This is a genomic window from Pedobacter sp. R20-19, from assembly GCF_000708265.2.
GTDB lineage: Bacteria > Bacteroidota > Bacteroidia > Sphingobacteriales > Sphingobacteriaceae > Pedobacter.
This window is the reverse complement of sequence record NZ_JCKI01000005.1, coordinates 403,701-519,043: the sequence shown is the minus strand read 5'-3', so window position 1 is coordinate 519,043 and position 115,343 is coordinate 403,701. Positions and strand designations below refer to the sequence as shown.

General features: G+C 36.6%; 110 protein-coding genes (2 of these 110 cut by a window edge). 39 read left to right on the top strand and 71 right to left on the bottom strand.

Going from position 1 to position 115,343, the window contains the following annotated elements:
- The 3 genes in view from AN34_RS14170 to AN34_RS14160 are tightly spaced (at most 33 nt apart) and all read right to left on the bottom strand, a layout consistent with a single transcriptional unit that may run on beyond the window.
- Positions 1 to 118 carry the 5' portion of a CoA-binding protein gene (locus tag AN34_RS14170; RefSeq protein ID WP_029286521.1) on the bottom strand. 242 nt of this gene lie to the left of the window's left edge, so only the first 118 of its 360 coding nucleotides appear in the window; the start codon lies at positions 116 to 118; the stop codon falls past the left edge of the window.
- Between the two features lie 30 nt (positions 119 to 148).
- Complete coding sequence (locus AN34_RS14165; protein WP_029286520.1) at positions 149 to 613, bottom strand: DinB family protein; 465 nt, start codon at positions 611 to 613, stop codon at positions 149 to 151.
- Positions 614 to 646: 33 nt separating this feature from the next.
- On the bottom strand, positions 647 to 2,188 hold the full coding sequence (locus AN34_RS14160) for an NAD(P)/FAD-dependent oxidoreductase (protein WP_029286518.1): 1,542 nt from the start codon (positions 2,186 to 2,188) through the stop codon (positions 647 to 649).
- A 225-nt stretch (positions 2,189 to 2,413) separates the two neighbouring features.
- Here AN34_RS14160 and AN34_RS14155 point away from each other — a divergent pair, with 225 nt between their 5' ends.
- The 5 genes from AN34_RS14155 to AN34_RS14135 all read left to right on the top strand — a co-directional run bounded on the left by AN34_RS14155 (position 2,414) and on the right by AN34_RS14135 (position 5,350).
- Positions 2,414 to 2,995 (top strand): LemA family protein, encoded by a 582-nt coding sequence (locus AN34_RS14155; RefSeq protein ID WP_029286517.1) that lies wholly within the window; start codon positions 2,414 to 2,416, stop codon positions 2,993 to 2,995.
- Positions 2,996 to 3,078: 83 nt separating this feature from the next.
- Positions 3,079 to 3,522 (top strand): TPM domain-containing protein, encoded by a 444-nt coding sequence (locus AN34_RS14150; RefSeq protein ID WP_029286516.1) that lies wholly within the window; start codon positions 3,079 to 3,081, stop codon positions 3,520 to 3,522.
- 3 nt (positions 3,523 to 3,525) lie between these two features.
- Complete coding sequence (locus AN34_RS14145) at positions 3,526 to 4,308, top strand: YgcG family protein (protein ID WP_029286514.1); 783 nt, start codon at positions 3,526 to 3,528, stop codon at positions 4,306 to 4,308.
- 72 nt (positions 4,309 to 4,380) lie between these two features.
- Positions 4,381 to 4,767 (top strand): hypothetical protein, encoded by a 387-nt coding sequence (locus tag AN34_RS14140; RefSeq protein WP_029286513.1) that lies wholly within the window; start codon positions 4,381 to 4,383, stop codon positions 4,765 to 4,767.
- Positions 4,768 to 4,789: 22 nt separating this feature from the next.
- Entirely contained in the window at positions 4,790 to 5,350 is a 561-nt protein-coding gene (locus AN34_RS14135) for an NUDIX hydrolase (protein WP_029286512.1), read from the top strand.
- 176 nt (positions 5,351 to 5,526) lie between these two features.
- Here AN34_RS14135 and dnaA read toward each other — a convergent pair whose 3' ends face one another.
- The 3 genes from dnaA to AN34_RS14120 all read right to left on the bottom strand — a co-directional run bounded on the left by dnaA (position 5,527) and on the right by AN34_RS14120 (position 9,788).
- Positions 5,527 to 6,957 carry a chromosomal replication initiator protein DnaA gene (gene dnaA, locus AN34_RS14130; protein ID WP_029286510.1) on the bottom strand — a complete coding sequence of 477 codons (1,431 nt, stop codon included), beginning with the start codon at positions 6,955 to 6,957 and terminating at the stop codon, positions 5,527 to 5,529.
- Positions 6,958 to 7,410: 453 nt separating this feature from the next.
- Positions 7,411 to 8,952 carry a methylmalonyl-CoA mutase gene (locus tag AN34_RS14125; protein ID WP_029286509.1) on the bottom strand — a complete coding sequence of 514 codons (1,542 nt, stop codon included), beginning with the start codon at positions 8,950 to 8,952 and terminating at the stop codon, positions 7,411 to 7,413.
- Positions 8,953 to 9,257: 305 nt separating this feature from the next.
- Positions 9,258 to 9,788: a hypothetical protein gene (locus AN34_RS14120; RefSeq protein WP_029286507.1), complete on the bottom strand. Its 531-nt coding sequence runs from the start codon at positions 9,786 to 9,788 to the stop codon at positions 9,258 to 9,260.
- 93 nt (positions 9,789 to 9,881) lie between these two features.
- On the opposite strand from AN34_RS14120, the gene AN34_RS14115 reads away from it, so the two are divergent.
- Both AN34_RS14115 and AN34_RS14110 read left to right on the top strand, forming a co-directional pair.
- A complete protein-coding gene (locus AN34_RS14115; RefSeq protein WP_029286505.1) occupies positions 9,882 to 10,235 on the top strand; it encodes an iron-sulfur cluster assembly accessory protein in 354 nt (117 codons plus the stop codon).
- A gap of 102 nt (positions 10,236 to 10,337) precedes the next feature.
- Entirely contained in the window at positions 10,338 to 11,567 is a 1,230-nt protein-coding gene (locus AN34_RS14110) for an ABC transporter permease (RefSeq protein WP_029286504.1), read from the top strand.
- Between the two features lie 25 nt (positions 11,568 to 11,592).
- Here AN34_RS14110 and AN34_RS14105 read toward each other — a convergent pair whose 3' ends face one another.
- The 5 genes from AN34_RS14105 to AN34_RS14085 are packed head-to-tail and all read right to left on the bottom strand — an operon-like array spanning position 11,593 to position 16,221.
- Entirely contained in the window at positions 11,593 to 12,330 is a 738-nt protein-coding gene (locus AN34_RS14105) for a tyrosine-protein phosphatase (protein WP_029286503.1), read from the bottom strand.
- Between the two features lie 7 nt (positions 12,331 to 12,337).
- On the bottom strand, positions 12,338 to 12,895 hold the full coding sequence (locus AN34_RS14100; RefSeq protein ID WP_029286501.1) for a hypothetical protein: 558 nt from the start codon (positions 12,893 to 12,895) through the stop codon (positions 12,338 to 12,340).
- Positions 12,896 to 13,918, bottom strand: coding sequence for a UDP-glucose 4-epimerase GalE (gene galE / locus AN34_RS14095; protein ID WP_029286500.1), 1,023 nt, complete (start codon positions 13,916 to 13,918; stop codon positions 12,896 to 12,898).
- Position 13,919: 1 nt separating this feature from the next.
- Complete coding sequence (locus AN34_RS14090; RefSeq protein ID WP_029286498.1) at positions 13,920 to 14,909, bottom strand: UDP-glucuronic acid decarboxylase family protein; 990 nt, start codon at positions 14,907 to 14,909, stop codon at positions 13,920 to 13,922.
- Position 14,910: 1 nt separating this feature from the next.
- Positions 14,911 to 16,221: a UDP-glucose/GDP-mannose dehydrogenase family protein gene (locus AN34_RS14085; protein WP_029286497.1), complete on the bottom strand. Its 1,311-nt coding sequence runs from the start codon at positions 16,219 to 16,221 to the stop codon at positions 14,911 to 14,913.
- A gap of 36 nt (positions 16,222 to 16,257) precedes the next feature.
- Here AN34_RS14085 and AN34_RS14080 point away from each other — a divergent pair, with 36 nt between their 5' ends.
- Entirely contained in the window at positions 16,258 to 17,520 is a 1,263-nt protein-coding gene (locus tag AN34_RS14080) for a 3-deoxy-D-manno-octulosonic acid transferase (protein WP_369818091.1), read from the top strand.
- Here the strand turns inward: AN34_RS14080 and AN34_RS14075 are convergent.
- The 8 genes from AN34_RS14075 to AN34_RS14040 form a co-directional block, all read right to left on the bottom strand.
- The gene (locus tag AN34_RS14075) at positions 17,510 to 18,016 is read right to left on the bottom strand and encodes a gluconokinase (RefSeq protein WP_029286494.1); all 507 of its coding nucleotides are present in this window, start codon (positions 18,014 to 18,016) and stop codon (positions 17,510 to 17,512) included. The two genes, AN34_RS14080 and AN34_RS14075, sit on opposite strands and share 11 nt — an antisense overlap.
- An 8-nt stretch (positions 18,017 to 18,024) precedes the next feature.
- On the bottom strand, positions 18,025 to 19,035 hold the full coding sequence (gene hemH / locus AN34_RS14070; protein WP_029286492.1) for a ferrochelatase: 1,011 nt from the start codon (positions 19,033 to 19,035) through the stop codon (positions 18,025 to 18,027).
- 159 nt (positions 19,036 to 19,194) lie between these two features.
- The gene (locus AN34_RS14065) at positions 19,195 to 19,866 is read right to left on the bottom strand and encodes a fatty acid desaturase (RefSeq protein ID WP_082468408.1); all 672 of its coding nucleotides are present in this window, start codon (positions 19,864 to 19,866) and stop codon (positions 19,195 to 19,197) included.
- 74 nt (positions 19,867 to 19,940) lie between these two features.
- Positions 19,941 to 20,789 carry a 4-hydroxy-3-methylbut-2-enyl diphosphate reductase gene (locus tag AN34_RS14060; RefSeq protein ID WP_029286490.1) on the bottom strand — a complete coding sequence of 283 codons (849 nt, stop codon included), beginning with the start codon at positions 20,787 to 20,789 and terminating at the stop codon, positions 19,941 to 19,943.
- 12 nt (positions 20,790 to 20,801) lie between these two features.
- Positions 20,802 to 21,476, bottom strand: coding sequence for a carotenoid biosynthesis protein (locus AN34_RS14055; protein ID WP_051666563.1), 675 nt, complete (start codon positions 21,474 to 21,476; stop codon positions 20,802 to 20,804).
- The gene (locus AN34_RS14050; protein WP_029286487.1) at positions 21,446 to 22,543 is read right to left on the bottom strand and encodes a glycosyltransferase family 2 protein; all 1,098 of its coding nucleotides are present in this window, start codon (positions 22,541 to 22,543) and stop codon (positions 21,446 to 21,448) included. The genes AN34_RS14055 and AN34_RS14050 overlap by 31 nt, the downstream gene beginning before the upstream one ends.
- Complete coding sequence (locus AN34_RS14045; protein ID WP_029286486.1) at positions 22,540 to 23,163, bottom strand: lysophospholipid acyltransferase family protein; 624 nt, start codon at positions 23,161 to 23,163, stop codon at positions 22,540 to 22,542. Before AN34_RS14045 ends, AN34_RS14050 begins: the two co-directional genes overlap by 4 nt.
- Before the next feature lie 133 nt (positions 23,164 to 23,296).
- On the bottom strand, positions 23,297 to 23,806 hold the full coding sequence (locus AN34_RS14040) for a phosphoribosyltransferase family protein (RefSeq protein ID WP_036677182.1): 510 nt from the start codon (positions 23,804 to 23,806) through the stop codon (positions 23,297 to 23,299).
- A gap of 124 nt (positions 23,807 to 23,930) precedes the next feature.
- On the opposite strand from AN34_RS14040, the gene AN34_RS14035 reads away from it, so the two are divergent.
- Entirely contained in the window at positions 23,931 to 24,635 is a 705-nt protein-coding gene (locus AN34_RS14035) for a head GIN domain-containing protein (protein WP_029286482.1), read from the top strand.
- 107 nt (positions 24,636 to 24,742) lie between these two features.
- On the opposite strand, the gene AN34_RS14030 is transcribed toward AN34_RS14035, so the two are convergent.
- From AN34_RS14030 to AN34_RS14020, 3 genes are all read right to left on the bottom strand, one after another.
- On the bottom strand, positions 24,743 to 25,156 hold the full coding sequence (locus tag AN34_RS14030; protein ID WP_029286481.1) for a hypothetical protein: 414 nt from the start codon (positions 25,154 to 25,156) through the stop codon (positions 24,743 to 24,745).
- Positions 25,157 to 25,230: 74 nt separating this feature from the next.
- Positions 25,231 to 26,643 (bottom strand): 23S rRNA (uracil(1939)-C(5))-methyltransferase RlmD, encoded by a 1,413-nt coding sequence (rlmD, locus tag AN34_RS14025; protein ID WP_029286480.1) that lies wholly within the window; start codon positions 26,641 to 26,643, stop codon positions 25,231 to 25,233.
- A 195-nt stretch (positions 26,644 to 26,838) separates the two neighbouring features.
- Positions 26,839 to 26,949, bottom strand: coding sequence for a hypothetical protein (locus AN34_RS14020; protein WP_029286479.1), 111 nt, complete (start codon positions 26,947 to 26,949; stop codon positions 26,839 to 26,841).
- Positions 26,950 to 27,111: 162 nt separating this feature from the next.
- Here AN34_RS14020 and AN34_RS14015 point away from each other — a divergent pair, with 162 nt between their 5' ends.
- Positions 27,112 to 28,815, top strand: coding sequence for a M28 family peptidase (locus AN34_RS14015; RefSeq protein WP_029286477.1), 1,704 nt, complete (start codon positions 27,112 to 27,114; stop codon positions 28,813 to 28,815).
- Between the two features lie 4 nt (positions 28,816 to 28,819).
- Positions 28,820 to 30,292 (top strand): 1-hydroxycarotenoid 3,4-desaturase CrtD, encoded by a 1,473-nt coding sequence (gene crtD / locus AN34_RS14010; protein WP_029286476.1) that lies wholly within the window; start codon positions 28,820 to 28,822, stop codon positions 30,290 to 30,292.
- On the opposite strand, the gene AN34_RS14005 is transcribed toward crtD, so the two are convergent.
- From AN34_RS14005 to AN34_RS13985, 5 genes are all read right to left on the bottom strand, one after another.
- Positions 30,289 to 30,792: a shikimate kinase gene (locus AN34_RS14005; protein WP_029286474.1), complete on the bottom strand. Its 504-nt coding sequence runs from the start codon at positions 30,790 to 30,792 to the stop codon at positions 30,289 to 30,291. The genes crtD and AN34_RS14005 overlap by 4 nt on opposite strands.
- Positions 30,793 to 30,813: 21 nt before the next feature.
- Complete coding sequence (locus tag AN34_RS14000) at positions 30,814 to 31,260, bottom strand: DinB family protein (RefSeq protein WP_029286472.1); 447 nt, start codon at positions 31,258 to 31,260, stop codon at positions 30,814 to 30,816.
- Positions 31,261 to 31,262: 2 nt separating this feature from the next.
- Entirely contained in the window at positions 31,263 to 32,318 is a 1,056-nt protein-coding gene (locus AN34_RS13995; RefSeq protein WP_029286470.1) for an ABC transporter permease, read from the bottom strand.
- A complete protein-coding gene (locus tag AN34_RS13990; protein WP_029286469.1) occupies positions 32,315 to 33,469 on the bottom strand; it encodes a BT_3928 family protein in 1,155 nt (384 codons plus the stop codon). The genes AN34_RS13995 and AN34_RS13990 overlap by 4 nt, the downstream gene beginning before the upstream one ends.
- A gap of 67 nt (positions 33,470 to 33,536) precedes the next feature.
- Entirely contained in the window at positions 33,537 to 34,079 is a 543-nt protein-coding gene (locus tag AN34_RS13985; RefSeq protein ID WP_029286468.1) for a DUF1599 domain-containing protein, read from the bottom strand.
- Between the two features lie 100 nt (positions 34,080 to 34,179).
- Here AN34_RS13985 and folP point away from each other — a divergent pair, with 100 nt between their 5' ends.
- Both folP and cdaA read left to right on the top strand, forming a co-directional pair.
- Positions 34,180 to 35,046 (top strand): dihydropteroate synthase, encoded by an 867-nt coding sequence (folP, locus tag AN34_RS13980; RefSeq protein ID WP_029286466.1) that lies wholly within the window; start codon positions 34,180 to 34,182, stop codon positions 35,044 to 35,046.
- Positions 35,047 to 35,131: 85 nt separating this feature from the next.
- A complete protein-coding gene (cdaA, locus tag AN34_RS13975) occupies positions 35,132 to 35,923 on the top strand; it encodes a diadenylate cyclase CdaA (protein WP_029286464.1) in 792 nt (263 codons plus the stop codon).
- Between the two features lie 72 nt (positions 35,924 to 35,995).
- Here the strand turns inward: cdaA and AN34_RS13970 are convergent, their stop codons facing one another.
- The 9 genes from AN34_RS13970 to recJ all read right to left on the bottom strand — a co-directional run bounded on the left by AN34_RS13970 (position 35,996) and on the right by recJ (position 43,399).
- Complete coding sequence (locus AN34_RS13970) at positions 35,996 to 36,406, bottom strand: BrxA/BrxB family bacilliredoxin (protein WP_029286463.1); 411 nt, start codon at positions 36,404 to 36,406, stop codon at positions 35,996 to 35,998.
- 102 nt (positions 36,407 to 36,508) lie between these two features.
- A complete protein-coding gene (locus AN34_RS13965) occupies positions 36,509 to 36,982 on the bottom strand; it encodes a CCC motif membrane protein (protein WP_197285519.1) in 474 nt (157 codons plus the stop codon).
- 4 nt (positions 36,983 to 36,986) lie between these two features.
- Positions 36,987 to 37,310: a DUF2752 domain-containing protein gene (locus AN34_RS13960; RefSeq protein WP_029286460.1), complete on the bottom strand. Its 324-nt coding sequence runs from the start codon at positions 37,308 to 37,310 to the stop codon at positions 36,987 to 36,989.
- Positions 37,291 to 37,725 carry a YkvA family protein gene (locus AN34_RS13955; protein ID WP_029286458.1) on the bottom strand — a complete coding sequence of 145 codons (435 nt, stop codon included), beginning with the start codon at positions 37,723 to 37,725 and terminating at the stop codon, positions 37,291 to 37,293. Before AN34_RS13955 ends, AN34_RS13960 begins: the two co-directional genes overlap by 20 nt.
- A gap of 17 nt (positions 37,726 to 37,742) precedes the next feature.
- Positions 37,743 to 38,633, bottom strand: a complete 891-nt coding sequence (locus AN34_RS13950; RefSeq protein ID WP_029286457.1) for a YARHG domain-containing protein — start codon at positions 38,631 to 38,633, stop codon at positions 37,743 to 37,745.
- Positions 38,634 to 39,263, bottom strand: a complete 630-nt coding sequence (locus AN34_RS13945) for a DUF2306 domain-containing protein (protein ID WP_029286456.1) — start codon at positions 39,261 to 39,263, stop codon at positions 38,634 to 38,636.
- A gap of 76 nt (positions 39,264 to 39,339) precedes the next feature.
- On the bottom strand, positions 39,340 to 40,863 hold the full coding sequence (locus tag AN34_RS13940; RefSeq protein ID WP_029286455.1) for a GH3 auxin-responsive promoter family protein: 1,524 nt from the start codon (positions 40,861 to 40,863) through the stop codon (positions 39,340 to 39,342).
- Between the two features lie 9 nt (positions 40,864 to 40,872).
- Positions 40,873 to 41,613, bottom strand: a complete 741-nt coding sequence (gene lptB, locus AN34_RS13935) for an LPS export ABC transporter ATP-binding protein (protein ID WP_029286454.1) — start codon at positions 41,611 to 41,613, stop codon at positions 40,873 to 40,875.
- Between the two features lie 85 nt (positions 41,614 to 41,698).
- Entirely contained in the window at positions 41,699 to 43,399 is a 1,701-nt protein-coding gene (recJ, locus tag AN34_RS13930) for a single-stranded-DNA-specific exonuclease RecJ (RefSeq protein ID WP_029286453.1), read from the bottom strand.
- A gap of 53 nt (positions 43,400 to 43,452) precedes the next feature.
- On the opposite strand from recJ, the gene AN34_RS13925 reads away from it, so the two are divergent.
- Positions 43,453 to 44,220, top strand: a complete 768-nt coding sequence (locus AN34_RS13925) for an MBL fold metallo-hydrolase (RefSeq protein WP_029286451.1) — start codon at positions 43,453 to 43,455, stop codon at positions 44,218 to 44,220.
- Positions 44,221 to 44,470: 250 nt separating this feature from the next.
- Here the strand turns inward: AN34_RS13925 and AN34_RS13920 are convergent, their stop codons facing one another.
- On the bottom strand, positions 44,471 to 45,058 hold the full coding sequence (locus AN34_RS13920; RefSeq protein ID WP_029286450.1) for a YceI family protein: 588 nt from the start codon (positions 45,056 to 45,058) through the stop codon (positions 44,471 to 44,473).
- Between the two features lie 147 nt (positions 45,059 to 45,205).
- Positions 45,206 to 46,279 (bottom strand): serine hydrolase, encoded by a 1,074-nt coding sequence (locus AN34_RS13915; protein WP_029286449.1) that lies wholly within the window; start codon positions 46,277 to 46,279, stop codon positions 45,206 to 45,208.
- 116 nt (positions 46,280 to 46,395) lie between these two features.
- Between AN34_RS13915 and AN34_RS13910 the strand changes: the two genes are divergently transcribed.
- Positions 46,396 to 46,758 carry a glyoxalase gene (locus tag AN34_RS13910; RefSeq protein WP_029286446.1) on the top strand — a complete coding sequence of 121 codons (363 nt, stop codon included), beginning with the start codon at positions 46,396 to 46,398 and terminating at the stop codon, positions 46,756 to 46,758.
- A 158-nt stretch (positions 46,759 to 46,916) separates the two neighbouring features.
- Here AN34_RS13910 and gcvP read toward each other — a convergent pair whose 3' ends face one another.
- A complete protein-coding gene (gcvP, locus tag AN34_RS13905; protein ID WP_029286444.1) occupies positions 46,917 to 49,793 on the bottom strand; it encodes an aminomethyl-transferring glycine dehydrogenase in 2,877 nt (958 codons plus the stop codon).
- Positions 49,794 to 49,948: 155 nt separating this feature from the next.
- Between gcvP and AN34_RS13900 the strand changes: the two genes are divergently transcribed.
- Complete coding sequence (locus AN34_RS13900) at positions 49,949 to 50,797, top strand: hypothetical protein (protein WP_029286442.1); 849 nt, start codon at positions 49,949 to 49,951, stop codon at positions 50,795 to 50,797.
- Between the two features lie 39 nt (positions 50,798 to 50,836).
- Here AN34_RS13900 and AN34_RS13895 read toward each other — a convergent pair whose 3' ends face one another.
- The 3 genes from AN34_RS13895 to AN34_RS13885 form a co-directional block, all read right to left on the bottom strand.
- Positions 50,837 to 51,400: a hypothetical protein gene (locus tag AN34_RS13895; protein WP_029286440.1), complete on the bottom strand. Its 564-nt coding sequence runs from the start codon at positions 51,398 to 51,400 to the stop codon at positions 50,837 to 50,839.
- A 561-nt stretch (positions 51,401 to 51,961) separates the two neighbouring features.
- A complete protein-coding gene (locus tag AN34_RS13890; RefSeq protein ID WP_029286438.1) occupies positions 51,962 to 52,855 on the bottom strand; it encodes a DMT family transporter in 894 nt (297 codons plus the stop codon).
- Positions 52,856 to 52,981: 126 nt separating this feature from the next.
- Complete coding sequence (locus AN34_RS13885; RefSeq protein ID WP_029286436.1) at positions 52,982 to 53,698, bottom strand: pyridoxine 5'-phosphate synthase; 717 nt, start codon at positions 53,696 to 53,698, stop codon at positions 52,982 to 52,984.
- 151 nt (positions 53,699 to 53,849) lie between these two features.
- Between AN34_RS13885 and AN34_RS13880 the strand changes: the two genes are divergently transcribed.
- From AN34_RS13880 to AN34_RS13870, 3 genes are all read left to right on the top strand, one after another.
- Positions 53,850 to 55,490 carry a glycosyltransferase family 39 protein gene (locus AN34_RS13880; RefSeq protein ID WP_029286434.1) on the top strand — a complete coding sequence of 547 codons (1,641 nt, stop codon included), beginning with the start codon at positions 53,850 to 53,852 and terminating at the stop codon, positions 55,488 to 55,490.
- 1 nt (position 55,491) lies between these two features.
- Positions 55,492 to 55,872: a GtrA family protein gene (locus tag AN34_RS13875; RefSeq protein ID WP_029286432.1), complete on the top strand. Its 381-nt coding sequence runs from the start codon at positions 55,492 to 55,494 to the stop codon at positions 55,870 to 55,872.
- Positions 55,873 to 56,048: 176 nt separating this feature from the next.
- A complete protein-coding gene (locus AN34_RS13870) occupies positions 56,049 to 57,032 on the top strand; it encodes a polysaccharide deacetylase (RefSeq protein ID WP_029286430.1) in 984 nt (327 codons plus the stop codon).
- Between the two features lie 4 nt (positions 57,033 to 57,036).
- On the opposite strand, the gene AN34_RS13865 is transcribed toward AN34_RS13870, so the two are convergent.
- The 6 genes from AN34_RS13865 to AN34_RS13840 all read right to left on the bottom strand — a co-directional run bounded on the left by AN34_RS13865 (position 57,037) and on the right by AN34_RS13840 (position 61,963).
- Positions 57,037 to 57,258 carry a VF530 family DNA-binding protein gene (locus tag AN34_RS13865; RefSeq protein ID WP_029286428.1) on the bottom strand — a complete coding sequence of 74 codons (222 nt, stop codon included), beginning with the start codon at positions 57,256 to 57,258 and terminating at the stop codon, positions 57,037 to 57,039.
- Positions 57,259 to 57,314: 56 nt separating this feature from the next.
- Positions 57,315 to 57,950 carry a class I SAM-dependent methyltransferase gene (locus AN34_RS13860; RefSeq protein WP_231625555.1) on the bottom strand — a complete coding sequence of 212 codons (636 nt, stop codon included), beginning with the start codon at positions 57,948 to 57,950 and terminating at the stop codon, positions 57,315 to 57,317.
- Positions 57,951 to 58,361: a RidA family protein gene (locus tag AN34_RS13855; protein WP_029286424.1), complete on the bottom strand. Its 411-nt coding sequence runs from the start codon at positions 58,359 to 58,361 to the stop codon at positions 57,951 to 57,953.
- A gap of 116 nt (positions 58,362 to 58,477) precedes the next feature.
- The gene (locus AN34_RS13850) at positions 58,478 to 60,712 is read right to left on the bottom strand and encodes a M1 family metallopeptidase (protein ID WP_029286422.1); all 2,235 of its coding nucleotides are present in this window, start codon (positions 60,710 to 60,712) and stop codon (positions 58,478 to 58,480) included.
- A 94-nt stretch (positions 60,713 to 60,806) separates the two neighbouring features.
- Positions 60,807 to 61,547, bottom strand: coding sequence for a carboxypeptidase-like regulatory domain-containing protein (locus tag AN34_RS13845; protein ID WP_029286420.1), 741 nt, complete (start codon positions 61,545 to 61,547; stop codon positions 60,807 to 60,809).
- A gap of 68 nt (positions 61,548 to 61,615) precedes the next feature.
- On the bottom strand, positions 61,616 to 61,963 hold the full coding sequence (locus tag AN34_RS13840; protein WP_029286418.1) for a Spx/MgsR family RNA polymerase-binding regulatory protein: 348 nt from the start codon (positions 61,961 to 61,963) through the stop codon (positions 61,616 to 61,618).
- A 238-nt stretch (positions 61,964 to 62,201) separates the two neighbouring features.
- Here AN34_RS13840 and AN34_RS13835 point away from each other — a divergent pair, with 238 nt between their 5' ends.
- The 5 genes from AN34_RS13835 to ytxJ all read left to right on the top strand — a co-directional run bounded on the left by AN34_RS13835 (position 62,202) and on the right by ytxJ (position 65,602).
- Entirely contained in the window at positions 62,202 to 63,740 is a 1,539-nt protein-coding gene (locus AN34_RS13835) for a sensor histidine kinase (RefSeq protein ID WP_029286416.1), read from the top strand.
- A 35-nt stretch (positions 63,741 to 63,775) separates the two neighbouring features.
- Positions 63,776 to 64,450 (top strand): LytTR family DNA-binding domain-containing protein, encoded by a 675-nt coding sequence (locus tag AN34_RS13830; RefSeq protein WP_029286414.1) that lies wholly within the window; start codon positions 63,776 to 63,778, stop codon positions 64,448 to 64,450.
- A gap of 65 nt (positions 64,451 to 64,515) precedes the next feature.
- Positions 64,516 to 65,007 carry a 6,7-dimethyl-8-ribityllumazine synthase gene (gene ribH, locus AN34_RS13825; RefSeq protein WP_029286412.1) on the top strand — a complete coding sequence of 164 codons (492 nt, stop codon included), beginning with the start codon at positions 64,516 to 64,518 and terminating at the stop codon, positions 65,005 to 65,007.
- Positions 65,008 to 65,058: 51 nt separating this feature from the next.
- A complete protein-coding gene (locus AN34_RS22015) occupies positions 65,059 to 65,181 on the top strand; it encodes a hypothetical protein (RefSeq protein ID WP_255353659.1) in 123 nt (40 codons plus the stop codon).
- Positions 65,182 to 65,269: 88 nt separating this feature from the next.
- Positions 65,270 to 65,602: a bacillithiol system redox-active protein YtxJ gene (gene ytxJ, locus AN34_RS13820; RefSeq protein ID WP_029286410.1), complete on the top strand. Its 333-nt coding sequence runs from the start codon at positions 65,270 to 65,272 to the stop codon at positions 65,600 to 65,602.
- Positions 65,603 to 65,721: 119 nt separating this feature from the next.
- Here ytxJ and AN34_RS13815 read toward each other — a convergent pair whose 3' ends face one another.
- Entirely contained in the window at positions 65,722 to 67,230 is a 1,509-nt protein-coding gene (locus tag AN34_RS13815; RefSeq protein ID WP_029286408.1) for a malate:quinone oxidoreductase, read from the bottom strand.
- Positions 67,231 to 67,607: 377 nt separating this feature from the next.
- Here AN34_RS13815 and lipA point away from each other — a divergent pair, with 377 nt between their 5' ends.
- The 3 genes from lipA (at position 67,608) to AN34_RS13800 (ending at position 70,025) form a co-directional block, all read left to right on the top strand.
- Positions 67,608 to 68,501, top strand: coding sequence for a lipoyl synthase (gene lipA / locus AN34_RS13810; RefSeq protein WP_029286407.1), 894 nt, complete (start codon positions 67,608 to 67,610; stop codon positions 68,499 to 68,501).
- A 115-nt stretch (positions 68,502 to 68,616) separates the two neighbouring features.
- Positions 68,617 to 69,168: an RNA polymerase sigma factor gene (locus tag AN34_RS13805; protein WP_029286406.1), complete on the top strand. Its 552-nt coding sequence runs from the start codon at positions 68,617 to 68,619 to the stop codon at positions 69,166 to 69,168.
- 2 nt (positions 69,169 to 69,170) lie between these two features.
- Entirely contained in the window at positions 69,171 to 70,025 is an 855-nt protein-coding gene (locus AN34_RS13800) for an anti-sigma factor domain-containing protein (protein ID WP_029286405.1), read from the top strand.
- Positions 70,026 to 70,089: 64 nt separating this feature from the next.
- Here AN34_RS13800 and AN34_RS13795 read toward each other — a convergent pair whose 3' ends face one another.
- Entirely contained in the window at positions 70,090 to 70,791 is a 702-nt protein-coding gene (locus AN34_RS13795; RefSeq protein WP_029286403.1) for an AIM24 family protein, read from the bottom strand.
- 322 nt (positions 70,792 to 71,113) lie between these two features.
- Positions 71,114 to 72,604: a bifunctional ADP-dependent NAD(P)H-hydrate dehydratase/NAD(P)H-hydrate epimerase gene (locus AN34_RS13790; RefSeq protein ID WP_029286401.1), complete on the bottom strand. Its 1,491-nt coding sequence runs from the start codon at positions 72,602 to 72,604 to the stop codon at positions 71,114 to 71,116.
- 165 nt (positions 72,605 to 72,769) lie between these two features.
- On the opposite strand from AN34_RS13790, the gene yiaA reads away from it, so the two are divergent.
- The 4 genes from yiaA to AN34_RS13770 all read left to right on the top strand — a co-directional run bounded on the left by yiaA (position 72,770) and on the right by AN34_RS13770 (position 76,520).
- Positions 72,770 to 73,177, top strand: coding sequence for an inner membrane protein YiaA (gene yiaA, locus AN34_RS13785; protein WP_029286399.1), 408 nt, complete (start codon positions 72,770 to 72,772; stop codon positions 73,175 to 73,177).
- A 14-nt stretch (positions 73,178 to 73,191) separates the two neighbouring features.
- Positions 73,192 to 73,896, top strand: a complete 705-nt coding sequence (locus AN34_RS13780; protein ID WP_029286397.1) for a gamma-glutamyl-gamma-aminobutyrate hydrolase family protein — start codon at positions 73,192 to 73,194, stop codon at positions 73,894 to 73,896.
- A gap of 201 nt (positions 73,897 to 74,097) precedes the next feature.
- Positions 74,098 to 76,047 (top strand): beta-N-acetylhexosaminidase, encoded by a 1,950-nt coding sequence (locus AN34_RS13775; RefSeq protein ID WP_082468406.1) that lies wholly within the window; start codon positions 74,098 to 74,100, stop codon positions 76,045 to 76,047.
- Entirely contained in the window at positions 76,047 to 76,520 is a 474-nt protein-coding gene (locus AN34_RS13770) for a CYTH domain-containing protein (RefSeq protein WP_029286393.1), read from the top strand. Before AN34_RS13775 ends, AN34_RS13770 begins: the two co-directional genes overlap by 1 nt.
- A 586-nt stretch (positions 76,521 to 77,106) precedes the next feature.
- Here the strand turns inward: AN34_RS13770 and AN34_RS13765 are convergent.
- From AN34_RS13765 to AN34_RS13755, 3 genes are all read right to left on the bottom strand, one after another.
- A complete protein-coding gene (locus AN34_RS13765; RefSeq protein WP_029286391.1) occupies positions 77,107 to 78,045 on the bottom strand; it encodes an FKBP-type peptidyl-prolyl cis-trans isomerase in 939 nt (312 codons plus the stop codon).
- 68 nt (positions 78,046 to 78,113) lie between these two features.
- Entirely contained in the window at positions 78,114 to 79,085 is a 972-nt protein-coding gene (locus tag AN34_RS13760; protein WP_029286389.1) for an FKBP-type peptidyl-prolyl cis-trans isomerase, read from the bottom strand.
- Positions 79,086 to 79,121: 36 nt separating this feature from the next.
- Positions 79,122 to 80,132, bottom strand: coding sequence for a bifunctional oligoribonuclease/PAP phosphatase NrnA (locus AN34_RS13755; RefSeq protein ID WP_029286387.1), 1,011 nt, complete (start codon positions 80,130 to 80,132; stop codon positions 79,122 to 79,124).
- A 200-nt stretch (positions 80,133 to 80,332) separates the two neighbouring features.
- On the opposite strand from AN34_RS13755, the gene AN34_RS13750 reads away from it, so the two are divergent.
- The 3 genes from AN34_RS13750 (at position 80,333) to AN34_RS21775 (ending at position 81,890) form a co-directional block, all read left to right on the top strand.
- Positions 80,333 to 80,752, top strand: coding sequence for a nucleoside-diphosphate kinase (locus AN34_RS13750; protein WP_025144153.1), 420 nt, complete (start codon positions 80,333 to 80,335; stop codon positions 80,750 to 80,752).
- A 129-nt stretch (positions 80,753 to 80,881) separates the two neighbouring features.
- Positions 80,882 to 81,655, top strand: coding sequence for an FKBP-type peptidyl-prolyl cis-trans isomerase (locus AN34_RS13745; protein WP_029286385.1), 774 nt, complete (start codon positions 80,882 to 80,884; stop codon positions 81,653 to 81,655).
- A 58-nt stretch (positions 81,656 to 81,713) separates the two neighbouring features.
- On the top strand, positions 81,714 to 81,890 hold the full coding sequence (locus tag AN34_RS21775) for a hypothetical protein (RefSeq protein WP_197285518.1): 177 nt from the start codon (positions 81,714 to 81,716) through the stop codon (positions 81,888 to 81,890).
- Positions 81,891 to 81,968: 78 nt separating this feature from the next.
- Here AN34_RS21775 and AN34_RS13740 read toward each other — a convergent pair whose 3' ends face one another.
- Together AN34_RS13740 and AN34_RS13735 are read right to left on the bottom strand one after the other, a co-directional pair.
- Positions 81,969 to 82,259, bottom strand: a complete 291-nt coding sequence (locus AN34_RS13740) for a DUF721 domain-containing protein (RefSeq protein WP_029286383.1) — start codon at positions 82,257 to 82,259, stop codon at positions 81,969 to 81,971.
- On the bottom strand, positions 82,252 to 83,355 hold the full coding sequence (locus AN34_RS13735) for a DNA replication/repair protein RecF (protein WP_029286381.1): 1,104 nt from the start codon (positions 83,353 to 83,355) through the stop codon (positions 82,252 to 82,254). Before AN34_RS13735 ends, AN34_RS13740 begins: the two co-directional genes overlap by 8 nt.
- 124 nt (positions 83,356 to 83,479) lie before the next feature.
- Here AN34_RS13735 and AN34_RS13730 point away from each other — a divergent pair, with 124 nt between their 5' ends.
- Positions 83,480 to 84,145: a tetratricopeptide repeat protein gene (locus AN34_RS13730; RefSeq protein WP_029286379.1), complete on the top strand. Its 666-nt coding sequence runs from the start codon at positions 83,480 to 83,482 to the stop codon at positions 84,143 to 84,145.
- 128 nt (positions 84,146 to 84,273) lie between these two features.
- Here AN34_RS13730 and AN34_RS13725 read toward each other — a convergent pair whose 3' ends face one another.
- The 4 genes from AN34_RS13725 to AN34_RS13710 all read right to left on the bottom strand — a co-directional run bounded on the left by AN34_RS13725 (position 84,274) and on the right by AN34_RS13710 (position 87,220).
- On the bottom strand, positions 84,274 to 84,558 hold the full coding sequence (locus AN34_RS13725) for a hypothetical protein (RefSeq protein ID WP_029286377.1): 285 nt from the start codon (positions 84,556 to 84,558) through the stop codon (positions 84,274 to 84,276).
- 30 nt (positions 84,559 to 84,588) lie between these two features.
- Positions 84,589 to 85,149, bottom strand: a complete 561-nt coding sequence (pth, locus tag AN34_RS13720; protein ID WP_029286375.1) for an aminoacyl-tRNA hydrolase — start codon at positions 85,147 to 85,149, stop codon at positions 84,589 to 84,591.
- Between the two features lie 387 nt (positions 85,150 to 85,536).
- Complete coding sequence (locus tag AN34_RS13715) at positions 85,537 to 86,121, bottom strand: 50S ribosomal protein L25/general stress protein Ctc (RefSeq protein ID WP_029286373.1); 585 nt, start codon at positions 86,119 to 86,121, stop codon at positions 85,537 to 85,539.
- A gap of 157 nt (positions 86,122 to 86,278) precedes the next feature.
- Positions 86,279 to 87,220, bottom strand: a complete 942-nt coding sequence (locus tag AN34_RS13710) for a ribose-phosphate pyrophosphokinase (RefSeq protein ID WP_029286371.1) — start codon at positions 87,218 to 87,220, stop codon at positions 86,279 to 86,281.
- 366 nt (positions 87,221 to 87,586) lie between these two features.
- On the opposite strand from AN34_RS13710, the gene AN34_RS13700 reads away from it, so the two are divergent.
- From AN34_RS13700 to AN34_RS13690, 3 genes are all read left to right on the top strand, one after another.
- Complete coding sequence (locus AN34_RS13700) at positions 87,587 to 90,610, top strand: DUF2723 domain-containing protein (protein WP_029286369.1); 3,024 nt, start codon at positions 87,587 to 87,589, stop codon at positions 90,608 to 90,610.
- Positions 90,611 to 90,810: 200 nt separating this feature from the next.
- Positions 90,811 to 93,858, top strand: a complete 3,048-nt coding sequence (locus tag AN34_RS13695) for a DUF2723 domain-containing protein (protein WP_029286367.1) — start codon at positions 90,811 to 90,813, stop codon at positions 93,856 to 93,858.
- Positions 93,859 to 94,337: 479 nt separating this feature from the next.
- Positions 94,338 to 94,892, top strand: a complete 555-nt coding sequence (locus AN34_RS13690; RefSeq protein ID WP_029286365.1) for a transposase — start codon at positions 94,338 to 94,340, stop codon at positions 94,890 to 94,892.
- A gap of 733 nt (positions 94,893 to 95,625) precedes the next feature.
- Here the strand turns inward: AN34_RS13690 and AN34_RS13685 are convergent.
- From AN34_RS13685 to AN34_RS13635, 11 genes are all read right to left on the bottom strand, one after another.
- On the bottom strand, positions 95,626 to 96,588 hold the full coding sequence (locus tag AN34_RS13685; protein ID WP_082468405.1) for an acetyl-CoA carboxylase carboxyltransferase subunit alpha: 963 nt from the start codon (positions 96,586 to 96,588) through the stop codon (positions 95,626 to 95,628).
- A gap of 83 nt (positions 96,589 to 96,671) precedes the next feature.
- Positions 96,672 to 98,231 carry a S10 family peptidase gene (locus AN34_RS13680; protein WP_029286361.1) on the bottom strand — a complete coding sequence of 520 codons (1,560 nt, stop codon included), beginning with the start codon at positions 98,229 to 98,231 and terminating at the stop codon, positions 96,672 to 96,674.
- Between the two features lie 401 nt (positions 98,232 to 98,632).
- Entirely contained in the window at positions 98,633 to 100,000 is a 1,368-nt protein-coding gene (locus tag AN34_RS13675) for an MFS transporter (RefSeq protein WP_029286359.1), read from the bottom strand.
- A 194-nt stretch (positions 100,001 to 100,194) separates the two neighbouring features.
- Positions 100,195 to 101,874 (bottom strand): alpha-amylase family protein, encoded by a 1,680-nt coding sequence (locus AN34_RS13670; RefSeq protein WP_231625554.1) that lies wholly within the window; start codon positions 101,872 to 101,874, stop codon positions 100,195 to 100,197.
- 158 nt (positions 101,875 to 102,032) lie between these two features.
- Entirely contained in the window at positions 102,033 to 104,351 is a 2,319-nt protein-coding gene (locus tag AN34_RS13665) for a glycoside hydrolase family 65 protein (protein WP_029286356.1), read from the bottom strand.
- 157 nt (positions 104,352 to 104,508) lie between these two features.
- Positions 104,509 to 105,195 carry a beta-phosphoglucomutase gene (pgmB, locus tag AN34_RS13660; RefSeq protein ID WP_051666556.1) on the bottom strand — a complete coding sequence of 229 codons (687 nt, stop codon included), beginning with the start codon at positions 105,193 to 105,195 and terminating at the stop codon, positions 104,509 to 104,511.
- A gap of 437 nt (positions 105,196 to 105,632) precedes the next feature.
- A complete protein-coding gene (locus tag AN34_RS13655; RefSeq protein ID WP_082468404.1) occupies positions 105,633 to 107,543 on the bottom strand; it encodes a glycoside hydrolase family 13 protein in 1,911 nt (636 codons plus the stop codon).
- 62 nt (positions 107,544 to 107,605) lie between these two features.
- Positions 107,606 to 108,619, bottom strand: a complete 1,014-nt coding sequence (locus AN34_RS13650; protein ID WP_029286351.1) for a SusE domain-containing protein — start codon at positions 108,617 to 108,619, stop codon at positions 107,606 to 107,608.
- A gap of 19 nt (positions 108,620 to 108,638) precedes the next feature.
- Positions 108,639 to 110,231, bottom strand: coding sequence for a RagB/SusD family nutrient uptake outer membrane protein (locus AN34_RS13645; RefSeq protein WP_029286349.1), 1,593 nt, complete (start codon positions 110,229 to 110,231; stop codon positions 108,639 to 108,641).
- A gap of 18 nt (positions 110,232 to 110,249) precedes the next feature.
- Positions 110,250 to 113,231: a SusC/RagA family TonB-linked outer membrane protein gene (locus tag AN34_RS13640; RefSeq protein ID WP_029286347.1), complete on the bottom strand. Its 2,982-nt coding sequence runs from the start codon at positions 113,229 to 113,231 to the stop codon at positions 110,250 to 110,252.
- 420 nt (positions 113,232 to 113,651) lie between these two features.
- On the bottom strand, positions 113,652 to 114,677 hold the full coding sequence (locus AN34_RS13635; protein ID WP_029286345.1) for a LacI family DNA-binding transcriptional regulator: 1,026 nt from the start codon (positions 114,675 to 114,677) through the stop codon (positions 113,652 to 113,654).
- Positions 114,678 to 114,994: 317 nt separating this feature from the next.
- Here AN34_RS13635 and AN34_RS13630 point away from each other — a divergent pair, with 317 nt between their 5' ends.
- A protein-coding gene (locus AN34_RS13630; protein ID WP_029286343.1) for a PleD family two-component system response regulator crosses the window boundary here: on the top strand, positions 114,995 to 115,343 show its 5' portion. The gene runs 11 nt beyond the window's last position; only the first 349 of its 360 coding nucleotides appear in the window; the start codon lies at positions 114,995 to 114,997; its stop codon lies beyond the right edge, outside the window.

Here is a 115,343-nt window from a genome sequence, read left to right as displayed (position 1 = left end):
CACCCTTTTTTATACCAACATTCACAATTTCGTGATTAAAACGTGTTAACATATGTGCTGCTTTATAAGCATATCTTGTTGGATCTGGAGATGCACCTATTATTAGTGTCTTTTTCATTATAATTAAATTGAATTGGATAATATTTGATTAAAACTTAGAGAGCAATGCGATTTGTCCGGAGTGATAAGCATGATGCTGCACAAGACCATTTAAAAGTTCCATAAAAGTAACACCTGTACCCACTGCACTTAGCTCTTCTTTAGATGAATCATTCCAATCTTCATCCATTATATTTCCACTGTGCCGAATAAGTTCTTCGTTCGCCGTCTTGAAATCAAAAATAATCCTTTCCCAGGCTTGAGGAGTTTTTTCTGAAGGAGAAGGCCAATCGCCCATAGCAGGCTCAGCTTCAGGATTACCCATTAAACGAGAAGTAACTTCCTCCGTCCAGGCCGTTAGATGTAATGCAATTTCTGCTATGGAATGAGCATTTGGAATAAAATGTTGGAAAGCTTTTTCGGGATCAACATTATTTAACGTTTGCATTACATGGTTTCCGTGCCAAGAATCGCCATTAAAGGCTTTTTGAACTTCTTTTATGATAGTAAACATAATAGCAGAACAATCTGATTATTATAAAGTTTGTTATCTGGAAGCTAAGATTGCATTTGCACAATTAATTCCATCTATAGCAGCGCTTACAATACCGCCAGCATAACCCGCGCCCTCAGCACAAGGATATAAGCCTTTTACCTGAGGATGCTGATAATTTTCCTTATCTCGCGGAATGCGAACAGGTGATGATGTTCTGCTTTCTACACCAACCAAAATTGCTTCATTTGTATAGTAGCCTTTAATTTTCTTTCCAAACAATGGAAGTGCTCCTCTTAAACTATTAGATACAAATTCAGGAAGAATATTATCCAGCATAACGCTTTTCGTTCCCGGTAGGTAAGAATTTTTAGGCAAATCGATTGAAAGTTTATTATTCACAAAATCTACCATCCGCTGTGCGGGTGCAACTAAATTTCCTCCACCAGCCTCAAAAGCAATTTTTTCAATTTCAGACTGAAAATTTAGCATTCTTAAAGGGTCATAGCCCAAAACATCATCTAACGTAACCTGAACCACAGTGCCGGAATTGGCAAATGGGTTATTTCGCTTAGAGGGTGACCAACCATTAACAACTATTTCATTTTCGCCTGTTGCGCAGGGCGCAATAATTCCACCCGGACACATACAAAACGAAAATACACCACGTGCGCCAACTTGTTCTACCAGGCTATAGTAAGCAGGAGGAAGAAATTCGGATCGTGTATCGCAGTGATATTGAGCGGCATCAATAATTTCTTGAGGATGTTCGATCCTAACCCCAAGTGCAAATGGCTTTGCCTCGATGCGTATATTTTTTCTGTTCAATAATTCATACACATCTCTGGCAGAATGACCGGTGGCCAGAATAAGATCATCTGCGAATAATTTTTCTTCAAAGTTTATTTCTATACCCTTAACTTTTCCAAATTCAATTAGTATGTCAGTCATTTGGCTATCAAAGATTACTTCTCCTCCTGCATTTAGGATGGTTTCTCTGATGGCTGTAATAATATGCGGTAATTTATTCGTGCCAATATGCGGGCGGGCATCAATTAAAATATCCTTTTCTGCACCATGATCTACAAATGCCTGAAGTACTTTATTAATATCACCACGTTTGTTGGATCTTGTATAAAGTTTACCATCTGAATAGGTTCCTGCTCCACCTTCTCCATAACAATAGTTAGATTCGGTATTAACTACCCCTTGTTTATTAATGACAGCTAAATCTCGGCGGCGTTGTTTAACATCTTTACCACGTTCAATAATAACAGGTTTCATTCCATTTTCTATGCATTGCAAAGCAGCAAATAAGCCTGCGGGACCGGCCCCAACAATAATGATTGGTTTTGCATCCTTAACATTTGAATAATGAATAGTCTGGATTTCAGGCTGAGGTTCCTCGTCAACGAAAACTTTAACCAATATTCGAAAAATAACCTTTCGTGATCTGGCATCTATCGAGCGCTTTAAAATATCATATGCCTTAATACGATCTTCAGACACTTTTAAAGTTTCGGCAAGCTTGGTTTTGATTATTTCGGATTGCGCTACCTGATGCGGAAGCAATGTAATTTCGATCTCTTTTTGCATGTAAACTGTCAGGTTTTTATCCTGAATTAAGACAAAGATAAATAGAAAATCCAATATTTGAGCAAAGGTTTCAACTGGCAATCTTTGCCGATTATTGTAAATAACGCATACTTTGCATACAACTTGTCATGTTTTTCACCTAAATTGTAACAAAGGAACGGATTTTGTAATCTCATTCGTAAATTGAAATATAATCAGTTGACAACAAAAGATAAAACCATAAAAATGAAAAAATTAGTATTTGGGATTTTAGCTGCTGTAATTGCGGTTACTACTTTAAGTTCATGCGGATATAACAGCATGGTTAAGCTTGACGAGAATGTAAAATCAAAATGGGGAACCGTACAAACTCAATATCAGAGAAGAGCGGATTTAATTCCGAATCTGGTTAGCACAGTTAAAGGTGCGGCTAAATTTGAACAAGGAACTTTAACTGCCGTAACTGAAGCCCGTGCAAAAGCAACACAAATGACGGTGAATGCAGATGATTTAACGCCAGAAAACATTCAGAAATACCAGGCAGCGCAAGGACAATTAAGTCAGGCATTGGGTAAATTATTATCAATTACTGAAGCTTATCCTGAATTAAGAGCAACACAGCAATTTAGTGATTTATCAGCACAGCTAGAAAGCACTGAAAACAGAATTACAGTTGCCAGAAAAGATTTCAATGATGCGGTACAGGAGTATAACGGAAAAATCAGATCATTCCCAACAAATTTAACTTCAGGTATGTTTGGCTTTAAACCTAAAGGGTACTTTGAAGCAGATGCTACTGCAAAAGATGCACCTAAAGTAGAATTTTAAAATCAAAACCAAAATATTTAAGGGTAGTGTGTGTTTAATTGCTAAATACACACTACCCTTTTTACTTCAATTAAAATAGAATCATGTCGTTATTTTCAGATATTGAACAAGATAAAATTGCTCAGGCCATTTCTGATGCAGAGAAAGCAACCTCGGGTGAATTAAGAATTGCCATTGATAAACATTGTGAAGGTGATCCATACGAAAAAGCCATAGAATATTTTACAAAACTAGATATGGATAAAACGTCCTTAAGAAACGGCGTACTGATCTATCTCGCTCATTCAGATCATAAATTTGCCATTATTGGTGATTCTGGGATTAATAAAGTTGTGCCTGCTGATTTTTGGGAGACTACTAAAATCGCCATGACCGCTCACTTTGCCAAAGGTAACCTGGCGGATGGCATTATTGCAGGAGTGGCATTGGCTGGAGAAAAATTAGCTTTATTCTTCCCTCCGCAAAAAGGAGACATCAATGAATTGCCAAATGATATTGTATTTATGGATAAACCTGAAAATAAATAAACAATGAAAAAATTATTCCTTTTATCGTTATTCTGCTGTTTATTTGCTTTTAGTTTTGCACAAGATTTTCCTGAAAAGCCCAATACATTGGTTAATGATTATGCTAATGTCCTTTCGGCTGATCAAAAGCAGATGCTGGAAAGCAAGCTTGTTACCTTTAATGATTCTTCTTCTACACAAATTGCAATTGCAATATTAAAATCGGTCGGTGATTATGATATTAATGAATATGCTGTAGAACTGGGCCGAAAATGGGGTGTTGGCCAAAGTGGGAAAAACAATGGTATCATGATCGTTGTGGCCGTTGGCGACAGAAAAATTTCTATTCAAACTGGTTATGGAGTAGAAGGTGCATTACCTGATATTTATGCCAAACGTATTATAGATAATGATATTAAGCCAAATTTCAAAGCCGGAAATTATTATGCCGGACTAGATGCGGGTACAACCTCAATAATTAAATATACCAAGGGAGAATATAAAAATGATGGCCCTAAAGCTTCATCTTCAAAAAAAGGTGGCATCGGAAGTATCGCTATTGTGATCTTTATTGTTGTCATAATCATCATTATCATACGTAAAGGCGGTGGTGGTGGCGGAAGTGTAATTGGTGGACGTGGTGCATCAAATGCATTATTCTGGGGTATGCTTTTTGGAAGTGGCGGCGGTAGAGGTGGAAACAGTGGCTGGGGCAGCGGCGGTTTTGGCGGAGGATCTTCTGGTGGTGGATTTGGTGGCTTTGGAGGAGGCAGTTTCGGTGGTGGTGGATCTAGCGGAAGCTGGTAGGCTTTAGGTTGGGATGTTAAACGCTTTTTATCTTACAAGTGCATTTAACTTTAAATAAAACATGACCATATAATGTATAGAAAAGATTTAATCACAACAGAAATCCAGAAGCTTGCTGAGGTTTTAGCTCGCATAATGGGCTTAAAACTGGAAGGCAAATTAAAGGATGCCCAAGAGATATTTAACAATACGATGGAGAATGGTTTTACCCTGCCAGTTGATATATTGGAAAGCGATGACCTCACTACTTTCAAAACCTGGCTGCAGAAATGCAATTTTCCACCCGAGAAATTAGATTCTTTGAGTGAGTTTCTTTATTACGAACTTGGAATTAGTACCGAAAGAAACCAGAGTATTGCGCCAAAACTGAATCTGGTTTATCAGTATTTAGCAGATGAGCACAAGATTGTACATTTGGTTAATTTACATCGCCAAAAAACGATACAGCAATACATCTGATTTAGAATTTTGAATAACATTTATGACCAGAATTGAAAAGTGGCAAAAACTTGCCTCTAAATATTTAGTGAGAGAGAAGTGGGCAACATTACGGGTAGATGAGGTGCGACTACCAAACGGAACGATTAAGGATGATTATTTTGTTCTGGAATATCCCGACTGGGCCACTGCTATTGCTTTGACTGAAGAAGGGAAAATGATTATGGTGCGGCAATATCGCCATGGCGCAGACATTGTATCACTTGAAGTTCCGGGTGGCGTAATAGATGGCGATGAAGGGCCGGAAGCTGGTGTTAAAAGGGAGTTAATGGAAGAAACAGGTTATACTTTCAAAACCTGTAAACTCGTGGCAGAACTTTATCCAAATCCCGCTACGGCAAATAACAAAACCTTTACTTATTTACTTACTGGCGGAACTAAAACCCATGAGCAACATTTGGATGAGCATGAAATTTTGAATGTGGAAGAGTACACCATTGATGAGGTAAAACAATTGCTCAAGGAAAATAAAATTGCCCAATGTATTCATGTGGCTGCATTACATTATGGTTTAGCTGAAATTGAAAAGATGCAATATCATTAGCTTTCTAATGATTTACTAACTCAGACATTTTAGAAAAGCCTAGTCAACTGCTTGAAATATTTAAACAAAAAAGTCCTGATTTGAAAATTCAAATCAGGACTTTTTTATTTTCAGGAATCATAATAGATAACAAAGATTTAAATCTTAAATCCTAGGTCTTCTATTTTGAACCTTTTTTAGCTCATTTTTAATTTCTTTTGAATATCGTGTACGTAGGCTTTAAATTTCTTGTCTGTATCAATCAGATCTTCTACAGTTTGACAAGCATAGATTACTGTACTGTGATCACGACCACCAAAAAAGGCACCAATAGTTTTTAATGAAGATTTAGTATGGCTTTTAGAAAGATACATGGAAATTTGGCGTGCCTGTACAATTTCACGTTTACGGGTTTGAGATTTAACCATATCAACCGGAACTTCAAAATACTCACATACCAACTTCTGAATATATTCCATCGAAATTTCTTTCGTCGTATTTTTAATAAAATTCTTTAACATCTGCTTAGCTAACGCTAAATCGATCTCTTTCTTATTTAAAGTTGCCTGTGCCAGTAAAGAAACCATTGCGCCTTCTAATTCACGAACATTGTTATCAATATTATGCGCTACGTATTCTACTACTTCACCAGGTAGTTCAATACCATCAGCATACATTTTCTTCCTTAAGATTGCGATACGCGTCTCCAGATCAGGAATTTGTAAATCTGCAGATAAGCCCCATTTAAAACGACTTAATAAACGTTCTTCTAAACCAGCTAAATCTTTAGGTGCTTTATCAGAAGTTAAGATAACCTGCTTGCCTGATTGATGCAAATGGTTAAAGATGTGGAAGAAAATATCCTGTGTTTTTTCTTTACCCGCAAAGTTATGTACATCATCCATAATGATCACATCCATCGCCTGGTAAAAGTTAACGAAGTCATTAATAGTATTATTCTTTAACGAGTCTACAAACTGCTGGCAGAATTTTTCACAGCTTACATAAATTACCAGTTTATCTGGCATGCTGCGTTTAATTTCATTACCAATTGCCTGCGCAAGGTGAGTTTTACCTAAACCTACGCCGCCATAAATCATTAAGGGGTTAAATGATGTACCACCTGGTTTAGCAGCTACAGCGTAACCTGCTGAGCGGGCTAAACGGTTACAATCACCTTCAATATAATTTTCAAAAGTGTAGTTAGCGTTTAATTGAGGGTCAACGTTTAGTTTCTTTAATCCAGGAATAATAAATGGATTTTTAATATCCTTATTAATTGAAACAGGGATTGGCATAGACTGTACCTTGGCCTCTGCTCCGTTTCCATTTGAGGGCATGTTTGTCGTATATGGATTACCGCTATTTGATGATTTATCAACCACGATATTATATTCTAACCTGCCATCATCTCCAAGTTGTTTTTTTACAGTCTTACGTAGCAAGCCTACATAGTGTTCTTCAAGCCATTCGTAAAAGAACAAACTTGGCACTTGTATGGTTAAAACCTTACCTTCTAACTTAAGGGCTGTTATAGGCTCGAACCAAGTTTTGAAACTTTGGGTCGGGATGTTATCCTTAATAATTTGAAGACAGTTCTTCCACACTTCAGTACAAGTTTTTTCCATTGCGATTTCTATAATTTATTGATTTCCAGTGCCATTTCGACTATACTGGATGGTCCGTTTCGGGACTACGAATATTGAGAAAATTATCAACATTTTAAACAAAAATTTCAAATAAATCGTAACCTACTGAAAGGTAATACCCTAGCCTAGTTAACCTCAATTTTTTATGTTGATAACTATTTACTAACATACATTATCCACATTTTTATCTTAATGCATATGATATTTTCATTTCATCAAGCTGATTCGCATTGCGCAAAATCCAAGCCATTCTATTTTCAATTATCATATAATTTGTAGATTTTATTGGTCAAAAAACTCAATTCACTGATTATTAAGACGCTAAATTTACGATCAATAGTAGCGTGCGTTTATTCATGCTTATTGAACTTTAATCTCAATAAAGTTTTGTGTCAGGATAATCTGTTTGCTTCAAAATATTTTATCTTACGACTACCTATATTCACCGAAAGTTTTGCGCATCACGTCTGCAATCTCTCCTAAGGTGGCGTATTTTTCTACTGCATCAATAATTAGCGGCATAAGATTAGCACTTCCATTTGCACCTTCCTCTAATAATTTCAATGCCTTTTCTACAGCAATATAATCACGAGTGCTTTTTAGATGAATTAATTTATCCGATTGAAGTTTTCTGATGGATTCATCAATATGGAATACTTCTGTTATGCCTTCTTCAGGCTGTGTAAACATATTAACTCCAACCGAGATTCGCTCACCAGTTTCGATTTCTTTCTGATATTCATAAGCGGCATGAGCAATTTCATTTTGCATATAATCACTTTCAATGGCATGAACTGATCCACCCATGGCATCAATTTTATCAATATATCTCCAGGCTGCTGCTTCTACTTCATCAGTTAAATTTTCTATAAAAAAAGAACCAGCCAATGGGTCTACCGTATCGGTAACACCACTTTCAAAACCTATAATTTGTTGGGTACGTAAGGCTATTTTCGCTGCAGCCTCTGTTGGCAAAGAAAGGGCCTCATCATAACCATTAGTATGTAAGGATTGTGTTCCGCCTAAAACAGCTGCCATAGCCTGATTTGTTACCCTGATCACATTATTGAGCGGTTGCTGTGCAGTTAATGTGGAACCTCCTGTTTGAGTATGAAAACGCAACATTTGTGCCTTTTCATCAGTAGCACCTAGATCTTTAGTAATCTTCGACCACATCCTCCTGGCAGCCCGGAATTTTGCTATTTCCTCAAAAAAGTTGTTGTGGCAATTAAAGAAAAATGAAAGCCGTTTTGAAAAAACATTGATATCCAAACCTTTATCAATAGCAGCCTTAAGATAGGTTTTTCCATTCGCGAGTGTAAAAGCAAGCTCTTGTACGGCATTGGAACCTGCTTCTCGAATATGATAACCAGAAATGGAAATGGTATTCCATTTTGGGACTTCCTGACTGCAGAATTCAAAAATATCAGTGATCAATCGCATAGAGGGCTTGGGCGGATAAATGTATGTTCCTCTTGCAGCATATTCTTTCAAAATATCGTTCTGAATAGTTCCTGAAATTTGCTTCAAATCTGCGCCTTGTTTTTTTGCCAAAGCAATATACATCGCCAGTAAAATAGATGCAGTAGCATTTATCGTCATGGATGTGGTAATATCTTTCAGTTGAATGCCAGCAAAAAGAATCTCCATATCTTTTAATGAATCAATAGCCACACCAACCTTGCCTACTTCGCCATCAGCCATTTCATGATCAGAATCATAACCAATCTGCGTAGGCAAATCAAACGCTACCGATAAACCTGTTGTTCCTTGCGCCAGTAAATAATGGTATCTTTTATTAGATTCTTCGGCGGTAGAAAAACCTGCGTACTGCCTCATCGTCCATAAGCGCCCGCGATACATATCCTTCTGAATACCTCTGGTAAACGGAAATTCGCCAGGTTTTTCTTCCATGGGCTTAGCAGAAAGATAAAGTTCTTTAATTTCGATTCCGGAGGTGGTGGTATGTTTCATAGCGGGAAGTTGAAAAGGTGGTTAGGTGGTTAGGTGGTTAGGTGGTTAGGTGGTTAGGTGGTTAGGTGGTTAGGTGAACAACAGTTCAGACCTATTGATGTGTTTGATTTGATTATTTAATTTGCACTAAATATCCTTAAAATATCTTCTTGATTAACCAGCTCAAAATAAATATTAAACATCTATCTGATATTGTTTATTAACAGGCTGATTGTTCAGTTATAAACACCATCCTTAACACCTTATGAAATAATTGCTGAATATTCGATTACCATGCAACTTCTCAACTAACTACATCTTCTCGGCTAGAACATTTTTTGAATATCTTTTTTAATTAATTCAATCGTTAAATCATAAGGATTTTCATCAATACTTGCCATATGCGTTAAAATTGCTTTGCTTAATTCTATCCCATTTGCATCTACAGGCAAACCACTAACGGCATTATTAATCATTCCAATGGTATCATCTTTTAATTTCCGAACAACATTCCAGGTAACACTATCTACATACAGTTGTTGTGTAATATTATGTTGGTATTCAGATTTCACTTCGTTTAGTATGCCAGCTTGAAGTGTAGAAATGCCAATCCCTTGTTGATGTAAACGCACCAGTAAGTTGGCTGGATTAATACGATCAGTAAAAATAATCAATCGTTCATGTGCCTGTAAACGCAATGGCAGAAGATGTGACCTGCTTTCTTTATTTAGTTCTACTTCTTTTAAATTAAAAAACCGCTGTATATCATTTTTCAAAATATAATATACCGCCATCAAGGCAATAAAAATGCCTGCAAATAATATAACGATATCAGTTAAAATCTGTTGACTATTCATGGGTATTGTTTAATTACGGTAATTTTAACGAACCGCTGAAAGCAAAAATGTACATTATTATTTATATTTGTGATAGATAAAATTTAAATAGACATGAGCACAACAGTTGATACCACATTTGCACCGGTTACTTTCTCTGAGGGAGCATCTAAAGAACTATATAAATTAAAAGATCAGCAGGAGATTGGAGAAGATTATGGTTTACGTGTAGGCGTTGAAGGAGGTGGTTGCGCTGGAATGAACTATATTTTAGGCTTTGACCAGAAAAAAGAAGGAGACCAGGAGTTTTTTATTGACGGCATTAAAGTTTTCATGAATAAAGCGCACCAGATGTACCTGATGGGGATGATGATAGACTGGCAGGATGGTTTAAATTCCCGCGGTTTCACTTTTGTAAATCCTAATGCAACCAGTACTTGTGGTTGCGGAACAAGCTTCTCTGCATAAAAAAAATATTATTGTAACATAAAGTACAGTCCCCTTGTCTAAACATCGGGACTTTTTTTATTTTTACAGGCCTCTTCAGCCAAACGCTTACCGCTACACTAAATGAATTACAGAGAAAACATCAGACTGGCACTAGAATCCATTAAGGGTAATCGTTTGCGTACCATGCTTACGGCTTTGATTATTGCAATTGGATTAATGGCGCTGGTTGGAATCCTCACCACGCTTGATGCTGTTAAAAAAAGTATGACAGATGCTTTTAGCAGTATGGGTGCAAATTCATTTACCATTAGAAACCGTGGTACGGGAATTAGAATTGGAAATGGCAAAAGACCAAAGCCTTTCAAAGCCATTAGATATGAAGATGCTGTTAAATTTAAAGACAGTTTAAATGCACCTGCTACAGTTGCAGTAAGTGTTGTAGCCAGTGGCGGTTCTACAGTTAAATACGGAAATTTAAAAACCAATCCAAATATTAATGTTCAGGGTATTGATGAAAATGGTTTGGCATCTCAGGGCTTAAATCTTTCAGCGGGAAGGAATTTTGGTGCCTCTGAAGTAAAAATGGGAAGCAACGTTTGCATCGTTGGTGGTGAAGTGGTGACTAGACTTTTCAAAGATGCTGACCCAATGGATAAATTAATTAATGTAGGGAACAACCGTTTTAAAATTATTGGAGTATTAGAAAAAAAAGGTTCAAGCATGGGCTTTAGTGGTGATAGAGCGGTTTATGTACCTTTACTCAAAGCAAAGCAAATTAATGCAAATGCTAATCCTTCGTATACCATTACGGTGATGGTAGCGGATAACAACCATCAGGAAAATGTAATTGGTGAGTCTACTGCCCTATTTAGAAATATCAGGAAGGTAAAAATTAATGAAACCAATAACTTTGAAATTACAAAGAGTGATGCCATTGCGCAAACACTATTTGAGAACCTGGCTTTTGTTGCTGTTGGCGGTATAGCAATAGGAATTATCACACTTATTGGCGCTTCCATTGGCTTAATGAATATTATGCTGGTTTCTGTAACCGAACGTACCAGAGAAATCGGAATCCGTAAAGCAATTGGTGCCAATCCAAAAGTAATACGCCGTCAATTCTTAATTGAAGCTGTGGTGATTTGTTTAATGGGTGGCGCATTGGGGATATTCTTAGGCATCGTTCTGGGCAATATCATATCACTGGCCATGGGAGGAGCGTTCCTGATTCCCTGGACATTTATTCTCGGTGGCTTTGTATTATGTGTTGGTGTAGGAATCCTTTCAGGATATTATCCTGCAAAAAAAGCATCTCGCTTAGATCCTGTTGAGGCTTTAAGATACGAGTAAGGCCTTGCTAACAATAGATAGGAATTTAAATCATTACATTATTCAGCTGATGCTGACTGAGCAATCTTTGCATAAGAGGGGTATTCAGACTTTCTTCAAGTGCAGCTGCATGTTTTAAATGATGCATATCACTGCCAATAAAATTCACCAAATGATTTTCTACCATTTCTTCCGCTGCTCTTTTTGCTCCTGATCCATAGTATCCGGTTAAGGCAATGGAGTTCATTTGAAGCTGACAACCTGTTTCTTTGATTTGATAATAACTTTCTATAGAACCGTAAAAATAAGGGTAACGCTCTGGATGGGCCAATACGGGTGTATAGCCAGCATCTTGGATAATTTTAATAAAGTCAAATAAGTTTTGCGGGGCATTAATATAAGAAAGTTCAAAGAGAAGATATTGCTTCCCAAAGGTTAACACTTCTTTTTGTTTAACCTTTTTTTCTAAAGTTTCATCTAAATAATATTCGGCGGCAGCATCTATTTCCAAATCAAGCTGTATATCTGCCAAACCTTTTCTTAAAATGTCTAATCCACGGTTAATGGTATCAGGTGTATTCCTGAAATAGTCAGCCATAACATGTGGTGTTGCAATTAGCTTTTTAAACCCCAATGCTTTAAAACGTTTAGCCAATAAAATAGAATCGTGCAAGGTTTGTGCGCCATCATCTATCCCTGGAATAATATGCGAATGCATATCTACACCAATATTGGCGAAATTAAATTCAGGCACTATTTGCTTTTTCTTAAATAATCCGAACATCACCGTGTTAATTTATTTCTTTAGGAAGATTTGATGCCTCAGCTGAAGGAGCTAATTTAGAAGAATAGATTTTGGTTAGCAAGTGATTCAAGTCTTCACTCAGATCAAACTGCAAATCCTCGTGTAATTTTTTAAATTTACTGATGGTAACTGCAACAGTTTTTAAATAAAACGTAGAAAATAAAATCATGTAATCCCGATAACCCAGGGTTGATTTACGATAGTCGAATGGTACGATGTTTAATATATATATCTTCAATTCAACTTCACCAATAGGATCTTTCGTAACTTTATAAAAATGATTCACAGTTGTAATCATCTTCCTTACTTTAACCAAAGCTTCCTTCGCATTTAGCTTTTTTAAATCCGCAAGCTGATCTTCTACATCAGCCCTGATCTTTTCTTTCCGATTTTCCAGATCTGATTCATCTTCCAGTAATTTATAATGAAGGTGTTCAGTAAGCACTTTATCTTTTGCAATTAAACGCAATAACAACCTGTCTTTTTCCTTAATAGGCAAGTCTGTTATTGCATTTTTTAAATCTTTGTGCTCCGATAATTTCATTTAAAAAGGGTTAGCCTTAATATATTTTTCCCATTCCCAGGCAGATCGCATCATTTCGTTAATATCCAGTTCAGCTTTCCAACCCAATTCCTGATTGGATTTGGTAACATCACCATAAACCTGGACAACATCACCAGCTCTTCTTGGGCCAATGTTATAATTAAGTTTTTCTCCATTAACACTTTCGAAGGCAGAAATGATTTCCAAAACTGAAGATCCTTTACCGGTTCCGATATTGAAAACGTCATAATTTGAAGAGGTTTCTTTCTTCTCTAGTTTTTTAATTGCCGCTACATGCGCTTTTGCCAGGTCTACCACATGGATATAATCACGTATAGCAGAACCATCAGGGGTATCGTAATCATTCCCATACACCGTAATTGGGCCACGTTTTCCAATAGCAGATTGTGTAATGAAGGGCACTAAATTAGCAGGAACCCCATTTGGCAATTCGCCTATTAAAGCGGTTTCATGCGCACCTACGGGATTAAAATAGCGCAATGCGATAACATTTAATTCAGGCGTTACGGCTGCAGTTTCCGCTAAAATTTCTTCTGCCACCTGCTTGGTATTGCCATATGGCGACTCTGCTTTTTTTACCGGAGCGGCCTCTGTAACCGGTAAGCTATCAGGCTGGCCATAAACGGTACAGGACGAAGAAAACACAAAATCAATCTTTTTGTTGAATGAAGTAAGTAGGTTAATTAAGCCGTAAAAGTTATTTTTATAATATTTTAAAGGTTGCTCAACAGATTCACCAACCGCTTTAGATGCAGCAAAGTGAATAATCCCTGTAATATCCGAATGGGCAGCTGCAAATTCTTTTACAGCATTTTCGTCCTGAAGATCAATTTCATTAAAATCAAACCACTTACCGGTAATGGTATGTAGCTGGGTTAAAATTTTAATGTGTGAGTTTGATAAGTTATCTATGATGACAACTTCATAACCTGCATTGTGTAATGCTATAACAGTGTGAGAACCTATATATCCAGTTCCACCGGTAACTAATATTTTTGACATCTTAACGGTTAAATGTGGTAAAGTCTTTATGATCGATTTTTTCTAATGCTTCGGCAGGTAAAGATTTGAAATATTCATAAGTAATTCTCAGACCTTCTGCCCGGCCTATTTTTGGTTCCCAACTTAAAATCTCCCGGGCTTTGGTAATATCTGGTCGCCTTTGTTTGGGATCATCCTGAGGAAGCTCCTTGTAAACTATTTTTTGTGAGGTACCTGTAAGTTTGATAATTTCTTCACAAAATTGTTTGATGGTAATTTCATCCGGATTACCAATATTTACAGGCTGAGCGTAATCACTCATAAGTAAGCGATAAATACCTTCTATTAAATCGTCTACGTAGCAAAATGAACGGGTTTGACTACCATCACCAAAAACAGTTAAATCTTCTCCTCTTAAAGCCTGACCAATAAATGCAGGTAAAACACGGCCATCATTTAGGCGCATTCTTGGGCCATAGGTATTAAAAATTCTAACAATTCTGGTTTCCACACCATGAAAAGTGTGATAAGCCATGGTAATGGCTTCCTGAAAACGTTTGGCCTCATCATATACACCACGAGGACCAACAGGATTCACATTTCCCCAATATTCTTCTGGCTGAGGGTTTACACTTGGATCTCCATATACTTCAGATGTTGAAGCGATTAGCATTCTTGCACCTTTATTTCTAGCCAGGCCTAACAAGTTATGCGTACCTAATGAGCCAACTTTTAAGGTTTGTATTGGAATTTTAAGGTAATCAATAGGGCTGGCTGGCGAAGCAAAATGAAGAATATAATCAAGTTTGCCTGGAACGTGTACAAATTTAGAAACATCGTGATTGTAAAACTCAAAGTTTTCCAATTTGAAGAGGTGCTCAATATTGGCCAAATCACCAGTGATCAGGTTATCCATTCCAATAACGTGATAACCCTCTTTCACAAAACGATCACAAAGATGAGAGCCCAAAAATCCGGCTGCACCTGTGATTAAAATTCTTTTTTGACTCATTTTAATCTATCAATTTTCTGCCTATACTGTTATAATAGTAGCCAAGATCGATCATTTTTTGTAAATCATACAAATTACGCCCATCAAATACTACTTTATTTTTTAAGATTTGATCAATTTTTTCAAAATCAGGATTCCGGAATACCGACCATTCTGTAGCAATGAGTAGCGCATCAGCATTTTCCAGCGCCTCATATTGATTTTTAGCGTATTTAACCTGATCACCTATAATGGCCTCCACGTTTTTCATCGCTTCGGGGTCAAATACGGAAACGGTTGCTCCATGTTCAATCAATGCTTTAATAATGTACAAAGCTGGTGCCTCACGAATGTCATCAGTTTCTGGCTTAAATGCAAGGCCCCAAAGCGCAAAATGTTTTCCTTTAATATCGTTTTTATAATATTTCAGTACCTTATCTACCAGAATAGTTTTTTGTCGCTCGTTAACTTCCATTACCGATTTCAAAATCTGAAAGTCATAAGCATAATCATCAGAAGATTTCACTAAAGCCTGAACATCTTTCGGGAAGCAGGAGCCACCATAACCTACGCCAGGAAAAAGAAAACGCTTGCCAATACGGTCATCCGATCCAATTCCCTTTCGTACCGCATCTACATCGGCACCCACCAATTCACAAAGATTTGCCACCTCATTCATAAAGGTAATTTTAGTAGCGAGAAATGAATTAGCTGCATATTTAGTCAATTCGGAGGAACGCTCATCCATAAATAAGATTGGGTTTCCCTGACGGACATAAGGACCATAAAGCTCGGACATTAACTTTTTAGCCTTTTCACTTCTGGTACCCAATACCACACGATCGGGTTTCATGAAATCATCAACAGCCACGCCTTCTCTTAAAAACTCCGGATTAGAAACCACATCCACTTCGATGGAAGTATTTGCCTGGAAAACCGCCTTAACCTGATCTGCCGTGCCTACAGGAACAGTAGATTTATTTACAATAACTTTATATTCTGTAATCAGTTTAGAAATATCTTTTGCCGCACCTAAAATATACGAAAGGTCAGCAGCGCCATCTCCACCCGGGGGCGTAGGTAAGGCCATGAAGATAATTTGTGCATCTTTCACTGCATCAGCAAGATTAGTGGTAAAGGTTAACCTCCCCTGCTCTATATTTCTATGGAATAACAGGTCTAGTCCAGGCTCATAAATGGGCACTTCACCATCCTGCATTTTTTTTACCTTACTTTCATTTATATCTACACAGATCACATCATTTCCTGTTTCTGCTAAACATGTTCCAGTAACTAAACCAACGTATCCGGTACCAATAACGGCTATTTTCATATATTTCTTAAGCTTTTTAAATATATTCGTTTTATCTTGCCACGAAGATATGAAATTACACTTATGCTTTTGCTTTACATCCTCGGAATTCAGGTTTATGCTTTCATCATCAGGATTTTTTCTCTATTTAACTTAAAGGCTAAACTGTTTATTCGTGGCCGTAAAAATGTTTATCAACAAATCACAAAGCGGATAGATGCCAGTCAAAAACACGTTTGGTTTCATTTCGCATCTTTAGGAGAGTTTGAACAAGGAAGACCTGTATTAGAAAAACTAAAAGAAAAATATCCTTCAAAGAAAATTGTAGTCACGTTCTTTTCACCATCAGGATATGAAATCAGAAAAAATTATGCCTTGGCTGATGTTTTTTATCTTCCGCTTGATACTAAATACCATGCAAAAAAATTTATTGATGCGGTTAACCCTGAAATGGCCATATTTACGAAATATGAATTCTGGCATTTTTATTTTAAAGAGCTTCAAGTCAGAGGCATTCCGCTGTATGTAATTTCTGGAATCTTCAGACCTGGCCAGGCATTTTTTAAATGGTATGGCAGCTTCTATCGGAAAATGCTATCAGCGGTGACTTATTTCTTTGTTCAAAATGAAGAAAGTGAAAATTTACTTAAATCAATCGGAATAGATCAGGTAACTATTAATGGTGATACCCGTTTTGACCGGGTTTTTGAAAATGCTCAAACGCCAAAAAAATTAGATTTAATTGAAACATTTATTGGAAATTCACCAACTGTAATATGTGGGAGTACCTGGCCAGAAGATGAAAAACTTTTATCAGCTTTGCCAGAAAAATATCCCGACTGGAAATTTATCATTGCACCGCATGAAATTCACGAAAGCCACATTGAAAGTATAGAAAAACATTTTCCGGTTGGCAGCATACGGTTTTCAGTTTTCAGTTCGCAGTTAAATGTTGGCCATTCTCAAATCTCAGATCTTAAGTCTCAAGTGTTAATTATTGATAACATCGGCATGTTGTCTGCGCTTTATCAATATGGGAAGGTGGCTTATATTGGTGGTGGCTTTGGTGCTGGCATTCATAATACTTTAGAAGCAACTGCCTTTGGCTTACCTGTAATTTTTGGCCCTAAGTATGATAAATTTCAGGAGGCGAAGGATTTAATAGCTCTGGGAGCAGCTAGAAGTATTAGCACAACTGATGAATTAATAATTGCTTTTTATGATTTCAAGGATAATACCAAGGCTGCAATAATTGCTAAACAATATGTAAAGGACAAAAAGGGCGCAACAGATCAGATCATTTCAACGATTACGAAATGATTTCGGCTTTAGCAATTTCATTAACAATCTGCGGAATTTCCTGATCTATCGAAACCACAAAAACATCTGTCTCATCATTTTGAGGTTCTTCTAAAGTTTCAAACTGACTTTCCAATAAACTGGAAGGCATATACTGATGAGATCTTTTTGAAATTCTTCCATGAATCAATTCAAAGCTACCTTTCAGGTATACAAAACAGATCGAATCGTTGTCTTTTCTTAACAGATCACGATATGCTCTTTTAAGTGCAGAACAGGCAATAATGCAACTTGTTCCCTGAGCTACATGCTTATGCCCCACTTGTGCAATTAATTCCAGCCAGTCTTGCCTGTCGGCATCAGTAAGGGGGATACCTGCAGACATTTTATCTACATTTCTTTGAGCATGCAAGTTATCGCCATCGATAAATTCAGCATTAATTAATGGTGCCAATGCTTTACCGATAACTGTTTTTCCACTTCCGGAAACCCCCATTAAAATAATAAATTTTGCCATTTTAAAAGTTATTTTACCATATCAGCTAAAGCCTCAATAAACACCGGACTATCATTTAAGCTTTCCACCAATTGCACATGTTCACCGCCCAATGTCCTGAATTCTTCATGGTATTCAACAGTTATTTCATAAAGTGTTTCTAAGCAATCGGCAACAAACGCCGGACTAAAAACCAATAGTCGTTTTTTACCTTCAGCAGCCAATTTTTTCAATACATCGGTTGTATAAGGTTGTACCCATGGCTCCTTCCCTAAACGCGATTGAAAGCAAACCGTATATTGATCTCTTGATAGGTTAAGCTCTTTCGCTATTAGCCTGGCGGTATCATGCCCTTGTGCAGAATAACAAAATTTATTCGTATCATTTAAAGTCTGGCAGCAATCTGCTGTTTTTAAACAATAGCTACCGGTGTGATCACATTTTAGAAGCTGACGTTCAGGCAATCCATGGAAACTAAAAAGTACATGATCAAAGTCTTCTACCCGATGTTTTCTGGCATTTTCGGCAAAAACCTTAATCATCAGCTCGTTATCATGAAAAGAATTTACGAAAGAGATTGGCGGTACTGTTTGCCATTTGCTCACCAATTCCATCACCAATTGCATCACAGAGCCCGAACTTGCAGAGGCATATTGCGGAAACATTGGAATAACCTGAATACTTTCTACCAGGCCTGCCTTTAAGTTGGCTAATGCTGATGCAATAGACGGACTTTGATAACGCATGGCCAGTTCTACATGATATTCGTCACCCAGTTTTTCCTGTAACATTTGCGCTTGCAAGCGACTATAATACAGTAACGGAGATCCATTTTCATTCCAGATTTCCTTATATAATTTAGCAGTTTTAGGGCTACGGAAGGGAACAATTATTCCCTTAACCAATAGTGTTCTGTTTAATTTAGGGATATCAATCACCCGCTCATCCATCAAAAACTGATCAAGATATTTTTTAACATCGGGTGTTGCCGGACTATCAGGTGTTCCTAAATTTACAAGTAAAATTCCCTTTTTGCTCATTGATAAAAATATGTTTCGTGGCGCAAATATCGCGTTTTTATTGTTTTATGCCTATCCTTAAAATGTGATACTAGACATTTTTTAGTCAAATTTACATCAGTATTAAAGCAGATTCGATAATCGTTAATTTCGAGCCTGTGATCTTTTAAACCAATCGATTTATTTTGTTTTATACAATTGCCACCAAGGTGTAGCTGGCTTTTGATGGTGTTCTAAATGATATCCAAAAAAATAACAGGTAAAAAAAGCGAGTAGATGATTTTTTTGGAGTGTTGAGGAGTGATATTCATTTTCATGATCTCCTTTATGTGGTTGGTAAGTGCCGAAATAAAATAATTGAAAAGTACTAAGCAGTGATGGTAAAACCCAAAAAAGCAATAAGTTTTGCTGTTCAAACCAAATCTGTAAAACATTAAAAGCTGCCGCCATAATTATGAGCTGAATAATGGTTACATAGTTTAGCATAAACCTTAAATACCATTTCCAAAAACCATGAGGTGCAAAATCAGGATCTTCTTCAGTATGTACATGGCTATGGTGTTTATGGTGTTTGGCATATAAACGGTTATAGAAAAAGCCTGCGTAAAGGAATACAGAAAGATAACCAATAAAATTGTTAACCGTTTTATTAGATGAGATTGTGCCATGCATGGCATCATGAGCCGTAATGAATAAGCCTGTATAAAGATGCATTTGAATGAAAATCATCAGGTAAACCAAAGGATTACTCCAGGAGAAGTTCCATGATAGCAAAAAAGAAAGGGAGCTAAGCCATACAGCAATTAGCACTACAGCAATTAAGACACCTAAATAAGCGTGATTCTTTTTCAAATGGAGAATATTAAATGTTTATAATTTATAAGATAAACAGTTAACGCAGGTAAAAGTTACAGCAGAACGGATGTTTAGTATTGTTCTAATTGGGCTTTCACTTTTTCCATAAGCCACATAGGTGTTGAAGTAGCACCACAGATTCCAATCTTATCATTTTCTGTGAACCAGCTTAAATCTAATTCTTCTATATTCGAAATGAAATAGGATTGATCGTTGAATTTTTTACATACATCGTACAGCACTTTTCCATTGGATGATTTCTTACCTGAAACAAAAATGATCTTATCATAATGGCTCACAAAGTTTTCCAGCTCCTGATATCGGTTAGATACTTGTCTGCAAATGGTATCATTTGCTTTTACCTCATAGCCACGACTCAGCAATTCATCTTTTATATGATAGAACTTATCTGTACTTTTTGTGGTTTGGCTGTATAACGTAAATTTTGATGGAAGTTCAACATGATCAAGTTCGGCTAGGTCCTGAAAAACAATGGCTTTTCCATCGGTTTGCCCTTGCAAGCCAATTACTTCTGCATGGCCATGCTTGCCGAAAATCAAAATCTGCTCATCATCATCATGAGAATTTTTGATTCTATTCTGAAGTTTTAACACCACAGGGCATGATGCATCAATTAGTGTAAGGTTATTTTCAAGAGCCAATTGATAAGTTGATGGTGCTTCGCCATGTGCCCTAATTAAAACCTTTTCATTTCGTAAGTCTTTTAAAACTTCGTGATCAATAATTTTTAATCCACGCTTGGTTAAACGTTCTACCTCTTCATCATTATGAACAATATCGCCAAGACAATATAAATAACCTTCGTTATCTAAAATATCTTCTGCCATTTCGATAGCATAAACCACTCCGAAGCAAAACCCAGATGATTTATCAATATTGACTTGTAAGTTATAACCCATTGAACTACAAAATTAAGCAAAAATATTTGTTCCTGTTGTCATGTATAAGACAACAAAAAAGATTAATTGTGCTACAAACATAGCGGTACCAATATATTTTTGCTGTTTGAGTCCCAATGCGTAATAAAATTTCAATAAAATAACGGATACGATAAACCAGGCGATATAATTTTGAAGGGGTACCTCATGCCAATCCCATTGCCAGTAATCAAATTTCATGGCAACAGGTTCCATAAAGAAGTCGAAAATAATTAAAATAAGTGCACCTGATAATGAAGCTAAAATACTATTTCTAATCTTTAAACTTTTCATCATCTGGCCAATACTAAAAATTAAAATCACCCAATTTACACCCATTAATAAGGGAACCGCAGCAATTTTATATCCAAGTGTATTACCATAATAATAGCTTCCAAAAATTTTTCCTGTATGTACACCAAGCACCTCTACCAACCAGCCACATAAAAAGACTCCGCAAACAAATAGAGAAAGGCGCTTAACATCACCATTATAAGTAAAAACAACAATGGCAAACATCAACAGCAGATGAAAAGGTACCATTTTCATAAAGTAAGGATGTGTAGCTGGTATTAAAAAACCTACTAAGCCAACCATATGAAAAACAGCGATAACACCAACTGCAATTCTTTTAATCTTTAAATCGCTTTGATCGATCTGCCCTTCCATGTGCCTGTTTTAAAAATGTGTTGTATTATGGATAAAAATGAAATTAATAAAAAGAAAAACATCTGAAACGGATGTAGTATTAAATTGATTAAAACGTTCTGTCCTGATAAATAGGAAATCATTATTCTACTTAAAAAAATTAATGTTAACGGTAATACAAGTAAAGAGATATTAAAGTTTAATAATAAAATTAAAGGCCCTATCGTAACCAAAAGCTGGTAAAATAGTAAGATAATTACGTTGTTACCAAAACCAGCAAGTAAATTTTTACTAAAGCCATTTAAACTTTCATTCAAATTTTTATACATCCGACAGTATATCAGCCCATTACCTAACAAAGCCTCCCCGCTATATTTTTGGAGTTTTATGGCTTTCATAATTTCTACATCTTCCACCACTTTATTGCGGACTTGTTGATGCCACTGATTTTTTTTGTAATGATCTGCTCTAAAAAACATGCATTGTCCGCTGGCCGCAGCAAACGCTGGATTGCCGGAAGACTTCACTAACCTCAACGGTAAAAGATTTAATAAAATAAAATGCATTAGTGGAACAGTGAGCCACTCACCAATAGACTTCATTACCTGATTCGTAAATATACTGATCAAAGCCAGTTGTCCAATTTCCATCCTGTTTATTAGGCTATTGATGAAACCTTTTTTAATCGCTTCATCAGCATCTACAAATAATAAATATTTTCCTTTTGCCAAAGCTGCAAGTTGATGGCAGGCATAGTTTTTTCCCAACCAGCCTTTTGGAAGTTCACCTCCGCGTTCTATTCTAAACTTTGGGTTTATTATTGAAAAAGCACTTACTAATTCAAAGGTTTTATCACTACTCTGATCATCCAGCACAATCACCTCGTAATTTTGGTAATCCTGACTTTTAATTGATTGGAGTAGTGGAATAATATCCTCTTCCTCATTACGTGCAGGAATTAAAATAGAAACAAAATCACTATAGTGCTTAATTACTCTAGGCAATTTAGGGTTAGATAGAAAGTTAAATACGGTTACCGAAAAACGGATCACCATAAATATTAAAACGGCATAGATAAAAATGGTCATTCAGTAAGTTGTGTTTGTTTAACAACAGACTGATCGTAATGTTTATTATATGCACTTTTTAGCAATTGCAAACTCATATATTCTTCACTTTCCCAATGCTGAAGGTAGGTTTTTGCACTTGGTTTCCGTTTGGAAAAATAATCTACAAATGTTGCAGCAAAAATGATATTGAATCTTTTATGACAAGATTTTATAATTTGCATTACCCCTTTTTCGAAAGTGATATTTTTTAAATGATTAGAATGTAACTTACCTTGAGGGAAGACAAGAACCAGGTTATTTTGATCCTCTAATAATTTAGCTGCGTAATTCAACATCTCCAAAACATCTCGCCCACTGTTTTTAGCCGCAAATGCACCAAGATACTTTAAGAAACCAACTTTGCTATAATTTTCTGCATTAACCAAAACATGAAACTGCTTTTTAAATAATTTTTTATTGATGTAAAAAATGAAAAAACCATCCCACCAGCTAAAATGATTGGCTAAAATCAAGATTGATGCATCTTCATTGGTGTCAACTTTATCATATTGAAGACTTACAAAATCCTTCTTAATAATATGCTCAATGTACCAAGAGAAAAAGCGATAAATAAAAATGTTTTTTCGAGGAAGGTGCATGCCGGGAAATTGCAAAAAAATGGCGTGAATTGCAAATTTAGCCTGTTAATAGGTGTAAATTAAGTCAAATGATTTTAATTATTCATCAAAATATAGCATTAAGAAAGTTGGCCTTGTTACGAGCTACCTGATACTAACTTAGATAAACACGATCTTCTTCACCCTCTACATCCATAATTACATCTACATGTTCTTTTAAAACGGTAGCCATTTTCAGCCCCACAAAATCGGTTGCTACAGGGAAAATTTTATGACTTCTATCTACAAGAACAACAGTACGAATTTTTTTATGTGGCGTATTCAGAAAGACACCTAATCCGTATGCCAGGGTTTTTCCGCTATTTAAAACATCATCTACTATAATAATGACTTTATTTTTCCATTGACTTTCGTCTAAATCAGTGGTTGCAATCAGTTTACTGCTTTCTTTCTGAAGATCGATTCGCAAAAGGGTTAGCTTAAAACCTGCAATTTTTTTTAGCACCTTTTCCAAACGTAATGCCAGTTTATATCCCCGATCCCAAATACCGGCTAATACAACCTCTTTCTCATTTAAATTATCTTCCAAAATCTGATACGCAATGCGATCTATCTTTTGTTGAATCTGTTTCTTATTAAGTATGAGGAGTTGCGATGCCATTATATAAAATGATTGAATACAAAAAGAACAATTTTAAGGCTTAAATTCAAACTATTTGAAAAATAATTTCGGTTGCTTGCAACGTTTCTGTCTCGCCTGCGTCTAATGACTAACCAAAAACAAATTTATGAAAAACCTGATCAGAATATCTACTATCTTATTTTTTACTTTTTCTGCAACTGTAATCATGGCACAGGAAAGCAAAAATTTTCCGGTTAAAAATTATAACAGTATTGGCATTAGCAGTGGAATTGATTTATACCTCACTCAGGGAAACACTGAAAGTGTTACAATTAAATCCGATAGTAAAACCCTGGAAGACATCGTAGTAGAACAACGTGGAGATAAAATCACTATTAAATTTAAAGATGGAATTAGCTGGAGCGGGATGTTTAAAAACCGTATAATCAAAGCTTATGTGAGCTATAAAACATTAAATGAAATTGCCGCTTCTGGCGGGTCTGATGTATTTACGCAGAACCCAATTAAAACCAATAGCCTGGCCATCAGGGCATCTGGCGGATCTGATTTAAAATTAAATTTAGTCAGTAATGACCTAACGATCCAATCTAGTGGCGGTAGTGATATCAACCTTAAAGGCAAAGCTACAAATATGAGCATTCAATCAAGCGGAGGCAGTGATATTGACGCATTTGAATTGATTACTGATTACGCAAAAGTACAAGCATCAGGAGGTTCTGATGTAAATATCTATGTTAATAAAGGGTTGGAAGCAGCAGCCAGTGGTGGTGGTGATGTGAGTTTCAAAGGAAATGCCGCACTCAATAAAACAGCAACCTCAAAGAGCGGAGATGTTCATCACGTCAATTAAGAACTTTAGTTTAGTTAATGATAAATTCGCCGCTTTGTGGATGCAAAGCGGCTTATTTTTATATAGCTACATCAATTAGCAATATTGCTATAACCTTACAACTCCTTTTACCTTTTACCTTTTTGATAAGGATAATAAATAAAATTCGCACCTTCTGGTACAATTACGAAAACACACATAAAATCTTCTGGTCTTTTATAAACTTTTAAAAAGGGCTCTTTCTTTTCTTTTGTGATAATTCCCTTTTCCACAAATTCTTCCAAAGTAGAAGCTTGAATAGACCAATCTGTATTTAATTCTTCTTTATTTAAAATCATTTCACCAATGCTTACCTGGTGTTGATGAGCAATAAAAATAGGATGTGCAGAAATCCCTTCAACCATAATTTCAATACCTACTTCTTTAATTGCATCTGAATAAAAAGCTAAATCTTTTTCCAGACTCACTAAAGGGCTTTCCTGTTTCTTCTGAGATGCGCCATCATCCTCAGGTGTCGCGTTTAATAATTCTTCTCTATCCATTCTTAATGGTTATATTTTTGAAAGAGTTTTGGATTGAATGTTTACATATATATACATTCAATTATTCTCTAATGCTATCCTTTTAATTCTAGTAAAACTACGTTTTCTACATGCTGCGTATGTGGAAACATGTCTACAGGTTTAATGCGTACCACATCATATTTCTCCTTTAATAACTCCAGATCTCTTGCTTGTGTAGCCGCATTACAGCTTACATAAACAATTTTTTCTGATTCCATTTCCAATAATCTTTGTACCACATCAGCATGCATACCTGCCCTTGGTGGATCAGTAATCACTACATCTGGCTTACCATGGCTGGCAATAAATTCAGAAGTTAAAATATCTTTCATATCTCCGGCGTAAAAAAGAGTATTATCAATCCCATTTAATGCCGAATTAAACTTAGCATCTTCAATTGCTGTTGGTACATATTCAACACCAATAACCTGTTTCACATTTTTAGCCACAAAATTGGCAATGGTTCCGGCACCCGTATATAAATCATAAACCAGTTCATCACCTTTAAATCCGGCAAAATCTCTGGTGATTTTATATAACTCAAATGCCTGCTCAGAATTGGTTTGATAGAAGGATTTTACACCAATCTTAAAACGAATGCCATCCATTTCTTCAAAAATATGATCTCTGCCAGTAAATACATGCACATCCTGATCAAAAATAGTATCGTTTTTCTTTTGATTAACGATATACAATAATGAAGTAATCTGAGGGAATTCTGCTTTCAAAAAGCTCATTAAGCCATCAATTTGCGTTTCATCAGGATAAGCAAAAACAACTGCTATCATTACTTCACCTGTAGATGAGGTACGAATAATCAGGTTCCGCAATACACCTTCATGGTTGCGTAAATCATAAAATGATAACTGATGCTCCAAGGCATACTTCCGAACAGCATTCCTGATGGAATTGGAAGGCTCATCCTGCAGGTAACAATGTTCAATATCCAATATTTTATCAAAACGCAACGGAACATGAAAACCCAAGGCATTCATATCAAAATCTTCATCACGATCGATATCAGTTCGGTCCAGCCAACGTTTATTTGAAAATGTGAATTCTAATTTATTACGATAGTATCTGTTTTTTACCGATCCTAAAATAGGCTCAGTATTAGAAGTATCTATTTTTCCAAGACGCTGCAAAGCGGCCTCAACGTTTTTCTGCTTAAATTTTAATTGAGAATCATATCCCATATGCTGCCATTTGCAACCACCACAAGTTCCAAAATGAGGACAGAAGGGATCTGTGCGCAATGCTGATTTTTCATGCAATTGTTCAATAATCGCTTCAGCAAAATTCTTTTTCTTTTTAGTTAAACGAACATCAACAACATCGCCTGGAACAGCTTTGTCTACAAAAATCACTAATTCATCGGCCTTGCCAACACCTTTTCCTTCTTCAGCAATGTCTATAATTTGTACGTTTGGAATGATGGTTACCGTACCAGGTTTTCTTCTACTCATTATCCGGCAAATATAAGGCTAAAAGATTAAAGCGGAAAGATTAAAGACTAAAGCGGAAAGATTAAAGTGAAGAGCTTAAGATTAAAGTGGAAACCCGAAATATTAAATCGAATATGAGAGCAAGAGAAAATTTTTGATACTAAAAATCACTTCTGATGAAAGACACCAGTTTTTGAAAAATTCAGTTATAAAAAATTATTTCCCCAAAAATTTAAATGCAATGCCCCAAAAGCCATCTAGCCAATTAAAATTTAAGTCAAACTTTTCATCAACCAATACAGAAAACTCTAATATTTCTTTGCTCATGATAAAAACCTTTCTATTTAAGCAATTATACAAAATTCATACCGAAAACCAAAACGGTACAAGTTAAGTTTATATTAATTTTACATGAGTAAAATAAGCTGTAGCAATAAGTTAACCGCCCGGCAATGATATTCTTAGTATCTTTCATTTTTATTTAGTACGATGAAAACAAAAACACTCTTTCTTTTACTATTCATAGGAATAACGACTTATGCACAAACTCCGGCTGATGAATACTTTAAATTAACACGAACTGGATTTAAGGAAGATAATGCTTATAAAACAACTGCCTTTGTTGAAAAATATTTCAGGGTTCCAGGTAACACGGGTTTCAATGCCAGTATCCATTATGTAGAAAATATTTTAAAAGATGCTGGTTTTGTTGAACAGAAACTGAACGAACAGGAGGCACCCTTAACTTATCGGATAGAAAAACGTGCTTTAAAGAATAATACCTGGGAACCTGTTCATGCAAATATCGAACTGATTGGCGATCGGATTCCCTTAATCTCTTATCAAACCAACCGCAATATGATTCCTATCAATTGTGGCTCAACACCGGTTGATGGCGTAACTGCAGAAGTAATTTATCTCACTAACATTAAGCCTGCAGATATCGAAAAAGTAGATTTAAAAGGGAAGATCATTTTTTCAGAAAATCATCCTTCAAGATTATTGCAATTTGCCACTAAGGCTGGGGCGATTGGTGTGTTAGGCTATTCGATGCCTAAATACACTCAGCCGGAAATTAACCAAACTTCAATTCAATTTAGTAGCATGAAGCCCAACAGTGAGGTTTGGGCCCTACTCCTATCTTACGCTGCTAAAGAAAAACTGAAGACAGCCTGTTTAAAAGGTATAACAAAATTAAAAGTCGATATTCAAACTAAAATTTATCCTGCTGAAGAATTAACAATTGTAGCCAATGTAAAGGGTAGTGTAAATCCTGATGAGCGCTTTGTTTTTAGTGCCCATGTACAAGAGCCTGGCGCAAATGATAATGCCAGTGGAGTTGGTACCCTTGCTGAAATGGCTCGACTAACCGCAGAATTGTATCAGGCAAAAAAAATAGTGCCACAACGTACACTCACTTTTTTATGGGGTGATGAAATTGTATCTACAAAAAGATACATTACAGAGGATACTGTTAGGGCCAAAGGCATTTTATGGGGAATGAGCCTGGATATGGTTGGTGAAGACACCAAAAAAACCGGAGGATCATTTCTGATTGAAAAAATGCCAGATCCATCGGCTATATGGACAAGGGGAAATGATAAACATACAGAATGGGGTGCAGGAGATGTGAAGGAAAAAGATTTATTTCCACATTATTTTAATGATTTCGTTTTTGATATTTGTAAAGCTCAAGGCAAATTTGCTAACTGGACGGTTAACTATAATCCTTTCGAAGGTGGAAGTGATCACACCCCTTTTTTACAAAATAAAATACCTGGCTTATTGATGTGGCATTTTACTGACGTATTTTACCATACCGATCAAGATAGAATTGACAAGGTTTCTTCCACAGAAATGAAGAATGTAGGCATCAGTGCTTTAACAGCAGCTTACAGCTTAATCTCAGCAGACGAAAATATGGCTGGCACAACCGTTAATCAAATTAAAAATGACGGTTTAATTCGCTTAAAAACGGAATTTGAACTGAGTAAAAATGCAATAGCAACAGGAAAATCAGCAGCTGATGAAAAACATATTTTACAAGCCTGGAGTAAATGGTATATTAATGCCTTAAGTACTATTCGCAAAATGCCGGTGAAAAAAGATAGTGAAAAATTAAACACTGTCGTTAATTTAGCAAGCATAGAAATAGAGAAACAAACGCGTATTTATTTAGCAGATTTAAAATAGCAGCATGCCTAAAGCAATTGTTATCGGCGCAGGAATTGCAGGAATTGCCTCTGCCATTCGCCTGACTTTAAAAGGCTATCAAGTTGATGTTTTTGAAGCAAATTCAAAACCAGGTGGCAAATTAGGTGAGCTTAGAATGAACGGCTTTAGGTTTGATACCGGACCAAGTCTATTCACTATGCCTCAATATGTAGATGAACTTTTTACGCTTGCAGGAAAAAACCCAAAAGATTATTTCGATTATATTAAACTGAAAGAGGTTTGCCGTTATTTTTATGAAGATGGGTTGAGGTTAAACGCTAAGTCAGACATTGATTCGTTTGCACAGGAAATAGAGGCTAAAACCATTTCTACAGCAGCAGAGGTTAATCGATTTCTGAAAAAAAGCGAAACGATTTACGACGTAACACACCAGGTGTTTTTAGAACGTACCTTGCATAAGCTGAAAAGCTATTTGCATTGGGATACTTTAAAATCAGTTTTTAGGTTTTTACAGATTGATGCTTTCAGATCACAAAGTAAAGCGAACAAACATTTTTTTAAAGATGAACGGATAGCACAATTATTTAATCGATATGCTACCTATAATGGTTCAGATCCTTATCAGGCACCCGCTACTTTAAATGTCATTCCTCACTTTGAATATCACTTTGGTGCTTTTTTACCAAAAAATGGAATGTATGGCATTGTAACCGCTTTAGTAAAATTAGCAGAAGAATTGGGTGTAAAATTTCATTTCAACCAAAAAGTAGAGGAAATTCTTTATACTGAAGGTGCTCAACCTAAAATACTGGGCATAAAAATTTATGATCAAACTTATAAAGCTGAAATTGTAGTTTCTAACCTCGACATTTGGTTTACCTATAAAAATTTGCTTAAAAATATTGATCCGCCAAAAAAATTACTTAGTCAGGAACGCAGTAGCTCTGCCCTGATTTTCTATTGGGGCATGGATGGAAACTACAGCGATTTAGGTTTGCATAATATCTTCTTTGCAAAAGATTACCATGCTGAATTTAATTCAATTTGGAAAGAGAAAACCATTAGTGATGACCCTACAGTGTACATTAATATCAGTGCAAAACACTTAAGAAATGAATCGCCGAATGACAGCGAAAATTGGTTTGTTATGATTAATGTTCCATCAAATGATGGCCAAAACTGGGACGTTTTAATTCAGGAAGCCAGAATTCAGATTATCAAAAAAGTTAGTCGCATTCTAAATCGAAATATAGAAAAAGATATTATTTGCGAACAGATTCTGGATCCAAGAAGCATTGAAAGTAAAACGGGCTCGTACCAGGGCTCACTTTATGGAAACAGTTCAAATAGTCAGTTCGCGGCTTTTTTAAGGCATCCTAATTTTAGTTCAAAAATCAAAGGACTATACTTTGGTGGTGGAAGCGTACATCCGGGTGGCGGTATTCCATTAGCGTTACTTTCAGCTAAAATAATCGATGATAATATGCCAAATTAAACATTACTGGTTATAGCTTTTTCAAGAGTTTCAGCATCCAGGTCAAATGCATTTACGATAATTTTGGCCTGCCTGTAAAAAGGATTCCTTTCGGTTAGTTTCAACTGAATAAAATCCAGCAGTTGCTCATCATCTAAATCCTTAATTAATGGCCTTTTATGCCTGTTTTGAAGTCGGGACACCAGTTGCGCGGGTTCCATTTCAAGATAAACGGTTGTTCCATTAGCATTCATCCAATCCATATTGTCAAAAAAGCACGGCAGCCCGCCCCCAGTTGCCACTACACAGGTTTCAGGATATGAAAATGTTTTAAGCATCTCGCTTTCATAATCCCTAAAGCCGCTCTCTCCAAATTCAGCAAAAAATTCAGCAATAGTTTTACCAGATTTTGTTACAATTTCATTATCCAGATCAATAACCGGACAGCCTAAACGGTGTGCCAGTTGTTTAGCCTTTGTACTTTTCCCGCAGCCCATGTACCCAATAAGAAAAATCTTCATTCGTAGTTCTTTTCAATAGACCTATAGTAAATGGTCTCGTTTTAATATGATATAATCAGTAATTGGTGGTTCAAAACCTGCTTCCTTTAATAAGGTAACCACTTGTCCGCGATGATAAGTAGAATGATTAAATAAATGAAATAAAATATCAGCTATTTGGTTTTCATACCGGATTCCTTTAGAATTTTGATAATAAATCACCTGATCCAGCATGTTCTCATTCAATGCCTCATGAATAATTTTGAAGTTTTCCTCAGAGATTTTTTTAAAATCCTGCCGGGAATGAATCTCCCAAACGCCATAAAGTGGCTCAATGCCTAAAATCCGTTTCGCCCAGATATGTTGCGCATTAAGTATATGGCTAAACAATCGCTCTGCTTCTGGCAGTGCTGTTGTTGACTGACTAAAAATTTCAATGATGTACTGGTCAGCAACTTTTGTATAATTGATGATTTCTTCTGCGGTCATATCTAATTTAATTTTACTCTTGGATCAACATAAGCATAAAGAATATCGACCAGAATATTAATCACCACAAATACAAAAGCAATAAATAATATAGAACCCATCACTACAGGAAAATCCGACATTTCTAAAGCGGTAACGGTAGTTCTACCCAAACCATTATACCCAAAAACATATTCTACAAAAAATGAACCTGCCAGTAATGAAGCAAACCACCCAGAAATGGCGGTAATTACCGGATTCATCGCATTTTTTAAAGCATGTCTGTAAATAATGGCATTTCTGCTTAATCCTTTGGCTCTCGCTGTACGAATGTAATCCTGGGCCAAAACATCAAGCATGGCACTTCTGGTTAACTGAACAATGATGGCCAATGGCCTTAAACCTAAGGTGATCATCGGCAACCATAAATTTCTTAAAGTTAAAATTTCACCTTTAAATGGGTCATAAGCATATAAACTTCCGTTCATTTTTAAGCCTGTGTAATCGCTTAGCATAAAGCCAAAAATCCAGGCAATGATAATTCCTGCAAAAAAAGATGGGGCAGAAATTCCGAGGATGGCAAAGGCATTTGCAGACTTATCTATCCATGAATCTTTATAAACAGCAGATAATACACCAAGAAAAACACCAATTATGGTGGCAAATATCATCGCTGTTAATGCCAATACAAATGTGTTTGGAACCGTCTCTGATAATATTGCCGTAACATCTCTTTTCGTTTGATAAGAACTTCGCAGATAGGGCCATTTCAAGGCCAACACTTTTTTATCAAAGCTGATCAGTTTTACAAAATGATACTTTGCCTTACTGGCGCTATCATTATCGAGCAAACTTACTGGTGAAAGATCATTAATATACAATAGAAACTGTACTGGCTTTGATTTATCTAATCCAAACTCTTTACGAACAGCTTCTAAAGATTGTACATCAGCACGTTGTCCCATCGTCATTCGTGCCGGATCGCCAGGCAGAATATTAAAAAGCACAAAAACAACCAGCACTACACCTGCCATTACCAATAAACCATAAAGCAGTTTTTTTATGGCGTATCCAATCATTGCTTATCGAAATATTTTCTACTTAACTGATCAAAGGTTGGTAAGTTATGATTGTGCCATTTATTAACAACTACGCCATTCTTTAATAACAAAATACCTGGGTTTGCCCTCACCATACTTTTCAATGGAACAGCATCTGCATAAAAAACTTCCGAAAACAGGTTATTTTTTTTCACGAAAGCTTCTGCATCCTGTGCTGCATTTGAAGTAAGTAAAACCGTACGTATGTTAAATTGCTGCGTCGCATTCATTGCAATGGCGTTCAATTTCCCGATGGCATTTTTATTGGTATTTTTCAAATCATAAGCTACAAAAATCAAACTGTAGTAAGGATTTTCAATAATCTCTTTCGTATAATCTGTGCCAGAGGCATCACTGATTACAAGATCCTTAATTTTTGGTTCATAACCTTTTTTAACCAACCGTTTCACTGGCTCACCAATAATTTCCCAGTTGTTATCTTTCCAGATTTCAGTTTTAAGGTAATCCTTATCACTCATATCCTTTTCCTCTTTTGTCTTCTTATTTTTGAGATGATACATGATCTCAAATTCATCTGGTTTTTCACCTGGAGGAATCACCATTAATGATGGAATGTGCGCCCCAACCTTGTAAGGCAGAAAATCAATTACCGGAAGCACATTATAGGTATACAAGCCGAAGCCTAAAGATAATAAGGTTATCACAATAGCAATATTGCGCTGGCGGGATGTTTTTTTAAATAAAGGCTTAATTAAATCTTTATTGATGAAGATCATAACGATTAACACCAGTAAAATTAAGTCTTTACTGAACGACTGCCATGGTGTAAGCGGAATAGCATCGCCAAAACAACCACAGCTCGTTACCACTTTAAATGCAGCTGAAATGAATGTAAGAAGTGTGAAAAAGATAATAAGCAATAATAAACCCCAGGCAACCTTTTTGCTCCAGAAGCCTAATATTAGCAATGCACCTAACACAATTTCTAGTGTACATAGCAAGATGGCAATACCTGTAGCCGCCGGACTAAGGAAATTCATGTGAAAAACTTCAAAATATTCCTGAAGTTTATAACCGAAGCCGAGCGGATCATTGGCTTTGATTAATCCTGAGAAAATAAATAACGCGCCAACAAAAAAACGGGAAAAGTTTAACAGTATATTTTTCATTAGTATTTATTTATTTATTTTCAATGGAATTGGTTTAATCTGCACAATGATTGCTTTTATCATTAATTTATTTAACGCCAAGTTTAATTAACGCAAAAACTGAATAATTAAGCATATCCTGGTAATTCGCCTTCACCCCTTCTGAGGCTAAAGTTTGTCCTTCATTATCTTCGATTTGTTTTACTCTGAAAATTTTCATTAAAATCAAATCGGTTAAGGAGCTTACTCTCATATCACGCCAGGCCTCGCCATAATCATGATTTTTAGCCAGCATTAAATCTCTTGTTTCCGTAATTTTCTCCTCAAACAAACGCTCAACCTTTTCAAATGGCATTTCAAGCGGATCTGTCTCACTCAATTCAAGCTGCATCATGGCGATTGCACAATAATTAATAATGCCGATATATTCTGGAATAATTCCTTCACCAACCTTACTTACCTTTTTTTCTTCGAGGGTGCGGATGCGTTGAGCCTTAATAAAAATTTGATCGGTAATGGAACTTGGTCTGAGGATGCGCCAGGCAGTACCATAATCTTTCGTTTTTTTCAAAAACAATGATCTGCAAACTGCAATTACTTCATCAAATTCTACAGCGGTATTTGTTTGTATCAAAGCCAGTATTTATTAAGTTTTAGTGTATTTTTGTTGCGAAAAACAAAAGCTAAAGATACATTTTTATAGCGAAACTCAAATCCCGAAAGGGTTTATCATGTCAGAAAAAAACTTTTTTGAACCTCAGCAAAGCATCAATATAAGTGGAAAGTTAATGGATTTAAGCTTGCCAAAAGTAATGGCTATTTTAAATGTTACGCCCGATTCTTTTTATAGCAATAGCCGTACAAAATCTATTGATGATGCACTTACGAAAACTGAAGCCTTTTTAAAAGAGGGTGCCACCTTCATCGATATTGGCGGATACTCTTCCAGACCGGGCGCCATTGATATCTCTGCAACTGAAGAATCAGACCGATTGATTCCTGTAGTAGAAAGTCTGGTGAAAGAATTTCCAGAGGTGGTTATTTCAGTTGATACCTTTAGGGCGAAAGTGGCCGAAGAAACCATCCATGCAGGTGCACAGATTATTAATGATATATCCGCCGGAGATTTAGATCAACATATGTTCGAAACGGTGGCCAGGCTGCAGGTGCCCTATATGATTATGCATATGCAGGGTACGCCACAAAACATGCATCAAAATCCAACATACCAAAATGTAACCCTGGATGTAATTGATCATCTGGCTAAAAAGATTGCAGCATTAAAGGCGCTTCATATTCACGATGTCATTATTGATCCCGGCTTTGGTTTCGGTAAAACCATCGAACATAATTATGAACTACTACAAAACCTGGATGCTTTCAAAATATTTAAGCTTCCTGTACTGGTTGGTTTCTCCCGCAAAGGCATGATTTACAAAGCACTTCAAACAACTGCTGCCGAAGCCTTAAACGGAACCACTGTTTTAAATACAATTGCCTTACAAAAAGGTGCTGGCATCCTGCGTGTTCATGATGTGAAGGAGGCAATGGAATGTATACAACTCATTGCTAGACTAAATGGTTCATCAGTTCGTTAGTTTAATACCTTGCATAGGTTAAAATAACTCTTGTCAAATCAACTGAAAATTGTAAACTGAAAACGGTTTTGCTATCTTGCCATTAATGAAAGGATTTGATTTCGATTTTCTTAAAGTATCTGTAACAGATGTGGTAGATATTGTGCTGGTAGCACTCTTAATCTATTATGTTTATACCCTGATTCGGAATACACTTGCTGTAAATCTGCTGGTGGGTATGTTTATTATCACTGTTTTTTACTGGGTGGTGAAAGGTTTGCATATGGAGTTACTGACCACTATCATTGAGAAATTTATGAGCGTGGGCATCATTGCTTTAATCGTTATCTTCCATCCCGAGATCAGGCGGTTTCTATTACTGATCGGAAAAAATGCCTTCTTGCAGAAAAATAAAGCGTGGTGGGGATATTTGTTTGGCAGAAAAGAAATTGAAAGAAATAATCTAACCCGCATTAAACCGATTATAGACGCTTGTAAAACCATGAAGAAAACGAGAACAGGTGCACTTATCGTTTTTGTTAAGTTTTACGATGAACAATTTTTTGCAAATAGCTGTGAGGTGGTAGATGCTAAAATCTCCAAAAGATTATTAGAAAGTATATTTCAAAAAAATAGTCCTCTGCATGATGGAGCGGTAGTGATCTCAGAAAATAAAATCAAAAGTGCCAGTTGCATTCTTCCTTTAACAGATAACGATCAGTTGCCTTCGCAATTCGGATTAAGACATCGGGCTGGTATTGGTGTTTCTGAAACGACAGATGCCGTTGCGGTAATCATTTCTGAAGAAACCGGAGAAATATCATATGCCAAACAAGGCAGAGTGAGAATGAACGTTTCGTTTGGTGAGCTAGAGAAATTGCTCAATAAAGATTTTTAATTATTTTTTGAATGAGGTATTAGTTGGTTAGACATTTAAAAACTAAAAACCTAACCAACCAAAATCTAATAACTAGCAGTATTGCTCGAAAGCGCCAATCAGGTTATCAGCAATCATTTGCGCTGGTCTGCCTTCAATTTGATGACGCTCAATCATATGTACCAATTTGCCATCTTTAAAAAGTGCCATAGCTGGTGATGATGGAGGAAATGGCATCATATAATTTCTGGCCTGGTCTACAGCTTCTTTCTCCATACCTGCAAAAACGGTTACCAATTTATCAGGGTGTTTTTCATGTACTGCTGCTGCTCTTGCTGCCGGGCGTGCATTTGCTGCTGCACAACCACATACAGAGTTTACCACTACCAATACAGTTCCTTCACCTTTTATAGCCTGATCTACATCTGCTGCATTTTTTAATTCTTCAAAACCAACGTTGGTTAATTCCTTACGCATTGGTTCTACTAAATATTCTGGATACATTATCGTGAGTTTTTTATTTACAATTTGAATCATACAAAAATAACAAAATCGAATGGCTTGCGTCATCCGATTTATATTTTTAAGGTAAAATTAGCAAAGCTATTAATGCATTCCTTTAAAGAATTTATCGTATGCAGCAGGGTTTGCAATTGCACCTACAATTACCAGAATTACTATTGCGATAAATAAAACACTTAATATCGTAGCAATCATTCCACAAATTTTACCTGCCTTTGCATTTTTATAAGATGACTCCGTGTAAAAAGTAGGATTTAATTGATATTTTTTCATATCACCTGCACCTAAAACCCAGGCAATAATACCGAAAATTAAACCAAATATACCGTAGAAACAGCATGCCGGAAGCGCAATGATCCCTAGCACTAATGAAGCTGTAGCATTTGGAAGATTTTGCTGCCCCATTCCCATTCCGCCGCCAAACTGCCCGAATGGAGGAGGCTGTTGAAATGGTGGAGGTGTTGCAAACCCAGTGTTTCCGGCGTTTGGTTGTGGTATTTCGTTTTTACTCAGATCAATAGGTTGGTTTTCCTGAGGTTTTTCCTGTTCTTCTGACATGGGATTAGATGATAAGTTGATGAGTGTATATTTTATAAATGTAATTGATAAAAATAATTATTGCAATACCCGCAAAAGCAATTTTGATCATCTGTGCACCGCTTTTAAAATCCAGCTTAAGATGGAATAAGGTAAAAATCACTAATAAAAGAAGTGGTATGGTAGCTGGATAAAGTTTAAAGGATTCAATAAAATTTCCTTTAAGTAAGGAAACAACAGATCGCTGAAAGCCGCATCCGGGACAATCAAACCCGAAATGAGATTTAAACGGACAAGCAAAAAGATGTTGATTGAGCCAGTCTAAAAAACTATGTTGCGGTTGAGCCATCTACGTCTTCTATATATTCAATTTGTGCATCTTTCCAGGCTTTGTAATGGTCAAGATCTTTAAGCACCTGCTTATAAACCAGGTTTAATATAAAAATATCATCAATAAAGCCCAATACCGGAACAAAATCTGGCACTACATCTATTGGTGATAAAAAATATACCAACCCACCTAAAATAGCTACAATTGATCGCTTAGGAATCTCAGTATAATTTCCGTTAACATAATCTTTAGACACAGCAAACAGCAATACCATTTTTTCCCAAACACCATCTAGCTGTCCTTTATTGGTTACAGCTTTTCCTAATGCATCTTTTATGGTGGTATTGGCTTTGGATTTATCTTTCAGGATTATGGTTGCCCGGTTTTCGGATTTCCTGAAAAAATCTAATATTTTTTGTCTGTTAATCTTCATAACGAATGCTGCACAAATTAACGGCCAAAAGTATCGTAATTATCCTCGGCGTATTTAATGAAACGATCTAAAAGCTTAATATTTTTATTTTCAATGGCTGTTAATTTATTATCCACATTATCTTCAACTGGCACGTACCACTCCACAGGATCAAAAAACTGGCGGTAGGTACCTTTTTTGAATACATAACCATGTCTGGCAAAAACAGTATTTTTCAAAATCTGCAGATCCAGTTTACGGAGGTTTTTTAAATTACTTTCTGCAAGCAATGCTTTGGATGCATTGAGTTTGAAAATCTCTTCTGATGCACTTCTATAAAACGGATTTATACCTAAAGTATCAACCGTTCCATTCTCAAGCGTATCAAACTGTGATACCATTTTATGATCACCCCAATCTACATAGTTCCCTTCGGATGGCAGCATTACTTCAGGGTTATAAACAAACTTACGCTTTAGCAACTTGTAGGTTTTCTCCGGCCCTTTTAAATTGGCATCAAAAGCATTCCATTTGCCAACAATAGAATCGCCTGCTATTTCAAATTCGAATCGTCCATCATATTTATGGTTACCTGGTTCATTTAATACAAAACTAATTTTACCATCATGTTCAGATAATTTACCCAATAACGGCCTGTTGTTCCCAGAAACAATACTTTGGGCAATCACAGTATCTTTCGTAATTCTTTTGATAATGATATTTAGCTTGTCTACATAGTTGTAATCATCGCCCTCAAAATCTTCGGCTCCCGCTTCAAAAAAACCACCCACCCAAAAGCCATATAGTTCTTTGTGAATTTCCTGTTGTGGAATCTGCTTTTTCTTAGCCATGTTTTGCTGAGACTTTTTGGTGTCTTTACAGGCGATAATGGTGAAAGCAATAAGCGAGAGGATAAAGATCTTTTTCATTTAAACGATTTTTTTTCTGATCAGCCATTCGGCTATTAACAAATTGGGTATCCATCCTAACCAAGCAATCACCTGGTAAACATCCATCGGTGCCGGATGAAATAAATATACCAAAATAACTTTCCAAAGCCTTAAGGTAATGGCAGAAGTGGCTAAAGCAAAACTGCGGTACATCATCTTTTTATGCGCCTTAATTTTTCTTTGGATAATCAGCTGCACGGCCTTTATGGTAAACCAAAACCATAATAAACCTAAAATTATAAAAGAAGTTTTGGCTATTAAGCCTCCATTGGCAAAATATCCTATAAAAATTCCTGAGGGTGCGGCAAATAACAATACGATGCCAACATATAGGTAACCAAGTATGCGGTGTACACCAGGATATTGATTTAAAATTTTCGGATTAAACTGCGTAAAACCTGCCATCAAAACAAAAATGGCACTATATACATGAATATAAAAGATGGGTAAATAAGCTTTAATACCAGATACTTCTGTTTGCTTAATTTGAAGAAATGCGACTTCGCGTCCAAAGGGCAGGTAGCGCAGTGTAATTTGCACCATCAGTACAAAAAAATAGGCAAAGAATAATAGCCAGGCAATATTAGAATAAGCGATTTGTCTTTTCAACTTATTTAAGATTTAGTTGTCATGGTTACCTTTGATAGGAGAGCGCAATAATGTTTAAATCAATGACATTGGTAAATTATGCTGCAGATACGCTAATCATGATCAGAATATCATCTATATATTTTCTCTCATTGGCCAGGCGTGGAACTTTATGTTGCCCACCCAATTTATCTTTAGCTTTTAACCAATTATAAAAAGTATTTGCTGGCGCATTATGCACCGTTGGCCTACAGAGGGCCATATCTTTAAATCTTTTGGCATCGTAATCTGAGTTTACTTCACGCAAGGTATTATCCATCACATCAATAAACTTTTCGAAATCATCGGGCTGTTTATCAAATTCTATGATCCACTCATGCCCGCCAGCTTTTTCTCCTTCAAAATAAATTGGCCCGGCGGTATAATCTTTAATCTCTGCACCAGTTTCTAGGCATGCCCGGGTTAAAGCTTGTTCGGCATTATCTATAATCACTTCTTCTCCAAAGGCATTAATAAAGTGCTTTGTTCGTCCTGTAATTTTAATTCGATAAGGAGAAAGAGAAGTAAATTGGATGGTATCTCCAATCATATAACGCCATAAACCTCCGTTGGTTGAAATGACGATGGCGTAATTTTTATGAAGTTCTACCTCACCCAGTAATAAGGCTTTAGGGTTTTCTTCACCAATATTTTCCATTGGAACAAACTCATAGAAAATACCATAATCCAGCATAAGCAGCATTTCATCAGAATTGTCCTGATCCTGAATACCAAAAAAGCCTTCTGAAGCATTATAAGTTTCCAAATAATACATGTCATTAGAAGGAATGAGTTGCTTAAACTGCTCGCGATAAGGTGCGAAATTTACAGCACCATGGATATAAACTTCGAGATTGGGCCAAACCTCTAACAGGTTGCTTTTTCCTGTTAGCTCTAAAACCTTTTTGGCCAGAACAATGGTCCAGGTTGGTACACCAGAAATACTGGTCACGTTTTCCTGAATGGTAGCTTCAGCCATTCTGTCCATCTTTACCTCATAATTATCCATCAAGGCAATAGACATATCTGGTGTGCGGTAGAACTCGGCCCAGATGGGTAAATTTTTAATTAGCACAGCTGATAGATCACCATAAAAACAATCTTCATTGAGCTGATTTACCTGGTGACTCCCACCAAGCACCAAACCTTTACCGGTAAACATTTGATTATCTGGCCGATTATTACAATAAATGGAAAGCATGTCTTTCCCCCCTTTGAAATGACATTCTTCCAAAGATTCCTTAGAAACAGGAATAAATTTACTTCTGTCGCTGGTAGTTCCGGATGATTTAGCGAACCATTTAATATCAGATGGCCATAAAATATTTTGTTCGCCGGCCAGCATTCTTTCTATATAAGGCTTAAGGGTATCGTAATTTTGAATGGGAACACGCTCCTGATACTGTTGAGGCGTAAGGATGCTTTTGTAATCATACATTTTACCCCATTCCGTATTTTCTGCACTATCAATCAGGTTATGAAACCATTCATGCTGAACATCATAGGGATATTTCATAAAAAGCTCGATCTGGTGGATCCGCTTTTTCATCAGCCAGGTAAAAATTGAGTTTACAAATGCCATTGTCCGTAATTAAATGTCGAATTTTTTACGCTTCAGTACAAAGTTCGAACCCAGATAAACTTTCCTTACCATCTCGTTTTCTGCCAGCACTTCCGGAATACCTTGTTCAAGAATTTTTCCTTCAAAAAGTAAATATGCCCGATCGGTAATGGAAAGGGTTTCCTGAACATTGTGATCGGTAATTAAAATACCAATGTTTTTATGCTTAAGTTTTGCAACAATACTTTGAATTTCTTCTACAGCAATAGGATCTACTCCGGCAAAAGGTTCATCTAAAAGAATGAAACTAGGATTTGCCGCCAACGCACGGGCAATTTCGGTTCTTCTACGTTCCCCACCTGATAATAAATCACCTCGGTTTTTACGAACTTTATGCAAGCTAAATTCATTAATCAGCTCCTCCAGCTTATCCTTTTGTTCTTCTTTAGACAGGCTACTCATTTCCAGAATAGCCAAAATATTATCTTCAACCGTAAGCTTTCTAAATACAGATGCTTCCTGAGCTAAATAACCAATGCCCTTTTGTGCCCTGCGGTACATGGCATCTTGTGTAATATCTTCTTCTTCTAAAAAAATCCGACCTTCATTTGGCTTAATTAAACCTACAATCATATAAAATGAGGTGGTTTTACCGGCACCATTAGGTCCTAGCAAGCCAACAATTTCTCCCTGACTTACACTAAACGAAACATCATTTACAACGGTTCGCTGTTTATATTTTTTAACCAGATTTTCGGCTCTTAATATCATATTTAGATTGCCCGTCACCCTGAATTTATTTCAGGATCTTTTTACAGCATGCTGAATCAATTTCAGCTTGACGATTTTATTTAATTTAATTAACTTTTATGCCTTTAACATTAAGTTGCATACGTTTTTTATCTCTCCACACATTTTCTTCAATTGTATAACAAACAGAAAACGGAACTTTTGGTTGTAAAAGATTTTGAAATTCTGCCAGTCCAAATGCAATGCATTCAAAAATAGGCGAATTTTGTTGCTTTATGATAATTTTTAAATGATTTGCGCCAACAGCCATTGCAGGCCGGTCTAAATAAACACCATGTGATACGAAAACCGGTGCCATATTTTCTGGTCCAAAAGGGCCCATTTGTGCTAAAACCCTGAAGAATTTTCCATCAATCTGATCCAGTTTAATTTCAGCATCGATCTTGATCATTGGTGTTAATAATTCTTCGGTAATAGACGCTGATACTATTTCCTCAAACTTATCTGCAAAAGCATCAACTTTATCTGCCTGCATGGTTAAGCCTGCAGCAAATTTATGACCTCCGAACTGATCCAGGAGATCAGCGCAACCACTCAAAGCTTCGTACAAATCAAACCCAACAACTGAACGGCAGGAACCTGCAACGTGTCCGTTAGATTTAGTCAGCACAATAGTTGGGCGATAATATTTTTCAGTCAGCCTGGAAGCCACAATTCCAATCACACCTTTATGCCAGTTTTCATTAAATACCACTGTGGTTTTCCGATTGATCAGGTGATCACTACTCCCAATTAAATCTAAAGCTTCACGGGTAATGTCCTGATCATATGTTTTTCGTTCTGTATTTTTAAGATTAATGGATTCACTCTGTTCCAATGAATTGCCATCTACCTCACAAAGCAGCATAGCCACAGCGTGTTTGGCATGGTCAATTCTTCCAGCGGCATTAATGCGTGGGCCTAAAGTAAACACTACATCAGTAATGGTATAATTTTCTTTTTTCCCTGACACTTCCATCAGTGCACGCAAGCCCTCACATGGATTTGTATTGAGTTTTTTTAATCCATAATAAGCCAGAATTCTATTCTCACCAACAACCGGAACAATATCTGCAGCAATACTCACCATCACCAGATCCAGGTATCGAAGATAAGTATCTGCCGTAAGATGATGCTTTTGTGCATAAGCCTGAGCCAGTTTGAACCCAATTCCACAGCCTGCTAATTCTTTAAAGGGGTATTCACAATCAATCCTTTTTGGATCTAAAACAGCAACAGCTTTAGGAATTTCATCGCCTGGTAAATGGTGATCGCAGATGATAAAATCAATACCAAATGCATTAGCATAGTCTACCTTATCCAGTGATTTAATCCCACAATCCAAGGCAATGATCAGTGAAAAACCATTTTCATTTGCATAATCAATTCCGGCGGTAGAAATCCCATATCCTTCCAGGTAACGATCAGGTATATAATATTCAATGTTTTCTGTAAACTGAGAAAAGAAGCTGTAAGCCAAAGCGACAGAGGTTGTTCCGTCTACATCATAATCACCATAGATCAGGATTTTTTCATGAAGTGACAGGGCTCTTTCAATTCTGCGAATCGCTAAATCCATATCCTTCATCAGGAAAGGATCGTGAAGTTGAGTCAGTTCTGGTCTGAAAAAGTATCTGGCCTGATCAAAGTCACAAATGTTTCTTTGTACTAAAATTTGTGCTAATGATCTATCTATATTAAGTTGTTCTGCTAATTTCTTTACCGTGTCATCATTACAATTTGATGTCAGCACCCATCTTTTTTCCATTATATTTGTTTCCGAACAGTAAATATACTTTTTTAATTTAAATCTACATTACATTGCAAGTTCACACCCTTTTTGAAGGAACCTATTCGGTAGATGCTACCAAAAAATTTATTCCTTTCGATTCAGCCATTCATAGTTTTAAAGACAGGCCAGCTTCACTATTTATTAATGTGCAGCCGTTTTTAGTGGAACTGAAAAATGATTTAGTCCTTTTTGATACCGGATTGGGTTTTAGTGATGACCATGGCGAACTGATTTTACATAAAAACATCCGCAATGCGGGTTTTGATCCTACGGATATAACCAAGGTTTTAATGTCTCATTTACATTATGACCACTCTGGTGGAATGATTCATAAACAGGAAGATGGAAAAGTAGAATTGAGTTTTCCTGATGCAGAATATGTAATCAATCGTGGTGAATGGGAAACAGCCTTTAGCAGCACATCAAGTTCTTACCATACCGATATTTTTGATTTTCTTCAGCGCAATGCACAATTGAAATTTATAGAAGGCGACAGCAATTTGGATGACACCATTGCTTACGAATTTACCGGAGCACATTGCCCAAATCATCAGGTTTTTTTATTAACGGAAGGCAATCAGAAAGTGTTTTTTGGTGGCGATGTTTTACCTGAACCGAGTGAATTAATCAAAAATTTTATTGCAAAATATGACTTCGATGGCCGGAAGGCGATGGAATTGCGCAAAGCATTTGGTAAAAGAGCCGCCGCCGAAAATTGGGAGTGTTTATTTTACCATAGCAAAGAGCAGGCAACGGGATTTATTGATGAAACAGATGGTGGGTTTAGGGTAAGGTAAAGATGAAAGCTTAAAGCGAAAAGACTAAAGCTTAAAGCGAAAACCCATCGGTTGTAAATTTCAGTGAAGTATGTCCTTAAGCACTACCGAAAATACTTTTTGTTTGTAGCAACCTTGAATAAGCTGTCATGCTGAGGCACGAAGCATCTGTTTCATAGGTTGCAGATGCTTCGTGCCTCAGCATGACAGTAGTCAAAAAAAGGTCCCGACAAATTGCCGAGACCTTTTATACTTTATAAAAATGGAATAATTATTTTTTAGCTACTAATTTCACACCAATTTCGAAGTTATCATCAATTGCTTTATCACCGATGCTATCAAAAAATGATTTAGAACCGTAACGGATATCGTATTTAGTTCTGTCAACTAAAATTTTACCAGCTAAAGCAGAAACAGTACCATCAGCATTCACCGCAACTGTAGCTGGGAAGCTTACTGGTTTAGTAATTCCTTTAATGGTTAAATTACCTGTAACAGTTAATGAAGCACCAGAACCAGCAACTTTAGTAATTACGAAAGTTGAAGTTGGGAATTTTGCTGTTCCGAAGAAATCATCTGCTTTTAAGTGGCCTTCTAATTTTGCGCTACCATCAGCATCTTTGATAGAATTCATATCAATTGTGAAAGTTCCGCCGGTTACTTTTTTACCATCAACATTTAAAGTTCCTGATTGTAAAGCGATTGTTCCATTATGTGAACCAGTTACTTTTTTACCAATCCAAGTGATGGTAGATTTTGCCGGATCAACAGTATAAGCTACTGGTTTAACAGGACTCTTAAAAGCTGACAATGATACAACTGCCACTAATAAAAAGATTGAAGAGATTTTTAATTTCATGTTTGGTTTTTTTTAATTGTGATACAAAGATATAATTAAGGATCATCCTTTATGATTGACCTATGTTAAGTTTTTTCAAAAATAAAAGATTTATTCATAATCATTCTATGGACACCATATTATTGCTGTGGTTTAATAATTGGAAGCTTATTTTTTATTAAATGTTTTTAAAGCCAGGCCAGCAATATCTTTAACCACCTGTGTGGGAGAATTACAATCACAATTGCTTAAACCAAGTATATAAATATCCTGATCAGGAATATATACCCCCATTGTTTTAAATCCAAATATGCTGCCGCCATGTTCTCTCGTAGCTACCCCATCAATATCTTTTAAATGCCAGCCATAACCATAGCTAAATGTTTCGCCACTATTTAATTTATACTTTGTAAATGCTTTTTTAATGGTTTCGGGTTTCAAGAGTACATCCTTGTTTAAGGCATTTTGCCAAAGCAGCATATCATCTATAGTAGACATTAAAGCACCTGATGAAAAAGGAATACTAAAGCTAATAGCAGTTTTATTTACATAGCCTGCTGCTTTCTGCTGATAACCATAAGCCCGGTTTTTGATAATGGACGCATCAGAGGCATACCGTGAATGTTTCATACCAAGCCTTTGAAAAATATTTTTGTTGATATAGTTTTCATAGGTATAACCAGAAACCAATTCAATGAGATATCCGAGAATCACATAACCAGAATTGTTATATTCAAACTTTTCTCCAGGATTAAAATCCATAGGCTCATTTTTAAAAAAATCGACCATCTGTTTTGGAGATAAATTTTGTTGTGCAACCTGATTGAGGGATTTCATTTTAGTAAAATCCTTTATACCAGAAGTGTGGGTAAGCAAATGATGAACTGTAATCTTATCTCCCATAGGGTAGTCTGGAATATACGCTGAAATGGATTTTTGCAAATCTATTTTTCCCTGTTCAACCAACATTAAGATTGCTATTGCAGTAAATTGTTTCGTCATTGAACCCAACTGAAATACATTTTGAGGTGCCATTTTAACACCTAACTCAATATTTGCATTACCGAAAGCTTTTTGGTAAACGGGTTTACCATTTTTGGCGACCATAAATACACCTCCGGGTCCGTTTTTGTCTTTAAATATTTGGTTAAGTAAACTATCTACTTTAACCTCAAAAGTTTGTGCCCAACAAAAGTTAACAGTAGTGGCTGTTAATATGAATAACGTGAGTATTTTTTTCATTTAAATTTTATTTGCAGTATCAGACGACATTTCTTAATCTTGGGTTACAATCGATATTAATATGATTGATAATGCATTACAGGAAATAGCAATGTTTTTAATTTAAAATTGACCAAATGAACAAACAGGTAAAATCAATACGCCCCTTTATTGGTGCGAAAGATTTCGAAACATCTAGAAATTTTTATAAGGATTTAGGATTTGAGGAAGCTACTTTAGGCGATGGGATGTCTGTATTTAAAATGGGTGAACTTGCCTTTTATTTACAAAATGCATATGTAAAAGATTGGGTTGATAACACCATGATCTTTATGGAAGTTGAGAACGTTGAAGAATTCTATAATGAGCTCATTAAACTGGATTTACCAAATAAATATGAAAATGTAAAATTGAGTACCATCCGAAATGAGGATTGGGGGAGTGAATGTTTTCTTCACGATCCCTCAGGAATATTATGGCATTTTGGAGCGTTTAAATAATTGGATAATTCATTGGATGAATATATAAAGGTATTTATCTGATGACGATCGTTTAAGACAAAAAATCTGCAAGCTTTATGAAAATGAATTCACAAAACTTGCAGATGATTTTTACCTAATGAGATTGCTTCGTGCCTCGCAATGACGAAACTTTGAATCTAAGGAACGATTTCTTCCAAATAACTTTCCACAGGCGGACAAGCACAGATTAATGAGCGGTCGCCATGGCTATCATTTACACGGCCAACTGATGGCCAGAACTTACGCTCTGATACATAAGGCAACGGGAATGCAGCGGTTTGACGGCTGTAAGCATGCTCCCATTCGTTTGCCGTAATTACGGCAACGGTGTGAGGTGCATTTTTCAACGGGTTGTCAACCTTATCAAAAGTTAGGTTTTCTACTTGATCTATTTCTTTTTTAATCGCAATTAAAGCATCACAAAAACGGTCTAACTCATGTTTAGGTTCCGATTCTGTAGGCTCAACCATTAAAGTACCTGCAACCGGAAATGAAACTGTTGGTGCATGGAAACCGTAATCCATTAAACGTTTCGCAATATCCGTAACCTCAATTCCGAAGGCTTTAAATGAGCGACAATCTAAAATCATCTCATGTGCACAACGACCCTGAGCACCAGAATAAAGTACCGGATAGTGTTGCTCCAAACGAGCTTTCATATAATTTGCGTTTAAGATCGCATATTTAGTGGCATTGGTTAATCCTTCAGATCCCATCATGGCAATATAGGCATGCGAGATAATCAAAATGGAAGCTGAGCCCCATGGTGCAGATGATACCGCAGAAATTGATTTTCCTTTATCAATATCAACCACAGCGTGACCTGGCAGATAAGGAACTAAATGTTTAGCCACACCGATTGGGCCCATCCCAGGACCACCACCACCGTGAGGAATACAGAAGGTTTTGTGCAGGTTTAAGTGGCAAACATCTGCACCGATATTAGCAGGGCTAGTTAAACCAACTTGTGCATTCATGTTCGCACCATCCATGTAAACCTGACCGCCGTTGGCGTGAATCGTTTCACAAATTTCGATAATGCTTTCTTCGAACACCCCATGGGTTGACGGATAAGTTACCATTAAACAAGATAAATTATCTTTATGTAACTCCGCCTTTGCTTTTAAATCTTCAACATCGATGTTGCCATTTTCTAAAGATTTAACCACAACGATTTTCATATCGGCCATGGCTGCAGATGCAGGATTTGTGCCGTGAGCAGACGCAGGAATTAAAGCTACATTACGATGGAAATCGCCTCTATCGTGATGATAAGCACGGATAACCATCAAACCAGCATACTCACCCTGAGCACCAGCATTTGGTTGTAAACTCATGGCTGCAAAGCCAGTAATTTCACTTAACCATTTATCCAGTTCATTAAAAACAGAATAATAACCCAACACCTGATCGGCTGGTGCAAATGGGTGAACGCGACCGAAGTGAGACCAGGTAACAGGAATCATCTCTGCTGTTGCGTTTAATTTCATGGTACAACTGCCCAATGCAATCATGGAATGGCAAAGCGATAAATCTTTTGCTTCTAATGATTTGATGTAACGCAACATTTCATGCTCTGAGTGATGTGAGTTGAAAATCGGGTGCGTTAAATAAGCAGAAGTACGTTGTAAAGCTGAAGGAATAATGGATTCTACATTTTCTACTACTTCAACCTGATCGGCAGCGATAGCTTTAACCTTAGCGAAGATTTTAGCAATTAATGCTACATCTGCAAATGTGGTAGTTTCATCGATAGAGATCGTGGCTACATTACCAACATAGTTTAAGTTGATTTCATTATCAATACATCCCGATTGGATGCCACCTTTTAAATCGCCTAAATCAAAACGGATCGTATCGAAATAAACTGAGTTTAATTGTTCAAAGCCTAAGCCTTTTAACGTTGAAGCCAGACTAATGGCCAAACCATGTGTACGTTCAGCAATCGCTTTTAATCCTTTCGGACCGTGATAAGCGGCATAAAAACCAGCCATAATAGCCAATAAGGCCTGAGCGGTACAAATATTTGAAGTTGCTTTATCTCTACGGATGTGTTGCTCGCGGGTTTGCAAAGCCATACGCAAGGCATAATCACCATGGCTATCAATGGTTACACCTATTATACGACCTGGGATTGAACGTTTATATTCTTCTTTAGTTGCGAAAAATGCAGCATGTGGACCACCAAAACCCATCGGAATACCAAAACGTTGTGTTGTACCTACCACAATATCAGCACCCCATTCACCCGGAGGCGTTAATAAGGTTAAGCTTAAAATATCTGCAGCAACTGTTAACTTAATATTTTGATTGTGTAATTCTGAAGCAAAGTTTTTATAATCGAAAACTTCACCATTACCTGCCGGATACTGAACAATTGCTCCGAAGAAATCTTCAGTAGCGATAAAATCTAAATGATTGCCAATAACTAATTCAATACCGTAAGGGTTGGCACGGGTTTTTAAAATATCAATGGTTTGCGCAAAAAGCAATTCAGAAACGAAGAACTTTTTAGCTGCCTGATTTTTACGCGTACTGTATTGCATGAACATCGCCTCCGCCGCAGCTGTACCTTCGTCTAAAAGTGAAGCATTGGCGATTTCCATTCCGGTTAAATCAATCACCATCGTTTGGAAATTTAACAAAGCCTGCAAACGACCTTGCGCAATCTCTGCCTGGTATGGCGTGTATTGCGTATACCATCCTGGATTTTCAAAAACATTACGTAAAATTACGCCCGGCGTAATCGTATCATAATATCCCTGACCGATAAAGCTTTTAAAAACCTTATTTAATAATGAAGTTTGTTTTAAAGCACCCAGATATTCAGTTTCTGATTTTGCTGCTGGCAAGTTTAAAGGCTGTTTTAACCTAATGGTTGCCGGAACAGTTTGTTCAATCAGCTCATCAATAGAATTTACGCCAATAGCTTGCAACATCTCGGCTGTATCTGCCTCATTTGGTGCAATATGACGATTTTGAAAATCTTCCTTGTAATGGATATTTAAGCTCATGCGGTATGAATAATAAATTTCCCGCAAAGGTAGCAAAAAGCCGACTATTTTTAGGTATCTAAACACATTATGGATCGTCATATTTTCGTAGTGAAATAATAGACAAAATCCAGGTTTTTAGTAGCTTTGGCAATAAATATCCTTTCTTCTTTAATATGCCAGAACTTCAAAATAATGTAGCCTTACTTGTTCACGCCTGTGATCGGTATGAATTTCTTTATCCGGGTTTTGACATCTTCTTCTCTAAAAACTGGGATCTTAATATTCCGTGTAATTATTATTTTGCCACAGAAGTTAAGGACGCAACAGTAAACGGTTTTCAGAATATTAAATCGGGTAAGGGCGAATGGGCAGACCGACTGGCAACCTTATTAAAAAACATAGACGAAGAATATGTACTCTATTTTCAGGAGGATATGTGGTTAAGCAAACCGGTAAATCCAGATTTTTTTAAGCAATTATTCTCTTTTGCAAAACAGCACGACTGTAAGCAAATTAAACTGCACAGTTCTGATGTTTATACCACCAACCAAAGTGAGCATTTTATAGAGGGACTTAATATCGCTGTAGTAGATAATCAGGCATCAGATTTCTTGATGTCGCACCAGGTTACCCTTTGGAAAAAGGATTTTTTGTTGGCACAACTACATAAAAAAGAACATCCATGGCGAAATGAAAGAAAAGGTACGAGGCGATTAAAAAAATTAAATCCACTGATTTATCACGTTGATTTTTTCTCAGAAAATGGCTCCAATGAAATTAATCAGAATAAAAAAAAGGTTAAAAGAGGTGAATACTTTGCTGTTTCTTTTAACAGTACTTTAAACCACAATGCGATTCGTTTTATCGACGAATTAAAATCAGGTAATGCGGCAGAGGAAAAATACGCAATGGAATTACAAAATCATTATGATCATGAACTCACACATGATGGTAAACCAAGGCCAAAAAAAACAGATTTATTTAAAAAATTTAAAACCTGGTTTTTGAAGCATAAAAGTTAAGCTTTAAAATGGGCATACCTTTAATTATTCTGCCTAAGCTTATTTTTGCACCCGCCAACCTTCTTCTTTATCCAGCTTCAATTTATAAGTTTTAGTAATAAAGTTACTGTTCTTATTGGCTTCTTTATCAAAAGGCTCAAAATCTGTGGTCATCATTTTTAATGAAACGGTTACCTTAGCTGTACTTGAATTAACCTGCTCAAAATTAACTGGCTTCTCATCAGCTAAAACATATTCTACTGCCTTAACTGTTGCCCGATCTGCATCTTGTTTCAACACTAATGGGCTAGCCTTATCTGTTAAATTAATCTGGTAAACAAAACTGCTATCTTTTGAAAGAAACTTTTTTTTTGCCTCTTTTAAATTTAATGTAACCAAGCCTTTGCTGGCTAACGACTTGTATTTCCCAAGTTCAAACAGATCATTGGTACTGTTAAATTTTATCTCGCCAAATTTGAATCGGATGGTTTTATATTCTGGATTGGCTTTTAAATAATCTGTAATTACCTCACCAGCCTCATCCTGATTGATGGTGACTTTAGTTTTACATCCGGCAAAGCTGATGATGATCAGCGATAATATATAAATGGTAAATTTTTTCATGGTTGTATCATTTGCCTTTAAAGGTATTTAATTTTAGTTTAACCGCAAAGGATGCAAAGTGTTTCGTTTCAATTTTAACCAAAGAGGACACACGGAGATTTCACAGAGGAAACAGAGAGAAAGAGCTGATTAACCGCAAAGAAAGGAAAGTGTTTCAGAGATAAAAGATCCAAGCGAATTTAACCGCAAAGAACGCTAAGTGTACCGCAACGGAACCAAAGCTAATGGTTTCAATTTTAAACACAGAGAGCAAGACGGTTAACTGCAAAGAAAGCAAAAACCAACTACACTCCATACCTCGGTGTGCTCAGTGCTTTTTTCTCTGTGTACTCGGTGGTTAATAAATCAATCTGCTAATTTCTACCACAGAGATCACAGAGTTTTTCACAGAGGAAACAGAGAGAAAGACGGTTAACTGCAGAGAGCGGAAAGAATTAGTTATGAATGCCAATAAAAACACCAAAATCTATCAACGTGTTCTCTGTGCCTTTTTTCTCTGTGTACTCGGTGGTTAATAATTTGTTTTTAGCCTCCCAACTTTGCGCCCTTTGCGGTTAAAACTTATACCTTCCGCTTCAAATACTTCAAATTTGGCAAAACCATGGCCGATAAGATGATCGCCACACCCACCCACCGTAAAAACGATACTTGCTCATGCAATACGAAACCAGCCATCATCACGGCAATAGGCAGTTCTGCCGCACTTAAAATAGAACTTAATGCTGTGCCGATTCTGGGCACGCCTTCTGCATAAAATAAAGGCGGAATTACTGTTCCGAATACAGAAATGATTAACCCCCACTTTAACAAACTTCCCCCTAACGCACCATTAAATAAAAAAGCTGGTGGAAAAATAATGAAGATCAATATACATGCGCCAGTAATCATCAAGGCACTTTTTTTCAATGCTGGATATTCATTACCAATCCGCCCGCTTAACATTAAAAAGCCTGCATAACAAAGTGCAGCCAATAAACCAAAACCAATCCCTTTAAGGTTTAATGCTGAAATACTGGTTTCTAACATCCCACTCGCCAGAACTGTTCCACCTAATACCAATAGAATAGCAACAAACTGCAATCCAGATGGCTTTTTCTTGAAAATTAGAAATTCGAGTAAAATGCTCATCCAGATAAATTGCATCAGTAAAATGATGGCAACAGAATTCGGAACCAGTTTTACACACTGATAATAAAAAATACTGACAAGCCCTGTACAAGTTCCGGCAAGCAACATTTTCCACCAGGGTGTGGTAATTTTGGTTTCTTTTGCTTTGTAAGCTGATGTTCTAGTTTGAAAGAAAAATAGAATCCACAAAATCACTGCACCAAAAAATGCCTGTGCACCAGTTACATCACCTAAAGTATAACCTTCTTGATAAGCCAGTTTAACGAATGTAGAGAGGATGCCAAAACTACAGGCACCAAAAAAAACAAGGAGAATTCCTTTTAACATGAAAATAGTATCAAGTATTTAGTAGCAAGTATATAGTATCGGGTATCAAGACATAACCTCAAATAAGGTGGGATAAAAAACTCCATGTGAAAGCTTTAGTCTTTTAGCTTTAGACTTTCAGCTCACCTAAGTAAGTTGTTGTAAATATTTTTGAACAGTAGTTTCTAACCCTAAATAAAGCGCATCACTTATTAAAGCATGACCAATAGAAACCTCCAACAAACCAGGAATACTTTGAGCGAAATAACGCAGGTTATGCAAATCTAAATCGTGACCAGCATTGATACCCAGGCCTAATTGATTGGCATGATGAGCAGCCGCAATATAATTTACAATCGCTTTTTCTCTATCTGCATAATAATTATGTGCATAAGCTTCTGTATATAACTCTATTCGGTCTGTACCCGTTTCTACAGCACCCTCAACCATGTCTACTACAGGATCTACAAAAATAGAAACCCTGATACCCTCCTTTTGGAACACCGCAACCATTTCCTTTAAATAGTCTTTATGCTTAACGGTATCCCAACCGTGGTTGGAAGTAATCTGACCTTCGGCATCAGGCACCAAAGTTACTTGAGCAGGCTTATTAGCCAATACCAGGTCGACAAATTTATCTTCGCGGCAATTGCCTTCAATATTAAATTCAGTTGCAATTACTGCTTTTAGATCGTACACATCCTGATATCTGATATGACGCTCATCAGGACGTGGATGCACCGTAATTCCCTGTGCACCGAAACGTTCACAATCTAATGCAACTTTAACTAAATCAGGATTATTACCCCCGCGACTGTTGCGAAGTGTAGCAATTTTATTGATGTTAACTGATAACTTTGTCATGATACAAAGATAGCAATAAGCCTTTCACATCAAATTTATTACTGTTTTCTACAAACATTTAACATTAAAATTATCCTATAACTTTTTTAAGGCTTAACTTGCACCTGATTTAAGAATTTGATTTCCCCTAGTCAGATTCGCCCCTATTAAAATGAACATCCCTGAAAAAAAACTTTACAGTGCCCTTTTAGCACTGATATCGGCTATTAGTACCATTGCCTTATTTGGAGGCGTAATGGAACCCGATGGTGCATTATATGCATCCATGTCAAAAAATATAATTCTATTTCAGGATTGGCTTAATCTTTACGGCCGAGGAGGCGACTGGCTGGATAAACCACATTTAACTTTTTGGATCACTGCAGCATCTTTTAAATTATTTGGAATGACTGCGTTCGCCTATAAATTGCCGTCTTTTCTTTTTGGTTTACTAGGTGCCTGGTATTTGTATAAACTGGCAAAAGATATTTACGATGAAAAAACAGGCTTAATTTCATCAGTAATTTTTTTAAGTGCGCTCCACATCATTACCTCCACATTTGATGTTCGTGCGGAGATTTACATTACCACATTTACACTGGCATCCATTTATCATTATTATAAAGCGCATCATAGATCATTCTGGCACATTATTGCTGGTTCATTTTTTGCCGCTTGTGCCATTTTAATTAAAGGAATATTTGTGTTGATTCCTGTTTTTGCAGGTTTTATAATTTATTGGTTATTCACTAAACAATATAAACAGTTGTGGCAACCAAAGTGGTGGATCGCAATCGTATTGATTTTTGTTTTCATTACCCCTGAACTTTATGCTCTTTACACACAGTTTGATTTACATCCTGAAAAAATTGTCTTCAACAGAACAGGCGTTTCCGGTTTAAAATTTTTCTTCTGGGATAGCCAGTTTGGCCGCTTTTTTAACAATGGCCCCATTAAAGGAAAAGGCGATATTTCGTTTTTTCTGCACACTACACTCTGGGCTTTCTTACCTTGGTCTATATTATTCTATACTGCAGTTGTTAATCTTTTAAAGAAAAAAAACCGCATTAACTTGGCACCTGAAAGCATTATGATCTGGGCCAGTGCTGCGATTACCTTTTTAATATTTTCACTTTCAAAATTTCAGTTACCGCACTATATATTAATTATCTTCCCACAGTTTTCGATCATTACAGCACTTTATTTAAGAAAGCTGGAAGGCAGAGGGCTAAAGATTTTCTTTAATGTGCAAAATGCATTAGCCATCTTAGTTTTTGCATTGCTTTCTGCCTTGAGTTTAATATATGGATTTGATTATCCTTATATCATCATTGGGATGCTATTGGTTATCTTAGCAAGTGCTTTTATTTTGTTCAAAGGAATCAAGCTCGAAACCATTATTGCCAGAAGTGTATTGGTATCGGTTGGCTTAATGCTGTTCCTTTTTATATTCTTCTACCCTGCAATATTGAAATACCAATCTGGAGGTATCGCTGGCGAATGGTTAAAGAAAAACTATCCTGCTGCAAAACCTGCCGTTTTAAATTATATTGATGCTTTTTCTTTTGATTTTTATGCGCCTGGTGAAGTAAAATACCTGCACAATTACAGCGATTTAGATAAAATAAAACAGACCAAAGATCTGGTTATTTATATCCCGGAAAATGAGCTTAATAAATTAAAAAATGAATACCATGCAGAGGTGTTAAAATCATTTGAATATTTTCACATTACCAAATTAACAGGTAAATTTTTAAATGCTAAAACTCGTCCACAGGTTTTAGAACATTTCTATTTGGTTAAACTGCACTAATATGGAGGTATTCTTTCGCATCATTAAATTCGGACTGACAGGCTTACTTGGGATGGCAATTGATTTTGGCGCCACCTGGCTTTTTAAAGAAAAAATTAAAGTAAATAAGTACCTGGCAAATGCCATTGGTTTTAGTCTGGCAGTAACCAACAACTATTTAATTAACCGGGTTTGGACTTTTGAAAGTACGAATGTACATTGGGGAACTGAATTTAGTAAATTTCTGGTGGTGAGCTTAATTGGATTGGGCTTAAACACATTTATTATTTATCTTTTTCATCAAAGAAAAAATGGAACGAATTTTTATCTGGCCAAATTCTTCGCCATTGTAATTGTATTTGTGTGGAATTTCCTGGCCAATATGCTTTTTACTTTTAAGTAACGTTTTTACCAATAAAATAAAAAACCACAAGCCAGATCAATCCCTTAATCAGGAAGAATAAAAACCCGACTAAGCCCACTCGCTTAAACCATAATTTTACCTTTTCTTTGTTCATGACCTTCTTGGGTAAAGATAAAATTTTTAGACTAAATTAGAAAGATTTTAAATAAGGAATAATGAAATTATCCAGATTTCTATACATTGTTTTTATGATGATGCCATTCATTGGCACCAATAGTTTCGGACAAAATTTTGATCAGATCAAGCAGTATAAAGTCAGTTTTTCTATTGCAATCAAAGGCACTGAAAAGCTCCTGGCCATCAGAAGTTTCGCTAATAACAATCAAAAATATTTATTACTGTTAAATACAGAAACGCTGGATACCAAAGTAGATCTAGCCGGGAATTATAACACCAGTAGTTTAAAATGGCCGAAAGTAATGGCAACTTTCGAGAATAGTCCGTATGTGAAAGCCTTGCAGTCTGCAGCTGCAAAAGACTTACAATTGCAAAACGCAGGTATAGACCACTCCATTCCAAAGGAAAAGGGTATCGCACTTACCATTGATCTTTGTCCTTCACATAAAAATCTGGATCGCATTATCTTTCAATCGGTTTTTGAAGAATTTAAAAAAATAGAACAACCTGCACCCCTAGCCATTTCTGTATCAGGAAAATGGATGCTAAAGCACCAAAATGATTTAAATTGGTTAAAAGGTTTAGTGCAGAAAAATGAGTTGGATATTACCTGGATCAATCATTCTTACCATCATGAAGTGAATAACCTGCCCTTAACTGAAAATTTCTTACTGGCTCCTGGAACTAATTTAGATGTTGAGGTATTGGAAAATGAAAAACTCATGCTGAAAAACGGATTGATACCTTCCGTGTTTTTTAGGTTTCCTGGCCTTGTTTCCAATCAAAGTACAGTAGATAAAATTGAGTTTTATGGCTTAATACCTGTTGGGAGTGATGCCTGGCTTGCAAAGGGACAAATGCCCAATTCGGGGAGTATTGTCCTGATCCATGGAAATGGCAATGAAGAAATTGGGGTGAAAGATTTTATTCAATTGCTCAAAAACAAACAGATTGACGTAAAAAACAAACAATGGTTATTGTTCGATTTGAGGCAAGGACTAGAAAAAGAATTTGATCGATAAGATGCTATTTATGAAAAGTATCTACATATAAATCCTCCACCTTTTTACGGGCCCAAGGCATTCTTCGCAAGAAATTTAAGCTTGATTTAATGCTTTGATTATTAGTAAAACAATCAATTCTGATCAGGGTGCCCAATTTTTCCCAGCCATAATGCAATTGTAGATCAGTTACAATTTTTTCTAATGTAATACCATGTAAAGGATTGTTCTTTTGCGTTTCTGCCATAGGTTGAATTAATAAGATGAATATTGGGTAATTTGCACAAAGGTAAGCTAAAATAGTTAACCTAAATCACCTCCCAAATCAGGAGAATGCTGTGCCATCCAAACGTTTGCCCCTCCGCAGCTTTGGTCATTAATCTGATGTTTAAGAACTTTAAAATTATTTCCCAATAAAATTGCTTCGTAACTGGATGTATCCAATGAGGCATGGAATAAGTCCTCACCACCTATAGAGCCCCATACCTCACCGTTTTCTGTTCCTGAAGTAAATAACAAAATACCTTTATCATGAAGATGATCTGCAAAAACCTTAAACATACCTGGTTGATCTGCTGCAGGTAAATGAAAGAAACTGTGCCAGGCAATAATGGCATTAAACTTTCTACCTAGTTGAAGTTTTCGCATGTCTTCAAGTATGAAATTTTCTGCAGGGAAACTTGCTCTTGCCAGTTCAAGCATTTTATCGCTGGCATCTACCCCTGTTACCTTCAACCCTGCCTGGAGAAAATATTCCATCATGGGTTTACCGTTTCCACAACCTAAATCCAAAACTTCAGCCTTAGGAGGCAGAAATCGCATTAATTCATTCAGATAATTCTTTTCTCCTATCGCATGAGACCGATTTTTTGAATACCAATCCGCGATCTTGTCATAGACTTTGTAAACATTTTTACGTTCAGCATATTTATCCATCATTTAAAAACTTATTGCAGTTGCATCAATTTCAATTAACATTCCTTCCAGTGCTAACCTTCCAACCGGAATCAATGTATTCACCGGAAATTTCAGGTCGTGCCATATTTTGGTAGATTCTTCTATCAGTATCTGATGTTTCTCCTCATCATAGCCCACAACAAGCGTAGTCAGTTTTGCAATATGATGCATTGTTAATCCCTTACTGGATAGTGCAATGGCAATATTTTCAAACACAATCTTTACCTGCGTTCTAAAATCGTTAATCAAAATCCCATCCATTCTGCTTCCCCCCTGCCCAGCTACAAAAACCAATAAATCTTTTGCTGATACGGTGGCCACATGCGAATAAGCATGTGGACGGGGATCATATATTCCAGCCGGGTTGATAATTTCTAAAGCATGTTCTTCCATAATTACAATATTTAAGACACGAAAATATTCATTTATACAGATGAAAGTGTAGACCTATTACCATAAAAAAAGCCTGGCAATCTAATTTGCCAGGCTTCAAGTTTAAAATTTTATAATTATTTATCCTTTGTAAAAAGTGTGGTTCCTCCACCTTGAGTAATGTTAAATTCTTTTTTAGCAGGGTTAAATAATATCTCTATACCAGCGTCTTCGAAGGAAAATTTATTTTCACTTACATAAGTCAATGGGAAAGATTGTTGTCCGGTTGCCTGTGCAACTAATCCGCCATCTTCTTTTGTAATGGTGAATTTGATAGCCATCTTAGTTGTAGAATATACACCTAAATACTGATCTAAATTAACAGTTGGCGTACTAGCGCCTGTTCCGGCAGTCCAGGTATTATTATCAGGGTTGCTATCAGGTAAAACCTTGTTGGGATCCAAAGTAACAGAAACAACTTCTTCATTTGTTGGATAACGAACCAACCAGCTATTATTTTTCATCCATACATCAACAGGAACTTTAACCGTATCTGTTTTACCGCTTTTGGTTTTCACCTGAAGAATAATAGGCATTGGCATTTTTTCGAGATTAAGTACTTTAATAGAATAACCCATAAGTTTTCCATCAGTTTTAATTTCCTGAACTGAACTCACCGCCTGATCCATCTTCCAGCTATTTAAAAACCAGCTTCTCCAAAACCAAGCTAAGTCTTCACCCGCACCATTTTCCATCGAGCGAAAAAAATCATAAGGTGTAGGATGTTTATATGCCCAATTCTTAATGTATTGACGGAAGGCATAATCAAAACGATCTTCACCTAAAATTTCATTTCTTAAAATATCCAGTCCCCATCCTGGTTTTGCGTACAAGTTAATACCAATATTACCTTCAATCATTCCATCAGGCATTAACATGATGTTTTCAAATTTCGGATTACCAATTACCTGCTTGCCAATGATATTCATATTTGTGGCACGCTTAGCATATTCCCCCTTGTTGAAATTTTTTGATGAAATACCATTGATAAAAGTATTAAAACCTTCATCCATCCACCCGAATTTACGTTCATTCGAGCCAACAATCATTGGGAACCAGGTGTGGCCAAACTCATGATCAATTACACCCCATGCACTGCCTTTTTTAGCAGTCCATCCGCAGAAAACAATACCCGGATATTCCATACCACCGATGTTTGTGGCTACATTAACGGCCATTGGATATGGGTATTCAAACCATTTTGAAGAATAATGTTCAATTGATGTTTTCACATATTCTACACCTCTTCCATAAGCATCTACACCATTGCTTTCTATTGGCTGCGCAGAAACGGCCAGTGATTTTTTACCACTTGGCAAATTGATTCTTGCAGCATCCAGAACAAAAGCTTTTGATGAAGCCCAAGCCGCATCACGTGCATTAACAATTTTATATTTCCAGGTTAATTTATCTTTTTCCGGACGTGATTTTGGATCTGTAACTTCTGCTTCCGTGCGGATATGAACTGTTTCATCACTATTTTTTGCAGCGTTCCATCTTTTTAATTGTTCTGGTGTAAATACTTCCGATGGATTTAAAAGTTCACCCGAACCCATTACAATGTGACTTGCAGGGGCTGTAATGGCGAAATTGATGTCACCATATTCACAATAAAACTCACCTCCACCCCAGTAAGGCAAAGTGTTCCAGCCAATTACATCATCATATACGCACATGCGTGGAAACCATTGTGCAATGGCGAAGATTTCTCCATTTTTAGTAGTTAAATGACCTGTTCTATCTGATCCTTCTTTTGGTACCACATATGAATAATCTATTTTAATGGTAATCACCTCACCATTAGCAGCCAAAGGTTGATCCAGGCGAATCTGCATCCGTGTATCTTCAATCAATGAGGTAAATTTTACCGCGCTGGATTTTTTTAATACGCTCACATTTTTAATTTGGTAGCCACCATCAAATTTTTCACCCTGGGCGCCATAACGGCTACGGGATGGTGTGATTTGCTTGCCCCGCGAATTTTCTTTAAAAGTATTCTGATCCAGTTGTAACCATAAATAGGGAAGTTGATCAGGACTATTGTTTTTATAGGTTAAGGTTACTGAGCCTGTAACCAGGTTTTGAGTTTCATCAAGGTTTGCGGTAATATTATAATCTACCCGGTTTTGCCAATATTTAGCCCCTGGCGCACCATTGGCAGAGCGAAATTCATTTCCATTTTGAGTGTAAAAAAGTGGTCCGAAAGCATCGGCCGAATTGTAATTGGATACTGGTGCAGCCTGTTGCGCAAAAGCAGATAAAGCGGAAGCACAGCTAAAGGCGCACAAAGCGATTAGTCTGGTTATTTTCATGTGAATAAGTTGTATTACGGATGTAAATATAAAGAATAAGCACATATGACGACATATGTGCTTATAATGTTACTGCCAGAAATTAGGTTTTTTATTAATTCACCTTTAATTTGGGTAAATCCTGTAATTTTTTTTGCTGTGGAGTGAGTTTTTGCCAGGCAACAAATGCTCTTGAGATATAATAATTATAGCGATAAGGTCTTTCTGCTTTGATCTGCTCTACCGATGGGCGGTAAATGATCATAAAGTTTTTTAGATCTTCACCCTGTAGTTTAGTTAAATCTGTAACGGCTTTTTCGCTAAAATTTGCGTCAATCTCTTCCTGGTACATATCTTTTTCTTCTAATTCAGCCTCTTTGCGTTGCTGTCTTTTGTACTTACCATATCCTAAGTTGAGGCTTAAACCACCTACTTTATCCGTCATCCTTTTTCTGTTCAGGTTTCCACCAGTATTTAATAGCGTATATTTTTCGGCTAAAGGATCTTTCGCATCCGTAATCTGGCTATTCATCCTTACCCCTCTTACATCTACATCTGCTAAGCTATTGGATTTTACCGGAAGATAAATGGTTCTGTTTAACAAATTTGTTAAGTATAAGGTATCTGTATGATAGCCAACTGCTGAAAATTCTATTAAATCACCAATAGTTGCGGCAATAGTATATTTACCTTCTCTATTTGTACTGGTTGTTTTCTTACTATTGAGGTTTCGGACAGAGACACCAGGTAATGAAATTGTTTTTTTCGAATAATCGAATACTGTACCTGTAGTTACGGTTTGTGCAATAACACCGGCAGGCAATGCGAGGAAAAGGAAAATGATCAGCTTATACATATTCAAAAGTAAGTTAGGAAAATATCTAAAGCTTGCATTTAACAAACTTTAACAATACAACACATGATTTAGGCTAGTGTTTTAGCATAAAGAGATTCATCAAAAGATATTAAAACTGGCTGACCATCCTTTTCAATCACCGGACGCTTGATGGCACTTGTATTATCAATCAGGTAAGCAATTGCTTTTTCCTGATTATTAATATTAACCTGTTCTTCCTTGCTTAGTTTTTTCCAGGTAAGTCCCTTACGGTTCAACACCGTTTCCCAGCCAAAAACTTTACACCATTCATTTAGCTTTTCTACAGTGATCCCTTTTTTCTTAAAATCGTGAAACTCGAAATCGATTTTATTTTCCTTTAACCAGTCTAGTGATTTTTTTACTGTATTGCAATTGGGTATTCCGTAAACGATCATATGATTATTGAATGAGTAGATTTTTGAATGAATGAATTGTTGAATTATTGAGTGAGTAATTTTTTGTGCTCAAAGATAATAAGTGAATATGGAACGAGGTAATGAAATATTTGTGTTTATGCACTTACAGCCTTTAAACTTGAAACCTTATGTTCATCACATTTTTTAACGCATCCATCACATTTTAAATAACAAATAAATAACTCTTTGTAGCATTGTGGTATAATTTACAAGCTATATGTACATCTTATCAGAAACTACACCTCCTACAAAAGCAAAAAACATTAACCAGCTGGAGTTCTGGATTTCTACCACACTTTATATTCTGGCCCTAATTAGTATTTGCTCACAAACTACTTATGGCTCTGGCAGCAGCTATCGGTTTGAAGAGAATGGCATTGATTTTTCGGTAATAAAAAATTTCTTCCTGCCTGAATTATTCAAAATCAGCATTATATACATCAGTTTTCTGCTTTTTAATTTCTGCTTTATGCCTCAATTAACCCGTAAAAATAACATTGCGTTAAATGTTATTTTATCGGTTATCGTTACCGCTATTTCTATCATCACCTGGATGGTTGCCAATACTTACTCGCAAGCCTATCGCCTGGTAGAAATGGAAGATGTAAATAATGGGTATGGTATTTTTTTTGGTGAGGCCTTTACCTATATTTTCTTTCTTTACCTACTTTTTAATATCTATGCCTATTTTAACGAACAGGGGCTGGCACTCATTAATAAAATTCAGTTTTTGAAAAGCTATGGTAAGAACATTATTCCTGAGATATTTATAACCACCAGAATATGGTTAATCTCTTTAATGATTTTGATGGCAGTGATATCTGCTAAATCCGATAACGAAATTCTTGTTTTTTGGCTCATCGCACCACCGGTAAATGTAATTCTGGCCTTTCTTTCTATCTATCACATCATTCCTAACCTTAGAAAGGAAATGAAAGGATTTGGCCGATATTTTTGGGGAAATTTAGCCATATCAATCCTGATCATTCCATTTATTCTCCTGTTACTTGCCGGTTTTATGAGCGGAGGAAATGCAGTACCACTTACATTAGCGCTTACCTTGATCAGTTTAGTTTGTATAACAACTCCTGCCGCCTGGTATATTTATAAAAATAAATTTGAGAAGCAGACTGAAATTCAAATGCTTAAAACTGAACTTGGAAAATCAGATGCCAGTTTGAATTTTCTAAAATCTCAGATTAATCCACACTTTCTTTTCAACGCATTAAATACCTTATTTGGAACTGCCTTACAAGAAAATGCCGAACGAACCGGAGAAGGCATTCAGAAACTTGGCGACATGATGCGCTTCATGTTACACGAAAATATGCAGGATAAGATTTCCTTAACCCGCGAAGTTGAATACCTGAACAATTACATTGACCTTCAAAAACTCAGGACATCACGTTCTGGAGATATAAAAATTGATACGGCTATTGAAGAGCAAATTAATAACCTGCAAATTACGCCGATGTTATTAATTCCATTTATAGAAAATGCTTTTAAACATGGCATCAGCTTGCAACAGTCTTCTTATATTAAAATTACCCTGCAAACAAAAGAAAATACCTTATACTTTGATGTGAGCAATAGCATCTACATCAAGGCAGATAACGATCCTGAAAAGCTAAAAAGTGGTATAGGACTTGAAAATGTGAAACAGCGTTTATCATTAATCTATTATGGCAAGCATGAACTGATTATCCGTGAAACTGCAAAGGAGTTTTTTGTTCATTTAACATTACAACTGGATTAATCTTATACCTATATTGCTGCATTGAATAAATTAAGATGATTGCTATTGCCATAGATGATGAACCCATTGCACTTGATATTGTAAAATCTCATGCGGCAAAAGTTCTGTTTTTAAATCTGTCTGAAACTTTTACAGATGCTTTTCTGGCCATTAGTTATATGCAACTAAATAAGGTTGACCTGATTTTTCTGGATATTAAAATGCCCGACATCAGCGGTATTGATTTCCTGAAAAGTTTAAGTAATCCACCAATGGTTATTTTTACAACGGCATACACTGAACATGCGGTGCAAAGTTTTGAACTGGATGCAGTTGACTATCTACTCAAACCTTTCTCACTTTCTCGTTTTTTAAAAGCCTGCAATAAGGCACAAGAGTTGTATAATCTTCGTAACCAGATCACAGAAAACAAAGCCAGTTATATTTTTATAAAAGATGGCTACGAACAGATTAAAGTAGAGTTGGCCGATATTCTTTACATAGAAGCTTCAGGAAATTATACCCAGCTCCAACTAAAGGATAAGCTTTTAAGTTCAAGAATCACGATTAATGATTTGGCAGAACTTTTGCCCAAAGCTGCATTCATTAGGTGTCACAGGGCTTTCATAGTGGCCAAAAGTCAAATTACAAAGTTCGACCGAAATCAGATTTGGGTGGGGAATAAAATCATTCCCATAGGTGCAACTTATAGTAGTATTCAATTAACCTGATTAAAACTTACAACCGTTAAACATTTCTGTTTCCAACATTCAAAGCTTAGCCCTATCTTTGCTACATGTCAACACAACTTAAAAATCTTTCTGATTTCTCTCATACCACGGTGCCCAATGGTGCTAATTATAAATTTGGAATTATTGTAGCCGAATGGAATGCTGAGATTACCGGTGCTTTATACAATGGTGCTTTAAAAACCCTGATAGAAAATGGTGTGAAGGAAGAAAATATTATTTCTTTGCCCGTTCCCGGAAGCTTCGAATTAACTGGTGGAGCCGAAATATTATTAAGTAAAAAAAGTGACGTTGATGCGGTAATTTGTTTAGGTTGTGTAATTCAGGGCGACACCAAACATTTTGATTTCATTTGCGATGCCGTAGCTCAGGGTGTAACCAATGTGGGTATTAAATACAGCAAGCCAGTTATTTTTGGTGTATTAACCACCAATAACCTGGAGCAGGCTCAGGATCGTGCAGGTGGAAAGCATGGCAATAAAGGAGATGAGGCCGCAATAACGGCGATTAAGATGGCTGATTTAGCAGCAAATATTTAACTTGCCCTTTCACAAACTATTTGTACCTTAGCGAATTAAATTAACCATCCAATGAAAAAAGTAGCCATCTTATTACTGGCGGTGTTTTGCACCATTACCATTTTAGAATCTTGTTCTTCTAAACTTTGCCCGGCATATAGCTCTTATCCTGAAGGCAGACGCAGAAGAAACTAAATACAAACACATTTATTAATTTTCATTTTTAGGTCATTTGCAGAACATTATCTTCATGCAGCTGTTATCCCTATAAACAATATTTACTATGACTTGGGTTAATTTAACATCACTGGATCAGTTAAACGAAATTAAAAGTGCAGAAGGCTACAACTTAATTTTTAAGCACAGCACCCGTTGCTCTATTTCGATGATGGCGAAAAGGAATTTCGAATTTAATTGGGAAGTGATTCCGGAAGATACAACACTTTACTTTTTAGATTTAATCAGCTATCGCGAAATTTCCAACTCAATTGCAGAAATTTTTAATGTAGCACACCAGTCTCCACAAATTTTATTAATCAAAGATGGCGAGTGTGTTTTGGAAGCATCACACAGTGATATCTCTGCTGAAGAAGTTGCTGAAGTAATCGCAGCTTAACAATATTTCTACTTATAATAAAAAAGGGACATGAAATTTGATTTTCATGTCCCTTTTTTTGCTTGATCTCTTAAGCTAAATTCGCTAATTATTTACGGCCTTTTAACACCGTATATTAATTAAGCATTTTCTATTTCCAGAACTTTAGAAGTTCTTTCTCTTGTTCTTTTGCACAAATCAGCATCATCAGATAATTCTTTCCCATAAGTTGGGATCATATCTTTTATTTTAGCCTGCCATTCATCAGTAGCTAAATCCTCTTTGAAACAACGCGCTAGTAATTCCAACATAATGGAAACTGCTGTGGAGGCACCCGGAGATGCACCTAGAAGCGCTGCAATAGATCCATCTGCCGCGCTAACTACTTCGGTACCAAATTCTAAAACGCCACCTTTTTTCTCATCCTTTTTAATTACCTGTACCCGTTGTCCGGCATATTCCAATTCCCAATCTTTTAATTCTGCCGTAGGTAAATATTCCTTCAAAGCCTCTAGCCTATCTTCAGGAGATTGTCTTACCTGCTCAATTAAATATTTGGTTAAATCAAGATTATGCAATCCGGCAGAAATCATCGGACGAATATTATTAAACTTGATGGACTTCGGTAAATCTAAAAAAGATCCATTTTTAAGGAACTTGGTAGAAAAACCAGCATAAGGACCAAAAAGCAGGGCCTGTTTGCCATTAATCATTCTGGTATCTAAATGCGGAACAGACATTGGAGGTGCACCAACTGCTGCCTTACCATAAACCTTTGCATGGTGTTTGGCAATAATTTCATCGTTTGTACATTTCAACCACTGTCCGCTAACCGGGAAACCACCAAAACCCTTACCTTCCGGAATGCCTGACTTTTCTAATAGTGGCAAAGAACCACCACCAGCACCAATGAAAATGAATTTAGCCACACGCTTGCGTGTATCATTAGTTTCCAAATCTTTCACCTTAATTACCCAGTTTCCATCCTTATTTTTCTTTAAATCACGAATTTCGTGGTTAAAATATAAGTTTACGTTTTCCTGTTCTTTAAGGTGATTAAACATATCCCGGGTTAGAGAGCCAAAATTAACATCGGTTCCTAAATCCATTTTAGTAGCTGCAATTTTTTCATCTTTCTTGCGCCCTTCCATAATCAGAGGAGCCCAGGTATCAATTACTTTTGCATCATCAGTATATTCCATTTCGCTAAACAGCGTGCATTTTTGCAATGCCTCATAGCGTTTTCTAAGGTAATCTACATTTTTCTTCCCCCAAACAAAGCTCATATGCGGAATTTTCCGAATGAAGTTTCCTGGATTTGAAACCAACCCCTTTTCGATAAGATATGCCCAGAACTGTTTAGAAACCTCAAAATTTTCGGCAATTTGTACCGCTTTTTTAGTTTCAACCGTTCCATCACTTTTTTCGGGTGTATAATTTAATTCGCAAAAAGCAGAGTGTCCCGTTCCTGCATTATTCCAGGCATCAGAGCTTTCAGCTGCTGCAATATCAAGTCTTTCGTAAATTTCGATACTTAAACCGGGCTCTAACTCTTTTAATAAAACACCAAGGGTAGCGCTCATGATACCAGCGCCAATTAAAATCACATCTGCGTCAGTTTTGCCAACTGTCTTTTTCTTTTTAGTCATTTTATCTTAAAGGAGTTACAAATTTAGAATCATTTTAAACATACAACGAATTTTGCAGTTGGAAAACTAAAAAAAATTGCCAAAAAATTAGAATTTAATTTAGTAAAACATTTCTTATACAATAACATTTCGCAAAAGCCATTCCGTTTTAAATCACCAATAAAAAAATTAATAAAAATGGCATTATAAAAACAGAACTAAAAGTTAAATAGATCGGTTTAGAAAAATTCTGCTTCATTTTTATCTTACATCTTTTAATATAATCATTAATAACATCTCATTTACCAAATTTTGATCCATTCATAAATCCTCAAACATTACAACATTACAACATTTCCATATTGCCACTTTTCAATCCTAATCCTTAACTTTGCATTATGATTGATCTACCAGTAGTACCTGCTGTAACTGAAGTTAAACGTAAGCCAGATTGGTTGCGTGTAAAGTTGCCTGTAGGCAAAGAATACGCTCAGGTTCGTAGTTTAGTTGACACCCACAAGCTCCATACCATTTGCGAAAGTGGTAACTGTCCGAATATGGGCGAATGCTGGGGTGCAGGTACCGCAACTTTCATGATTCTGGGAAATATTTGTACACGTAGTTGTTCCTTTTGCGCAGTGGCCACTGGCCGGCCCTTAGCTGTTGATGTTGATGAACCTAATCGCATTGCAGATTCAGTGAGATTAATGGGTGTAAAACACTGCGTAATCACATCGGTAGACCGTGATGATCTTAAAGATGGTGGTTCCATTATCTGGGCAGAAACACTTCAAGCCATTCGGAGAGAAAGCCCTATAACTACCCTTGAAACACTAATTCCTGATTTTAAAGGCCAGTGGGATAATTTATATCGTGTATTGGAAGAACGTCCGGAAGTGGTTTCACATAATATGGAAACAGTTAAACGCCTAACCCGACAGGTAAGAATCCAGGCTAAATATGATAGAAGTTTAGAAGCTTTGAAAAGAATTTCAGAATTTGGTTTGAGAACTAAAACAGGTATTATGCTTGGCTTGGGTGAAACTGATGAAGATATTTTTGAAGCAATGGATGACCTGGTTGCAAATGGTGTGCATATTTTAACACTGGGACAGTATTTACAACCTACCCGTAATCACCACCCGGTTATCGACTGGATTCATCCGGATCAGTTTGCCATGTATAAAGAAGTTGGCTTATCCAAAGGATTAAAATATGTAGAAAGTGGTCCATTGGTTCGCTCTTCTTACCACGCTGAAAAACATCTTTTCCCTATTGATGGTATAGCTTAGCATAGAAAATTATAAATGATGAATAGAATGTTTTATAAATCGCACTCCAAAAAGGAATTTGTTTATAAAACATTTTTTTGCTTTTAGTGTTCAGTAATGTATCTTAGTATTCATAGTGACTGCATTAAAAAAATCTACATTAACTGAACCTGAACTTGTTCTTGCACTGCAATCGAAAGATTCGACAGTGTTAAAAACATTGTATAGCATGTATTCACCAGCGCTTTATGGCGTTATTTCTAGAATTATTACCCATACTGAACTGGCAGAAGATGTGCTACAGGAAACCTTTGTAAAAATTTGGCAATCTGCCGAATATTATGACAATACAAAGGGAAGACTCTTTACGTGGATGATGAATATTGCCCGTAATTTGTCTATTGATAAATTACGTTCTAAGGATTTTAAAAATTCACTCAAAAACCAGGATATAGAAAATAACGTAAGTTTCGTTGATGAACAAAACAAAGTTACCTTTAACCCGGATGTACTTGGGATTAAGCAACTTGTTGAAAATCTTAAACCGGACTTACAAGCCGTTCTTGATTTAGTTTATTATAAGGGCTTTACACATGTAGAAGCCGCAGAAAAGTTAGATCTGCCATTAGGTACGGTGAAAACCCGTATTCGTTTGGCTATTATTGAATTGAGAAGGAGTTTTAATTGAGCGTGGAAAATTTAAAAGCATATATCGAATCAGGAGTACTTGAACTGTACGTTTTGGGTGATTTATCGCCCCAGGAAGCGCTGCAGGTACAAGAAATAGCTATTAAACATCAGGAAGTCAGAGAAGAACTTGCTGCCATTGAAAGTGCAATGGAAAAGTTTGCCATGCAAAATGCAATACAACCATCTGCATCTGTTGAAACAAAATTATTTGAAAAATTAGGCATCAGCTTAGATGAACAGACTGAACCTGTTCTTATACCATCACTACCACAAGAAACAAAAATAGTTCAGCTTGAACCTAATGATGGAAAGATAAAAACTTTGCGTTATGCTTTGGTAGCTTGTGTAGCACTCCTGGTTATTAGTACCGCAGCATTGTTTATTACCTATAGTAAATTAACAGATGCCCATGACCAGATTGCCAGCTTAAATTTAGATAAACAAAAATTTGCAGGCATTGTAAGCAAACTGGAATATTCTAACCAGGGATTAAGCAATCTGGTGGAGATGAATGATAGCAAGGAATGGGCTACCATCAAAATGCAGGGACAGGCGATAAGTCCTCAGTCAAAAATGAATGTCTATTGGAACAAAAAGAATAAAAGTGTATTGATTAATTACCTGGCAATGGATCTTCCAAAGGCAGATGCTCAACATGAATATCAACTTTGGGCAATGGTTAATGGTAAACCAGTAAGCCTAGGCGTATTTGGTAAAACAGATTCTACTTCAAAAGAAGCGCTTTTAAAAATGCAAACCATACAGGAAGCACAGGCTTTTGCAGTTACTTTAGAACCAATGGGTGGAAGTGTAAATCCAACCATGGAGAAATTAACCGTGATGGGTGGCGTATAATAACAGTGTTGTAAAATATTAATCCCGGCAAATTAAAAAATTGCCGGGATTTTTTATGGTCAGATTATTTTTGAGCGTATTTTACTTCTTCATATGGCTGAACCAAAACCCAACCCTCGCCAAAAAATTCTAACTGAAACGATTCACCGCTACCTCTACCTATGAATGAGCCAAAAGTAAGATTCGTTTTAATATTTGGAGATAAATTTTCTGACCAGGCCACTGTAGCATTTGGATCGGTATAAACAGGCTGGTTTGCACTTACTCTTAGCAAAATCGGCTCTCCATGAGTAGTAATGGCAATATATCCGCTACCTGAAAGTTTCACTTGAAATAATCCACCACTCATCATTCCAGCTACACTTTTCAACATTTTAATTTCGTTTTTAATGCTATCTTCAAGTGCCAGAACATCATTTCCATTTACAAAAACTGACTCATTTTGAAGCTTAATAATTTTAACCTTCTTACCCTCATCAGCTAAATAAAGTTTGCCTGTTCCTGCTGCATGCATCAGTGATGTACCTTCGCCAGATATCGCTTTTTTTAATAAGCCTCCCAATCCTTTGCTTAACAAGCCCTCACGTTTAAAATCTACATTGCCAATATAAGCAACCATTGATCCGGCCTTTGCCATAATCTTCTGATTTCTTAAATTCACTTCCAGCAGCGCTGGTTTTTCCAGTTCAAAAAAATCATTTTCGTTGGGATCTTCTGCAGATTCATGAATGAGTTCCTTTAAGGTATACTCTTTTTTTGTTTCCATAATTAAATAAATTGTTTTCGGTTGTTACACCCATATCAATTCATAAGCCAAGTTCATTTAAATCATATGCTTAAGTAAAAACAAACTCATTAATTAAGATGACAAAACAGTTGAATACACCTGCAAAATATTCTTACAAGGGGTTTCAAAAAAAGTGATATCATTCTAATTTTTTTTAAAATAAAATTGATTTATATCCTTTCTATCAGATAATAAGATTTACAAATGCACACTTTTTGAAACAATTATTTTGTTACCAGAACAGTGGCATTAATAATTTTAGAACAAAAGCTATTAAATAATTAGAGTTTAGATAAATAAATTACATCAGTTCTTGGATTATTGAAGCAATTCCTGCAGCCACTTCAGATGCTGTTACCACATATTTCTCTTTGGCTAATCCATCACCGGTTTTACCATGAATATAACAGCCTAAAATCGCTGCATCAATTGTCGTATATTTTTGTGCTAGAAACGCAGCAATCACTCCAGCCAAAACGTCTCCCATACCACCTTGAGCCATTGCCGGATGACCAGTTGGATTGATGAAGATTTTACCTTCGGATGAGCAAATGAAGGTATACTGATTTTTAAGTACAATTACGATTTTCAGTTTTACGGATTGCTCTTTTGCGGTTTGAAGTCTTTCCCACCAGCTATCATGAGTACCAAAAAGTCTGTCGAATTCTTTCATATGAGGTGTTAAAACAGAATGAGCAGGTAGTTTCTCCATCAAATCTTTCCGCTCGGCTAATATATTTAAGCCATCCGCATCAATTACCAATGGTTGATTCGTGGTAATTAGATGCTCTAAAATGCGTTCGTTTTCTATAGAAATCCCTAAACCTGGCCCAATGGCAATCGCCTGGTACTTTTCTGGGTTTTCAATTTGAAGATATTCATCACGCGGCAGAGCCATTACTTCGGGCAATTTGTTGTTTAAGGCAACTAAACCACTTTGTGGAATGCAAGCTGTAGTTAGGCCGGCACCAGTATGCAGGCACGCCATGGCAGATAGCAAAGCAGCACCCATTGTATTTGTATTTCCTGCTATAATTAAGGCATGTCCATAAGTGCCTTTATGGCTAAATGGTTTTCTAGGTTTGAGTGTATGCCTAATATCTCTTTCTTCAATCAAATAAAAATCAGCAAGTTGTTTCTGAATGAAGGTTTCATCTAATCCAATCTGTACAACTTCATACTGCGTTGTTGCCAGAATAGATTCAGGCATAAAAAAATTTATTTTAGGCCGCTGGAAACAAATTGTTTTCAAAGCTTTTATGCCATTATATTCTTTTGGCAATTTACCTTCAGCAAAGAAACCGGTAGGTACATCAACAGCGTAAACACGTGTTTTAGATTGATTAATGTGATGGACTAACGTTGCATATTCGCCCGCTAAGGGCTTATTCAACCCCGATCCTAAAATAGCATCAATAACGATATCAGATTTGATGCTTTTTAAATCTGCAGCAGTGTTTAAAATTATTTTTTTACACCTTGATTCTTCCAAACGTTGTAAATTAATAGCATAATCTGAACTTTGTTTATCACTAAAGTTAACCAGATAAACCTTAATATTTGAATATCCATTATGAAGCAAAAGATGGGCTATTGCCAGGCCATCGCCCCCGTTATTTCCTTTACCACAAAATATGGCGATACTTTTACTGGTATCAAATTCATCTCTTAAAAAACAATGAGCGAAAGCACGGGCCGCCTTTTCCATCAAATCAATAGAGGCTATGGGCAGATGTTCAATAGTAAATTCATCTGCTTTATGCATTTGTGCTGAAGTAAGTAGAGTTTGCATTAAACTAAGTTAAGATTTAAGTATAATAAAGAATTGTGTATTATTGTTTTGGCAAGGTATTGAGGTATTGAAAATGATTGGTACAAATACTGACCAACTAAAAATTATATATCTTTAACCTTTATCATTAATAAAACAATTACATTTTTATTAAACGCTAATCAAATGAATCAAAAACCATCAAATGCATTTATAGCCGCTTCATGGATTGCCTTAGGCATTGGCATGATTGGATTTATTGTTGGCTTTTGGCGTTCAGACATGCTCCTGAATGAAAAGGGATATTATTTTACTGTTTTAATGTTTGGCCTTTTTGCTGTAATCTCCTTACAGAAAGCCGTTCGTGATAAACTGGAAGGTATTCCCGTTACTGAAATTTACTATGGCTTAAGCTGGTTCTCCACTTTACTAACCATCACCTTGCTGGTTATTGGTTTATGGAATGCCACACTTTTGCCCAGCGAAAAGGGATTTTATGCCTTTGCCTTGTTACTTTCCCTTTTCGGAGCCATCACAGTTCAAAAAAATACCAGAGATAATCAGATATTCAATAAAAATAAAGACCTCAATTAATCACGTTTGATTTAATGGCTGAAAAAATAATTATTGGCGTTACAGATTGCAGCAAATTCTCTATTTATCGTGATTGGGTATTATCATATGATAGCCGCGTAGAAGTTATTCAATTGGGTTATAAACTGAATAATTTTGAAGAGATCAGCAACTGCAATGGAATTGTATTAACTGGTGGAGAAGATGTTCATCCACGGTTTTACCATCAGCCAGAATATTATCCTTATTGCCATGAAGATGATGTTGATGAACTGCGGGATGAATTTGAATTTAAAATCCTGACCTATACAGAGGCGAATGATATTCCGGTTTTAGGTATTTGTAGGGGAATCCAGGTTGGTAATGTGTTTTTTGGTGGAACGCTAATTCCAGATATTGCAACATGGGGAAAGTTTGATCATGCTAAAATGCCCGATAAGCAAGACCGTTATCATGGAATCATCATTAATCCAACTTCTTGGTTAAAGCAAATTGTACATACTGATTTAGGTTTGGTTAACAGCAATCATCATCAAAGCACTAACAGAGTAGGAAAAGGTTTAGTGGTAAGTGCCATCTCACCAGATGGCATTGCCGAAGCGATAGAACGCCTTGAACCAGCAGGTAAATCATTTCTTTTGTTTGTGCAATGGCATCCGGAACGTTTAAAAGATCAACAAAGCCCGTTTAGCAAAAACTTACATCAGGCATTTATTCAAGCGATTATAAATCAACTATAACCTTCTTTACTTACTGTTTCCAAATTCGTAACGGTGTGGCAAAACAGTTTAAATGCTGCAATAAATAAGGGTTGATTTTGAAGATACTAAATCGACTTAGAAGGCTAACCATTTATGATTAGTGAATAGAATAATAGCTAATTCCTAACTTTTTAATAAATTGCAGATCAATAATTTTTAATTCATCAATTTAAATATTTAATGAAGAAACTATTCCTTTTGTTGTCATACTGTATTTTTACAGCCAGTTCATATGCTCAAACTTTAGTCAGTGAAACTGAAATAGGCGATGCTGAAAATGCAGTTTCAACAGCACCAATTGCCATTATTCCAGAGCCTGTTTCGCTCATGAAAAAAGCCGGGCAATTTACCTTACCTGAAAATGTGAGTATTCAGGCATCAAAAAATGAGGGTTTAAAACAGAGTATTGCTTTTTTATCAGAAAGAATTAAAACGGCTACAGGGAAATTTGTGAGCACCGTTTCTACAGCAAATCATCCTACAATTAAATTGATACTGAATACCCAAAATGATGCCCAGTTGGGTACAGAAGGATATAAGCTAAATGTTAACCCCACACAAATTATCATTATAGCCAATCAACCAGCTGGAATTTTCTGGGGTGTTCAATCGCTGATTCAACTGTTTCCGGTAGCGATAGAAAGCAAGGAACTGGTAGACAACGTAAAATGGAAATTACCTTGTGTTGATGTGGTAGATTATCCTAAATTAGGCTGGAGGGGATTGATGTTTGATGTGGCCCGTCACTTTTTCACAAAAGACGAGGTAAAGCAATTCATTGATAACATGGTTCGCTATAAATTTAATTTATTGCATTTCCACTTAACGGATGATGAGGGTTGGAGAATTGAAATTAAAGGCTTGCCTAAATTAACCGAAGTGGGTGCATGGAGTGTTAAAAAAACTGGTACTTTTGGTGATTTCATTCCACCTACTGCTGATGAGCCCAGAAATTACGGTGGTTTTTATACACAGGAAGATATTAAAGAACTGGTACAATATGCGCAAGATCGTTTTGTTAATATTATGCCAGAAATTGACGTTCCCGGTCATAGTTTAGCAGCAATTGCCTCTTATCCAGAACTATCTTGTACCCCGGATGCTGTTAATTACAAAGTTCGTTCAGGTGAGAAGATTATGGATTGGAGCCGTGGTGCTCCTCCCCTCGCTTTAGTTGATAATACACTATGCCCGGCTAATGAAAAAGTTTACTTTTTTTTGGATTCAGTGATTACACAAATAGCCAAGCTTTTTCCTTTTGAATATATCCATATGGGTGGTGATGAGGCACCGCATAATTTCTGGGAAAAGAATGATCAGGTGAAAGCGCTTATGCAAAGAGAAGGTTTAAAAACTATTCCGCAGGTACAGGCTTATTTTGAAAAACGTGTAGAGCAGATTGTGGTTTCTAAAGGCAAAAAATTTATGGGCTGGGATGAAATTTTGGAGGGTGGTGTTTCGCCTACGGCATCAGTCATGAGCTGGAGAGGTTTAAAATATGGCATTGAGGCATCAAAAGATAAGCATAACGTGGTGATGAGCCCAACTGAATTTGCCTATTTAGATTATATGCAGGCCGATGTGATCACTGAGCCAAAGGTTTATGCCTCCCTGCGATTGAATAAAGCATATCAGTTTAATCCAATACCTGCCGGCGCAGACCCTAAATATATTATCGGGGGGCAGGCTAATCTCTGGACGGAACAAATTTTCACCTTCCGCCAGGTACAATATATGGTATGGCCACGTGCCTTTGCCATTTCTGAAGCCATCTGGAGTCCTATTGAAAAGAAAAACTGGACCAGTTTCGTTGATCGTACAGAAGAGCACTTTAAAAGATTGGATTTAGCTGAAGTTAAATATTCACCAGCTATTTACGATCCGATATTCACTGTGAAACGCAGTTCTGACAAACAGTTGATGATTGAGCTAACGCCTGAAATTGATGGCTTGGATATTTATTACAGCTTCGATAATTCTATGCCAGATCGTTTCTATCCTAAATATACAACGGCTATTACGCCACCAAAAGATGCAAGTATGCTCCGTGTAATTACCTATAAAGGCAAACAACCGATGGGAAGAATGATTAGTATGCCGATTGCTGATTTACAAAAAAGAGCCAAATAATGGGAGTGGAAATCGAAAGAAAGTTTCTGGTTCATCATGACGCATGGAATATACTTGTTAAACCAAACGGGAAAGACTTAAGGCAAGGTTATATCCTAAATGATCCTGCTAAAACCATTCGGGTGAGAATAGCAGAAGCAAAGGCCTGGTTAACAATAAAGGGCATTACACTTGGCGCATCACGATTAGAATACGAATATGAAATCCCTATAGTGGAAGCGAAGGAACTACTGGATAATTTTTCGGAAGGTGAACTAGAAAAAGTCAGGTATGAAATTGATTATCAAGGAAAAATATGGGAAGTAGATGTATTCTCTGGTGATAATGATGGCTTAATTGTAGCAGAAATTGAGCTGTTATCTGAAGCCGAAGATTTTGAGTGTCCACCTTGGATTGATGTAGAAGTAACTGGCGATAAACGTTACTATAATGCCAGTCTAACTACCTATCCTTTTAAAGACTGGAAGGATTAGATAATTTTTTTATTTGTTCTTGCCGGTCGGGCTTATTTTCTTTTGGCACCAAAAGAAACAAAAGCGCCGGCTCGCAATTTTTCTGTTAAAGTCAGTGGTTTGGCTTTACTTTAACTATAGTAAGAATTGTTTAAACATAGATGCAAATATTTTCTGCATACTCGATCATTGATGCCCCTGGCTGTCATGCCGAAGTATGAGGCATCCCTAAGCTACGAAGTATAGGTTTTTCGTTAACCTGGTACCCCTATTTGATTTTTGTTTCTTTATCAAGAAAAAGAAAGACGCCCTTCTGGCTAAGACTAGACAGAGACACTAAAACAAGATTGTTTTACGCTTTGTAGTTATAAAGAATTTATCCTCATTTTCTCCTTTGCGAGAAGACCTCTTCAGCTGCCGAAGCAATCTTAATGCGATCACAATTTACGTTTAGTCGTAAGCGAGAGGCTACAACCATTTGAGAAGATACAAAGCAACCTATTTTCCTAAATCAAAATCATAAAAGAGATAGCCTCAATCGATTAAAATCAATTGAGGCTATGATGGAAAATAAAACCGGCTGTTATGGATGCAATCCGGCTATATCTTATTTAATTGCTTTTAAGTAGATGTCAAAAACCAATGGAGTAAAAGGATTAATCGGACCACCACCATTTTCTCCATAACCTAATTTGGAAGGAATAATGATTTTAATTTTTCCACCTACACCAATCATTTGAACGCCTTCAATAAATCCTGGAGCCAGTTGCCCCAAAACTAATGGACGGGCTGAATATTGCGCCATTGGCGAGTAAATACCAGCTTCTTTTGCAATCTTAGCATCTGATGTGTCAAAAACGTTGATTTTACCATCGGCCTTTTTATTAGTGAACTGACCTGTATAATCAACCATAACGGTATCTGTTAAGGTAGCACGCTGAGTGTTGCCAGGTGTTTCAATTACATATTGTAAACCTGATGCTGTTTTCTGGGTTTTCAAGTTATTATCAGCAATATATTTTGCTATTTTCGAGGCTTCATTTGCTTTATTTTTAGCAATTAAAACTTTATATTCTTCTTCAAAAAATGAACGTTTCTTTTTCTCGAAAGTAGAATCCGCTTCATTAGCAGCTTTATGCAGAACCTTTTCTATTTTAATGGTAAACGTAGAAAAATTATCTTTTGCGCCAGTAGGTTTAGGCTGACCAGAATATTTAGCCATAGAATCCAGATTCAATTTAAAAACAGCGCTATCCCCTTCACCTAATAATTTTAAAGCAGAAGCTAAATCTCCTTTAAACATCGATTTACTGATAGGAAAAAATGCTGGTCTTTCATTATCATATGTATTCACCAAGGTAGAATCACCATTTTTGGTTTCAATCACCTGAATCCCATTTAACTTAACAAAATCACCCTCTTTAATTTTAGGTTTTCCTTCGCTATTGTAAATTTTATAGGTCATATCACCCTCACCCTTTTCAAATTTATTACAGGCAGCTAAACCTAAAGTGGCCGCCAATATAATAATTACTCCTTTTTTCATCTTCTGCTATAACTTAATGCACAAAAAAAGTGTTGCTCAAATGAAACAACACTTTTTAAGTTTTAAATTTATTTTTTAACCGGCGCTGCTGCTGCTGGTGCCTTTTTAATATCTGTTATCTCTATATCAAATACAATTGGGTTGTAAGGCATAATTCCAACCTGTGGAGCACCTTGCTCACCGTATCCTAATTTAGAAGGAATGATAGCGGTGATTTTTCCACCTTTACCAACCAATTGCAATGCTTCAGTAAAACCTGGGATGGTTCCGCCCAAAGCCATTTTAGTTGGACCATATGGTCTGCCTGCCTGAAATTTATTTTCAGCTTTAGCAATTTTTTCATCACTGGTATCAAATACCGGATATTTACCTTTAGCATCTTTCTTCGCTAATCTTCCTGTATAATTCAACGTTACTGTATCGCCAAGTTGCGCACGTTCAGCACTTCCCGGAGCAGTAATAATATACTGTAATCCACTTGCAGAAGTTTTAGTTTTTAAATTGTTATCGGCAACGTATGCTTTGATTTTACCTTCTTCAGCACCTTTCTTTTTCTCTGCGGCTGCTTTAAAATCTGCTTGGAAAAATTCACTTGCTCTTTTATTAAAGGTTGAATCAGCTTCGCCTGTGTTCTTTTTGAAAACTTTCTCTACTTTAATGGTGAAAGTAATGTACTTATCATTTTTAAACTGCTCTGGTTTAGGCTGTTTGCTATAAAAAGCCATTGTATCTAAATTGATTTTAAAAGTTGCACTATCGCCTTCTCCAAATAAGGTAAGCACATCATTCATATCACCAGCGTACATTTTCTTTTGAACAGGAAAAACCTGTGGGTTTTCGTTGTCATATGTACTGCCTAAAACAGAGTCTTTATCGTTTTTCTGAATAAAATTCATTTTAACGATATCTCCTTCTTTGATTTTCTCTTTACCTTCAGAATGATGAATGGTATACAATAAGCCACCAGCACCTTTTTTCTCTTTGTTACAGGCTGCCAACCCTAATGTTGCAGCTACAAGAACAATAATTCCTTTTTTCATTTTGTATTTAAACTTTATTTAATTTGGTTATTTGCTTTACGCAATTAATTGATTTTTATACTCTTCTAAAATGGATTTGAAATCGTTTACCACATCATTCAAAGGCTTCTCTGATGCACCACCGGCAGCATTTCGATGTCCCCCACCATTAAAATATTTCTTACAGATTTCATTTGCAGGAAAATCTCCGGTAGATCTTACCGAAAGCTTCACCTTATCACTGCGTTCTATAATTAAAGCAGCAAGCTTGATTCCATTAATAGAAAGTGCGTAATTAACTATGCCTTCTGTATCACCCGTTGTGCTATTGAAACGGGCAAGTTCTTCTTTGGTTACTGCAATAATTGCAGTATTGTATGCTCTAATGATTTCAAGTTTGTTAGACAGACAATAACCCAGGAATCTTAAGCGATCTTCGCTTGCGTTATCATATACCTGTTGATGAATTTTCCAATGTTCCGCACCTAAATCAATCAGGTCTGCCGCAATTCTATATACATCAGATGTTGCGGATTCAAAACGAAACGATCCGGAATCTGTCATGATGCCTGTATATAAACAAGTTGCAACATCTTTATTAATGCCTGCTTTATCTTCCAGCTGATTGACAATAAAGTCATATACCAATTGTGCTGCCGCACAAGCGTTAATGCTCCAATGGCGGTAATCATCAAAATCTTCAGGCTCTAAATGATGATCAATCATCACTTTCTTAGCACCTGACGCCCTAACAAGCTCACCCAATTCATTAATTCGACTTAAGGTATTAAAGTCTAAACAAAAAATCAAAGCAGCTTCATCTACCAGTTTGGCAGCCTTTTCGTGCTCCTCAGTAAAAATAATTACATCAGAATTATTCGGCATCCAATGTAAAAAAGTTGGATAATCCGTTGGCGTAATTACTTTTACATGATGACCTTTTTGGATTAAATAGCCATACAAACCTAATGATGAACCCATTGCATCTCCATCTGGTTTGTGGTGCGTAGTGATAACAATTCGTTGTGGCGTAGCCAGTAAAGATTTTAACTCAGGTAGTGTAAGCATATATTTTTTGCGTTGCAAAGCTAAGTATTTTTAGTATAGGATTAAAGGATTTTAAGATTAGCGGCCTCATATATTATAAAACTGATTTTGAGTTACTTTACCTGTTCCTATCAACTTTCAGCGTAGCAGGATCTTACATAAGGTTTGTGATTATTCATCAATAAAACGTAGTTTTGCAGAAAAATTGATATTCAAACACAATGAGCACGAACAGAACTTTTACCATGATCAAGCCTGATGCAGTTGCAAACGGCCACATCGGATCGATCATAAACGACATTACCAATGCAGGTTTCAAAATCATCGCATTAAAATATACCAAATTAACTGATGAAACTGCTGGTCAGTTTTATGCCGTTCACGCTGAACGTCCTTTTTACAAAGATTTAGTAAGCTTCATGTCTTCAGGACCAATTGTTGCTGCTATCCTAGAAAAAGACAATGCTATTGAAGATTTCAGAAAATTAATTGGTGCAACAAATCCAGCTGAAGCTGCAGAAGGTACCATCCGTCAGAAATATGCCAAATCTATAGATGCGAATGCAGTTCACGGTTCAGACTCTGATGAAAATGCTGAAATTGAAGGTAATTTCTTCTTTAAGGCAGATGAGCGTTTTTAATCTATATTAAAAATATTTTAAACTAAAACCCCGATATTTTCGGGGTTTTATTGTTTTATCAATTTTGTATCTTTCAGGCTCAAAATATTCAGCATATATAACCGTTACCATACTACACCTAATTATTAAATGAAAACAATTCTCTTGGCAGCCTGCCTTTCAATCATCAACATTGCATCTTACGCACAAAGAACAGCTATTAAAAAACCTGTTGCTAAAAAGACAATAAAAACCACTACAACTAAAACCACCAGCGTTATTTCTGGTTTAAGAACTGGGTTAGATTCTACCAGCTATGCATTTGGAACTTCCATTGGTGCTGGATTAAAAACGACTGGATTATCAACATTAAACTATGATTTGCTGTTAAAAGGTTTAAAAGATTCATTTACAGGTGGAAAATTGATTTTAACACCACAACAAGCTCAGGAAAGTATCAATGCAGCCATCACTAAGGCATCAGCAGTGAAAAATAAGGCTGAAGCTGAAGCCAATAAAATTAAATACGGACCAATGATAAAAGAAGGACAAGATTTCTTAGAAGAAAACAAAAAACGCGCTGGCGTACAAACTACAGCCAGCGGGCTGCAATACGAAGTGCTAACTGCTGGAACAGGCGTTAAACCTACCGCAACAGATTCTGTTTTGGTGCATTACAAGGGAACTTTACTAAACGGGAAACAATTTGATAGTTCATACGATCGTGGTGAACCCATTAGCTTTCCCTTAAACAGAGTTATTCCAGGATGGACAGAAGGTGTACAGTTAATGCCTGCAGGATCTAAATACAAATTTTTTATCCCATACCAACTGGCTTATGGCGAACGTGGTGCCGGAGCCGATATTCCACCATATAGCGCTTTAATTTTTGAAGTTGAGTTGCTAAAAGTTAACGGTAAATAAACTCCAATTAAAACTTTATTTCGTATTGGATGTTAGCTTATAAAAAAATAACATCAGTATGAAAAAGATATTACCTGTAGCATTAATCGCATTTTTATGCACTACCTTAAGCAGTTGTGAACTTGTTGGAGGTATTTTCAAAGCCGGCGTTTGGTCAGGCATAATTGTAGTCGTAGTGGTAGTAGCACTACTGATTTGGATTCTGGCTAAAATATTTGGCGGCGGAAGAAGTTAATTTGAAAGGCACCATGGTGCTAAATCAAAATAAGAAAGCGTTGGATTTTATCGTCCGGCGCTTTCTGCTTATAGCCAGTTAAAGAAATACCATTTCGTTAATCACCACATTACCTGCGTGCTCATTTAGCTTCTGTATAATGCCCTGACGAACCATTACGAGTTCATTTTTAATCACAGATGATTCTATTCTGATGAATAATTTTTTATCCTTGATGTAAATCTGTGTAGTTCTATTGGCAATGGCCGTGCCCATAATTTCGGGCCAGATGGCTAAAATAGATGTCTCATCAAATTTTCTACGTAAGCGATACACATCCAGCATTTTACTGATGGCATCTTTCATGGTTACATCATTCGGTTTACGCATGGCTTATTTGTCCTTCCTTAACTTCAAATAAAGTTACATCAACTTCTATTTTTTCAAAAACTGATTTTACTCTTTCTTTTCCGGTATCTGTAATAAAGATCTGACCAAAATCATGGTGAGATACCATTTGCATTAATTTTTGCACGCGATGATCATCTAGCTTATCAAAAATATCATCCAATAACAGTAATGGCTTAAAACCTTTATTTTTAGCGAGATAAGCATATTGAGCCAGCTTTAATGCAATTAAAAATGACTTTTGCTGGCCTTGTGAACCAAATTTCTTCAATGGCATATCAGTAATTACAAAGGCGAGCTCATCTTTATGAATACCGGTTGTAGTGCGTTCTAACACCCGATCTTTTTCAACCGATTTTCGCAATAACTCATCAAAGGGCATATCTAAAAGTTGCGATTGATAATTTAAGGCAACTGTTTCTTTATTTTCGGTAAGGTACAGATAATACGCATTAAAAAGTGGAATAAACTCATCCATAAATGCTTTTCTGGTTGCAAAAATTTTATTCCCAGCAATTACCAATTGTTCATCCAGAATTTCCAGCAATGTTGGATCATATTTTCTGGTTAGTGCAATCTGCTTTAAGAAGGCATTTCTGTTTAAAAGAATCCGGTTATAGGCAATTAGCTGATCAAGGTAGTGTGAATCGGTCTGAGAGATTACATTATCAATAAATTTTCTTCGTTCCTCACTACCTTCCATAATTAGGTTCACATCATATGGAGAAACCATCACCACAGGAAACAAACCAATATGATCAGCAAGTTTTTCATATTCCTTTTTATTTCGTTTAAACTGCTTTTTTTGATTTCGCTTTACGCCACAGGTAATTTTATCATTTTTTTCATTGCGGTCAAAATCGCCCTGAATCATGAAAAGATCTTCTCCGGTCTTGATCTGCTGACCATCGATCGGGTTAAAATAGCTTTTACAAAGGCATAAATAATGAATCGCATCAAGCATATTGGTCTTGCCCGATCCATTATTCCCCGTAAAAACGTTTACAGTATCTGAAAATTGAAGATCTGCATCGCAATAGTTTTTAAAATTTAAAAGCGTAATATTCTTTAACCACATAAATATGGCGCAATTTACCGTTTTTTAACCTCTAAATAACTAATGTTTAATTAAATACTTCAAAATAAAGGTTGATACTTTGATTGAAAAATGTATTTTTGCAATCTTAATTTTTTAAACAAACATGTCTACAACAGATAACCAGACTACTCAACCTATTAAAAAAGGTTCATTTTTACAGGAAAATAACAAGAGCTTGCTTTTTATCGCAGGTGCCGTAGTTTTATTAATCGGTGTTTATTTTTGGTATCAAAATGTGTACTTAAAAGGCCGTGCTGAAGAGGCAGCAAGCAAAATGTTTAAAGCTGAATCTTATGTAGGTGTTGATTCGTTATATAATAAAGCAGTTAAAGGCGAAGGTGGTTACCCAGGCTTAGCGCAAATTGCTGAAGAGTATGACAATACTAAATCTGCTAATTTAGCTAACCTTTATCTTGGCGGAATTTATTTACGTAAAGGTGAATATAAACAAGCTATTGATGCATTAGGAAAATATAGCGCTACTGGCAGTCCGGTTGCAGACCCATTGGCTTTAGGTTTATTAGGCGATGCTTATAGTGAACTAAAAGATTATAAACAGGCTGCTACTTACTATAAAAAAGCATCAGATAAAGCCAGTAAATTTACTTCACCAATGTTTCTTAAAAAATTAGGATTGGTAAACGAAAATCTTAAAGATTTTAACGGTGCTGTTGATGCTTATACCAAAATTAAGACACAATACCCTGAAAGCCCTGAAGCACAATTAGTAGATGCATATATTGCCAGAGCACAAGAACAGGTTAAGTAATTTAAACATAAAGATTGAGGACCATCGAAAGATGGTCTTTTTTTATGCTTTTATTTTATTGCTCTCGCCATAAAGTCAACAAGCACATGGAATTGGTTTGCGAGTTACAAAATCAAGGAATTGATTGTTTAGAGAAATCGCATAACCAACTGCTGCCATTCTTCTTCTAAAGAAATTTGCGGTCGAATTTCTTTAGCGCTCCTATACCAATAATCTGCATTCCAAACATCACCTTCTTTACGATGTAAATAAGCATGAATTAAGGCAGAAGTAGGGTCATCTAAATGATCAACTTCATGGTGAGCCATATCCCAGTTTCCTTTTCCATCATACCAAAGTGCTGTTAATGGAACAGGCAGATCTCGTGGCAGCTGATCAGATTTTAAGGAATCTTTAAATTCGATGAAAGTCATGAAGATGAGGTTTAAGAATGATGATTGATCTTATTTATTAAAAGCAGTCATGGTATGTGCCGGACCAATCGTAACAAAACTCTTGATCAATTCTACACTTTTATCGATTAGTGCTGGCAATTCTAATTGTTCATCTTTATCAAACAAACCTAAAACGAAATCAATCTGACGACCTTTAGGGTAATCATTTCCGATACCGAACCGTAAACGGGCATAATTTTGTCCGCCACAAACTTCTTCTATGCTTTTTAAACCATTATGGCCAGCGCTAGAGCCCTGAAGTTTCAAACGCAGCTTACCCAATGGCAACGCCAGATCATCAACAATAACCAATACGTTTTCTGGTGCGATCTTTAATTCTTTCATCCAATAGTTTACGGCTTTTCCACTTAGATTCATAAAGGTGGTTGGTTTAATCACATGAAGTTTTTTTCCTTTAAAACTTACTTCAGCATAATAGGCCAACCGGATATTATCAAAACTCCCACCTAAGCCTTTAACTAATTCATCAGCAATATCAAATCCAATATTGTGCCTGGTGTGTGCATAATCCGGACCAATATTCCCCAAACCAACTATCAGATATTTCATGGTTGCAAATGTAAAAGCTTAAAGCGGAAAGACCAAAGGTAAAAAGCAGAAAGACTAAAGGTTAAAGCGGAAAGGTTAAAGCTTAAAGACTAAAGCAGAAAACGGAAAGACCAAAGCGGAAAGACAAAAAAGTAATCCTGCCAGTGTAGGAGATTGCTTCGAGGACTTTCTCAGCTAACAAAGCAATCTACTCAAAAATCATCATGCTGAATTTAGTTCAATACCTATATAGATAAGATGCTGAAACAAATTCAGGAGGACGAGTATTAATTGGTTCATCATCATTGCTTCGTGCATGATCCTTAAAATCCTTAAATCTTAAAATCCTGGTCACAAAAAAACGGCTCGAATAAATTCGAGCCGTCCCTTCTAATCAAGCAATTATGATTATTTTTTACCTTTAGCAGCTTCAGTTTCTGCTTGTTTTAATGCTCTAGACATTGCAACAGAAACGATCGTATCTTCAGGAGTATTAGTGATGGCATAACCTTCAACTTTAAGGTCACGCACACGGTATAAACTACCTACTTCTAATTTCTCTAAGCTTACTTCAACATTTTGCGGCATGTTAGAAGGCAATGCTTTGATACGTAATTTACGTAATTTCTGGATTAATTTACCCCCCATTTTAACACCTGGAGAAGTTCCAACTAATTTAACTGGAATTTCCATTACGATTTCTTTTTCATCAAATAACTGAAGAAAATCGATGTGCATTAACACGTCAGTAAGTGGGTGAAATTGAGTGTCTTTAACGATAGCTTTAGTTTTAGTACCGTTCACATCAATTTCCACAAAATTTACTTCCGGGGTATAAATAACATCTCTTAAATCAGCAATAACCACTGCTAAGTGTTGTTGCTCTTTTCCACCATACAATACCGCCGGAACCTTACCTTCGTAACGAAGTTCCTTGGCATCGCGTTTCCCTACGTTCTCTCTTGGAGAACCGCTAATTGCGATTGTTTTCATTTTATTTATATTTATTTATTTATTAGTATCAAGTTTTAAGTATAGAGTATCAAGACCTTAAGTCCTAAACTATTTAACCTTCAACTTTTTCAAACTCTTTTTTTGTTCAGCGCAAGTTGTTTTGGCCTTTTAAACGCCTATCGCAACACGCTTAACACTATACTCTAAACAAGTCGCTAATTGAACCGTGCTCATTTACATTGGCAATTGCCCGTGCAAATAAACTTGCGGTACTCAGCACCCTTATTTTTTCACTCTCCATTCTTAAAGGAATGGTATCCGTTACGATCAGTTCCGTTAACACAGAATTTTCAACCGTTTCTATCGCTTTACCTGATAATACAGCATGCGTACAAACTGCTCTTACGCTGGCAGCACCATTTTCCATAATCAAAGCCGCAGCTTTTGATAATGTTCCGGCGGTATCACAAATATCATCAATCAACACTACATCCTGCCCGGTTACATCACCAATAATCGACATAGATTCGATTTCGTTGGCACGTTTACGGCGTTTATCACAGATAATTACCTCTGCATTGAAAAACTTTGCAAAAGTTCTGGCTCTGTATGAACCACCCATATCAGGAGATGCAATAGTTAAATTTGGCAGATTTAAACTTTTAATGTAAGGCACAAATATCACTGATCCATCCAGGTGGTCTACCGGAATGTCAAAGAAACCCTGAATCTGAGCCGCATGCAAATCCATCGTCATAATGCGGTGGATACCTGCTGATTTTAATAAGTTTGCCACCAATTTAGCACCGATTGCTACACGAGGTTTGTCCTTTCTATCTTGACGGGCTAAACCATAATAAGGAACAACTGCGGTAATATAATGTGCCGATGCTCTTTTAGCCGCATCAACCATTAACAAAAGTTCCATTAAATTATCACTAGGCTGATAAGTAGATTGGATTAAAAAAACATCGCAGCCGCGGATTGATTCATCAAAAGAAGGTTGGAATTCTCCATCACTAAATTTGTGGATTGTAACATCACCAAGTGGTTTGCCGTAACTTTCGGCAATTTTTAGTGATAATCCTCGTGAACCTGTTCCGGAAAATAATTTTACCGGGTTAAACTGCAATGGCATAGTCCGTGTAGTTTACGGTTAAAAAAAAACGGATCATGTTATTTAAAAACACGATCCGATGATAAATTTGTTGTCCGACCTGGATTCGAACCAAGACAAACAGTACCAAAAACTGTCGTACTACCCTTATACTATCGGACAAACTTTCTCGAGGTTAACCCCTCGAAAGGGAATGCAAATGTAGGAAGCTTATTTGAAATATGCAAGAGTCATTTTAAAATATTTTTTTAATTTTTTCTCTCTCTTCCTTTTTGCATTGCAAAGATAAAAAAATCATCATATGCTGTGCAACATTTTATTTTTTTCTACGACATTTTTAATCAAGAACCACATAAATCATTTATTATCAAAGACTAAATTTTCACTATGAATTACTCAAAGATCAATACTATTGGCGGTTGGCTATGCTTTATCATTGCCGCAACCACTTATATCCTCACTTTAGATCAATCTGTTAGTTTCTGGGATTGCGGTGAATTTATCGCATCAGCATATAGAATGGAGGTTGTTCACCAGCCTGGTGCACCAATGGTATCCATGATTCAAAAGTTATTTTCTACACTAGCCCTTGGTGATAAAACCAAAGTGGCTTATTTTATTAATATCTCATCAGCATTAGCAAGTGCAGGCACTATTATGTTCTTATTCTGGACCATTACCGCTTTAGCAAAAAAGACAATTGTTAAAAAAGATGAAATCCTTACGAATCAGAACATCATTAGTATCATTGGCGCCGGCATTGTTGGTGCACTGGCCTATGCCTTTTCTGATAGTTTTTGGTTTTCTGCTGTGGAGGCAGAGGTTTATGCCCTGTCATCGCTTTGCACCGCTGTAGTATTTTGGGGGATTTTGAAATGGGAAGCGCTGGCTGATGAACCAAAAGCAGATCGGTGGCTCCTTTTTGTAGCTTACTTGATGGGCATTTCCATTGGCATACATATTCTTAACTTGTTAACCATCCCCGCTTTAATCTTTGTTTACTATTTTAAAAAAACACCTACACCAAGCTGGAAAGGTATTTTTAAGACTTTTATAATCTCGATTCTTTCACTTGCTATCGTTCAGTTTGGTATTATTCAATACTTGATTTCTATTGCAGCAGGTTTTGATTATTTCTTTGTTAACACTATAGGATTCAGTTTTGGAACAGGGATATGGTGCTTTGCAATAATTTTGATAACCAGTTTAGTATTCGGTATCAGGTATTCTATTCTTAAAAAGAAAAGGATATTAAACCTGATTATGCTGTTTACCGTGTTGCTTATTTTTGGATATAGTTCATTTGCCTTACTTATGATCAGGGCATATGCAAAACCAAATCTTAATAATTACAATGTAAATAATGTGTTTTCTTTCTCCAGATATGTGGGCAGGGATCAATATGGCGATCGGCCATTGCTGTATGGCGAGAATTATAATTCGCAGAAGGTTGACATCAAAGAAACCGGAGAAATTTTTCGTAAGGGCAACAAGCGGTACGAATCGGCTGGAAAAAAATCAGCTTATGTGTATACCGATAAAACCCTTTTGCCACGCATGTATAGCGATAAACCAGAACATGTGCGTTTCTACAAACATTTTATGGGCTTTGATGATGCACACAAACCATCTCTTGCAGATAACTTAAGATATATGTTTTCTTTTCAGGCAGGGCAAATGTACCTGCGCTATTTCATGTGGAATTTTGTGGGCAGACAGGATAATGAAGATGGGCAATTGGGTGGAAAGGATGGTGCATGGCTAAGCGGAATAAAACCGATAGATGCGATACGTTTAGGCGATCAAAAAAATCTTCCTCCATCTACCCTGGAAAATAAAGCTTACAACCGTTTCTTCTTTTTGCCATTTCTTATTGGATTAATTGGCGTTGTTTGGCACTTTAAAAGAAACCAGAAAGATGCTAGTGTAGTTGGATTACTATTTGTCTTTACTGGTGTGGCCATTGTAATTTACCTCAACTCTGTGCCGATAGAGCCACGTGAAAGGGATTATGCCTATGTAGGTTCTTTTTATGCTTTTGCCATTTGGATTGGCTTAGGTGTTTTCGGATTAAAGGAATGGATATTTAAAAAAGTTACGCCAGCAAAGGCAGGTATTTTTGCTTCAGTTTTAGCCCTGTTTGCTGTACCAATTTTAATGGCGAGCCAAGGCTGGGACGACCATGACCGTTCTCAAAGCCATGTAGCCAGAGACATGTCTATAAACTACCTCAAGGCTTGTGCGCCAAATGCTATCATTTTTACTTATGGAGACAATGATACCTATCCGGTTTGGTATGCCCAGGAGGTAGAAAATATCCGTCCTGATGTAAGGGTGGTTAACCTGAGTTTATTTACTGCTGACTGGTACATTGACGGAATGCGCAGAAAACAAAATCAATCTGCACCGCTACCCATCACTTTAAAACCTGAGCAATATGTAGAAGGTACGAGAGACATCATGTACTTTCAGGATTATAAAGTGGCACAGCATGTTGAACTTCAACAGATTTTAGACATCCTTCTATCTGATAACGATGCAGATAAAGTAACCATGAGCGACGGTTCTAAATACAATATCTTACCTACAAAAAACCTTAAACTGACTGTAAATCCTCAACAAGTACTGGATACAGGAACTGTACCTAAAGAGGATGCCGGTAAAATTGCAGACAGTATTAAATGGACATTTAACCAGGAATATGTGACCAAAGGTACGCTGGCTTTATTTGATATTCTTGTACATAACCACTGGAAACGCCCTATTTACTTTACCGGGGCCATGCCTACTGAGCAATATCTTGGGTTAGATCAATACTTATATACGGAAGGCCTCAACAGAAGATTACTTCCACTTAAGCCTAATCAAATTTCTGAAGATTCAGATCCCATTAACCTAAAGCCTCTATATGAAAACCTGATGAATACTTATAGTTATGGCAATATCAAAAATGCCAATCATTTAAATCGGCAATCAGCTGACGACGTAACGATGCTATCCAATATGTTTGTCAGCTTGCTCAATGGCTTAATTATAGAAGGTAATATGACAAAAGGCAAAAAAGTGGCAACTAAATATTTCGAAGTAATTCCTGATCAACTTTATACCTACAGACAGGCAATAAGTACAGTTTACCTTACTGAAAACCTCTATCAGATTAATGAGTTAAATCAGGCTAATACCTTACTTAAGAAATCTGCCGATTACTTCGATAAAGAGCTTATTCATTTGGCTGATGTATCAGAAAGTCAGGGCCATCTGGCATCGGAGCAAAAAGTTAGAATATACATGAGCATGATGAATGAGATAATCAAATTGACAGAAAGGTTTAAACAGCCAGATCTGAGCAAAAAGATTGAAGGCAGATATAACATCCTTTTAAATCGCTTTACACCATTTGTGAGTGGTTAAGCAGAAATTATTGAGCCTCATGCTGTACGCACATATTATGATTTACAACTGATTTAAAAAAATGAATGCCTTTTAAAATGGGTTAATCACGTTAAAAATTGTTAAATCAATCTTAAAATTTACCAGTTTTATCGACTAGAATAGTTAATTTCGGCAGCATTTTTATGTGAAAACCATTTTTTAATATCATTAAACAACCAATGAATTATTCTAAAGTCAATAATATAGTAGGCTGGATCTGCTTTCTAATTGCTACCATAACTTATGTTTTAACCCTGGAGCCCTCTGCAAGCTTTTGGGACTGTGGAGAATTTATAGCATCAGCTTACAGAATGCAGGTAGTACACCAACCAGGTGCACCACTATTCTTAATGATCCAACGCTTTTTCTCTATTTTTGCTTTTGGTGATGTTACTAAAATTGCCTACTGGATGAATATTGGTTCTGCAGTTTCAAGCGGCGCAACCATCATGTTTTTATTCTGGACGATTACGGCATTGGCTAAGAAAACACTGGTTAAACCTGGTGAAGTGCTATCAAAAAGCACTTTGATTAGCATTATGGGTGCAGGAGCAGTTGGTGCATTGGCCTATACTTTTTCTGATAGTTTTTGGTTTTCTGCAGTAGAATCAGAAGTTTATGCCCAATCATCTTTATTCACTGCCATCGTATTTTGGGCGATATTAAAATGGGAATCTCATGCTGATGAGCCGAGGGCTGACAGATGGCTGTTATTTATTGCCTATATCATGGGTTTATCCATTGGTATTCACTTATTAAACTTATTAACCATTCCGGCAATTGCTTTTGTTTATTACTTCAGAAGAACAGGCAAAGCCACTACTGCAGGCATTTTTAAAACCCTTATTGTTGGAATCTTAATTTTAGCTGTTATTCAATATGGCATTATTCAATACTTAGTTTCCTTTGGTGCTTATTTCGATTTGTTCTTCGTTAATACTTTAGGTCTAGGCTTTGGAACCGGTGTTCTCTTTTTTGCGATCGTATTAATTGGTTTATTGGTTTGGGGAATCAGATACTCCATTAAACACCAAAAGAAATTATTAAACCTGGGCTTAATTTCTACGGTATTAATCATTTTTGGATATGCTTCATTCTCCATGATCATTATCAGGGCAAAAGCTGATCCTAATTTAAATAACAGTGCGCCTAAAGATGCTTTCTCCTTTTTAAGCTACCTTAACCGTGAACAGTATGGCGATAGACCGTTAGGCTACGGACCAAACTATAATTCGGAGCGGACAGGCATTAAAGAGGGTGGAAAAACCATCTGGAGAAAGGGAAATGATAAGTACGAAAAAGCGGGTACAAAAACAGAATATGAATACAACAATAATACGCTGCTACCGCGTATGTATAGTGATGATGCTCCTCATGCTGCATTCTACAAAGAATGGATGCACCTTGATGACGCTAAAAAACCAAATCTGGTAGATAACGTAGGTTTCTTATTCAGCTATCAGATTGGCTATATGTATATGCGTTATTTTGGCTGGAACTTTATTGGCCGCCAGAATGATGAACAAGGTCAGGGAAGTGGTTACGAGGGAGAATGGTTAAGTGGAATTAAGGCTTTCGATTCATGGAAAATTGGCGATCAAAGCCATTTGCCACCATCAACTGTTGATAATAAAGCTTACAACCGCTTTTTCTTCCTACCGTTAATTATTGGTTTGTTGGGTGCCATCTGGCATTTCCAACGCAATCAAAAAGATGCAGGTGTGGTGGCCTTATTATTTTTCTTTACTGGTATCGCAATCGTATTATATTTAAATCAAAAGCCATTAGAACCACGTGAACGAGATTATGCCTATGTAGGATCGTTTTATGCTTTTGCCATTTGGATTGGGCTCGGCGTGCTGGCCATTCGAGAGTGGGTACTTAAAAAGCTAACTCCAACTGCTGGTGCTATTGGCGCTACCGTGATTGGATTACTGGTTGCACCTGTAATTATGGCTGAACAAGGCTGGGATGATCACGACCGCTCAACAAAAATGGTGGCACATGATATTGCATTGGATTATTTACAATCCTGCGCACCAAATGCCATTTTATTTACTTACGGCGATAATGATACTTATCCGCTTTGGTATATTCAGGAGGTTGAAAATGTTCGTCCGGATGTTCGGATCGTGAATTTAAGTTTATTCGATACGGATTGGTATATCAATGGTTTAAGACAGAAACAAAATCAATCTGATCCATTACCAATTAGCATGAAACCGGAGCAATATGTTCAGGGTGAAAGAGATGTAATGCCTTTTGATGATTACAAAATCGCTGGTAATGTTGAACTTAAAAACATTGTAGATTTACTTTTATCAAATGATGATAACGATAAAGTAGCTATGCAGGATGGTACAAAATCTAACTTCCTGCCTACTAAAAATTTCAAAATCACCATTGATCCGCAACAGGTAATCAGTACAGGTACAGTTTCTGCTGCTGATGTTGCAAAAATTACTCCTGAAATGGACTGGACTTTTAATAAAGGTTATGTTACAAAGGGTACATTAGCCATGTTAGATATCCTTGCTCATAATAATTGGAAACGACCTATTTATTTTGCATCTACTGTACCTTCTGAACAATACAATGGTTTAGATAAATATTTATACAGCGAGGGTTTAGCTTTACACTTAATGCCGTTAAAACCTGATACAACAACTAATCAGGAGCGGGCAGAACAATTGAATACACCTGTATTGTATAAAAATGTGATGACTAAATTTAAATGGGGCAATATGAAAACTGCTACTTACTTAGATCCACAATCATCGGATGATACTTTTATTTTCACTAATATCTTCAGCAATTTAACCGGAAGTTTAATTAAAGACGGCAAAAATACCGAAGCTAAAAAAGTAGTGGATAAATATTATGAGGTAATGCCTCAAAAGTTCTTTGGTTTACGTACGGTAGTTGTAAAATACTACATGGCAGAAAATCTATATAAACTGGGTGAAACGGCAAGGGCTAATGAGATTTTAACCCAATCTGGTGATTATATTAATAAAGAACTTATTTTCTTAAGTGATATTTCAAAATCTAAAGGATCGTTAACCGGATCTCAAAATATTCAGACTGGCCTATATTATTTGGACAGAATGATTAAGACCAGTAAAGCTGCAGGGCAAGAAAAGGTAAGTACCCAACTGGAAAAAATATTCTCTGGTTTAGAAGCTAAGTTTTCTGGCTATTACGCACAACAAAGCCCTAACGAATAGTAATTAGAATTTTAAAGAATATTAAGCAGCTACCAAAAAAGTAGCTGCTTTTTTTTTGGTTTAACTTACGAAGTCTTAAAGGGTTTGCGGGCTGAAGAACTTTATCAATTTTAGTGCCTGCGCTCGTTTCTAACGAGTGCATAATCGCTTTACGATTATATCGTATAAATTAATTCACCATAAAATACGGTTTCCTATATACATACTAGTTATAAAGGAGCATGAGCACAAGCGCCGTTTGATATTTAGACTGACGAAGTTCCCCATTTCACATGGCCGACAAAACTTTGTAAGTCATGAAGTAAACTTACGAAGTCTCAAATGGTTGTGGCTGGAAGGACTTAATACCCGCGCCCGTTTTTAATAATCATGAGCACCCTGACTAAGAAATTTCATAAACAAAAGTAGCGCCTGCGCTCGTTTCAAACGAGCGCACAATAGTTTTACGATTATATCGTAAAAATAATTAGATTTAAGTTATGTCTGATCAATATACAGCAAGAGATCCTGATGGAATCTACTTTTTAACCTTTACAATAGTAGATTGGGTTGATATTTTTACTCGTCAATCTTATAAAGGGATTATTATTGACTCATTAAAATATTGTCAAACAACTAAAGGTTTAAAATTATTTGCCTTCTGCTTAATGACTAATCACATCCACTTGATTGCATCATCATCTGGCAACTACCAGTTATTTGAAATTATTAGGGATTTTAAGAAATACACTAATCGAGCTATTATAAAGGAAATTGAGTATGGAAATGAAAGTCGTAAAAAGTGGCTTTTAAACAAATTTGAGTTTGCAGGCAGGTATTTAAAAAGGATTGAAAACTATAAAGTTTGGCAGGATGGTTATCATGCAGTTGAATTAGAATCTATTCATTTTACTTATCAAAAACTCAATTACATTCATCAAAATCCGGTTAGAGCTGGGATAGTTTCAGAACCAGAACACTACATTTATAGCTCAGCTTCAAATTACACCAATATGGGTGGAATTTTAGATGTGGAATTATTAGATATTTACTAAACTAAATTCATTTAATTTTATTGATATTCTCATTATTAGTAGCTATTTGAATGATATCGTAAAATACGACTTTCTATTTTCACGCTCGTTAGAAACGAGCGTGGGCATTTATACGAAGTCTCAAAGGGTTTGCGGGCTGAAGGACTTTGTCAATTTCTAAGATAAATTTTATCCTCTGCTCTCGTTAAAAACGAGTGCATAATATCTTTAAGATCGTAAAATACGGCTTCCTAATTTCGCGCTCGTTAGAAACGAGCGTGGGCATTTATTTAATTTACGAAGTCTCAAAGGGTTTGCGGACTGAAGGACTTCGTCAATTTCTAAGATAAATTTTATCTTATGCTCTCGTTAAAAACGAGTGCATAAGATCTTTAAGATCGTAAAATACGGCTTCCTATTTTCACGCTCGTTAGAAACGAGCGTGGGCACACTGACTAAGAACTAAGAAATTTCATAAATAAAAGTAGCACTTGAGCTGGTTCTAACGAGCATATGATAGCTTTACTATTGTATCGTATAAATACCAGATTGAGCATTAAATGATAATTACCGTAAATTACGTTTCCCTATATAAATACTCATTATAAAGGAGCATGGGCACAAGCGCCGTTTGATATTTAGACTGACGAAGTTCCCCATTTCACATGGCCGACAAAACTTCGTAAGTCTGGAGTAAACAAAAAATCCCGTTTAGCGAGGCTAAACGGGACCAAAAAATATAGTTAGTTAATGATTATTCGTTTACAACACCCATTGCACAGAATTTATTAATTCTGTGCTCGATGAGTTTATCTGTTTTTAGCTTTCCTAAAGAGGCTAAATCTTTTATGATATAATCTTTTAAAGTATTACCCATTAATTCAGGATCCTGATGTGCACCTCCTAATGGTTCCGGAATAATTCCATCGATCAGCTTGTTTCCAAACATATCATCAGATGTTAATTTTAGGCACTCTGCAGCTTTTTCTTTGAAATCCCAGCTTCTCCATAAAATAGAAGAACAAGATTCTGGCGAAATTACAGAATACCAGGTATGTTCTAACATATAAACCTTATCACCAATACCAATGCCTAAAGCACCACCTGATGCACCCTCTCCTACTACAATACAGATAATGGGTACGCGAAGAATAGACATTTCAAGCAGGTTTCTGGCAATTGCCTCACCTTGTCCGCGCTCTTCTGCTTCCAAGCCTGGGTAAGCACCCATCGTATCAATAAACGAAATTACTGGTTTATTAAATTTTTCTGCTAAACGCATTAAACGTAAGGCTTTACGATAGCCCTCAGGATTGGCCATACCAAAATTACGAAACTGACGCTCTTTGGTATTTTTACCTTTCTGGTGACCAATTACCATTACGGTTTGACCGTTTATTGAAGCAAAACCACCAATGATAGCTTTGTCATCTTTAACTGTTCTATCGCCATGTAACTCAATAAAATCATCACAAATCATGCTGATGTAATCAAGTGTTTGCGGACGATCTGGATGACGGCTCATCTGAACCTTATTCCAGCCAGTTAAATTTTTATATAAATTATTGGTAGTTTCATTTAATTTACCATCAAGCTCGTCTAAAGTGGCAGACATATCTACCTTAGTTTTATCGGCAACTTGTTTAACCTTTTCTATTTGCTGAACCAGATCGGCAATAGGTTTTTCAAAATCGAATGATGTTTTTATTTGTTGCATAATTGAACCACAAAAATAAGTAATTATTTTTAGTTTGCAGCCAACAGTTTTTTTCAATCTTTTTTAAGGAATCAATAATGCTGTTAAAACTTAGCTGCCTCTCCCACTTTTGGTAAAGCATTCTGAATAAACTGCCGAATGTGGTTATTTGCAGTTTTGAGATCATCTTTACGCAAATACATCATGTGCCCGCTACGGTATCCTTCCCAAAATATTCTATCTTTTAATTTCCCGGCAGCATCTAATTGCCACATACTATATTTTGCATTGAAATAATCACAGGCACCATCATAATAGCCAGACTGAACTAATAAGTGAAGAAACGGATTTTGTGCCATGGCCTGGCGGAGATTGTCTCCTGTTTGATCACCAGTTTTATCCCAAGGGTAAACAGAACCGAACATATTATACTTTAAGTCGGTTTTATAATTGAGTTCATTGCGGATATACATATTAATAGCTGGTGTAAATGAATGTAACCAGGAAGTAAGCTCAGCATTGTAGTCAGGCCCTTCACCTGCACTCATTTTATCGATACCCCTGTAGCGAGAATCTAACCTACCTACCGTAAAACCTTTATCCCGCATTAATTCTTTCCAGAAGAAATCAGTAGGAACATTAAGGTTATAATCCATAATTACCTTTTCTGACAGGCCCGAATATCGAGCCATTTTATTGGCTATTGCTTTTCTTTTATCTGGATCTAGCATTCCACCCTGTGCAATTGCCGGAATGAGTTCGTTAATGGTAAACATTTCCACTTCTGGCAACATTGCTGTTAAATCCTTCGACTGTAAATCTGTAGGTAATACTTTATGGTACCAGGCTGTGGCCGCAAAATAAGGCAAACGTAATGCTGCATCAACGGGTCCACCTCTTTCAATTCCCAGTTCAGTTGGAGAAACCAAAACCACTCCATTCAAATACATCCATTGATTATTTTGAAGCTCTAACGCCAGGCCCGAAACACGTGTTGTACCATAGCTTTCGCCAATTAAAAACTTTGGTGATGCCCAGCGGTTGTTTCTGGTTACGAAAGTATTAATCCACTCAGCCAGATATTTAATATCTGCCCGAACACCAAAAAACTTCTCTTTAGGGATATCCTTGCTTATTGAACGTGAATAACCAGTATTTACAGGATCGACATAAACAATATCAGCTACATCCAGAATAGAATATGGATTTTCTTTATAACCATAAGGTTGTACGGGATAGCCTTCATCATCAATATTTAAAACTACTGGACCAGTATAGGCAATGTGCATCCAAACTGATGCCGAACCTGGTCCTCCGTTAAAGGAAATTACCAATGGTCTTTTATCTCGATTGGAAACATCACTTCGCTCATAATAAGTGTAAAACAAGCCAGCAATTGGTTTTCCATCATCATCCCAAACGGGTAAAGTACCTGTTGTAGCTTTATAAGGAACGGATTTACCCGCAATATTAACCGTATGATTAGTTACAACGGCACTCTCTACCTTGATGGTTCGTTCATTTGCTGCAGTTTTGGGCTCATCTTTAACGATTACTTGTGTAGTGGTTGTTGTTTCTTTTGCAGCTGTTTTCTTTTGTGGCTGTTGCGCAAAAACAACCATTCCGGTAAGCAAAAAAGTGGTGAGTAAAAGTTTAAATTTCATGTAGTTTAGTTTGGATTATAAATATCAAACTAAAGCTTTATTATTCAAAAATCACAGTAGAAATGTTACTGAAAAACGGGACTTTAAAAAAGTTTGCATCTTTGGTTGCTCAAAGGAAGAGAGAATGTCTAGTCAAAATAAATGCTTTATGATGGGGGTGTAACATATAAATGAGATTGCTTCGTCAGCTGAAAAAGCCTCCGCGCAAGGACGGAAACAACGTAGCGGGTTCAAAAAAAAATGGGTCAAGCCTGTCCGGCCAGGACAAGATAAAATTAAAATTGTAGCAACCTGGGATGTAATGTCATTCGACAATTAATAGTTCAATATTTCATAGCTTGCAGATGCTTCGTACCTCGGCATGACAGGGAAAGGTTATAGCGATCGCAGTAAAATAATCTCTAAACAGACCTATTTTCTTCAACACCTAACTTCGCAGTTAGAACTTCATTAGTTTTCTTAGGTTCTCTGATAAAAACATAACAAATTACTGCAGCTAAAATCATTAATCCACCTCCCAATTGAACTGCCAAAAGCCTGTCGTTATTCAATACATTTCTCATCAACCAACCAAAGCCTAGTGAAGCTATAATTTCTGGCAGCACAATAAAGAAGTTGAAAATGCCCATATAAATACCTATTTTATCTTTAGGTAGTGAACCACTTAACATGGCGTATGGCATGGAAAGAATACTGGCCCAGGCAACACCAACACCCGTCATGCAGAGGTACAACATATTTTTATCATGTACCCAGGCTACACTAATTAATCCAATGGCTCCGCAGATTAGGCATATGGCATGCGTAGTTTTCCTTCCTAAAGCATCGGCAATTTTAGGCAACACTAAAGCAAAAAGAAAGGTGATTACGCTATAATAGGCTAAAGTTAAACTTCCAAAATCAGCGCCTTGAGCATAAATGGGATCTGCAGCATCTTTACCACCAAAAACATTTACAGCAACGGCGGTGGTATAATAAAACCACATCAAAAATAACCCCGGCCAGGTAAAAAACTGAACCAGGGATACGATCTGCATACGTTTAGGCATATTTCTTAACGCACTAAAAATTTCATTTACACCATCAAGAAATCCGTTCTTACTTTTTTGATGAAGATCTTCTTCCCGAGGCGGATATTCTTTTGTGGTGAAAACCGTCCACAACACGGCCGCAAAAAAGAAAAAAGCACCGATATAAAAGGAAAACTTTACATTTTCAGGAATACTACCCTTAGCTGCAGTATTTTGTAAATGAAACACATTGTTCATTAACCATGGCAAAGCCGAAGCTACACTTCCACCTAAACCAATCATCATACTTTGCATAATGAAACCGCGATTTACCTGACTATCTGGCAATTTATCTGTAACAAAAGCACGAAAAGGCTCCATGGCAATATTGCCAAAAACATCTAAAACCCACAGCAGTCCTGCCGCCATCCAAAGCACACTGCTATGGGGCATAAAAATTAGCGCAATGCTACTTACAATGGCACCCACCATAAAATACGGTCTCCTTCTGCCCCATTTCGGATGCCAGGTATGGTCACTTAAATAGCCAATGATGGGTTGTACTAAAAGTCCGGTTAGGGGTGCAGCTAAAAACAATAATGGAACCTGATCAGGATTGGCACCCAGGTTTTCGTAAATACGGCCCATGTTGGCACGCTGTAAATCCCAACCGAATTGGATGCCAAAAAAACCCACACTCATATTGATGATTTGTGCGAGGGTTAATTTGGGGTTCTCGAATATTGTTTTTAAGCTCATAGTATTTTATTCTTTTAACACAGAGTGTCACAAAGAGAACACGAAGTTCCTATTTTCCTGCTGTTTATCTATTTGTATATATTAACTCACCATAAATTTTATGATAGCACGTAACAGATTTTATATAAATCAATCGAAACATCATTCTTTTCCTTACTGCTTCTTGCGTACGCTGTGGTTAATTTATTTCCACTTTAAAATTCTATCACTTGGGCAGACACTGGCCAAAGCTTCACAGGAATGCTGGTTCCGGAGGGAATATTCAATTTTTTATCTGTTAATAATTCTGTAACTGGCACTGAGTTTTTAACTTTCAGAATATGATCAGGGATTTCAATATTGGCTTCCAAAGTTTGTGTTCTGTCGAAATTAGCGACAACCAGCAACCTTTGTTTTCCAGAGTAGCGAATAAAGGCATACATATGGTTATTCATGTTTCCTACTTGGGGAACATCATAAATCTCACCATTTAAAACAGCATCACTAGCTGTTGTTACTTTCAAAAGCTGCTGATAGTAAGCCCTTAATTGCCTTTGACCCTCATCTAATTCTTTGCCATCAAAAGCACCATTATTCATCCATTTCTGATGATTAGGGACACCCCAATAATCAAAAATTGTTGTGCGGTTATCATCGCCTCCATAACCTTCGGCACCTTTTCCAGGCTCCCCTACTTCTTGTCCGAAATAAAGCATTACCGGCCCGGCACCTAAAGTAGCAGAAACCACCATTGCAGGTAAAGCCAGTTCGGCCTTGCCTGCAAATCCTGCAGAAGCGATTCTTTCCTCATCATGGTTTTCTAAAAAGCGCAACATATGTTTGCCAAAACCAGCACTTTCTACCTGCCATACCTGACGGATATCCTTCACATCTGCAGTTGGTTCGTTCTTAATCAATTTTTTTAATCCATCGTACAAACCTACTTTATCGTATAGGTAATCGAATTTACCATCTTCCAGGTATTGCTTGTACACTTGCGGATTATAAGCTTCGCCGAGAAAAATCAAATCCGGATTTACTTTTTTTACCTGAGGGATTACCCAGTTCCAGAAAGCAATGGGCACCATTTCTGCCATATCGCACCGAAAACCATCCACACCTTTATTAGTCCAGAAGATCAGGATATCCCGCATTTTTGTCCAAACCGGAGGAATTGGATCAAAATATTGTTTTTCGCCATTTTGATAATCTATGCCATAATTTAGCTTGATGGTTTCGTACCAGTCATCATATTTTGGAGAAGCAGAAAAAACATTATTTCCCGTTGCTTTTGCCGGGTCTTCATTAAACTTTCCATCCTGCAAAGCAGAAAGCGGTGTTTTTATTCCGTTGGTTGGCACCACAAAAGGCTGACCAGGGATATAATAAAAATCATTTTTTGGGCTAAAGCTTTTGGTCACATCATCTTGCGTTCCAAAATCAATTATATTTTTTGGCTTGGCATACGAATGATAACTTCTTGCAACATGATTGGGAACAAAATCAATGATTACTTTCAGGTTTTTAGCATGTGTCCGTTTAACCAAAGCTTCAAATTCCTGCATCCGGTTTTTAACGTTTACGGCCAAATCTGGATTTACATCATAATAATCGCGAATGGCATAGGGCGAACCTGCCCGACCCTTTACCACATCTGCATCATCTACCGGAATTCCGTAAGCGGTATAATCTGTTAAACTGGCATGGGCAATGGCACCTGTATACCAAACATAATTCGCATGAAGTTCTTTAATTCCATCCAATGCCTGATCGGTAATATCATTAAACTTACCTGAACCATTTTGCTCAATAGTACCGTAAGGGATATTGGCTGTATTTTTATTTCCAAATAAACGGGGCAATAACTGATAGATAACGATTTGTTTATCGTTCATGCTGAATTGTTTTTGTTGTGCAAAGGATGATGATGAAAGTAATAAAAGGAAAAATGCAAATACAGAAACTTTCGAAGTGAGATTACTTCGTCGTTCCTTCTCACAATGACGAAGCATTGAAAGGTTGCGATTTTCCTTCTCACATTTTACCTCTACAATCATACCAACTCCGTGTTATTTACCACTATTTCAGTGTTACCTGCCAGTTTATGATATTGACTTTTGATTCCGATTTCTAAATCAACAGCATTGTTGTTTTTGATATTGATTCCGTTTTCAGTGATGTTGATTTTTAAAGTAGCGCCTCTGAAACCGATGGTGAAAGAGAATGCTTTCCATTGCGTTGGCAAAAACGGGCTGAAATGCAATTTACCTTCACGAACCCGCATTCCGGCAAAACCTTCAACCACACTCATCCAGGTTCCAGCCATTGAAGTAATGTGCAAACCATCCTCGGTATCGTTATTGTAATCATCTAAATCTAACCTTGCTGTACGTAAATAAAACTCATATGCACGGGCTTCATCATTTAATTTTGCAGCCAAAATGCTGTGTACGCAGGGCGATAAAGAACTTTCATGAACGGTGCGTGGCTCATAAAAATCGAAGTTTCTTCTGATCGTTTCCAGATCATAATTTTCTTCAAAGAAATATAATCCCTGCAAAACATCAGCTTGTTTGATAAAAGGCGAACGTAAAATTCTATCCCAGCTCCATTTCTGGTTAATGGGTCTTTCACTTGCCGGAAGGTCTTTAACTAAAATTTGTTCCTTATCTAAATAACCATCCTGTTGTAGAAAAATTCCTTTTTCCTGATCTTCCGGATAGTACATTTTTTCAATGATATCTGCCCAATCTGTAAATTCCTGATCATTAAAATTTAAGGTTTCGAGCAGGCTTTTATATTTTTCTGGTTGTTGTGTTTTCACCAGCTCCGCAGCTTCGGTGGCATATTTCATACACCATGTAGCCAGTAGATTAGTATACCAGTTGTTGTTTACATTGTTTTCGTATTCATTCGGACCAGTAACACCAAGCATTACATATTGCTGTTTATCACCGCTCCAGTTTACACGTTGTTTCCAGAATCGGGCAATGCCGATGAGTACTTCCAAACCGAAATCAGCTAAATAACTTTCGTCTCCCGTGTAACGGATGTAGTTGTAAATTGCAAAAGCAATGGCACCGTTCCTGTGGATTTCTTCAAAGGTAATTTCCCATTCATTATGACATTCTTCGCCATTCATTGTTACCATAGGATAAAGGGCTGCACCATCCTTAAAACCTAATTTTGCTGCATTTTCTATTGCTTTACCCAATTGCTTATGGCGATAAACCAACAAATTTTTACTTACTTCCTGTGGTGCGGTTGCCAGATAAAATGGCACACAATAGGCTTCGGTATCCCAATAAGTAGAACCCCCATATTTTTCGCCGGTAAAACCTTTCGGACCAATATTTAACCTGTCGTCTTTACCAGTATAGGTTTGAAACAATTGAAAAATATTGAAACGGATAGCTTGCTGTGCTGAAACATCACCTTCAATAATGATGTCACTTTCTTCCCATTTGGTTGCCCAGGCTTCAGTTTGTTCTTTAAGTAAAGTATCAAAACCCTTTGAAGTTGCTTTTGCAATTACTGCTTTAGCTTCTTTTAAAAGAGATTCTTTAGCATAGTTTTCTGAAGATAGATTCGCCGCAATTTTAATCAAAGTGATTTCTTCGTTTGCCTTAATATCTACTAATAAGGTTTGTCCGACGAATTTTTCTTTGCGAACAGCTTCTGGATTTATCGTTATCTGTTCTCCGTTTTTATACAATTGAATATTACTTCCAGTGCAAACTTCAAATGCTGTTTTTTTCGTTTTCAGTTTGATGTAAGCTTCTGTCCCGGTAATTTCATCAGCAACCAGTTCCCAGAATTTTTCATCATAGTTACTGTCTTGATTTTTAACATCGCCATCAATGAAAGGCATTAACGTCAGTTTTCCATCAAAATCTACTGATGTAATACTGTAACGGATAGCACCAACTTCATCATCAGCGATGCTGCAAAAACGGGTTGCTTTTACCTTTACTGTTTTGCCACTTTTTAATTTTGCAGTGAAACTGCGTTCTAAAACACCTGCATGCATATTCAACACACGTTTAAAATCGCTTACTTCAGCAGTTGCCAAATCTAAAACTTCGTCACCTAGCTTTACTTCTATCCCTATCCAGTTGGCAGCATTCAACACTTTAGCAAAATATTCAGGATAGCCATTTTTCCACCAACCTACTCTGGTTTTATCCGGATAATAAACACCAGCCACATAATTACCCAGTAAAGTTTCGCCAGAATACGTTTCTTCAAAATTGGCTCGCTGCCCCATACGGCCGTTACCCAAGCTGAAAATACTTTCTGAAATTTTATTTAAATGTGGATCAAATCCTTCTTCGATAATGTTCCACTCATGTGCTTTAATGTAATTTTTCATAATCTAGTATGGAGTAGTTAGTATCAGGTATCAAGACTTAATCAAAACCTTATTCTATAATCTTATTAAGTCTCAATTGTAGTAGCGAGGAGCAAGACTGGGTGTTAATTTGAATTAACCTTAACTTGATACTTGCTACTTAATACCTGATACTTTTTTATAATTCTTCTAAATCTTTAACTGTTAATTTGTCTAATCCGCTTACCACCACATCAGCTTTGGTAAGCACACTTTTTTCGCCAATCCCGATGGCTTTCATTCCACCACGTTTTGCAGCTTCTACACCAGCTACTGCATCTTCAAAAACCACACATTCTTCTGGTTTAAAGCCTAACAGTTCTGCACCTTTAAGAAAAACTTCTGGATCTGGTTTAGATTTAGTAACCATATTTCCATCTACAATTTCGTCAAAGAAATGAGCCAGGTGGGTGCGTTCTAAAATAATTCCTGAATTTTTACTGGCTGAACCGAGCGCCAGTTTATAACCTGCCTGATGAATTTCGGTTAAAAAATCAACCGTTCCAGGAAGCACTTCTGCAGGTGTCATTTTAGTGATCATCTCTACATACCAGCTATTTTTTAATGTAGCCAGTTCTTCCTTTTCTGCTTCAGTTTTTTCTACACCACCCCAGGCTAAAATTTTATTTAAGCTTTCTACTCTGCTTACGCCTTTTAATTGCTCATTTTGTTCTTCCGTAAAATCAAAACCCATTGTATTGGCTAAACGTTTCCAGGCTTGATAGTGGTAAACGGCTGTATCAACCAGTACACCATCAAGATCAAAAAGACATGCTTTAATTCGAGTTTGAGGGCTGGCGTTTGGAGTTTGGAGTTCTTTTTGCATTGTAATTAGTATCGAGTAGTTAGTATCAAGTATCAAGACAGGATGCTTACCTGGCTTTCACTTTAGTCTTTTAGCTTTATAGTTAGTATCAAGACAGGATGCTTACCTGGCTTTTCACTTTAGTCTTTTAGCTTTTTAGTTAGTATCAAGATAAGGCGCATATCTGGCTTTTCGCTTTAGTCTTTCAGCTTTTTAGTTAGTATCAAGATAAGGCGCATATCTGGCTTTTCACTTTAGTCTTTTAGCTTTTTAGTTAGTATCAAGATAGGGCGCATATCTGGCTTTCACTTTAGTCTTTTAGCTTTTTAGTAAGTATCAAAATAGGGCGCCTATCTGGCTTTTCACTTTAGTCTTTTAGCTTTTTAGTTAGTATCAAGACAGGATGCTTACCTGGCTTTTCACTTTAGTCTTTCAGCTTTTCGCTTTAAGCTTCAATCTTAATTCAATTCTAAAACCAACGTTGTCTTTGCTGGCACTTTAATTTCTTTAATGGATTGACTTTCACCCAAAATCACATTTTTCGCAATCGTTATCCCATTTATTCTTTCTGCAAAGCGATCAGTGTTTAATGTCTTTGCTTTCTCCGTGTTATTCACCACCACCATAACGGTTCCTTTTGCATTTTCATTGTAACGAAAATAAACATAAACATCATCTTCTGGTACAAATTGCATTAATTTTCCTGTTTGTAAAGCAACACTGTTTTTGCGATAATTGGCTAAAGTTTTTACAAAATTAAATGCCTCATTTTCTTTGTTTGTTCGGCCGTTTGCCAGGAACTTATCCTTTTTATCGCCAGGCCATCCGCCAGGAAAATCTGAACGAACCAATCCATCAGGATTAGAGAAATTTTTCATCAGAATTTCGGTACCATAATACATTTGAGGAATGCCACGCGTGGTAAGCAACATGGCCATGCCCATTTTATATTTATCGAAATCTTCATTTACCAGCGAATAAAAACGGCTCATATCATGGTTATCCAAAGCAATGCAATTTTTTGTGGGGTCTTGATATAGAAAATCATGCGCCAAAACATCATATAATCGGTTCACACCATCAGTCCAGCCGTTTTTGCCATTTAGAACTTCATAAATCCCATCTTTCACCGCCATATCGGTAATGCCTGGTAAATGGGTGTTGAAACCCCGGTTTACTGTATTTCCTTCTGTAAAGTAAGCCTGGTTGGCTACGCCATTTACAAAGGTCTCGCCAAAGATAGACAGGTTAGGAAATTCGGCTTTTAACTTTAAAGCCCAATCGGCCATATATGCCGGATCGTTATATGGATAAGTATCTAAACGTAATCCATCAATACCTGCATACTCAATCCACCAGATGTGATTTTGAGTGAGGTAATTTTGCACGAAAGGGTTTTGCTCATCCAAATCGGGCATAGAAGGCACAAACCAGCCATCGAGCATTTTTTTTCGATCTGCCTGTGAAGCATGTGTATCCATTACCGCCTGATCGCGATAGCTTGTTTGTGTATATTTTGGCCATTGGTGCACCCAGCTTTTCATCGGTAAATCTTTATAAAACCAATGTCCGGTTCCAATATGGTTGTGTACAATATCTTTAATCACCTTCATGCCTTTAGCATGAGCAGTTTCTATATATTTTTTAAATAGTTCATTCGTTCCGTAGCGGGGATCAATTTTATAATGATCGGTTACGGCATAACCATGATAAGAAGCTTTGGACATGTCATTTTCAATTTCAGGAGTCATCCAAACGGTGGTAATGCCTAAATCTTTCAGGTAATCCAGGTGATTGATCACGCCCTGAAGATCGCCACCGTGACGGTAATACATGCTATCCCGGTTGAGTGTGGTTTCGGCTAATCCTTTTACCACATCATTACTTTTATCGCCATTCGAGAAACGATCTGGCATTAATAAGTAAATAAAATCTTTTTGTGTTACGCCCTGAATTCTTTCTTCGCTTTTATCGCGATTTTTCAATACATAGATGTAGTTTAATATTTTTTTTCCGTTAACGGTAAAGTTAATTGGAAATTTTCCAGCCTTAGCCGTTGAGGCAATGGTTAAATCCAAAAAAAGGTAATTGGGATTCTCGACTTTATTAACCTTCACCAGCTTTACACCCGGGTAAGTTAACGATACGGTACTTGCTGCAATGTTTTCACCATGTATAAGGAGTTGCAATGCCGGATTGTGCATACCTGTAAACCAAAACATGGGTTCTACACGTTCCAGTTTTTGCGCAGATAAATTAATGCCGGAAAAAAGGATGAGCAGGGTGATCAATATTTTTTTTATTCCAGCAAAATTTGATGAATGAGAAAGAGCTATAAAAAAAGATGATGAAGTTTCGAATTTGATCATGCTGAAAAATATAAGGATAAAAATCCCAGAAGAACATTGTTCTTCCGGGTATATGGTTATGATTAGTTTTTAATTAATGTTGCTTTTTTAGCAGCAACGTCTAATGTAATGGTATAAGTGCCAGCGGCAGTAATTGCAATATTATCACCACCAGTGGTTAAGCTTGCCAGTGCACCACCTAAATTAACTGCCCAATCATGCTGGAATCTGAATTTTAATGCACCTACTGTTAAGTTGGTTTTAATGGTATAAAAGTTGGCTTTGCCATCATTGGTTACTTTCATATCTGTGTCTGTTGTCCAACCACCTGGTGTAGCATCACCAATAATCGACCATTCATTTGGTGTACCAAAGGCAATAGTATTTTTATTTAAATCTACTGTTACCTGTTTTACTCCAGCTTCAGCAGCTTTCAGGTCGCCACCTGTAGTACTGATATTTCCTGATCCTGCATCACCAAAAGCACCATCCCATTTCTTACCCGGCGTAATTTTGAAAGCGAGGTTGCCTGTTGTAAAGGCAATCATTCCGGTATAGATTCCATTGCTGGATAAAGAGACTAAACTATCGGCAGTAGTTGGTTCCCAACCTTGATAAGCACCAGGTAAATAAATCCATGCTGAAGCTAAATATGGTGTTGCACTTAAAGTAACCACATTAGAATACGTTAAATCATTTACGGCTGCGCCAGATTTTAACCTCACCTCTACTTGTGCAGGTTTACCTACTGTACCACCTAAAGCCAAAATCATGTTATTAAACTGTGAAATGGTTGGTGCGTAAGAACCTTTGGTTAATACAATCTCTGTAGGTGCACTAAAGTTTTTCCCTTTTAAATCAAACTGTAAGGTTGAAGTTACCGGAATCACGTAACCTGTAACGGTTGAGAGCGGAAAGCTTAAGGTTACCGCAGCTTGCGTACCATTTGATTGCACCAAATTTAGGTTAGTTGACGAAGCCGTTAAAGTACCTGCAGGCGCAACATTGGAAACAGTTTGTGTTTCGTCCTTTTTGCAAGACCATAGCGATAAGGCCATTAAACCTAAAGCCAGGGATTTGAATAATTTTGATTTCATATCTTATTGAAGATTAAGATTAATAACCTGTGTTTTGAACCAGATTTGGATTGGCAATTAAATCTGCTGTTGGAAGGGCGAAAATATTGCGGTATGTTGGAATAGACGCACCAGCTTTTACACCACCTTTATATGGCCACAAATAGGTAGAGCCTGCATATTTTCCAAAGCGCACTAAATCTGTACGGCGATGTCCTTCCCAGTATAACTCACGTCCACGTTCATCCAGGTAAAAATCAGTTGTCAATGCCGCAGCACTCACATTACCTGATGTATTTCCATAAGCCCTGAAACGTAATGCATTTACGTAGGTTAAAGCCTGCGCTGCGCTACCGCCTGAACCACCACGCGCAACAGCTTCACCATAAATTAAATATTGCTCTGCTAAACGGAATAAAGCAAAATCCATAGCACTGAATACGCCATTTAAAGATGCAGGGGTTGTCCCCGTTCCTGAAGTAATGTTTTTGAACTTCGTTACACGTAAGCCATCGGTAAAGGTACCTACATCATCTATCGTATTTTTTGTACCAAAGAAAACACCTCGTTTATCGGCTGTTCCATTGGCATCAGGAAATAATGCTGGTAAATTCTGACGGGTTCTGTTACCGCCCCATCCGCCGTTTGGAACGCCATAAGTAGCAGGTAGCATATCTGCATTAATGGCCGCATTAATTAAGAAAGTAGTTCCTCCATAATTTGTTCCGTTAACGCCATCGTAATTAATGGTTAAGATATTCTCTGTATTGTTTTTATCATTATCCGCTTTAAATAAATCCATGTAATTAGATTTCAAAGTATAGCTTGATGCAATAACTTTACTTGAATAGGTAATGGCTTCAGTATATTTTGCTGTGCCCGTATAAACCTGTGCATTTAAATACAATCTTGCCAATAAAGCCCAATCTGCACCTTTATCTGCACGGCCGTAATCATTTGTACGTGCATCTGCTAAATCGCCTTCTATGGCTTTCAACTCAGATTCAACATAGCTGAATAAGGCTGCCCTCTGAATTTGTTTAGGCGCTATTTTACCAATGTTATCATCTTCGGTTACGAAAGGTGGATTACCAAAGGCATCCAACAATACCCAATATTGAAAAGCTCGTAGAAAACGTGCTTCAGCACGATACCTGGTAATTGCAGTAGCATCTGCACCTGTAATGTTGCGACTAGCCAGTTTTTCGGGAGTACTCTCTCTTAAAAATTCGTTACAGAAAGTAATCTGTAATAAACTTCTGGAATATAAACCTCTTAAAAACTGATTGTCATTACTTGGTATGCTGTAATTTAATTCGGGAATCCCTACATCACCCCAAGCGCAAATGGCCTCATCAGTGGTCAGTTCCTGTGATGTCCAGAATAACCGAAAAAAATCGGAAAAACCTGCATTTAATCCACCAACATCGCTATTATCAGAACCCGAAGGACTGGTTAAGGCATAGGTTGCATACAATTTAACCAAACTATTTTTATATCCTGCCGGAGTGGCGTACACATCATCGGCGGTAACATCATTGGTTGGCTTTAAATTTAAATCCTCTTTTTTGCATGAATTTAAAGATAAAAGCAGAAATCCTGATGCTAATATAATTTTAAATGAATTTTTCATTTTTATGTTTCTTTGATATTAAAAACCAACATTTAAACCCAAAGTATAGGTTCTAGGTCTTGGATATAAATTGAAATCAATACCTGTAGATAATTCAGGATCTAAACCTTTGTAATCAGATACGATAAATACATTTTGCACGTTCGCTGAAATTCGCATAGTGGTATTGCTGTTTCTAGACAATTTACCAACATTATAAGATAGGCCAACGTTATCCATTTTTAAGAAGGATGCATTTTTGATAAAGTAATCACTCAAATACTGGATACCAGAACTTCCGGAGAAATTGGTATTATACAAATCTACACCTGCATTATTTAAAATTCCCTGGGTGCTTAAGATGTTATTTCTAATGCCAAAGTTTGAAGAGATATTATCATAAACATAGTTACCAATACTAGCCCTCAATACCGTAGTGGCTGTCCATTTCTTGTAAGTGAATGATGTATTGAAGCCAAAAGTGAAGTTTGGATCTGGTGATTTGTAGAAATATTGATCGTTGGTATTAATGATACCATCGCCATTTAAATCTTCATAAATTCCTTCTAAAGGCATTCCATTTGCATTATACACTTGTTTGTAAACAAAGAAAGCACTTGGAACCTGGTTAACAGCATTCCATTTTAATGTATTTCCGGTACCACCGGTAATGTCTCCGGCACCAACCTTCGATCCTGCATCAGGATTTAAAGTTAAATTGGTAATTTTTCTTTTGTTGTAAGCTGCATTTACCCCAAACTCCCATGTCACGTTTTCTTTCTGGATGGCCACAAAATTTAAGCTGGCTTCAGCACCTTTTACTTCCATATTCCCTACGTTGGTTGTCAGTAAATTGCTAAAATTTGTACCTACCGGGATGTTAATTGTACTAAGTAAGTCTTTTGTTTTTTTGTAATACACATCAACACTTCCATATAATCTTCCTTTTAAGAAACCGTAATCCAAGCCTGCATTATAGGTGGTAGTGGTTTCCCATTTCATGTCCGGATCGTATCCGGCAGGGCTATAATAATTGTAAAAACTGTTTCCAACCTGATATTGACCCTGATTGGTATTGGCATAGTATCTGGAAAGATAATTGTAGTTACCAATCGTTTCACCGTCTTTGTTTCCGGTTTCACCATAACTTAATCTCAATTTTAAATCAGATACCACTTTGCTATCCTTTAAAAAATTCTCTCCAATAATTCTCCAGGTAAAGCCAGCGGAAGGGAAATATCCCCAACGGTTAGCTTCCGAAAATCTGGAAGATGCATCTGCACGCATGGTTCCTGAAAGGATATACTTATCAGCAAGGGTATAAACAAACCTGCCATAGTAAGAAAGTAGTTTTTGTCTTTCTACCGCATTTAAGAATACCGGCGTAGTTAATATTTCGCCAGTTCCACGGTATGTAGGATAATAAAAGTTGGTGGTTGAGTTATCGTAATAACCATATCCGGCGGTAACATCAAATCTACTTTTAATACTTTCTACAGTTTTGGCATAATTTAAATAAAACTCTGAAAATTTATCAGAACCAGTATTTTGTCTGCTTTCGTAATAACCATTGGTTGATGCTCGTTGTGCTGCATAAATGGGTACAGCAGTAGAACCAGTGCCTTTAGAAATATCATAACCTAAGTTTAAATTCGCATGTAATTCTGGCAAGAAGTGAAATGAATAATCAAACCTTGCATTACCAAAACTTCTGGCCACGTCACCTTGATTATTTTGCTGTCTGATTAAAGCAACCGGATTACGTGGCGCATTCGGGTTAGGAACAGCTGCTGCTCCGGTACCTGAAATCCACTCGAAATAACCTCCAAATTTATTATCAGCGTAAACTGGCTGTGTCGGATCAAATTGAATGGCATTTTGAATGGCTGCATCATTTGGATATTGAGAATTGCTTAGCGTTCCTTTTAAACTTAAATCAATTTTTAAGTGATCTTTGAACAAACGCGGCGATAAAGTAAATCCACCAGTTGCCCTTTTAAGTTTTCCGGTGATGACTACACCATCCTGATCCAGATAGCCTGCAGAAACACGGTAAGGAACACCTTTAAACGATCCGGCGATGCTTAAATTATTATCTGTAGAGAAGGCATTCTGATAAATTTCATCTTGCCAATCGGTGCTGGCGGTACCAAGCAGTGCTTTCTGGGCAGCTGTTCCATTTGCATTTACATAAGCACGAACCTGATCTGCAGAAAACACATCTACTTTTTTAGCAACCGTAGCAATAGAATTATTGGTGCTAAAATTAATTACCGGCGCACCAGAACTACCTTTTTTGGTGGTAATTAAGATAACACCATTTGATGCTCTTGAACCATAAATTGCGGTTGCATTGGCATCCTTTAACACGGTAAAGGTTTCAATGTCGTTCGGGTTAATTAATGAAAGCGGACTCGGCGCATTGCCAATGCTGTTTCCACTAAAAGGAACACCATCTACCACAATAAGCGGATCGTTGCTTGCATTCAAAGATGCGCCACCACGGATACGGATCTGACTTCCCGAACCAGGTGCACCACCACCAGAAATAATGTTAACACCTGCTACTTTTCCTTGAATTAGTTGTTCTGGATTGGTAATGGTACCTTTCTGAAAATCTTTTGCACTTACCGTGGTTATAGAACCCGTTAAGTTTTTCTTTTCGGCAGTACCGTAACCGATAACCACCACCTCATTCAGTTTTTGCGCATCTGGTACCAATTGAAAGTTAACTGTAGCATTTCCAGCAACACTTACTGCTTTATCAAGTGTTTGATAGCCAATAAAGCTGGCAGATAAAGTTACCGAACCATTCGATAAACCTGCAAGTTTGAAATTTCCGGAACCATCTGTTGATGTACTTCTGGTGGTACCTTTTAAAACCACAGAAGCACCAGGTAATGGCAGACCGGTTTCATCAAGCACTTTTCCGGAAATTGATCCGGATTGTGCTTTTACGATTAATGCTGAAAAAACTAACAGCACCAAAAGCCCCTGTTTTAACAGGTAAAATACTCTCATATTCGAAGCTCTTTTAAGTATAAAAATTTGGTTAAATATTATAGTGATTTACACACAGGCCTAATTTACAGCGCAGAATGAGATTTCAAAATTTATTTAAAAAATATATTTTAGGCCAAAATAAAGTGAATTTAAAATTGTTGCTGAATTAACTTTTTCTTAAAATAAGAATTTATAAAAAACGAATTAAAAAAAATAAAGTATTTATAATCAATTAGTTAAAAATACAAAATCAATATTTAAAGTGTACTTTTTACACTAAGCCTATTTTAGGCTATTTTTCGGGAACGTTCCCGAAAAATGAAGGACAAAATTCATGGTGTTTTCGGGAACGTTCCCGAAATTTGATCAAAATTCTGCTTATTTTACACTAAGTGAAGATTTTTTTTGAATTTTCTGACCTTTAAAAAGCTTGAATTTTTAGGCCTTTTTTAACTGATTTACGGTTGAATTTCTGATGATAATCTCAGACTCCAAAACCACTTCATTTAAGAAATTTTTATCTTGCTCACAATCCAGAATTTTGAATAATAATTTGGCTGCTACATTACCAATTTCTGCCGCGGGTTGTGTAATGGTAGTGAGCGATGGATTTAATAGTGGTGCAATTTCCAGACTGGAAAAACTGATTACTTTTAAGTCATCAGGTATACTGATTTCTAAATCATAACAGGCGTAATAGGTGGCAAAAGCCAGGCGTTCTACAGAAGTAAAAACACCATCAGGCTTTAAATCGGTTAAAGCATTCTTAATGATGATGCTGTTTTCATCATAACTATTGCTGCAATCTACAATTAATTGTTCTTCAAAATCTATTTGATGTTTGGCTAAGGCATCTACATATCCCCGCATCCGGGTTTTACCAATAGATAAACTTTTGTTCACCACCAGATAGGCGATGCGCTGGCAGCCTTGTGCAATTAAATGTTCTGTAGCTAAAAAACTGCTTTTATAATCATTCGTTACTACCCTTGGTGTGGTAATGTCTTCATAAATCCGATCAAAAAACACTAAAGGCAAGCGCTTTGAACCAAATTCGTTTAGGTAATTGTGGTCGTTTGCTTCTCCAGATACAGACATGATGATACCGTCAGCCCTGCCATTATGCAGGTGCTTAATAAAGGTTACCTCTTTGTGGTAATCATCATCAGTTACATAAATGAGGATATGATAGCCATTTGCCCTGGCTACACGCTCTATACCATGTATTGCTTGTGAGAAATAATTATTGGCCAGCTCGGGCACAATCACTGCAATGGTTTTACTTTTTTGCTCTCTTAAATTACTGGCGTAGTGGTTAGGCTGATAGTTTAATTCTTTAGCCTTGGCAAGAATCCTTTCTTTAGTGGCTCCATTAATATCGCTGTTATCTCTAAAAGCACGTGAAATTGTAGAAGTAGATAAATGTAGAGCTTCTGCTAATTTCTTAATATTAATATGATCCATTTTGGCTCTAAACGCTAGTTTGAATAAATTTTGCTGTAAATATAGATTATAAAATTACTTTTTAAATCTCTTCTATATGGTTACTATATAATCAAGCTATTATTAGTATACATTTTGGGTTAATTTTCTTTAACACATCACCTTATTCTACCTCTAGAACAGATAATTAACGACTTAAACAAATCGAAAAGCGCTTAAACAAATAATCTATTTTTTTAAAACAAAAAACATAATTTATATATTAATACTATTAATAGAATTTATGATATTTGCTTTTCACCAATAACCACTAACTAATAAGACAAAATCTACACTAAATGGGAATTAAGAAAATACTCATCGCCGATGATGACGAAGGGATTGTGGATGCGATAACGATGATATTGGAGGTAATGGGCTATGATGTTGAATTTACTTATGATGGAGGCGTTGTGGTTGATGCCGTTAAAAATAAACCTGATTTAATTTTGCTCGACATCTGGATGAGTGGGCATGATGGCCGTGACATTTGTAAATTATTGAAAGGTGATCCTCAATACCAACAAATTCCTATTCTAATGATTTCAGCTAGCCGTGATATCAGACAATCTGCTTTGGATGCCGGGGCAAATGATTTTATGGAGAAGCCTTTTGAAATGGATGCTTTATTGAATAAGGTTAAGGAGC

Excerpts from the sequence above, each read along its gene's own strand:
- AN34_RS13645 (WP_029286349.1), bottom strand. The coding sequence starts at position 110,231 with ATGAAAAATTCATTTAAAATTATATTAGCATCAGGATTTCTGCTTTTA.
- AN34_RS14020 (WP_029286479.1), bottom strand. The coding sequence starts at position 26,949 with ATGAGCAAAGAAATATTAGAGTTTTCTGTATTGGTTGATGAAAAGTTT.
- gcvP (WP_029286444.1), bottom strand. The coding sequence starts at position 49,793 with ATGAGCTTAAATATCCATTACAAGGAAGATTTTCAAAATCGTCATATT.
- AN34_RS21775 (WP_197285518.1), top strand. The coding sequence starts at position 81,714 with ATGAAAAAGATATTACCTGTAGCATTAATCGCATTTTTATGCACTACC.
- AN34_RS14045 (WP_029286486.1), bottom strand. The coding sequence starts at position 23,163 with ATGCACCTTCCTCGAAAAAACATTTTTATTTATCGCTTTTTCTCTTGG.
- AN34_RS13655 (WP_082468404.1), bottom strand. The coding sequence starts at position 107,543 with ATGATCAAATTCGAAACTTCATCATCTTTTTTTATAGCTCTTTCTCAT.
- AN34_RS13750 (WP_025144153.1), top strand. The coding sequence starts at position 80,333 with ATGAGCACGAACAGAACTTTTACCATGATCAAGCCTGATGCAGTTGCA.
- AN34_RS14015 (WP_029286477.1), top strand. The coding sequence starts at position 27,112 with ATGAAAACAAAAACACTCTTTCTTTTACTATTCATAGGAATAACGACT.
- AN34_RS13730 (WP_029286379.1), top strand. The coding sequence starts at position 83,480 with ATGTCTACAACAGATAACCAGACTACTCAACCTATTAAAAAAGGTTCA.
- folP (WP_029286466.1), top strand. The coding sequence starts at position 34,180 with ATGTCAGAAAAAAACTTTTTTGAACCTCAGCAAAGCATCAATATAAGT.
- AN34_RS13865 (WP_029286428.1), bottom strand. The coding sequence starts at position 57,258 with ATGGCAGAAACGCAAAAGAACAATCCTTTACATGGTATTACATTAGAA.
- AN34_RS14105 (WP_029286503.1), bottom strand. The coding sequence starts at position 12,330 with ATGTTCGGATTATTTAAGAAAAAGCAAATAGTGCCTGAATTTAATTTC.
- AN34_RS13780 (WP_029286397.1), top strand. The coding sequence starts at position 73,192 with ATGGCTGAAAAAATAATTATTGGCGTTACAGATTGCAGCAAATTCTCT.
- AN34_RS13675 (WP_029286359.1), bottom strand. The coding sequence starts at position 100,000 with ATGAGCTTAAAAACAATATTCGAGAACCCCAAATTAACCCTCGCACAA.
- ribH (WP_029286412.1), top strand. The coding sequence starts at position 64,516 with ATGTCAACACAACTTAAAAATCTTTCTGATTTCTCTCATACCACGGTG.
- AN34_RS14060 (WP_029286490.1), bottom strand. The coding sequence starts at position 20,789 with ATGGGTTATAACTTACAAGTCAATATTGATAAATCATCTGGGTTTTGC.
- AN34_RS14035 (WP_029286482.1), top strand. The coding sequence starts at position 23,931 with ATGAAAAACCTGATCAGAATATCTACTATCTTATTTTTTACTTTTTCT.
- AN34_RS13990 (WP_029286469.1), bottom strand. The coding sequence starts at position 33,469 with ATGAAAAATATACTGTTAAACTTTTCCCGTTTTTTTGTTGGCGCGTTA.
- AN34_RS13695 (WP_029286367.1), top strand. The coding sequence starts at position 90,811 with ATGAATTATTCTAAAGTCAATAATATAGTAGGCTGGATCTGCTTTCTA.
- AN34_RS14160 (WP_029286518.1), bottom strand. The coding sequence starts at position 2,188 with ATGCAAAAAGAGATCGAAATTACATTGCTTCCGCATCAGGTAGCGCAA.
- AN34_RS14165 (WP_029286520.1), bottom strand. The coding sequence starts at position 613 with ATGTTTACTATCATAAAAGAAGTTCAAAAAGCCTTTAATGGCGATTCT.
- AN34_RS14000 (WP_029286472.1), bottom strand. The coding sequence starts at position 31,260 with ATGACCGCAGAAGAAATCATCAATTATACAAAAGTTGCTGACCAGTAC.
- AN34_RS13840 (WP_029286418.1), bottom strand. The coding sequence starts at position 61,963 with ATGATCGTTTACGGAATACCCAATTGCAATACAGTAAAAAAATCACTA.
- AN34_RS13950 (WP_029286457.1), bottom strand. The coding sequence starts at position 38,633 with ATGAAAAAGATCTTTATCCTCTCGCTTATTGCTTTCACCATTATCGCC.
- lptB (WP_029286454.1), bottom strand. The coding sequence starts at position 41,613 with ATGATATTAAGAGCCGAAAATCTGGTTAAAAAATATAAACAGCGAACC.
- AN34_RS13855 (WP_029286424.1), bottom strand. The coding sequence starts at position 58,361 with ATGGAAGAACATGCTTTAGAAATTATCAACCCGGCTGGAATATATGAT.
- AN34_RS14115 (WP_029286505.1), top strand. The coding sequence starts at position 9,882 with ATGAGCACAACAGTTGATACCACATTTGCACCGGTTACTTTCTCTGAG.
- AN34_RS13860 (WP_231625555.1), bottom strand. The coding sequence starts at position 57,950 with ATGATGGATAAATATGCTGAACGTAAAAATGTTTACAAAGTCTATGAC.
- AN34_RS14135 (WP_029286512.1), top strand. The coding sequence starts at position 4,790 with ATGACCAGAATTGAAAAGTGGCAAAAACTTGCCTCTAAATATTTAGTG.
- AN34_RS13890 (WP_029286438.1), bottom strand. The coding sequence starts at position 52,855 with ATGTTAAAAGGAATTCTCCTTGTTTTTTTTGGTGCCTGTAGTTTTGGC.
- AN34_RS13880 (WP_029286434.1), top strand. The coding sequence starts at position 53,850 with ATGAACATCCCTGAAAAAAAACTTTACAGTGCCCTTTTAGCACTGATA.
- AN34_RS13885 (WP_029286436.1), bottom strand. The coding sequence starts at position 53,698 with ATGACAAAGTTATCAGTTAACATCAATAAAATTGCTACACTTCGCAAC.
- AN34_RS14030 (WP_029286481.1), bottom strand. The coding sequence starts at position 25,156 with ATGGATAGAGAAGAATTATTAAACGCGACACCTGAGGATGATGGCGCA.
- AN34_RS13830 (WP_029286414.1), top strand. The coding sequence starts at position 63,776 with ATGATTGCTATTGCCATAGATGATGAACCCATTGCACTTGATATTGTA.
- AN34_RS14155 (WP_029286517.1), top strand. The coding sequence starts at position 2,414 with ATGAAAAAATTAGTATTTGGGATTTTAGCTGCTGTAATTGCGGTTACT.
- dnaA (WP_029286510.1), bottom strand. The coding sequence starts at position 6,957 with ATGGAAAAAACTTGTACTGAAGTGTGGAAGAACTGTCTTCAAATTATT.
- AN34_RS13685 (WP_082468405.1), bottom strand. The coding sequence starts at position 96,588 with ATGCAACAAATAAAAACATCATTCGATTTTGAAAAACCTATTGCCGAT.
- AN34_RS13995 (WP_029286470.1), bottom strand. The coding sequence starts at position 32,318 with ATGATTGGATACGCCATAAAAAAACTGCTTTATGGTTTATTGGTAATG.
- rlmD (WP_029286480.1), bottom strand. The coding sequence starts at position 26,643 with ATGAGTAGAAGAAAACCTGGTACGGTAACCATCATTCCAAACGTACAA.
- AN34_RS13900 (WP_029286442.1), top strand. The coding sequence starts at position 49,949 with ATGCCAGAACTTCAAAATAATGTAGCCTTACTTGTTCACGCCTGTGAT.
- AN34_RS22015 (WP_255353659.1), top strand. The coding sequence starts at position 65,059 with ATGAAAAAAGTAGCCATCTTATTACTGGCGGTGTTTTGCACCATTACC.
- AN34_RS14100 (WP_029286501.1), bottom strand. The coding sequence starts at position 12,895 with ATGAAATTATCGGAGCACAAAGATTTAAAAAATGCAATAACAGACTTG.
- lipA (WP_029286407.1), top strand. The coding sequence starts at position 67,608 with ATGATTGATCTACCAGTAGTACCTGCTGTAACTGAAGTTAAACGTAAG.
- AN34_RS13920 (WP_029286450.1), bottom strand. The coding sequence starts at position 45,058 with ATGAAATTAAAAATCTCTTCAATCTTTTTATTAGTGGCAGTTGTATCA.
- AN34_RS13710 (WP_029286371.1), bottom strand. The coding sequence starts at position 87,220 with ATGCCATTGCAGTTTAACCCGGTAAAATTATTTTCCGGAACAGGTTCA.
- AN34_RS13765 (WP_029286391.1), bottom strand. The coding sequence starts at position 78,045 with ATGAAAAAAGGAGTAATTATTATATTGGCGGCCACTTTAGGTTTAGCT.
- pgmB (WP_051666556.1), bottom strand. The coding sequence starts at position 105,195 with ATGCAAAAAGAACTCCAAACTCCAAACGCCAGCCCTCAAACTCGAATT.
- AN34_RS13700 (WP_029286369.1), top strand. The coding sequence starts at position 87,587 with ATGAATTACTCAAAGATCAATACTATTGGCGGTTGGCTATGCTTTATC.
- AN34_RS14075 (WP_029286494.1), bottom strand. The coding sequence starts at position 18,016 with ATGGCAAAATTTATTATTTTAATGGGGGTTTCCGGAAGTGGAAAAACA.
- hemH (WP_029286492.1), bottom strand. The coding sequence starts at position 19,035 with ATGAGCAAAAAGGGAATTTTACTTGTAAATTTAGGAACACCTGATAGT.
- AN34_RS13755 (WP_029286387.1), bottom strand. The coding sequence starts at position 80,132 with ATGCTTACACTACCTGAGTTAAAATCTTTACTGGCTACGCCACAACGA.
- AN34_RS13640 (WP_029286347.1), bottom strand. The coding sequence starts at position 113,231 with ATGAGAGTATTTTACCTGTTAAAACAGGGGCTTTTGGTGCTGTTAGTT.
- AN34_RS13910 (WP_029286446.1), top strand. The coding sequence starts at position 46,396 with ATGAACAAACAGGTAAAATCAATACGCCCCTTTATTGGTGCGAAAGAT.
- AN34_RS14085 (WP_029286497.1), bottom strand. The coding sequence starts at position 16,221 with ATGAAAATAGCCGTTATTGGTACCGGATACGTTGGTTTAGTTACTGGA.
- AN34_RS13680 (WP_029286361.1), bottom strand. The coding sequence starts at position 98,231 with ATGAAATTTAAACTTTTACTCACCACTTTTTTGCTTACCGGAATGGTT.
- AN34_RS13760 (WP_029286389.1), bottom strand. The coding sequence starts at position 79,085 with ATGAAAAAAGGAATTATTGTTCTTGTAGCTGCAACATTAGGGTTGGCA.
- AN34_RS14110 (WP_029286504.1), top strand. The coding sequence starts at position 10,338 with ATGAATTACAGAGAAAACATCAGACTGGCACTAGAATCCATTAAGGGT.
- galE (WP_029286500.1), bottom strand. The coding sequence starts at position 13,918 with ATGTCAAAAATATTAGTTACCGGTGGAACTGGATATATAGGTTCTCAC.
- AN34_RS13775 (WP_082468406.1), top strand. The coding sequence starts at position 74,098 with ATGAAGAAACTATTCCTTTTGTTGTCATACTGTATTTTTACAGCCAGT.
- pth (WP_029286375.1), bottom strand. The coding sequence starts at position 85,149 with ATGAAATATCTGATAGTTGGTTTGGGGAATATTGGTCCGGATTATGCA.
- AN34_RS13815 (WP_029286408.1), bottom strand. The coding sequence starts at position 67,230 with ATGACTAAAAAGAAAAAGACAGTTGGCAAAACTGACGCAGATGTGATT.
- AN34_RS14005 (WP_029286474.1), bottom strand. The coding sequence starts at position 30,792 with ATGAAGATTTTTCTTATTGGGTACATGGGCTGCGGGAAAAGTACAAAG.
- AN34_RS13895 (WP_029286440.1), bottom strand. The coding sequence starts at position 51,400 with ATGAAAAAATTTACCATTTATATATTATCGCTGATCATCATCAGCTTT.
- AN34_RS13745 (WP_029286385.1), top strand. The coding sequence starts at position 80,882 with ATGAAAACAATTCTCTTGGCAGCCTGCCTTTCAATCATCAACATTGCA.
- AN34_RS13915 (WP_029286449.1), bottom strand. The coding sequence starts at position 46,279 with ATGAAAAAAATACTCACGTTATTCATATTAACAGCCACTACTGTTAAC.
- yiaA (WP_029286399.1), top strand. The coding sequence starts at position 72,770 with ATGAATCAAAAACCATCAAATGCATTTATAGCCGCTTCATGGATTGCC.
- AN34_RS13940 (WP_029286455.1), bottom strand. The coding sequence starts at position 40,863 with ATGGCATTTGTAAACTCAATTTTTACCTGGCTGATGAAAAAGCGGATC.
- AN34_RS14120 (WP_029286507.1), bottom strand. The coding sequence starts at position 9,788 with ATGAATAGTCAACAGATTTTAACTGATATCGTTATATTATTTGCAGGC.
- AN34_RS13670 (WP_231625554.1), bottom strand. The coding sequence starts at position 101,874 with ATGAACGATAAACAAATCGTTATCTATCAGTTATTGCCCCGTTTATTT.
- AN34_RS13725 (WP_029286377.1), bottom strand. The coding sequence starts at position 84,558 with ATGACTTTCATCGAATTTAAAGATTCCTTAAAATCTGATCAGCTGCCA.
- recJ (WP_029286453.1), bottom strand. The coding sequence starts at position 43,399 with ATGGAAAAAAGATGGGTGCTGACATCAAATTGTAATGATGACACGGTA.
- AN34_RS13650 (WP_029286351.1), bottom strand. The coding sequence starts at position 108,619 with ATGAAATCAAAATTATTCAAATCCCTGGCTTTAGGTTTAATGGCCTTA.
- AN34_RS13970 (WP_029286463.1), bottom strand. The coding sequence starts at position 36,406 with ATGTATCCAGAATATTTAGTAGAACCAATGCGTAAGGAATTAACCAAC.
- AN34_RS13835 (WP_029286416.1), top strand. The coding sequence starts at position 62,202 with ATGTACATCTTATCAGAAACTACACCTCCTACAAAAGCAAAAAACATT.
- AN34_RS13635 (WP_029286345.1), bottom strand. The coding sequence starts at position 114,677 with ATGGATCATATTAATATTAAGAAATTAGCAGAAGCTCTACATTTATCT.
- AN34_RS13665 (WP_029286356.1), bottom strand. The coding sequence starts at position 104,351 with ATGAAAAATTACATTAAAGCACATGAGTGGAACATTATCGAAGAAGGA.
- AN34_RS13875 (WP_029286432.1), top strand. The coding sequence starts at position 55,492 with ATGGAGGTATTCTTTCGCATCATTAAATTCGGACTGACAGGCTTACTT.
- AN34_RS14125 (WP_029286509.1), bottom strand. The coding sequence starts at position 8,952 with ATGAAACATACCACCACCTCCGGAATCGAAATTAAAGAACTTTATCTT.
- AN34_RS13965 (WP_197285519.1), bottom strand. The coding sequence starts at position 36,982 with ATGTCAGAAGAACAGGAAAAACCTCAGGAAAACCAACCTATTGATCTG.
- cdaA (WP_029286464.1), top strand. The coding sequence starts at position 35,132 with ATGAAAGGATTTGATTTCGATTTTCTTAAAGTATCTGTAACAGATGTG.
- AN34_RS13715 (WP_029286373.1), bottom strand. The coding sequence starts at position 86,121 with ATGAAAACAATCGCAATTAGCGGTTCTCCAAGAGAGAACGTAGGGAAA.
- AN34_RS13770 (WP_029286393.1), top strand. The coding sequence starts at position 76,047 with ATGGGAGTGGAAATCGAAAGAAAGTTTCTGGTTCATCATGACGCATGG.
- AN34_RS13690 (WP_029286365.1), top strand. The coding sequence starts at position 94,338 with ATGTCTGATCAATATACAGCAAGAGATCCTGATGGAATCTACTTTTTA.
- AN34_RS13960 (WP_029286460.1), bottom strand. The coding sequence starts at position 37,310 with ATGGCTCAACCGCAACATAGTTTTTTAGACTGGCTCAATCAACATCTT.
- AN34_RS13790 (WP_029286401.1), bottom strand. The coding sequence starts at position 72,604 with ATGCAAACTCTACTTACTTCAGCACAAATGCATAAAGCAGATGAATTT.
- AN34_RS13870 (WP_029286430.1), top strand. The coding sequence starts at position 56,049 with ATGAAATTATCCAGATTTCTATACATTGTTTTTATGATGATGCCATTC.
- crtD (WP_029286476.1), top strand. The coding sequence starts at position 28,820 with ATGCCTAAAGCAATTGTTATCGGCGCAGGAATTGCAGGAATTGCCTCT.
- AN34_RS13735 (WP_029286381.1), bottom strand. The coding sequence starts at position 83,355 with ATGTGGTTAAAGAATATTACGCTTTTAAATTTTAAAAACTATTGCGAT.
- ytxJ (WP_029286410.1), top strand. The coding sequence starts at position 65,270 with ATGACTTGGGTTAATTTAACATCACTGGATCAGTTAAACGAAATTAAA.
- AN34_RS14050 (WP_029286487.1), bottom strand. The coding sequence starts at position 22,543 with ATGACCATTTTTATCTATGCCGTTTTAATATTTATGGTGATCCGTTTT.
- AN34_RS13845 (WP_029286420.1), bottom strand. The coding sequence starts at position 61,547 with ATGTATAAGCTGATCATTTTCCTTTTCCTCGCATTGCCTGCCGGTGTT.
- AN34_RS14150 (WP_029286516.1), top strand. The coding sequence starts at position 3,079 with ATGTCGTTATTTTCAGATATTGAACAAGATAAAATTGCTCAGGCCATT.
- AN34_RS14140 (WP_029286513.1), top strand. The coding sequence starts at position 4,381 with ATGTATAGAAAAGATTTAATCACAACAGAAATCCAGAAGCTTGCTGAG.
- AN34_RS13955 (WP_029286458.1), bottom strand. The coding sequence starts at position 37,725 with ATGAAGATTAACAGACAAAAAATATTAGATTTTTTCAGGAAATCCGAA.
- AN34_RS14055 (WP_051666563.1), bottom strand. The coding sequence starts at position 21,476 with ATGGAAGGGCAGATCGATCAAAGCGATTTAAAGATTAAAAGAATTGCA.
- AN34_RS13850 (WP_029286422.1), bottom strand. The coding sequence starts at position 60,712 with ATGAAAATAACCAGACTAATCGCTTTGTGCGCCTTTAGCTGTGCTTCC.
- AN34_RS13740 (WP_029286383.1), bottom strand. The coding sequence starts at position 82,259 with ATGCGTAAACCGAATGATGTAACCATGAAAGATGCCATCAGTAAAATG.
- AN34_RS14145 (WP_029286514.1), top strand. The coding sequence starts at position 3,526 with ATGAAAAAATTATTCCTTTTATCGTTATTCTGCTGTTTATTTGCTTTT.
- AN34_RS13795 (WP_029286403.1), bottom strand. The coding sequence starts at position 70,791 with ATGGAAACAAAAAAAGAGTATACCTTAAAGGAACTCATTCATGAATCT.
- AN34_RS14090 (WP_029286498.1), bottom strand. The coding sequence starts at position 14,909 with ATGAGTCAAAAAAGAATTTTAATCACAGGTGCAGCCGGATTTTTGGGC.